Source organism: Streptomyces sp. NPDC001617 (assembly GCF_053596855.1).
Window position 1 is genome coordinate 1 of the sequence record NZ_JBSFHA010000050.1, and the last position, 81,687, is coordinate 81,687.

Below are 81,687 nucleotides of genomic sequence, written 5' to 3' on the forward strand. Positions count from 1 at the left end.
GAGGTCAGCCTCGAAGAGCTCACCAACCACATGGCCGGCGGCGCCGAACTCGCCGCGCTCAAGCACGAGTTGTCCCAGGTCCGCGGCGTCGACGTGGACGAGCTCCCCGAGGCGGAAGACCTCACCGCACCCGTCGCGGCCACGGGCGAGGCATGAGCACCGTACGCATCGGCGTGATCGGCGCCGGCAACATGGGCGCCGATCATGTGAAGACCCTGCACCACCATGTCTCCGGCGCCCTGGTCACCATGGTCGCCGACGTCGACGAGGGACGGGCGGCCGGCGTGGCCGGTGCCCTCCCGGGCGTACGGGCCGGCGGCGACCCGTACGCCGTGATCGCCGACCCGGAGGTGGACGCCGTGGTCGTCGCCTCGCACGACGCCACGCATGCCGACCTGTCCATCGCGGCCGTGGAGGCCGGAAAGCCGGTGCTGTGCGAGAAACCTCTCGCCCCGACTCTCGACGCATGCGTCCGTGTCGTACGGGAGGAGCGGGAAGCGGGCCGGCGGCTGATCTCGCTGGGTTTCATGCGCCGCTTCGACCCGGCCTACGTGGAGCTGCGGGAGGCTCTGGCCGCCGGGGTCTGCGGGGCGCCGCTGCTGCTGCACTGTGTCAGCCGAGGGGTGTCCTCCGCGCCCGGGGCGACCGACGAGTTCAGCATCACCGGGTCGGCGATCCATGAGTTCGACACCGTGCCGTGGCTGCTCAACTCCCCGGTCACCGAGGTCAGTTGGCATGCCCCACGCTCCACGTCGACGGCGACCGGGCTGCGGGACCCGCACCTGATGCTGCTGCGCACCGCCGACGGTGTGCTGACCACCGTCGAGGTGTTCCTCAACGCCGGGTACGGCTACGACGTCCGCTGCGAAGTCGTCGGCGAGCAGGGCACGTTGGCGCTCACCAACCCCGCCCGCCTGGTCACCGACTCGGCCCGTACCCGCTCCCTCGGCTATCCGGTCGACTGGCGCCCCCGGTTCGCCGACGCCTATCGCCTGGAACTCCAGGCCTGGACCGACGCCGTGGCCACCGGGAGCCCGCCGACCCTGGCCACGGCGCACGACGGCCTGGTGGCGAACGCGGTGGCCGAGGCCGTCATCGCGTCCATGAAGAACGGGGGCCGGACCGTCGCCGTCCAGGTCCCGGAGGTCTGAGCATGCCCGCCTTCCCCACCGCCCTGCCCGCCCCGCGCACCCCGAACCCGAGGGACGCCCCCGCACTGCGCTGGGGCGTGCTGGGCACCGGCTGGATCGCCGAACGCTTCGTACGCTCCGTGCAGCGCCACACCCGCCAGCGCTTCACGGCCGTCGCCTCCCGCGACGCGCCCCGCGCCAAGGACTTCGCGGACCGCCACGGCATCCCCACCTCCTATGGCTCCTACGAGGAGTTGGCCGCGGCGGCGGACGTGGACGTCGTCTACGTCGCCACCGAGCACACCGCCCATCTGGCCTGCGCCCGGATCGCCCTCGAAGGCGGCAAGCACACGCTGGTGGAGAAGCCGCTCGCCCTCAACGCCGACCAGGCCGCGGAGATCGCCCAACTGGCGGCGGAACGCTGCCTGTTCTGCGCGGAGGCCCTGTGGACCTTCTTCCTCCCCAGGTTCGACGTCGTCCGCCAGATCCTCGACTCCGGCGTCCTCGGCGACGTCCGCACGGTCCTCGCCGACCACGGCGAGCACTTCACCGCCGGGCACCGCATCCTCCGCCCCGACCTGGCGGGCGGCCCGCTCCTCGACCTGGGCACCTATCCCGTCGCCTTCGCCGTCTCGGTCCTGGGCGCACCGGTGGACGTATTGGCCTCCGCCCAGCCGCATCCGGCGGGCGTCAACGGCCAGACCTCCGCCCTCCTCCGGGACGCCGACGGCAACCAGGCCATCGTCCACACCACGCTCCTCAGCGACACGCCCACCGCGGCGACGATCGCCGGCACCCACGCCACACTGAGCCTGCCGGGCCCCTTCTACCAGCCCGGCGACATCGTCCTCACCCTGGCGGGAAACGGCACCCGACTGACGTACACCGAACCGCACGTCGCCCACGAGGCCCTGCACTTCGAGGCGGCGGAGGTGGCGCGATGCATCACCGAAGGCCGACTCCAGTCGCCGCTCCGTCCACTGGACGACTCCGTGACCACACTGCGGGTGATGGACGAGATCCGGCGGCAGTGCGGCATCGTCTTTCGAGGGGAGGGTACCGCGGCGGAACAGCGCGTTTCCGGGACCGCCTGACGCCCGCTCAGCCCGTCGGCGGCGGTGCGCTGGTCCCCCGTACCACCAGCTTCGGCTCCACCACGGCCTCCCGCGGCTCGCGCTGGGGGTCCTCCAGGCGTTCCACCGCGAACCGCACCGCGTGCTCGGCCATGAGTCCCGCGTCCTGGCGCACGGTGGTCAGACCGATCGGCATGAGGTGGGAGAGATGGCTGTCGTCGTAACCGACCACGGACAGATCGCGCGGGACCTCTACGCCCGCCCGGGTCAGGGACATCAACAGGCCCATCGCACTACGGTCGTTTCCGGCCAGGACCGCCGTCGGCAGCGGCCGCCCCTCCTCGCGCTCCGCCAGCAGAAGACGACCGGTCTCGATGCCGGACTGCTCCGTGTGCTCACCCGGGAGGACCCGCTCCTCGGCCTCCAGCCCGTGCCGGCGCATCGCGGCCCGGTAGGCGCGCCGCCGCTCGGCCGAGCCCGGGCCACGGCCGCCGTCGATGTGCACGATCCTGCGGTGCCCCAACTCGACGAGGTGGTCCATCGCCTGTCGTACGCCCTTGCCCTCGGCGGAGTGCACGAAGTCCACGTGCGCGTGCGCGACACGTCGGCTGACGGAGACGGCGGCCGTACGGCGTCCCAGCTCCTCGAGGAAGGAGGGCTCGGCGAAGGAGCCGAGCAGGATCACCGCTTCGCAGCGGTGGCTGAGCAGCGCCTCCACGGCCTTCTCCTCGCTGCGGCCCGAGGTGGCGCCGGAGAGCAGGACCTCGTAGCCGAGGCGCTCGGCCTCAGGGTAGATGCCCTCGATGAGGTTGGTGTGGAAGGTCTGCTGCACGGTGAACATCACGCCGAGCGTGCGGCTGCGGCCGCGCGCCAGCAGCCGGGCCGCGCTGTCGGGTTTGTAGCCGATCTCGTCGGCGACCCGCAGCACCCGCTGCCGGGTCCCCTCGCTCGCGCCCGGCTGATTGCGGAACACGATCGAGACAAGCGCCCGCGAGACGCCCGCCTTCTCGGCGACGTCCGCCATCGTGGGCCGCTGCTTGCCCGATGCATCCACCGTGAACCCACCCTCCGATGCCGCCCACCCTAGCGGTGATCTCGAAATCTTCCGGCAACAGGCTATTGACATGACATTTGGACTGGAGTCATCGTACTCGGACTAGAGCGCGCTAGTAGAGCGCGACAGAAGGTCTTCCGAGACAGTCCGAATCCAAGACAGCTCCCCGGAGTCTCCGGAGCGAAGGGAACCAGCGTTATGCCGTTCGAAGTGCTGACCATCGGCCGTGTGGGGGTGGATGTGTATCCGCTCCAGACGGGGGTGGGGCTGGCGGAGGTCACGTCGTTCGGCAAGTACCTGGGCGGGAGTCCGACGAATGTGGCGGTGGCTGCGGCGCGGTACGGGCACTCCGCCGCCGTGGTCACCAAGACCGGGCGGGATCCGTTCGGGGAGTTCGTGCGCACAGCGTTGCGTGGCTACGGCGTCGACGACCGGTTCGTCGGTACGTCGGAGATCGCGCCGACGCCGGTGACGTTCTGTGAGATCTTTCCGCCGGACGACTTCCCGCTGTACTTCTACCGGCTGCCGAAGGCTCCCGACCTGGACATCCGTCCGGATGAGCTGGATCTGGGCGCGGTGCGGGACGCGACGGTCTTGTGGGTGACGGGGACCGGGCTGAGTGAGGAGCCGAGCCGGTCGGCGACGCTGGCCGCGCTGGCGCACCGGGCGAAGGCCGGGCCGACGGTGTTCGATCTGGACTGGCGGCCGATGTTCTGGGCCGACCCCGCCCAGGCGCGCGAGTTTTATGCGAAGGCACTGCGTCATACGACGGTCGCGGTCGGCAATCTCGACGAGTGCGAGGTGGCGACCGGGGAGCGTGAGCCGTATGCGGCTGCGAAGGCGCTGCTGGCCGCGGGTGTGGAGCTGGCGGTGGTGAAGCAGGGCCCGAGGGGTGTGCTGGCCATGGACCGCGACGGTTCGACGGCCGAGATCCCGCCGGTTGCGGTGGATGTGGTCAACGGGCTGGGTGCCGGGGACGCGTTCGGGGGCGCGCTGTGTCATGGGCTGCTGTCCGGCTGGGACACCGCCCGCACGGTCTCCTTCGCCAATGCGGCCGGGGCGATCGTGGCCGGGCGGCTGGCCTGCTCGGATGCGATGCCGACCGAGGCCGAGGTGGACACCAAGCTCCGCGCCGCGGTCCTCGCCGCCGCCTCCTGCGAACGAAAGGCGTGACGCCGTGCTGTCCGAGAACGTGAGCCGGATCGTGAACGCCCGGGTGGGCGACCCCGGCGCGATCGCCGCCGCTGCCGCCCGCCGGGTCAAGGCCGCCTCCCTGCTGGGCGAGCACGGCAAGGCGATGATCATCGCCGCGGACCATCCGGCGCGGGGCGCGAACGGCGTGGGCGGCGACCCCCATGCCATGGCCGACCGGTTCGAGCTGCTGGACCGGCTGTGCATCGCGCTGGAACGCCCCGGTGTGACCGGGGTGCTGGGCACCGCCGACATCCTGGAAGACCTCCTGCTGCTCGGCGTCCTGGACGGCAAGAGTGTGTTCGGGTCGATGAACCGGGCCGGGCTCGCCGGGTCGGTGTTCGAGATCGACGACCGGTTCACCGGCTACGACGCCGAAACCATCGCGGCGATGGGCTTCGACGGCGGGAAGATGCTCACCCGCATCGCCCTGGGTGATCCCGCCACCCCGTCCGTGCTGGAGAACACCGCCCGCGCCGTGGACGAGCTCAACGACCGGCGGCTGATCGCGATGGTCGAGCCGTTCCTGTCGACCTGGCAGGACGGGAAGATCCGCAACGACCTGTCCACCGACGCCGTCGTCAAGTCCATCACCATCGCCTCCGGGCTCGGCCGGCGCACCGCCTACACCTGGCTGAAGCTGCCGGTGGTGGACGGCATGGAGCGCGTCCTCGCGGCGTCGACGCTGCCGGCGCTGCTGCTGGGCGGCGAAGTCACCGACCCCGAGGCCGCCTTCGCCTCGTGGGGCAGGGCGCTGCGGCAGCCGACCGCGCAGGGCCTGGTCGTGGGCCGCTCCCTGCTCTACCCCGCGGGCGGCGACGTCGCCGGCGCGGTCGACAAGGCGGTGAGCCTGCTGTGACGTCGACGAGCAAGTACCACCTGCCCAAGGGCAGTTCGGCCGACGGCCCCTACGACCTGGCGGTGACGCCGGAGTCGGCGGGCTGGGGATACTCCGGCCTGAGGATCCTGACCCTCAAGCCGGGCGAGGCACACGCCCTGTCCACCGAAGACTGCGAGTTCCTCGTTCTGCCGCTTTCCGGCGGTTGCACCGTCACCGTCGGCGGGCAAAGCTTCGACCTCGCCGGCCGGACAGGCGTGTTCGCCTCGGTCACCGACTTCGCCTACCTCCCACGCGAGTCGCAGGCCCTGATCAGCAGCGCGCACGGAGGGACATTCGCGCTGCCCTCCGCCCGTACCGAGCAGGGAGGTCACTCGGCTCGGTACGGGCGGGCCCAGGACGTGCCGGTCGAGCTGCGGGGCGCCGGGGCCTGTTCCCGGCAGGTGAACAACTACTGCCTGCCCGGCACCTTCGACGCCGAGCAGCTCCTGGTGTGCGAGGTCCTCACGCCCGGCGGGAACTGGTCGTCGTATCCGCCGCACAAGCACGACCAGGCCCGCCCGGGCGTCGAGTCGGAGCTGGAGGAGATCTACTACTTCGAGGTCTCCGGCGGCGAGCAGGGTTTCGGCTATCAGCGGGTCTACGGGACGCCCGAGCGGCCGATCGATGTGCTGGCCGAGGTGCGTTCCGGGGACGCGGTGCTGATCCCGCACGGCTGGCACGGGCCCTCCATCGCCGCCCCCGGCTACGACCTGTACTACCTCAACGTCATGGCCGGCCCCGGACAAGAGCGTGCCTGGCTGATCTGCGACGACCCCGCCCACGGCTGGGTGCGTTCGACCTGGGACACGCAAGACATCGATGACCGGCTGCCGTTCGGCGCCGAGGAGAACGAGTAATGGAAACGATCCGGCTGACCACCGCTCAGGCCCTGGTGCGCTTCCTCGCCAACCAGTACAGCGAACGCGACGGCCAGGAACAACGCCTCATCCCCGGCGTGTGGGGCATCTTCGGCCACGGCAACGTCGCCGGCATCGGACAGGCATTGCTGCAGGCCGCGGTGACGCACGAGGCGGACCTGCCCTACTACCTGGCCCGCAACGAGCAGGGCATGGTGCATGCGTCGGTGGCGTTCGCGAAGATGCGCGACCGGCTGGCCGCCTTCGCCTGCACCGCCTCCACCGGCCCCGGCTCCACCAACATGATCACCGGCGCGGCCCTGGCCACCACCAACCGGCTGCCGGTCCTGCTGCTGCCCTCCGACATGTTCGCCACCCGCGCCGCCGACCCGGTGCTGCAGCAGCTGGAGGACACCCGCGGCGGGGACGTCACCGTCAACGACGCCTTCCGCGCCGTATCCAAGTACTTCGACCGCATCTCGCGGCCCGAGCAGCTCATCCCGGCCGCCCTTGCGGCCATGCGGGTGCTGACCGACCCGGTCGAGACAGGTGCCGTCACCCTCGCGCTGCCGCAGGACGTGCAGGCCGAGGCGTACGACTGGCCGGTGTCGTTCTTCCGGCGGCGGGTGTGGCACGTGGGCCGCCCGGTGCCGGAGGCGGCCGCCGTCGAGCGGGCCGCCCGTCTGCTGCGCAATGCCCGCAAGCCGCTGATCGTGGCGGGCGGCGGGGCCGTCTACTCCGGCGCCGAGACCGTGCTGCGGGCGTTCGCCGAAGCCATCGGGATCCCGGTCGCCGACACCCACGCCGGCAAGGGCGCCGTCCCCTGGGACCACCCCTACGCCGTCGGCGGCATCGGCTCCACCGGCTCGTATGCCGCCAACGAACTCGCCCGCGAGGCGGACGTGGTGCTCGGCATCGGCACCCGCTACTCGGATTTCACCACCGCCAGCCACACCGTCTTCGGCAATCCGGACGTCACCTTCGTCAACCTCAACGTGGCCCGCCTGGACGCCGTCAAACACTCGGCGGAGCCGGTGGTCGCCGACGCCCGGCTCGGCATCCAGGCCCTCGCCGGAGCGCTGGACGGCTGGGAGGTCGAGGAGACCTACCGCCTTCACATCCGCCAGCTGATCGCCCGGACGCGGCAGATCGAGGACGAGTGCTTTGCTCCCGAGCGGAACACCGGTGATCTGCCCGCCCAGACGCAGATCCTCGGCGCCCTGAACGAGGTCCTCGACGACCGTGACGTGGTCATCAACGCGGCCGGCTCCATGCCCGGCGACCTGCAGCAGCTGTGGCGCGCCAGAGACCCGAAGGCTTACCACGTCGAATACGCCTATTCCTGCATGGGATATGAGGTCGCCGCCGGTGCCGGTGCCAAGATGGCCGACCCGACCCGCGAGGTCGTCGTGCTGGTCGGCGACGGCTCGTATCTGATGATGGCCCAGGAGATCGTCACCATGGTCTCCGAGGGACTGAAGGTCATCATCGTGCTGGTCCAGAACCACGGCTTCGCGTCGATCGGTTCGCTGTCGGAGTCACTCGGCAGCCAGCGCTTCGGCACCAAGTACCGCTACCGCGACGGCGATTCGGGCCTCCTCGACGGCGACATCCTCCCCGTCGACCTCGCCGCCAACGCCTCCTCCCTCGGCGCGGACGTCCTGCACGCCACGTCGGTGGAGGAGTTCCGGGCGGCGATGGACAAGGCCAAGGCCGCGACCCGGACGACGGTCGTGCACGTCGAGACCGACCTCTACGGCCCCAACCCGCCCGGCCACGGCTGGTGGGACGTCCCGGTCAGTGAAGTCTCCGCCCTGGAGAGCACCCGCACCGCACACGAGACGTACTCCGCGAACAAGCGCGCCCAGCGGCACTACCTGTAACTCCCGTACCCGCAAAGGAAACCCGCACCGTGACCACCATCCAGCACTGGATCAACGGCGCTCCCGTCCAGGGCACCGCCACCGCCACCCAGCCGGTCTTCAATCCGGCCACCGGCACCGAACAGGCCCGCGTCGTCCTCGGCGGCCCCACCGACGTGGACACCGCCGTGCACGCCGCCACCACCGCCTTCGAAACCTGGTCCGAGTCCTCACTGACCCAGCGCACCCAGGTCATGTTCACCTTCCGCCAACTCCTCGTCGACCACGAGGAAGAACTCGGCCGGATCATCTCCGCCGAACACGGCAAGACCATCGACGACGCCCGCGGCGAAATCACCCGCGGCCGCGAAGTCGTCGAATACGCCTGCGGGCTGGGCGACGTGCTCAAGGGCTCCTTCTCCGACCAGGTCTCCCGCGGCGTCGACGTCCACAACTTCCGCCAGCCCCTCGGCGTCGTCGCCGGCATCACCCCCTTCAACTTCCCCGCCATGGTCCCCCTGTGGATGCACCCCATCGCCATCGCCACCGGCAACACCTTCATCCTCAAGCCATCCGAACGCGACCCCTCGGCAGCCAACTTCGTCGCCGCCCTCTACCAGAAGGCCGGCCTGCCCGACGGCGTGTTCAACGTCGTGCACGGCGGCAAGGACGCCGTCGACGCCATCCTCACCCACCCCGGCATCCAGGCCGTCTCCTTCGTCGGCTCGACACCGATCGCCAAGTACGTCCACGAACAGGCCACCGCCCACGGCAAACGCGTCCAGGCCCTCGGCGGCGCCAAGAACCACGCCGTCGTCCTCCCGGACGCGGACCTGGAGTTCGCCGCCAACCACATCACCGCCGGCGCCTACGGCTCCGCCGGCGAACGCTGCATGGCCGTCTCCGTCGCCGTCGCCGTCGGCGACGCCGCCGACCGCCTGGTCCAGATCCTGGAACGCAAAGCGAACGAGATCAAGGTCGGCCCCGGCAACCAGCCCGGCACCGACATGGGCCCCCTGGTCACCAAGGCCGCCCAGGAACGCGTCGAAAACGCCGTCGGCACCGCACAGGCACAGGGCGCCACCGTCGTCGTCGACGGCCGCGGCCTCAAGCTCGACGACCCCACCTACGCCGACGGCTTCTTCACCGGCCCCTCCCTCCTCGACCACGTCACCACCGCCATGGACGCCTACCAACAAGAGCTGTTCGGCCCGGTCCTCGCCATCGTCCGCGCCGACACCCTCGACGAGGCGATCGCCCTGATCAACGCCAACCCCTACGGCAACGGCACCGCCCTGTTCACCACCTCCGGCGAAGCCGCCCGCCGATTCCAGCGCAACATCCACATCGGCATGATCGGCATCAACGTCCCCGTCCCCGTCCCCATGTCCTACTACTCCTTCGGCGGCTGGAAGGACTCCCTCATCGGCGACCACCCCATCCACGGCCCCGAAGGCATCCGCTTCTACACCCGCCCCAAGGTCGTCACCACCCGCTGGCCCCAGCCCACCCAGCAAGTCACCGCCGGCTTCAACTTCCCCACCTCCAACTGACGATCCCTCAACTCCCCAAAGGACACGTCATGGCAACGGCGCCAACCCCCCTCCGCACCACCGCCGGCAACCTCTGCCTCGGCTCCGCCCCCGACTCCTGGGGCGTCTGGTTCCCCGAGGACGAGCACCAGGTGTCGTACACCCGCTTCCTCGACGAGCTGGCCGAAGCCGGCTACAGGTGGCTGGAGCTGGGCCCCTACGGCTACCTCCCCACCGACCCGCAGCGCCTCAAGGCGGAGCTGGACGCACGCGGTCTCCAGGTCTCCGGCGGCACCGCCTTCGGCGCCCTGCACCGGCCCGAGGCCTGGGACGACATGCTCGCCCACGTCCGCCAGGTCGCCACCCTCACCGCCGCCGCCGGCGCCCACCACCTCGTCCTCATCCCGCCCATGTACCGCGACGAGAAGACCGGCGACTTCACCGAGTCCCCCGAGCTCACCGCCGAACAGTGGGCGGGCTTCGGCAAGGCCGCCGACCGGCTGGGCACATTGCTGCTCGACGAGTACGACGTACGCCTCGTCATCCACCCCCACGCCGACAGCCACATCCAGACGCAGCCGGAGATCGAGCGGCTGCTGAACGAGTCCGACTCCCGGTACACCAACCTCTGCCTGGACACCGGACACGTGGCCTACGGCGGCGGCGACAACCTCGACCTCATCCGTCGCTTCGGCGAGCGTGTCGGCTACGTCCACATCAAGCAGATGGACCCCGAGATCCTCGCCCAAGTCGCCGCCGAGAAGCTGTCGTTCGGCGAGGCCGTCAAGCGCGGGGTGTGCGTGTCACCGCCCGCCGGTGTGCCCAAGCCCGCCGACGTCATCACCGAACTCGCCCGCCTCGAAGCCGAGTTGTTCGTGATCGTCGAGCAGGACCTGTACCCGTGCGCGCCCGACGTGCCCCTCCCCATCGCCGTCAACACCCGCGAACACCTGGCCGGCTGCGGCCTCGCCGGCACCCGACGCCCCGTCATCAGCCCCGTCATCAACGGCTAGGAGGCAGCCATGGACGTCAGGGACGAGACGACCACGGCCCCTGCCACCGCGGTCACCGACCACGCCCCTCCGGCCGTCTCCCGACGGCTGCGGCTCATCACCGTCATCGCCACCTTCGGCGGGCTCCTCTTCGGCTACGACACCGGTGTCATCAACGGCGCCCTGCCTTACATGACCGACGACCTCGGTCTGACCGCGGTCACCGAGGGCATGGTCACCAGCTCGCTGCTGCTGGGCGCCGCGCTGGGCGCGATCACCGGCGGGCGGTTGTCGGATGCGCGTGGACGGCGTCGTACGATCCTCACCCTCGCCGTGGTGTTCTTCATCGGTGCGCTCGGCTGCACGCTCGCGCCGAACACCGCCGTCATGGTCGTCGCCCGGTTCGTGCTCGGTCTCGCGGTCGGTGGGACCTCGGTGACGGTGCCCGTGTATCTCGCGGAGGTCTCCCCCGCCGAGCGGCGCGGTGCGCTGGTCACCCGTAATGAACTGATGATCGTGAGCGGGCAGTTGCTCGCCTTCACCTCCAACGCGATCATCGCCCAGGTCGGCGGTGAGTCGGGCGGCATCTGGCGCTACATGCTCGTCATCGCCACCATTCCGGCCGTCGTGCTCTGGTTCGGCATGCTGGTCATGCCGGAGAGTCCGCGCTGGCTGGCATCGCAGACCCGTTTCGGTGAGGCGCTGGAGGTGCTGAAGCAGGTCCGGTCGCGGCAGCGGGCCGAGGCCGAGCTGGCCGAGGTGTCCGCGCTCGCCGTGAAGGAGGAGCAGGAGAAGCTGGGCGGCTGGCAGGACATGAAGGCCACGCCGTGGCTGCGCAAGCTGATGTTCGTCGGCTTCGGCATCGCGATCGTGCAGCAGATCACCGGTGTCAACACGATCATGTACTACGGCACCCAGATCCTCACCGACGCCGGCTTCGCCTCCGACAGCGCGCTGACCGCCAACATCGCCAACGGAGTCATCTCGGTGCTCGCCACCTTCGTCGGCATCTGGCTGCTGGGCCGCGTCAACCGCCGACCGATGCTGATGACCGGTCAGATCGGCACCACGGCCGCCCTGTTGCTGATCGGTGTGTTCTCTCTGGTGCTGCCTTCCGGCGACGGGCGGGCGTTCGCGGTGCTCGCGATGACCGTCACCTTCCTCGCCTTCCAGCAGGGCGCCATCTCGCCGGTGACCTGGCTGATGCTCTCGGAGATCTTCCCGATGCGCATGCGCGGGTTCGGGATGGGCATCGCGGCGGTGGTGCTGTGGCTGACGAACTTCGCGATCGGTCTGGTCTTCCCGTCGCTCGTCTCGGCGATCGGGATCTCCAACACCTTCTTCCTGTTCGTGGTGGCGGGGATCCTCTCGCTCACCTTCGTGAAGCTCTACGTCCCCGAGACCAAGGGCCGCACCCTCGAAACCCTCGAAGCCGAACTCCGGGCCCGCTTCTCCTGATCCCCTCTCAACCCCCGTAAGGAATGACCATGACTGTACGTGTAGGCGTGATCGGCGCCGGCTGGATCGGCAAGGAGCACATCCGGCGCCTCACCGACGTCGTCACCGGCGCCCGGGTCACCGCGGTCACCGACATCGACCCGGCCCGTGCCGAGGAGGCCGCGGCGCCGGTCGGTGCGCGGGTGCTGTCCGACGGCGCGGCCGTGGTCGCGGCGGACGACGTGGACGCCGTCCTCGTGACCTCCTGGGGGCCGACCCATGCCGAGCACGTGCTGAACGCGATAGCCGCCGGCAAGCCGGTGTTCTGCGAGAAGCCGCTGGCGACGACCGCCGAGGACTGCCTGAGGATCGTCGAGGCGGAGGTGGCGCACGGCCGCCGTCTGGTCCAGGTCGGGTTCATGCGCCGCTACGACGCCGGCTACCGGCAGATGAAGCAGCTGATCGACGCCGGTCGCATCGGCGAGCCGCTGATCGTGCACTGCGCGCACCGCAACCCGACCGTCCCGGAGTCGTACACCTCCTCGATGGCGGCGCTGGACACGGCGGTGCACGAGGTGGATGTGCTGCGCTGGCTGCTGGACGACGAGATCGTCTCCACGCAGGTGGTCACCCCGCGCGCCACCGGCAAGCGGTTCGAGCACCTCAAGGACCCGCAGATCATGCTCTTCGAGACCGCGAAGGGAGTCCGGATCGATCTGGAGGTCTTCGTCAACTGCCAGTACGGCTACGACATCCAGTGCGAAGCCGTCGGCGAGGAGGGCCTCGTCCGGCTGCCCGACCCGGCTTCGGTCGGACTGCGTACCGCGGGGCAGCACAGCACCGAGGTGCTCACGGACTGGGTGGGCCGTTTCGCGGACGCCTTCGACACCGAGTTCCGTGACTGGATCGCCAACCTGGCCGCCGGCGACGAGCCCACCGGGCCCTCGGCCTGGGACGGTTACGCGGCGACCGTCATCACCAGCGCGACGGTCGAGGCCCTGGAGTCGGGCCGTGTCGTCGCCACCGACCTCAAGCCCCGCCCCGCGTTCTACGGAGGTGCCGCGTGAAGATCGCCCTCGACCCGTACATGTTCCGTGCCCTGTCCATCGACGACATGGTGCGTACGGTCGCCGAACTCGGCTACGAGTACATCGAGTTGTCGCCCCGTGACGACTTCATGCCGTTCTTCCTGCACCCGCGTGCGGACGACGAACGCGTCGCGGAGCTGAAGTACTCCCTGCGCGCACACGGGGTGAAGCTGTCCTCCGTGCTTCCGCTGTACAAGTGGTCGTCGCCGGACGAGACGGAGCGGCAGGCCGCCGTGCGCTACTGGAAGCGGATGATCGAGATCACCGCCGATCTCGAATGTCCGCTGATGAACAGCGAGTTCAACGGCCGTCCCGAGCGGGCCGCGGAGAGCGAGGCCGCGTTCTGGCGTTCGCTGGAGGAGCTGCTGCCGCTGTTCGAGCGGGAGGGCATCGCGCTGAACCTGGAGGCCCACCCGGACGACTTCTGCGAGGAGAACACCCCCGCCGTCGACCTGGTCCGCGCGATCAACAAGCCCTGGGTGAACTACCTCTACTGCGCCCCGCACTCCTTCCACCTGTCCGGTGCGGACCCGACCGCCGACATCGCGGCGATGATGCGCTACGCGGGCGACAAGCTCCAACATGTGCACATCGCGGACTCCTTCAACCACAAGGGCTCCAGCGGCCTGCGCTACATCCTCAACCCGCCCGGCACCCCGGCCCGGATCCACCAGCACCTGGACATCGGTCAGGGCGAGGTCGACTGGGACGCCTTCTTCGGCACCCTGCGTGCCCTGAACTTCGACGGCGTCGCGACGGCCTGCGTCTTCGCGTGGGAGGAACGGGCCCGCGAGTCCTCGGCGTTCATGCTCGACCGCATCACCAAGGAGCTCGCCTCGTAGCACGCGTGCTCCCCTGATCGAAGGCCCCGTGGCAAGGCACCCCCACGGGGCCTTCTGCTGTCGCGTCAGGCGGTCGCACTCCTCGGTGGCGCTCTCGTGACTGCCTTGGAGGAAGGCGTGGATCGCCGTCAGTCCAGGCGGTTCAGCAGGTCCGTGATGCGCCGGGAGGCCCGACGGGCCTCGGTCGCCAGGTCCGCCCCCGTGAGTACCTTGGTCATGTACTCCTTGATCGGGTTGTCGGCCTCGACGGCGCCCCACTGGGGCGTGGCCGGGGTGGCCCGCCCTCGCGCCGCCCCCGCGGCCATGGCCGCGACTCCCTCCTCGCCCGCGACGGCCTTCGCGAGGGACTTCCTGTTGGGGACGTAGTTCATGGTCCGGGCCAGTGCGGTGTCCCACCGGGCGCCGGTGAGCGCGGCGACCACGGCGACGGCGCCGTCCCGGTCGCGGGTGTTGTTCGGTACGACGAGGTCGGAGCCGCCCGTGAAGACGGCGCCGGGGCGACTCGCGCTCCTGCCGGGTACCGGGAAGAAGCCGAGCTTGCCCTCCAGGTCGGGGTTCTGCTGGACGACCGCCCGCGCGAGCCCCGGTACGGCGACGATCTGCGCCACCCGTCCCTTCGCGAACACCCCTGCCTGCGGCGGGTGTTCCTCGTCGGCGCGGACCGGTCCGTCGCCGAGGGCCTGCAGGTGCCGGTAGAAGTCCATGCCGCGCAGGGCGGCCGGCGTGTCCAGCGTCCCCCGCCAGCCGTCCGTCTCACTGTTGCTCGCGAGGTCGCCGCCCTCGTCCCAGATGAAGCCGGCGAGCGTGTACCAGTCCTGTCCGGCGAGGTAGATCCCCTGGTTTCCGCCGGAGTTGAGCTTCTGGGTGGCGGTGAGCCACTCTGCGCGGGTGCGGGGCGGGGTCTTGATGCCGGCCCGTGCGAAGAGGTCCTTGCGGTGGATGACGACGCGGTTGGCCGCGTACCAGGGGATGCCGTACTGGTGGGCCACCTGGCTGCCGGGTTCGGCGAGGCCGGGCAGCCAGTCGTGGCCGCCCCAGCGCAGCGCCTCCAGCGTCAGATCGAGCAGCCGGTCCCCCTCGACGTACTGCGGGACCTGGGTGTTGCCGACCTCGATGACGTCGGGTCCGTCCCCGGGGTCGGCGCCGAGGGCGGCCTGCACCTTCTCCCCGATGCCGGTCCACTGCTGGATGCGGATGTCGAGTCTGAGGTCCTGGTGCTCGCGTTCGAAGGATGCGGTGAAGCGCCGTAGGAAATCGTGCGAGGCGCTGTCCTTCATCAGCCACACGGTCACCGTGCGGCGGTCGGCCCGGGGCGACAGGAGCCCGCAGGCGCCGACGAGACCGGCCGGGGCCAGGGCGAGGAGGTGGCGACGTCTCACGAGGGGTCCAGTTCTGTCTGATGGACAGGGCGAGGGGCCCGACGTGGGGGGACGAGCGCGGGGCTCGTACGGGTGTGCCGGATTTTGGTATGGACCAATGCCGGTGGTCAAGGGGCGGCGGGCCACCGGTCGGACGTCTCGCGCTCCGTCGCAGCTTGGGGCACGGTGGAGTGACGCGTGACACACGTGACGTTCCGGTCATCACGGCCGTACGGAGAGGAGCACCCGCATGACGAACCACACCTACCGGGTCACGGAGATCGTCGGCACTTCCCCCGACGGTGTCGACCAGGCCATCCGCAACGGCATCTCGCGCGCCTCTCAGACTCTCCACAACCTGGACTGGTTCGAGGTGACGCAGGTGCGCGGTCAGATCGAGGAGGGTCGGATCGCGCACTGGCAGGTCGGCCTGAAGGTGGGCTTCCGGCTGGACGAGTCGGACTGACGGGCGCCCTCAGGTCCGCCCCTCGCCCTCCTGCGCCTCCTCCAGCGCGGCGGAGGGGGCGGTCCACCGTGCCCGTACCACGGTGAAGCCCGCCCGCTGGGCGTCGTCGCAGACCAGCTCGTCGTCGTCCACGAGCACCCGGACGTCCCGTGTCCGCGCCAGGCGTTTCAGGATCTCCAGCTTGGTGCGGCGGGCGGGCCTGCGGTCGTCGTTGCGCCGCATGTGGACACGCCCCTCGGGCAGTCCCTGCGCGCTCAGCCACTCCAGTGTGTCGCGTCGACAGCGCTCGGGCCGCCCGGTGAGGTAGACGATCTCGCACTCCTTCGCGCTCTCCAGCACCAGCGCGATGCCCTCCGCGAGCGGCGGATCGTGGGGCGCGGCGGCGAAGAAGGCGTCCCAGTCGCGCGGCTTGCGCTCCAGGAACCGCTGGCGGTGGGCCGTGTCGGCCAGGGTGTTGTCCAGGTCGAACACGGCGACGGGGCGTGCACTGCTGTCGGTCACACCCCCACCCTAAGCAGGGCCGTGCTGGACCGACGTCACGCCGTCCGGGCAAGTCAGCAGCACGGGAGGGTGGTTCGACGGCGAGGAGTCGAAGCGCGACCCGTCAGCGACGGCGATGAGCGTTGAGGCGGGCGGCCTGGCGGGTCAGGTGGTCCCTCTCGGCGAGGTTGGGGGCCTGCTGGGCCGCCTCCGCGTAGAGCCGCGCCGCCGTCGTCAGGTCGCCGTCGCGCTCGTGGAGGTAGGCCCCCACCGCGGTGTGGCGGGGCAGTGAGTCGTCCAGCTCCGCGAGCGCGGCCAGGCCGGCACGCGGTCCGTCGGCCTCGCCGACGGCGACCGCGCGGTTGAGCCGGACGACCGGGCTGTCGGTCAGGCGCGCGAGTTCGTCGTACCACTCGACGATCTGCACCCAGTCGGTCTCCTCGGCGGTGGGCGCGTCGGCGTGCAGGGCGGCGATGGCGGCCTGGGCCTGGAACTCGCCCAGCCGGTCTCGGGCGAGGGCCGCCTGCAGAATCTCCACGCCCTCGGCGATCGCCTTGGTGTCCCACCGGCTTCGGTCCTGCTCGGCGAGCGGCACCAGGCTGCCGTCGGGCGCGGTGCGGGCGGCGCGTCGGGCGTGGTGGAGCAGCATGAGGGCGAGCAGCCCGGCCACCTCAGGGTGGTCGATCGCGGCGGCGAGTTGCCGGGTGAGCCGGATGGCCTCGGCGGCGAGGTCGACATCGCCGGAGTAGCCCTCGTTGAAGACCAGGTAGAGGACGCGGAGGACGGTGGCCACGTCGCCGGGTTGGTCGAACCGCACGTCGGAGACGGTGCGCTTGGCCCTGCTGATGCGCTGGGCCATGGTCGCCTCGGGCACCAGGTAGGCCTGGGCGATCTGCCGGGTGGTCAGCCCGCCGATGGCGCGCAGGGTGAGCGCGACGGCGGACGACGGCGTCAGGGAGGGATGGGCGCAGAGGAAGTAGAGCTGGAGCGTGTCGTCGACGGCCGACGCGGGCCCGGGCGCGGGCTCCTCGTCCACGAGGTCCTCGCGCCGGCGGCGGGCGGCGGCCGCACGGGTCGCGTCGAGGAACTTGCGCCAGGCCACGGTGACCAGCCAGCCCTTCGCGTCCCGCGGCGGGTCGGCCGGCCAGACGCGGACCGCCTCGACCAGGGCGTCCTGTACGGCGTCCTCGGCCGCCGCGAAGTCGGCTCCGCGGCGGACGAGGACAGCGAGCACGCCCGGTGTGAGGCTTCTCAGCAGGACCTCATCCATGGATGAGGCACTCCGTGACGGTGGGCGACTCGGTCAGGAACGGGCGCAGCTCCAGCCACTCGTGGATCGGCTTCCCGCCCGCCCCGGGGGCGGCCGACAGCTCACCGGCCAGCTCGACGGCGCGCTCGTAGCTGTCGACGTCGATGATCATCCAGCCGGCGATGACGTCCTTGGTCTCGGCGAACGGGCCGTCGGTGACGGGCGGGCGCCCCTCACCGTCGTACCGGACCCACTTCCCCTCGGGGGCGAGGGCCTGGCTGTCGACGAACTCGCCGGTCTTCTCCAGCCGGGCCGCGAAGTCGTTCATGTACCGCACGTGCGCGGAGATCTCCTCCGGCGTCCACTGGTCCATGGGCACGTCGTTCACCGCGGCCGGAGCCCCGCGGTAGTGCTTCAGCAACAGGTACTTGGCCATCGTGTTCTCCCGGGTGCTCGTGCGACCCATTGTGGTCGCGTTCACCCCGGGGACGGAGCCGGGCACGCGTTCTCGACATCGCCGTGCGAATTTTTCTCGGGCTCCTCCGCTCACGCGACCCGGGCAACCTTCCCGCCCCGGGCGGCCACTGCTGATCGACACAGCAGCAGGCGGAGGCGGGAGGCCCCATGCGCAACGCAGCGATCTGGACGGCGGCGGCCGTGAGTGCGGCTCTGGTGGCGACCTTGGGAACGGCGGGTGAGGCGTCGGCCGCGACGAAGACCCTGGTGGTGGCGGTGAACGGGGACGATGCCGCGCCAGGGACGCTCGACCGGCCGTTGAAGACCATCCAGAGGGCCGTGGATCTGGCCGGCCCCGGCGACACGATCACCGTACGCGGCGGCACCTACGCCCTGACCGACAACATCACCATCACCGCGTCGGGCACCGCGTCCCAGCCCATCACGCTCACGACCTACCAGGGCGAGCGGGTCGTCGTGGACGGCGAACAACTGCCCGCCAGCCACACACCGGTCGGCGGCAGCATCCCGCGCGCCGAGCGCGGGGCGATCCACCAGGAGGCCTCCCACTGGAGGATCTCCGGCCTGGAGATCGTCAACGGTCCGTACGGCATCTACTGCGACGGCTGCAACGGCAATGTCTTCTCCCACCTGTCCACCCACGACAACTACGAGTCCGGCTTCCAGCTCCAAGGCGCCTCCAGCGACAACCTGATCCTGAACCTGGACAGTTACCTCAACCGCGATCCACGCAAGAACGGCGAGAGCGCCGACGGATTGGCCGTCAAGGAGGGCAGCGGCACCGGCAACGTCGTGCGGGGCGCTCGGCTGTGGAACAACGTCGACGACGGCTTCGACGCGTGGAAGTTCGCCTCGCCGATCCTGATCGAGAACACGGTCGCGTACGGCAACGGCTTCAACCGCTGGAACTTCCCCGACTTCGCGGGCGACGGCAACGGCTTCAAGCTCGGCGGCGGCACGCCGGCACCGGCCGTCGCCCACACCGTCCGCAACAGCGTGGCCTTCAAGAACGCCGCACACGGCTTCACGGACAACGGCAACACGGGCGCGCTGAGTCTGACCCGCGACTCCGCCTACGCGAACGCGGGCACCGGCTTCGACGCCGATGTCCCGGGCGGCACGGCCACTCTCACCTCCGACCTCTCGGTCGCGGACGGGAAGGCCGCCGCCCTCGGCTCGGCGACCGTGTCCAAGGGCAACTCCTGGGATCTGGGCGGGACTTGGAACGCCTCGTCGGTACTCAGCACGGACGCCGGGCCGCTCACGGGCCCGCGCGCCGCCGACGGTTCGCTGCCGTCGGCGCCGTCGTTCCTCGTGCCGCGCAACGGGGCGGGCATCGGGGCGCGGTTCTGACCGGTGCGACCCCGGTGGCTCGGGTCCCCGGCGGCATGGATCATGCTTCTCCCATGCGATCCCGGTTCCCCGCCCCTCGTACGACTCTGATCGGTGCGGCCCAGCAGCGCCCCTGCACGCTCGTCGTGTGCCGGGGCTGCTGCTGCGGCGACCCGCGCAAGCTCCCCGGCACCGACCACGCCTGGCAGCTGGAGCGGCTCCGCGCTGGCGCGGCCGAGTCCGGCTTCCAGGTCCGTACGACCGACTGCCTGGGCCCCTGCGACCAGGCCAACGTCATCGTCGTACAGCCCTCGGCCGCGGGGCGGCGGGCCGGTGGGCGGGCCACCTGGGTCGGGTTCGCGATGGACGACGACTGCACCGAGGAGGTCATCGAGTGGGCGGCGGCGGGCGGGCCGGGCGTCGCCGAGCCGCCGGTGACGCTGGAGCTGCAGTTCATCCAGCCGCCGAGGGACGCACGCGTGCGCTCGCGTCGCTGATCCGACCCGGATCGGCGGGCGACCTCGACTCTTGATGGGAACCGTTTTCACACAGCGTCCTCGTTGCTCTCACCCGACGAGGAGGTTCCGTTCCCCATGGCCGTCCCCGTAGAAGTGCGCGCGGACGCGGCGCAGCCACGCCTCGGCCGGTGCCTCGTCGGGGCGTTCCGGCAGTACGGTCCGGGTCTCGGCGAAGGCGGACTCGTACGCGTCGAGCACCGACCGCGCGGCCGAGGGGTCGGCGGCGACACGCTCGCCGAAGCGGTGGTACTCCTCGGGGTTCTCCACCCGCACCGTCAGCCGCCCGGTGGCGTACAGTTCCAGGCCCTGGTGGCACAGCCGCTTCAGGTGCCGGGCGTGCTTGGCCGTGCGCCTGTCGCTGTCGCGGCCCTGCAGTCGCCGGAACTGCTGGGTGGCGTACCCGAGGTAGGCGTCCCTGACGCGCTTGGCGGACAGCAACGACCCGCGGATGCCGATCAGTTCGTCGCCCAGCGGGGTGCGCACCTCGTACAGCTCGTCCGGCAGCCACACCAGCTCCATGACGGTCGGGTTGCCGCCCAGCGCGAGCCGGCACCACTTCGCGGCCTCGTGCAGCGTGCGGTCCGGTGCCGTGCTGACGTGGGACTCCTTCGGCGTGTGCAGGCCGAACAGCGAGGCGGTGGGCGCGGCAAACAGGCCGAGGCGGTCCACGTCGGAGCCCTCGCGAGCCAGTCCGTACGCGGTCGAGCCGACGATGCCGGACAGCAGGATGTTCGCAACGGTCATGGGCGGCCGCCTTTCCGGGCAGGGCGAAGCGAGCGGGTACGGCCGACAAGCAGGCGCGCCTCATTGTGCTGACCTGCGGGGATCCGGGTCACCCGGTTTTCCGGAGCGCCATGGCGGGAATGCGGCGCCGCCGCGGTTGTTGAAGCCGGTGTGAGTTCCGTGATCGCCGCCACCCGCTTCTCCGTCCTCGACCGCTCCCGCACCCGCGAGGGCCACTCGACCGCGGAGGCGCTCCGGGACACCGTGGGGCTGGCGCAGGAGCTGGAACGGCTCGGGTACCACCGGTTCTGGGTCTCGGAGCACCATGGCGTGCCCGGGGTCGCCGGCTCCGCGCCGACCGTGCTGGCCGCCGCCGTCGCGGGTGCGACGCGGACGATCCGGATCGGCACGGGCGGAGTCATGCTGCCGAACCACCAACCGCTGGTCGTGGCCGAGCAGTTCGGGGTGCTGGAGTCCCTCTTCCCCGGGCGGATCGACATGGGGCTCGGCCGGTCCGTCGGGTTCACCGACGGGGTGCGCAGGGCGTTGGGGCGCGACAAGGGAGACGCCGAGGACTTCGCCGGGCAACTCGACGAGCTGCTCGGCTGGTTTCGCGGCACTTCGGTCACGGGCGTGCACGCCCGCCCCGCCGAGGGCCTGACGGTGCCGGCGTTCGTGCTGGCGATGGGCGAGGGCGCCGACATCGCGGCGCGTGCGGGCCTGCCGATGGTGATCGGCGACCTCCGCAACCGGGAGAAGATGCAGCGCGGCATCGACCACTACCGCGCCCGTTTCCGCCCCTCCCTCTGGGCCCGGGAGCCGTACGTCATCATCTCCGGCACGATCGCGGTGGCCGCCACCCCCGCGGACGCCCGGCGGCTGCTGATCCCGGAGGCCTGGTCGATGGCGCACTCCCGCACCCATGGCACCTTCCCGCCCCTTCCGCCCGCCGAGCGTGTCGAGGGGCTCGCGATGACCGGGAAGGAGCGCGGCTTCTACGAGGCCGGACTGAGCGGACACATCGCCGGCACCGAGGAGCAGGTCACCCACGAACTGGAGACGGTGCTGAAGGAGACGGGCGCGCAGGAGGTGCTGGTCACCACGAGCACGTACGACCGTGCGGCGCTGCTGGACTCGTACCGTCGGCTGTCCGGGATCTTCGGCGGGCCACGGCACCTCACCGGCTGAGGTCAGGCGTCGAGTTGCCCGGCCAGGTCCGCGAGGTCGTCGGCGTAGAGGTCGAACCGGTCCGAGGCGGCGGGTGGGTCGCCGACCGGGCGGGCGACGTAGGCGGTGCGCAGGCCGAGGTGTTGGGCTCCGCGCAGGTCCCAGGCGTGGGCGGCGACCATCAGCAGCCGGTGGGGTGGGCGTCCGGAGACGGTGACCGCCAGTCGGTAGACGGCGGGGTCCGGTTTGTAGGTGCGGGCGTCCTCGGCGGACAGGGCCTGGTGCCAGCGCAGTCCGGCGTGGGCGTTGATGCCCAGCAGGGCCGTGCGGCTCGCGTTGGAGAGGCCGATGAGGGGGAATCGTTCGCCGAGGCGGCCCAGGCCGGCCACGGTGTCGGGCCACGATGGGAGGCGTCGCGCCGACCTGGCCAGTGTCGCCACGGCGGTCGGGGCGTCGACTCCGGCGGCGTCCGCGACGATTCGGGCGGCTTCCCGGTCGAGGGCGTCGCTGGTGGCGTAGGGCCGGTCGCCGTCCACGACGCGGCGCTGCTCGGACTCGATGTGCCGCTGCCAGAGGGACAGGAGCTGCTCGATCCCCGGGTCGTCGAGCGAGGGCGCGAGGGCGCGGATGCCGGCGCGCAGGCCTGCGGGTTCGTCCACCAGCGTGCCCAGCACGTCGAAGACGACGGCATCGATCTCCAGCTCCGGCATGCGAGAGGTCTCCTGGGAGAGTCGGAGGCGTAAGGGTGCCAGTGGGGCGAACGCGGCGGGGAGCCATCCTCATTCCCGCAAGTCATCAATGGCGTTCGGCACGATCTATGGCCAGGGCCTGTTGCGAAAGTCCCGTCGTCCGCCCGTAGGGCGGACCCGGGGTGTCTTCGAGGTCGGGGGCGTCACCGCGATCCTCCCTCACCCGCAGGCCGCGATGCTCGGCGTCGGTCGGATCACGGAACGGCCCTGGGTGGTCGACGGCAGGGTGGAGGTGCGGAAGGTCGTCCAGCTGTCGCTGACCTTCGACCACCGGGTGTGCGACGGGGGGACGGCCGCCGGTTTCCTGCGTCATGTGGTGGGCCGCGTCACCTGACCCGCGCATGACGTACGTCGACCGCCGTGAGCGCCAGAGCCAGCGGACCCGGCGCGAGGAACGCCAGCGGCACCAGCATCCAGGCGCACAGGGCTGCGGTCACCACGGCGAGCAGCACCAGGCCGCTGCCGCCCGGGTCGCGCACGGTTTCCCGGGCGGCCTCGCGCACGGCGGCCGGCCAGTCGGTGAGCGACTCGGGGCGGGCGCACGCACGCAGGCCCACGACCGTCGCCGTCGCCCCGATGGCGGCGGCCGGCACCGCGAAGGCGGGCGCTCCCGGCAGCCCGGCCCGGGCCAGCGCCAGGTCGGCGGCGAACAGCAGCGTGCCCGCGAGCGCGACCACGCCCGCCGCCAGGTCGCCGAGGCGCACCCGTCGCCGTAGCAGAGCGACGTACCGCCCCGCGGTGGCGGGCCGGTCCTCCCCCGCGCCCCGCAGCACCGCGCACGCCGTCGACAGCGCGGCCGGAACGGTCACCAGCGGCAGGCAGACCAGCGCGGTGGCGAGGCCGATGCTGAGGACGTCGGCGAACAGGGTCATCCGCGGGCCGAAGACCTCGCCCGGCTCTCGTGCGGTACGCATGGCCCTCACCCCTTCAGTCCGGAACTGGCCATGCCCTCCACCAGGAACCGCTGGAAGGCGAGGAAGAACAGCACGATCGGCAGCAGTGCGATCACCGACATCGCGAACATCGGGCCGAACGCCGACTGGCTGGAGGCGTCCACGAAGGAGCGCAGCGCGAGGGTGAGGGTGAACTTGTCCGGGTCGAAGAGGTAGATGAGCTGGGTGAAGAAGTCGTTCCAGGTCCAGATGAAGGTGAAGATGGCGGTGGTGATCAGCGCGGGGCGGGTGAGCGGCAGGATCACCTTGAAGAAGCTGCGGAACGGACCGCAGCCGTCGATGCGGGCCGCCTCCTCCAGCTCGCGCGGCAGGCCGCGCATGAACTGCACGATGAGGAAGACGAAGAACGCCTCCGTGGCGAGGAACTTGGGCAGGATCAGCGGCCAGTAGGTGTTCACCAGGCCCAGCTTGTTGAAGATGATGTACTGCGGGATCAGCACCGCGTGATGCGGCAGCATGATCGTGGCGATCATGAAGGCGAACAGCGGGCCCCGCATCCGGAAGCGCAGACGGGCGAAAGCGTAGGCGGCGAGCGAGCAGCTGATGACGTTGCCGAGGACCGCGCCGCCCGCGATCAGCAGGGAGTTGCCGAGCAGCCGCCAGACGGAGACGTCGTTCACGCCCTCGAAGGCGGTCTTGTAGTTGGACCATTCCAGGTGGCTGGGCAGGAGGTCGAGGCTGGCGATGACCTCGTTCGCCGGCTTGAGCGACGTGGCGAGCAGCCAGGCCAGTGGGTAGAGCATGACGAGCAGGGCGGCCAGGCAGCCGAGGTGCACGGCGACACGTCCCCAGCGAATCGGCTTGCGGGACACGGCAGTTGAGGCGGTCGTGGTCATCGGTCCCCCTCGGAGGCGTAGAAGACCCAGGAGCGTGAGGTGCGGAACAGCACCGCGGTCACGGCGCCGATCACCAGCAGCAGCACCCAGGCCATGGCGGAGGCGTAGCCCATGTGGGAGGCGACGAAGCCGCGGTCGTAGAGGTAGAGGGTGTAGACGAGGGTCGAGTCGGCGGGTCCGCCCTTGCCGGCGCTGACCGCGAAGGCGGGCGTGAACACCTGGAAGGCCTGGATGGTCTGCAGGACGAGATTGAAGAAGAGCACCGGGGACAGCATGGGCACGGTGACGGAGACGAACTGCCGCCCTTTGCCGGCCCCGTCGACGGCCGCCGCCTCGTACAGCTCGGCCGGTATCTGCTGCAGCCCGGCGAGGAAGATGACCATCGGAGCGCCGAACTGCCACACCGTCAGCAGTGCTACGGCCAGCAGCGACCAGCCCGGTCTGTTGATCCAACCGCCGTTGCCGAACAGGTGGTCCACCGTGCCGCCGTCGTTGAACAGGGCCCGCCAGACGAGGGCGATGGACATCGAGGCGCCGAGGAGTGAGGGGGCGTAGAACGCCGACCGGTAGAAGCCCTTCCCGTGCCTCATGGTCTTCAGGGCGAGCGCGACGACCAGCGCGAGCGCCAGTTGCAGGGGTACGGCGATCACGACGTACGTCAGTGTCGTCACGACCGAGCGCCAGTACCGCGGGTCCTCGGTGAACATCTGGACGTAGTTGCGCAGGCCCACCCAGTGGGGCGGGTTGAACAGGTCGTAGTCGGTGAACGACAGATACAGCGACACGACCATCGGGAGGAGGGTGAGGACGGTCGCGCCGAGTACCCACGGGGAGAGGAACACCCAGGCGGCGCCCTCCCGTTGGCGCTTCGGCCGTCGTTTCGTCGGGGCCGCCGCCCGGGCCGGCGGGGCGGCAGGTGTCTGTGTCGTCGTCATGACCTCAGCTCCGCCTTCGCCTCGGTGACGTAGTTCTTCGCCGCCTCGCGGGGCGACATGCGCTGGTACGACACCTGGTCGTAGTCGCGCTGGAAGGTGGTCTGCAGGGCGTTGTCGCCGGAGGGCGGGGCCTGTGGCGGGTCCTTGAGGGTGCCCTCCAGCGAGGCCTGGAAGTCGGAGACGGTCTTGTCGAAGTCCTTCAGCTCAGAGGCGGTTCGCTCGCGGATCGTCTCGTTGACGGGGATGCCGCGGGTGGCGCCGAGGATCTTGGCCGCTCCGCTGTCGTTGAGGAGGAAGTCGATGAGTCGGGCGGCTTCCTGGGGGTGGCCGGTGTGGGCGCCGATGCCGAGGAACATCGACGGCTTGAAGTACTGGCCGGGCGTGCCGTCGTCGCCGGAGGGCATCGGGGCGAGGGCGACTCCGGTGGGGATGAGGGCGAGGTAACCGCTGGACGGGGCGTCCCAGTTGAAGTCGGCGGTGGCCTTGCCGCGGCCGAGCGGGGTGTTCTCGACCGAGCCGTCGAGCTGGGTGGTCTGCTCGGCGGGCGAGACGGCGCCCTCGCGGCGCAACCGGTCGGTGAACGTCCACCACTTGGCCAGGTCGTCGGCGGTGAACCCGAGTCCGCCGTCCTTGGTGTAGAGGGCCTTGCCCCGGCCGCGCAGCCACACCTCGAAGGCGTCCTCGCTCTGGCCGGGGTCGGTGGCGCCGGGTCTGCCGGTCTTCCTGGCCAACTCCCGTATGTCGTCGGCCCATTGACTCCAGGTCCAGCCCTTGCGCGGGAGCGGGACCCCGGAAGCCTTCCACGCCTTCACGTCGTAGACGACGGTCTCGGTGCCGCGGCCCTGCGGGATCGCGTACTGCTTGCCGTCGACCCGGCCGGTGGCGAGCAGACCGGGGTCGATCTCGCCGGTCCGCAGGGTGTCCTCGACCTTGCCGAGGTCGAGCAGGACATGCCCTGAGGCGTACTGGTCGATCTGGCGGTAGTCGAGCTGCATGACGTCGGGGGCGTCGCCGCCCGTGGCCTGGATGGCGAGCTTCTGCTTGTAGGCGTCGTAGCCGGAGAACGAGGTCTGCACCCGCACGTCGGGGTGCTGTTTCTCGAACAGGGCGACGGCCTGCTCGGTGCGGGCCGCCCGGTCGGGGTTGCCCCACCAGGTGTAGCGCAGCACGACCTTGCCGCCGCCGGCCGACTCCCCGGATCCCCCGCAGCCGGCCAGCACCGCGCACAGCGCGAGTGCGGCGGCCGACGCGCAGAACCCCTTTGTCCTGTGTCCGGGCATGCCGAGGTCACTTCTCCTCTCCTGGGTCGGATCTGATCAGAGCACGCCGGTCACCACGCCAGACCGGCCAGGTGCGCGGCGACACGGTCGCGGTCCCAGGCACCGTCGGCGACGAGGACGCGGTAGCGGTGGGCGAAGGACTCGCCGGGTGCCAGCTCGAACTCCTCGAAGTACGCCCAGGAGCAGGCGACCATCGGGAACGGCTCCGCGTGCACGAACCAGTGCGACTCGTGGCCGGCCGACTTCTCGTCGAGGTTCTCGGGTGCGTGGGCGAAGACGAGCGTGGAGTGCGCGTCGACCTCGTCGTGTTCGGCGGTGAAGGCGAGCCAGGGGCTCTGCGAGCCGTTGAGTTTCCCGACGTCGGCGTCCGAGTCGGGGGCGAAGACCGTGCCGCCGGTGAAGTCGCGGGGGCCGCGCCAGCCGAGGCCGGTGTAGCCGGCGCGTTCACGGCCGGCGGTGGTGGGTGAGCCGAAGAGGAGCGGCTTGTCGCGGACGTTGGTCAGCCGGATCGACCAGTCCAGCGCCCACGCGCCGGACTCCTCGTCGACGGAGTGGACGGCGACAGCGCGCCGCTCGCGCGCCCACTCCGCACCGCCGAACGCGATCCAGGTGAGGTCCTCGGAGAGATCGAGCCGCTCGCCGTCGGCCTCGACCTCGGCGAATCCGTCGTGCCGCATCGAGCCGACGCGTTCGGGCAGGGCCAGGTAACCCTGCCCGTGGACATAGGAGTTGCCGCCCCAGAAGTTCTGGCCGGAGAGATGACTGGCCGTCATCTGCAGGCCCTTGTGCCAACGGTGGTCGCTGGGCCGGTAGGCGGTGACCGTCCGCCCGGCAAGGGTGCGCACGGGATGTGCGTAGGGCTTGCGGGACTCGAAGGGCTCGGGGTCGGGGCGGTAGACGTACCGGAAGATCTCCGTTCCGTCCGCCGCCGCGACCGCGAGGTGCTCGCCGTACGCATGACTGACTCGTATGCCCATGCGCGCTCCCTGGGGCCAGTGGGGTGGTCACCGTGCATGCAGCACGAGAAAGCGCTTGCGCTCGTGGGCAGACCCTAGACACGGAGCGAATGTACGGACAACCCCTGTGCAGGGATGCGAGGCAGGCCTTCACACCCCGGCACATGTCGAACTCCGGCTGAGCGGCCCGCGTTCACCCCCGAAGCCGCTCGAACCGGAACGGCACCAGCGCCTCCGGCCGACGACCCGTGCGGATGTACTCGGTGAGCCGGTGCCCGGTGACGGGCCCGAGGGTGACGCCGAGCATGCCGTGGCCGGTGGCCGCGAACGCGTTGGCGCAGCCGGGGAGGCGGTCCACGACCGGGAGGCCGTCGGGGAGGAAGGGCCGGCCGCCGACCCAGGGGTCGCGGATCTGGCCGACGAGGTCGTCGGGGTCCTCGAACCACCGGCCCAGGTAGTGCCGACTGGCCAGGGCCACCGCGACGACACGGCGCCAGTCGAGCCGGTTGTTGTTGCCGCTCAGCTCCATGGTGCCGCCGATCCGGGTGGTGGCGCCGATGGGTGAGGCGACCGCCCTGCGCTCACCGAAGTACAGGGTGTGCCGGGGCGCCGGGTCGAGGTCCACCGAGAAGCTGTAGCCCTTGCCGGCCTGGAGCGGCAGCGGCCGGCCCAGGGCGCCGAGCAGGCCCGCCGACCGCATGCCCGCCGCGACGACCGCCGCTGAACAGGGAATCTCGCCCTGTGCGGTGCGCAGCGCCGTGACCCGGCCCCCGGTGGTGCGGAAGCCGAGGGCCTCGGTGTTCTCGTGGACCTTCACCCCGGCCGCGACCAGCGCCTCGCCGAGGCCGCGCGCGAACGCCTCGGGGTCGACCACGCCCTCCCCCTCGACGAGATAGGCGGCGCGGACCTGGGGCGAGAGCGCCGGGTCCAGCAACGGCGCCTCGTGCCCCGTGACCACCTCCTCCGGCATCGGATACCGTCCGTCCGCCATCTCCCGCTGGAGCGCCAGGTGATGACGGGCCTCGGCCGGTGACAGGAAGGCGTGCACCATGCCGGGGCGGGTCAGGGTGGTGTCGACGCCCGCCTCGCGCAGACCGTCGAAGAGATCGAAGGTGTCGCGGTTGAGCTCGGCGATCGCCGCGTACCCGCGCCGGAAGGCGGTCGGTGTGCTGGAGCGCCAGAACCGCCACAGCCAGCGCACGAACGCCGGGTCGGGCAGCGGCCGTAGATACAGAGGTGAGTCGGGGCGGCCCAGGGAGCGCAGGGCGTAGCGCACCACGCCGGGCGCGGGCACGGGCGTCGAGTGGCTGAGGCAGACCCAGCCCGCGTTGCCCCGGGAGGCACCGGAGCCCAGACCGCGCCGCTCGACCACCTCGACCGGGAAGCCCGCCCGGGCGAGGTAGTAGGCGGTGCACAGGCCCACGACACCGCCGCCGACGACCACGACCGGCCCGTCACCGACCACGGCATCGCTCATGACGGGTCTCCGTAGGAAGAGAGGAACTCCCGGGTGCGGGCCTGGGCCGGCCGGTCGAGGACCTCCTGCGGGGGTCCCGCCTCCACGATCCGGCCGCCGTCGACGAAGACGACGTGGTCGGACACCTCACGGGCGAAGGGGAGTTCATGGGTGACGAGCAGCATGGTCATGCCGTCGGCGGCCAGTTCGCGCATCACGGTGAGCACCTCGCGGGTGGACTCCGGGTCCAGGGAGGACGTCGGTTCGTCGAAGAGCAGGACCTCCGGCTTGAGCGCGAGGGCGCGCGCGATGGCGACCCGTTGCTGCTCACCGCCGGAGAGCTGGTCGGGCAGGGCGAGCCCGCGATGGGCCACGCCGACCCGGCGCAACAGGGCGACGGCCCGCTCCAGGGCGTCCGGTTCGGGGACGCCTGCCTTGCGCTGGGCAAGAACGATGTTCTCCACGGCCGTGAGGTGCGGGAAGAGGTGGAACTTCTGGAAGACCATGCCGACGGTACGGCGCAGCCGTGGCAGGTCCCGGCAGACGGTCCGGCCGTCGGCGTGCACCACCTCACCGGCCACCTCGACCGTGCCCCGGTCGGGCCGTTCCAGCAGGTTGACGCAGCGCATCAGGGTCGTCTTGCCGCCACCGCTCTGCCCGATGACGCTGACGATGTGACCCCGGTCGACCTCCAGACTCACGTCGTCGAGGACAAGGCGGCCGTCGAAGGACTTGCTCAGCCCGTCGATGCGGATCACCGCTTCGGTGCGGGCCACGGGGGCGGTCCTCGCCGTGGTGACGGGCTCGGTCATACGACTGCCTCCTTCCGGTCGGCGGCTGTGGGCAGGTCGGCGGCGAGCAGCGCACGGGCCGCGCGCACCCGCCGCCGACGCCGGGGCGACAACGGGACACCGGCCCGCACCTTGCGCTCCAGCAGCAGGAGCAGCTGGGAGAGCGGGTAGCACAGGGCGAAGTAGAGGGCGGAGATGACCAGGTAGACCTCCAGGGCGCGGAAGGTCTCCGAGGTGATCAGCCGGCCCTCCGACATCAACTCGGCGGCCGAGACGGTGACCAGCAGCGAGGTGGACTTCAACAGGTCGACCAGCATGGTGTTGGTGCCGGGCAGTGCCTGCCGCACCGCCTGCGGGAGTACGACGTGCACGAAGATGCCCGCCCGGCCCAGGCCCAGCGCCTCGCCCGCCTCGGTCTGACCCGCGTGCACCCCGCCGATCGCCGAACGGAAGATCTCCGAGAGATAGGCGGCGTAGAAGACGACCAGACTCAGGCAGCCGGCCGTGAACACATCGAGCCGGATGCCGGCCGAGGCGAGGCCGAAGTAGGTCAGGAAGATGATGGCCAGCAGCGGGACGTTCTTGAACACCTCCGTGTAGACCGCGGCGACGGCCCGGGCGGGCCAGGCCTTGCTCAGCCTCAGCAGCGCGACGGCGAGGCCGAGCAGCACGGCGCCGACGAAGCTGACCACCGTGTAGGAGACGGTGCGCCACAGGGCGTCGAGGAGGTCGGAGCGGTAGTCGGACCAGGGGACCTGGAAGAGACCGGACATGTCATCCCCTCAGTTGCCGATGGACGGCGGCGTCCAGTCGCTGGGCCGGTCCACGCCCCGGCGGGCGGTGGCGACATCGGCGGCGGGCTTGAGGAACTGGTCCGGGGTGCCGCCGTACTTCTTCACGAGCTTGGCCATCTCGCCGTCGGCGTACATGGCGTCGATCTGCGCGGAGATCGCCTTCTCCAACTTGCCTGCCTGCTTGGGGAGATAGAAGCCCGTCTGGTACGGCTGGAAGTACTGGTAGGCGGGCTTGGCCTTGACCTCGGCGGCGCTCGGCGGGGTCAGGTACTCGGTGCTGATCTTCAGGTCGGGGCGCTGCTTCTGCGCCGCGATGATGATCAGCGGGTCGAGGAAGCCGACGTCGATGCGGCCGGCGCCGAGGTCGTCGAAGACGCCGTTGGCGTCGGGGTAGGCGTGCAGCTTGGCGCCGGGGACGGACTGGATGGACTTGACCCAGACATAGCCCTCGACGGTGCCCAGGTTGTGGCCCTTGAGGTCGTCGACCGTCTTGTACGTCTTGCCGTTGCGCACGGCCATCGCGGGCGGCGAGTAGTAGGGCGGGTCGGTGAACAGGCCCTGCTTCTGCCGCTCGGCGGACCAGGCCACGCCGCCGACGGTGATGTCCACCCGGCGGGACTGCACGCCGGCCAGCATGCCGGCGAAGTCCGTGACCTGCGGTTTGATCCGGAGGCCGAGCTTCTTGGCAATGGCGGTGAGGATGTCGCCGTCCAGGCCGACGATCTTGCCGCCGCGGACGGTGGTGTACGGGGCGTACGGCTCGACCGCGACCTTGATGACGCCGGGCGTGAGCGTGCCCAGCGCGGCGGTCTTGGCGGAGACGTTCTTCGGGGCGCCGTCGCCGCCGGAGCCGCAGGCGGCCACCGAGGAAAGCAACAGCAGTGTGGACAAAGCGGATATCAGGGAACGCGCACGGATCATGGCTCGGGCCTTCCGTCTGGGCGCTGAAGGAACCCGCCGTTCACCGCGCTGTGCCCTCGGCGGGGATCTGATTGGGGCCATACGCTAGAGATCGACGCGGCAGGCGTCACCGGTCACTCCGTACGAAGTTGTGGCCGAAAACGCCCCCTCCCCTGTACGGTGCGCCCAATCGGCCCACGTCCCCGGCGGGAGGAACACCGTGCTGAGCCCGTCGCTCGCCCAGGAGATCGCCGCGGACACCTCCGCCGTCATCGGCTTCAACGTGCTGATCACCGACGCGGACGGCATGGTCATCGGCAGCGGGGACACCAGCCGCGTGGGCAGCTTCCACGAGGCGTCCGTGGAGGTCATCCGCACCCAGGAGCCCGCTACTCACACCGCCTCGCAGGCCCAGCAGCTGCGCGGGGTGCGCCCCGGCTGCACTCTCCCCCTGGTCACCGGCGGACGGGCGGTGGGCACGGTCGGCATCACGGGCACGCCCGCCCAGGTGCGCCGCTTCGGCCTGCTGGTGAAGCGCCAGACGGAGATCCTGCTCCGCGAGTCCGTGATGCTGCGCTCCCGCCTGCTGGCCGAGCGGGCCGCCGAGAAACTCCTCACCGACATCGCCTCCTACGACCCCCAGGTCGTCGAGGGCGAGTTCCTGACGTTCCGCGCCGCCGAACTCGGCTTCGACCTGCGCCTGTCCCGGGTGGCGGTGGCCATCGAGGTGACCGTCCCCGGCGCGGCCGCCCGGCGGCACCGCGCCCCGACGCAGGACATGGCGCTGGTCCGCTCGGAACTCCTGCGCACCGTCCGTGAGGTCTTCGCCGACCCGCAGGACATCGTCGCCTCCACGGCCCCCGGCTGGATCGGCGTCCTGCACCGCGTCCCGGACCGCACTCCCACGACGTCCCTGCGCGCCTCCTGCCGACGCGTCACCGACGTCATCGCCGCCCAGGACGGTCTCACCGCCCGCGCCGGCATCGGCGAACAGGCGTCCTCCATCGGCGGACTGCACGACTCCTACCAGGACGCCTGCGACGCGCTCCGCCTCGGCTCACGGCTGACGGACGGCTCGACGGTCCATGTCATCACCGACCTACGGGTCCACCAACTCCTCGCGGCCGTAGGGCAACCCGCCCGCAACCGGCTGCTCGACCTCACCACGGCCGACCTGCGCGCCCAACCGGACTGGCCGGCCCTGCGCGACACGATCACCGCCTGGTGCGAGAGCGGCTTCAACCTGGTCCGGGCCTCGGAGACCCTGCACATCCACCGCAACACGGTCATCTACCGCATGAACAAGATCGAGCAGATCACCGGCCGCCCTCTGCGCGAGTACCGCACCACCGTGGCCCTGTATCTGGCCTGTCTGGCGGATCAGTTGGCGGGCGAGAAGGGAAACGACTGATCGGCGAGAGCACCCGCCCTCGCCGACCGGAGCGGTCAACTCGCCGTGCAGGTACTGCCGTTGAGCGTGAACGCGGTCGGGGCCGTGTTGCCGGCGCCCTTGCTGCCGATGAACCCGACGGTGACCGAACCGCCGGCCGGAATGCTGGTGGTGTACGAGGCCGGAGTCACGGTCACCGCCGCGCCGGACTGCGCGGCCGTGCCGCCCCACATGGTGGAGACGGTCTGCCCGTCGGCGAAGGTGAAGCCCAGCGTCCAGCCGTTGATCGCCGCGTTGCCGGGATTCCCGATCCTGATCTCGCCCTGGAAGCCGCCCGGCCACTCCCCCACCACGCGGTAGCCGACGGCGCAGGCGGTGGTCGGGGCCTTGTCCGTGGTGACGTTCACCGTGGCCGAGCGGGTGGAGCGGTTGCCGGCGGCGTCATGGGCGTAGACCGCGAAGGTGTACGCCGTCTCGGCGGTCAGTCCGGACACGGTGGCGCCGTTGGTGGTGGAGGTGGCGACCCTGGTCTCGTCGCCGCCGCCGACACGGACGACGTCGTAGCCGGTGACGCCGACGTTGTCGGTGGCCGCGGTCCAGGTGAGGGTGACGGAGGTCGCCGCCACGGACGAGGCCGTCGGGGTGCCGGGAGCGGTCGGCGCCTGGGTGTCGCCGGAGCTTCCGCCGCCGAAGACGGTGGCTTCCTTGGCGGTCTGGGCGATCCCGTTCGCACCGTTGAAGACGCGCTGCCCCCACGAACTGAGCTGGGTGGGATCGAAGTTGAGTGCCAGGTCCAGGATCGGGTCGGTGTTGCCGCTCCACGACCAGGCCAGATAGCCGAGCTTCAGCTGCTGGGCGGCGGACATCATCGTGTCCTCGTCGGGATCGCCGTACTGGTCGGCGGGGCCGCCGAACTCGCCGATGAGAAGGGGCAGTTTGGCGTTGACGAAGGCGTTGAGGTAGTCGGTGATCTCCGCGGCCGTGTCGAAGACGCTGTACATGTGGATCGAGAAGATCAGGTTGCCGGTGGGGTCGGCGGCGTACACGGACTGGGCGTTGGCCCGCATGACGCCCTGCCAGTCCTGGCCCCAGTTGGGCGCGTCGACCATGATCATGTGTTCGAGGCCGGCGTTGCGCAGCTTCTTGATCGCGGCGATCGTCGGGGCGGTCCAGCCGTCGGGGTCGGTGTTGCCCCAGGGCTCGTTGCCGATGTTGATGACGATGTAGTTCTCCTGGCCGGCCAGCACGCCCTTGAGGCCGATCCAGTAGTCGGCCGCCTCGTCGAGCGTGCCGGCCGCGCTGTCCTCGCCGTAGCCGGTGGTGTCGTGCACCTCCAGGACGCAGATCAGCCGGTTGGCCTTGCACTGGGCGATGACGTCGGCCACGTCGGAGGCGCTGTCCGCGGCCCAGCGGTGGCCGTCGGCGAGGACGACGCGGACCGTGTTGGCGCCCAGCGCCTTGATGTCGGCCAGCGACTGTTCGGTCTTGCCCTGGTACCAGGTGTGGGCTGCGTTGACGCCTCGCATGACGAAGTCGTTGCCGTTGCCCTCGACCAGCCGGCCGTCGCTGATGTGCAGGCCGGTGGCCTGGACGCCGGGCGACTGGGCGCGGGCCACCGCGGGGAACGCGGCGCCGACGAGGGCGAGGCCGAGCAGGGCCGCCAGCATGGTCAGCAGGCCGGATAAAGGGTGCTTGCGGGTTGTGCTTCTTGTTCTTCTCACTGCGGCTCCAGGGAGTGAGCGCCAAGAAACTCAGGCATCGGAGGATGGACGGGGAAATATGGGAGCGCTCCCATGAAGCCACTTCGCCAAGTACACGTCAAGGCGTCGGCCGGATCAGGCCACGAGACCCGCGATATGCGCGGTGACCGTGTCGAGGATGTCGGTCCAGGCCGACTCGTCGCCCAGCACGAGGTAGTTGAGGGTCAGCCCGTCGGTCACGGCGGCCAGATAGCGGGCCAACACCGAGACGGGCACCCGGAGTTCGAGGTCCCGGCTCGCGCGCAGCTGCTCGATCAGCTCGGCGTACGCGATGCCGTACAGCTCGTACTGCCGTCGGGCCAGATGCTCGAACCCGGGCTCACGCAGGGCGTATTGGGTCAGTTCGTAGGTGAGCATGTGGGCGTCGGGGTGCGCGCGGACATGGTCCCAGTACGCCTGGAAGCCGGCCCGGACGGTCTCCTCCAGCGTGGCCCTGGGCCGGAGCGCCTCCCTCACCACGGTCACCGAGGAATCGGTGAGGGTCGTGATGACGGACTCGACCAGGGCCTGCTTGGACTCGAAGCAGTAGTGGAAGACGCTCAGGGACACGCCGGCCTCGGCGGCGATGGACCGGGTCGTCGTCTTCGCGACACCGTCCCGGGCCATCGCCCTGATCGCGGCTTCGGTCAGCTGCTCGCGCCGCTGCACCGACGGCATACGTGCCATGTCGCGTGAACCCCTGCCTCAAGCGCTGTGGACCCCGACCTCGTACAGCGAGTATCCCCAGTCGGTGCCGCGATCGAGGCCATGGACACGGACGTAACGCGCCGGTGTGCCGGTGAACTTGGCCGTGTCCAGACCGCCGTCGCCGGAGGTGGTGGACCAGGCGGTCGTCCAGGTGGTGCCGTCCGTGGAGAGTTCGATGCGGTACGACTTCCCGTACGCCCGCTCCCAGTCCAGAGTGACCTTGCCGACCAGGTGAGTCGAGCCCAGGTCGACCTGCCACCACTGGTCGTCGCTCCAGTCGCTGGCCCAGCGGGTTGCGTCGTCGCCGTCGACGGCGCGGCCGGGCTGGTAGCTGGTGAAGGGGTTCGACTCGGACGAACTCGCCGTCGCCGTCTGCCCCTTGGCGAGATTGACGGAAGCCTGGTGCTGCTCGGTCGCGCCCCAGGTGTCGAGATAGGACTCGGCGCCCCGGAAGAGGTCGTCGACCACGCTCTGGCCGCCGACCTGCCGTATGTCCTCGATCCAGTCCGGGATCATGCCGACGTGTGCGGCGCCGTCGGTGTTGATGTCGAAGGTGCGCTCGCCGGACGTCTGCTTGTCGATGACGGAGCCGCCGTCGACGCTCTTGAACGGGTACGTCACCTTGTTGGTGGCGTCCGCTCCGCGCGGGGCGGGGTGGTCGCCGATGCCGTTGAAGTCGGTGCCGAAGCCGTAGCCGACGTCGTACTTGTCGCGCAGGGCCTTGGTGCGGGCCGCCTCCGTGACGAAGGCCTCGGAGCCGTGCATGTACTGGGCGGCGAATCCGCCGAGGGCGTAGACCCGTTCGGTCCAGTTCAGGTCCATCCAGCTGTGGGAGGAGAGCACACCGGGGTAGGACTCGGACTCCAGGATGTCCAGCGCCTGGCCGACCGCCTTGACGCTCATGTGGTCGATCTCCAGCATCATCTTGCGTTTCATCATGCCGTGCACGGCGTACTCGCCGAGGTCGGTGAGCCCGCGCTTGTTGCACTGCGCGTCCGAGTCGTACGAGGGGACGTCCACGCCGGCCGGCAGGTCGTCCTCCGCCTCGGACGTGGCGTTGCCGATGGGGTTGTCGTGCTGCGGTCCTGTGCACTTCTCGGTCTGCCAGAAGGTGCCGGTCGACAGGAACTGGCCGACGTTGATGGCCGTTCCGAGGCCGCCGGAGTCGAAGCGGACGCCGCACAGCGCGTTGTCGAACTTGTGGCACAGGAACATGGAGCGCACACCGAGGGAGTACAGCTCGTCGAGTCCCTTGTCGATGTCGGCCTTGCTGCACTGCGGGATGTCGAGGATCTGCTTGCAGCCGAAGGGCTCGGAGGTCTCGACGCCCAGGATGACGGCGAGCTTGCCCTGCTTGATGACCTCACGCGCCTGCGCGCTGTCGGTGACGATCCGGAACCAGCCCTTGCCGCTGCCGCCGTACATCGTGTCGATGTAGTCCTGGAGCGCGTACGTCATCCTCGCCTGCAGCCGGATCGAGGTCATCTCGTCGCAACTGCGGTCCTTGAAGGGGTAGATGGAGCAGATCATGCCGTTGGTCACGAGGTCGTTGACCAGCACCCGCTGCCCGCCGCGCCAGGCCCGCTCCACCCAGGCGTAGTAGTTCGCCTGATGGGTCATCGAGTCGTAGGCCGGCCAGTCCTTGAAGGTCGGCCAGCCGACCGGGTCGTGCTTGCCGTCGCCGCCGTGGGTGATGTAGTCGAAGATCGCGAGCGTGCCGTCGGGGTAGTGCTCCGGACAGTCCTTGAGCGCGTCGGCGACGCCGTTCTCGGAGAAGACCTTGCCGCAGATCAGCCGTCCGCCGAAGGCCTCGTTGCCGAAGAGGTGGTTGTGCGCGTCGACGAACCCCCGTACTTCACCTGCGGAGTCGGTGCCGGTGAAGGGCTCGCCGGTGACGTTGATCTGGACGTCCGGGGTGGGTCGCGCGGTGGGGTTCCACCAGTCGTTGCCGGCCGCCGAGCTCGGCGTGGGGCCGAGGACTACGGCCAGCGCCAACAGGAGCAGCGACAGCACGGTGACGTTCTTGCGTCGGCGGTACGAGCGTCGGGTCGGCGTCACTGCCCACGTCCCTCGGTCGGCGGAATGGCGCGGTCGACGGGCCCAGGAGGCTCTCGACAGGCCCAGGAGGCGATGAGCCCAAGGGCGTTGATGAACTCATGGGGTTGTCATGACCGGCGCAATATCTGGGACGAGGATCGGGGCGGCGGCTTTCCGAGTCAAGAGTCCGGGACGCTTGACCTGATGGATACGCCGGCTCGCACGGTCAGAACGTGAGCACCACTCGTCCCCGGGGACCGCCCGCCTCCAGCAGCCGATGCGCTTCGACGGCCTCTTCGGCCGGGAGGCTCCGAGCGGCGCCCGGGGTCTCGAACAGCACGGATGGGCGGAGGCACGGCCGGCGTCCAAGCGGGTGGAGCATGACGAACGGCGCACCGACCAAGGAGAAGCTTGGAATCTGCTGCCCGCCGAGGCACGGGAGGTGTTCCGGGAGTCCCTCGGTGTGGACGACGCGACCTGGCGGCGCGGCCGGGGGCGGACGCTGTCGCAGACGGTGATCGCGCTGCCGTACCACCGGACGACGAATCCGGCGATGGCGGGCAACGCTCTACTCGGGCGGCGTGGGCGTGTCGTGCGTGCGGTACATCGCCTGGACGTCCAGCTCCAGTTGGACCGTCGGGCCGACCACCGCGATGCCGCGGGCCAGCATGGAACGCCAGTTGAGGGTGTAGTCCTCGCGGTGCAGTTCCGTCCTGGCCAGGGCGGCGCAGCGCAGCTCCTCGCCGTAGCCGCCGTTGACCATGCCCAGGTAGGTGGTGTCCAGCGACACCGAGCGGCTGACGCCGTGCATGGTCAGCGTGCCGAGCAGGGTCCACTTGCTGCCGCCCTTGTAGGCGAAGCGGGTGCTGTGGAAGTCGATGTACGGGAAGTGGTCGACGTCGAGGAAGTCGGCCGAGCGCAGGTGGGTGTCCCGGGTGTTGTTGCCCGTGGTGATGCTGGACGCGTCGATACGCACATGGACGCGGGAGTCGGTGATCTCGGGGGTGATCTGGATGCCGCCCTCGAACCGCTCGAAACGGCCGTGCACATGGGCCATGCCGACGTGCTTGGCGATGAAGCGGATCGCCGTGTGCGGCGGGTCGAAGAGCCAGGTGCCGGGGACCGGGAGGTCGGCCTGGCGGCCCGGTTGGAGCCATACCTTCTGTGCCGACAGGCCCGCGTCGGCGACGACTTCGATGGTCTCCCGGTGGGGTTCCAGCCCCTGCGCCACGACCATGAGGCTGTAGCCGCCGGGCGGCAGGGTGGCCATGAACAGGCCGTACGGGTCCGTGGTGCCACGGGCCGCGACCTGGTGGCTGCGGAGCTCCGTCACCGTGACATCGGCGGCGCCCAGGGGCTGGCTCACCGGGTCCAGGACCTCACGGACGACGACGCCCGCACCGGCCGGCACGGGAAGCGCGAGGCCCGCGGCGCTCCCGGGGGCATTCCTGAATCGCCGCCGGAGCAGTCCGAGGGGCATGAAGTTCACCTTCCAGATCTCAGTGCTTGGGGGCCGGGTCGAGTACGAGGTCGAAGCGGGCGTGGCGGAAGGGGGTGGGGACGCCGAACTCCCGTGCCAGGGAAGGGTCGTCGTTCGCGTCGAAGTCCTGCACGAGGCTCTCCTTGACGGCGAACACCGCGTCCGAGTCGAGGTAGTCGCTGTCCGCCACGAAGATGTGCGTGGTGACCGGCGCATGCCCTTCGGCCGAGGCGATGAAGTGGATGTGCGCCGGGCGGTACGGATGACGACCGGTGGCCGTCAGCAACCGCCCCACCGGACCGTCCGTCGGGATCGGGTACGGGCTCGGCACACAGGTCCGGAACCAGAAACGGCCCCCGGCGTCCGCCGTGAACAGTCCCCGCCCGTTGCCCGGTGGCTGCACCTCCGGCTGCTGGACGTCGTAGAACCCCTCGGCGTCGGCCTGCCAGACGTCGATCACCGCGCCCGGCAAGGGAGTTCCGTCGAGCGACAGCACCCGCCCGCTCACCACGCAGGGCTCGCCGCCGCCCACCAGGTCGATGTCCGCGCCCAGTTCCCGGACCGGGGACTCGGTCATGTGGAACGGGCCCAGGACGGTGCCCTCGGTGCCGTGCCCGTCGCTGTTGAGCGTCTCGACGAGCATGGAGACGCCGAGCACGTCCGACAGGAGGACGAACTCCTGCCGGGTGTCCGTGCACGTCTGCCCGGTCGCCGTCAGGAAGTCGATCGCCCGCTCCCACTCCGCCATGGTCGGCCGGGTCTCGCGGACGAAGGCGTGCAGGTGACGGGTGAGGGCGGTGAGCACCTCGCGCAGGCGGGGATCGGCCGTGCCGTCGAGGCTGTCGACGACGGCCTCGGTCAGGTCGCCGCTCAGGTCGTTCCCCTGCCCCTCGTCAGGCATGCCCGAGGACCCGTCGCACCGCGTCCGACAGCAGCCGCTCGGCGTCCGCGCCGGACGCCGCCGCGGTGGCGTGCCGGAAGGCGACGTAGCCGTCCGGCCGTACGAGCAGCGCGCCCCCGTCGGCGACCTCGCTCAGCCGCGCCCAGTCGCCGTAGGGGTCCTCGTACTCCTGGCCCGGTCCGATGACGACGGTGGCGATCTCCAGGTCCTGCGCCTCGGCCGCCCGCAGCCAGTCCTGGCCGCCGATGCCCGTGATCAGGGTGAAGCGGCCCCGGCCGACGGTGTCGAGGGTGGAGAGGGTGCGGGTGCCGGACGTGATCCAGGTGTGCGGGAGCTTGGCGCCGGGGCGGGAGGTGGGCTGGTGGTAGAGCTCGGGGTCGCGGTCGAAGCCGGGATCGTCGGTGCCGTCGGGGACGATCGCGGCGGACGTGTAGCGCTGGTTGAGGTCGACGCCGTGCGCGTTGAACTCGTAGACCTTGAAGGCGATCGCCTCGCGGAGCTTCGCGCGCTGCTTCTGGGCGGCCTCGGTGTCGTCCTTGCGGGCGGCGATGTTGGCCCACAGCTGCTCGGGCGTCTGCGGGGAGAGGCCGTCGAGGGCCTCGAAGATGGGGGCCGTCTCACCGATGGACTTGTTGGCCCGGGTGACGATCTGCCGCCCGATCGGGGCGCGTTCGGCGGTGTAGGTGTCGAGCAGCTTCGGGGAGGCCGTGCCGTCGAGGACGAGCTTGAGCTTCCAGGCCAGGTTGTACGCGTCCTGGATCGAGGTGTTGGAGCCGAGGCCGTTGGACGGCGGGTGGCGGTGCGTGGCGTCGCCGGCGCAGAAGACACGGCCGTCGGAGTAGGTCTCGGCGTACATCTCGTTGACCGTCCAGGCCGAGGACGACTTGATGGTCACCGGGATCTCGTCGTCGCCGACCAGTTGGCGGACGATCGACTCGGCGTACTCGGTGGTCAGGTCGGGGGTGCCGGCGGTGACGTCGTAGCCCCAGACGATCAGCCACTCGTTCCACGGCCGTACGCAGCGCACCAGGCCGGCCCCGATGCCGCCGACGGTGGCGCCCGGCGCGAGGACCCAGTACAGCGTGGACGGACGGTGGGCGGTGTACCTGCTGAGGTCCGCGTCGAAGACGATGTTGATGCTGCCGGCCACACCCATCTGGCCGCCCATGGGGAGTCCGGCGTCCTCGGCGACCTGGCTGCGGCCGCCGTCGGCGCCGATCAGGTACCTGGCGCGGATGGTGTACTCGTCGCCGCGCAGCCGGTCCTCGACGGTGACCGTCACGCCGAAGGCGTCCTGGACGAAGGACTTGTAGACCGTGCTGAACCGCAGCTGGGTGCCGCGCGCGACCGCCGCGTCGATGAGCACCGGCTCCATCAGGTGCTGGGGCATGTCGCACATGCGGGTGGGGCTGGCGAGGTCGTGCGCGGCCTGGACGAGCGGGTCGTTGCCCCAGGAGCGGACCCGGCCGAGTTCCTCGCCGGCCAGGCTGGTGCAGAAGGTCGTGTTGCCCATCAGGTGCTGCGGGGTCGCCTTGGCGATCACCTCGTCCTCAACGCCGAGGTCGCGCAGCACCTCCATGGTGCGCTGGTTGGTGATGTGCGCGCGGGGGGTGTCGGCGAGGCTCGCATAGCGGGTGACCACGATGTTCGGTACGCCGTAGGTGCTCAGGGCGAGCGCGGCGGAGGCGCCTGCGGGACCACTGCCGACGATCAGTACGTCGGTCACGACATCGGGCTCGACGGTGTGCACGGGGAACGCTCCAGGGACATGAGAACAGGCGCCGACTGTTCAAGATCATGTATGCGGACCCGGGGGCGTGGGTGTCTCAATTCGAGACAGTGCGCCGGAACGGCTGAGGGTCGTTGCGTGTTCAACCGCTCCCGGTAGGGTGAGCGGTGCCGTGACCACCGCAGAGCACCCTTCCGTCCGCCCTGCCCTCGCCTCGCTGCGCAGGGCCAGGGAGCTTTTCCTGCAGGGGCGCCAACTGCCGGACGGTGTACCGGAGGACGTCGTCGCCGCCTGGAAGCGTGCCCGTTTCTTCGGCGTACGGCACGACGTGCGCGACCCCGCCCCGGACGTGCTCCACCGTCCTCTACGGGCGCCGCAGTCCCCTCTGTTCAACGCGGCCCGGCCCGTCCTGGAGCGGATCGCCCCCACCCTCGGCACCGGGCGGACCTCTCTCGTCCTCACCGACGAGCGGCTGCGGGTGCTGTGGGCGAGCGGGGAGGGGCCGGGCGACCCCTGCCGCGACCTCTCCGAACAGGCGGTCGGCCACAACAGCGCGGCCCTCGCCCTGCACACCCATCGGCGCGCCGAGGTGCACGGCCCGGAGCACTTCCTCGACCTGTGGCAGGACGTCTCCGCGGTCAGCGTGCCGGTGCGGTCGCCGGAGACCGGGCAACCGCTGGGCACGCTGACGGTGGCGACCGGGCTGTGCGCCGGATGCGGACCACATCCGGGGGCGCCGCTCGCGGAGGCCGCGGCGAGCGCCGTCGAGGCGGAGCTTCTCGCGCGGTCGCGGGCGCCGGAAAGGGTGCTGCTGGACGCGTATCTGCGGGCCGCGGGCGAGGGGACGCGCGCGGTCGTCGCCCTCGACGGCCGCAACCGGCTCGTCAGCGAGGCCGCCGGGCAGTTGCTGTCGTCGGAGGGGTTGGAGGCGTTGGAGCGGGGTGCGGCCGCCCTGTTGCGGGACTCGGGGCCCGGGGTCGGTTCGGTGCCTTCGGCCTCGTGCCGCATACGGCTTCCGGACGGCGCGGGATGCACGGCGATCCTCACTCCCGTGGAGCATCTGGGCTCGGTGGTCGGTGCGGTGGCCGCCCTGGAGCCGGTGGGGCACACGGCCGTGACAGCTACCGCAGGAACCGTGCCGGGGCTGGCCGGCCGGTCGGTGCCCTGGCGACATGCGGTCGGCCGTGCGGTGGAGTTGGCCCGCTCTCCCGAACCCCTGCTGCTCGTGGGCGAGCGGGGCACCGGGAAGACCTCGCTGGCGCTGGAGCTGGTCGCACACCCGTTGGTCATCGACGCGGCGGAGAGTGAACTGGGCGGTCAGGTCGATGAGTTGGCGAGAGGCCGCCCGCTCCTCATCCGGCATGTCGAGCGTCTCGCCCCGTCGGACACGGCCACTCTCAACTCGCTGCTCTCAGCGCGTCCGGGCGTGCCGCTGCTGGTGACCCACACTCCCGGCACACCCCCGGGCCCCTGCCTCCAACGGCTCCTGGACACCCTGGCGGCCCGCTCGGTCACGCTCCCCGCACTGCGCGAACGCCCCGACGACATCAGGGAGTTGCTCGCCGCCCTCACCCCCAGGCCCGCGCCGGGTCGGCCTCCGCTCACCTGGACACTGGACGCGTCGCGCGCGCTGGAACAGCATCCATGGCCCGGCAACGTCACCGAACTCGCCCATCTGGTACGGGCGTTGGCCGAGCACCGCCGCTCGACCGGACCGGTCCGGCGCGCCGAACTGCCGGACCCCGTGCGCGAGGGTCCCGCACCCCGCCCGCTCAGCCCGATGGAGCACGCCGAACGCGCCACCATCCTGGAGGCCCTGCGCCTGCACGGCGGCAACAAGGCGCGGGCGGCGGCGGCCCTGGGCATCGGCCGCGCCACGCTGTACCGGAAGCTGCGGGGTTATCGGGGCTGATCAGGAGCTCCGTCAGTCGACGGGCCAGGTGTGCGCGGGTGCGTTCAGATGCATGTAGTCCATATAGGTCGTGGTCATCTGCCGCAGCGCCTCCCGCCGGTCGTCGGCGCCCGCCTTCTCCAGGTGATGGACCGTCTCCGCCTGCCACAGGGCGCCGTTGCGGGCGGTGACACAGCGCTGTTCGATGACGCCGAGGAGGGGTTCGCGCCAGGCCGCGTCCATGCCGGACAGTTCGAGGCCGCGGTGGGCCAGGGGGAGCAGGCGGCGCAACACCATTTCCGTGACCGGGACTTCGCCGACGCCGGGCCAGTAGAGGCGGGCGTCGATGCCGTCGCGGGCGGCGGTGTGCAGGTTCTCCTCGGCGACCGAGAAGGACATCCGCGTCCACACCGGGCGGTCCTCGTCGACCAGGGCGCGGGTGAGGCCGTAGTAGAAGGCGCCGTTGGCGAGGATGTCGGCGACGGTGGGTCCCGCGGGCAGGACGCGGTTCTCGATGCGCAGATGCGGGCCGCTGTCGGTGACGGCGTAGACAGGTCGGTTCCAGCGGTAGATCGTGCCGTTGTGCAGGGTCAGTTCGCCCAGTTCCGGGACTCCGCCGGCGACGAGGGTCTGCTGCGGGTCCTCGTCGTCGCAGATCGGCAGAAGAGCCGGGAAGTAGCGCACGTTCTCCTCGAACAGGTCGAAGACGCTGGTGATCCAGCGCTCTCCGAACCACACCCGGGGCCGTACGCCCTGGGCCTTGATCTCCTGGGGGCGGGTGTCGGTGGCCTGTTCGAAGAGGGGGATGCGGGTCTCACGCCACAGCTCCCGGCCGAAGAGGAAGGGCGCGTTCGCGGCGAGGGCGATCTGTACGCCCGCGATGGCCTGGGCGGCGTTCCAGTAGTCGGCGAACTCCCGCGGGGCGACCTGGAGATGGAACTGGGTGCTGGTGCAGGCGGCCTCGGGGGTGATGGCGTCGGCGTACATGGAGAGCTTCTCCACGCCGTCGATTCTGATGCGCAGGTCCTCGCCGCGGGCCGCGAAGATCTGCTCGTTGAGGAGTTTGTAGCGCGGATCGCCGGACAGGGCGGCCTCGCCGACGTCCGTCTCGCCCAGGGTGGGCAGAATGCCGATCATGATGAGGTGGGCGCCGACGGCCGCCGCGCGTTCCTCGGCGTGGTTGAGGGCGTCGCGGATCTCCCGCTCCCAGGCACCCGGACCACCGGCGATCAGCCGGCGGGGCGGGATGTTGATCTCCAGGTTGAAGCGGCCCAGCTCGCTCGACCAGGCGGGGTCGGCGATCGCCTGGAGCACCTCGGTGTTCCGCATCGCCGGCAGGCCGGCTTCGTCGACCAGGTTGAGCTCGATCTCCAGCCCGACCTGCGGGCGCTCGCTCTCGAAACCCGACTCGCTCAGCATCTGGGCCAGCACGTCGAGGCAGGTGTGCATCTTGTCCCGGTACCTGCGGCGGTCCTCCCGCGTGAACACCAGGGCCGGCACATCACGTCCCATCGGGCCCTCCCGAGTCCCCTCGGCGGATACCTCTCGTCCCAGCGTCGCACCTCGGACCGCTCCCGGACAGTCAGGGTCGGGTGTGCGGACGATACGGCCACTCTCCCGTCACGGAGCGTACTCGTGGGCACGTCCGGGGCCGAGGCGGCTCACAGCGTGCCGAGTGCCCGCTTCCGGCGCAGCGGAACGTCTCCGGACGCGGCTGCCTTCAGCAGGCGGCGGAAGGTGGGGCACTCCATGTGGCTGGGTGCGGGGCAGGCGGCGGCGTGGCGCAGCGAGTCGCGCAGGACGCCCAGTTCGGCGATCCGCCGGTCCAGCTCGTCCGCCTTGGTCGCCAGCGCCTCGCGGTCGATACGGGGCTGCCCGTCCGGCGCGAACATCAGCGCGATCTCGTCGAGCGAGAACCCTGCGGCGCGCGCCAACGCGATCAGCGCCAGTCGCTCCAGCACGCCGGGGTCGTACTGCCGGCGCAGACCCCGCCGACCGACCGGCGTGATCAGCCCCTTCTCCTCGTAGAACCGCAGCGTCGAGGCGGGCAGCCCGGTGCGCTCCACCACCTCGGCGATGTCCAGGAGTGTCATTGGCTTGACCTCAAGTCGGCTTGAAGTAGGACGGTGTCATCCTGACCCGATGAAGGCAAGTACAGGAGACGATCATGGGTGTGCAGCACAGCACGGGTGACGAACAGGCGGCCCGCTGGAGCGGAGCCGCCGGGCAGGCCTGGGTCGAGGCGCAGGGGGTGCTCGACGGGTTGCTCAGGCCGTTCGAGGTGCCGCTCGTCGATGCCGTCGCCGCGTCCGTGGGCCCCGAGGGCCGGGTGCTGGACGTCGGCTGTGGGACCGGCGGCACGACGCTGGCCGTCGCACGGCGGCTCGGACCGCGGGCCCGCTGTGTGGGCGTCGACATCTCCGAGCCGATGATCGTCGCCGCCCGGGAGCGCGCCGAGCGGGAAGACACGCCCGCGACGTTCGTCCGTGCCGACGCGCAGGACCACGCCTTCGAACCGGGCGCCTTCGACGCCGTCATCTCCCGGTTCGGCGTCATGTTCTTCTACGACTCGGTCCGGGCGTTCGCCAATCTGCGGCGGGCGGCCCGGGACGGGGCCCGGCTCCGGTTCGTCGCCTGGCGCGGCCCCGCCGACAATCCGTTCATGACGACGGCCGAGCGCGCCGCGGCCCCGTTCCTGCCGGACCTCCCCGTCCGCCGACCGGACGAGCCGGGCCAGTTCGCGTTCGCGGATGCGGACCGGGTCCGGCGCATCCTGGCGGAGAGCGGCTGGACCGGGATCGACGTCCGGCCGCTCGACGTGGAATGCGCCTTCCCCGAACGGCAGTTGGTCGGCTACTTCAGCCGGATGGGTTCGGTCGGCCAGGCCCTGCGCGAGGTGGACGAGGCGACCCGGACGAAGGTGATCGAGACGGTCCGTGCAGCGTTCGAGCCGTTCGTGCACGGCCCGGAGGTCCGGTTCACCGCGGGTTGCTGGGTCGTCGACGGCCGGGCGTCGTAGTCACCGCGCCAGGTACGACGACCCGATCCGGTACTCGCCCGGGCGATCGACCGTCAGCCGCGTGAACTCGCCCTGCCCGTGCAGGGATCCGCCGTCCACACGCAGCCACGGCGAGTACGCGACCCGGACGGTGACCGACCCCGGCCGTGGCATCCGTACGACGAGTTCGGCGCTGGCGGTACGGATCACCGTGGCGGGCGCCGACACCAGCGGTACGGCGTCCCGCACCCGGTACACCTTCCAGTGCGCGTCGCTCCACACGGGCTCCAGCCAGGCGGGCCTGCCGCGCACGAGGGCCGCCTCGGCCGCCCCGTACCGGTCCGGCTCGGCATCGGGCAGGACGACGTAGCCCACGGCCCAACGGTCGATCCAGGCACGGTAGTTCGCGGCCGAGAAGGTGCCGTCGTAGAAGACGCGGCCTCGCTCCAGGTCCAGCTGGGTGTTCCAGCCGCGGGCCAGGTTGACGTGCGGGGACAGGAGGGCGGCCTCGCGGTGGTCCCGGGTCGGCACGACCTCCACGCGGGCGCGGTCCGCGCCGAGCCGGTTCAGCGCCTGGACCACGGCGTGGGTGTCGGCGGCCCAGGCGGGGACCTGGGACGAACCGCGCAGGAAGGAGGTGGGGGTGCCCGAGCCCAGCCAGAACAGGGAACCGGCGAGAGCGAGGGCGAGCACGGCACGACGCCGGCGTGGCGCCTCCAGCAGGGCGGCGAGCAGCACCGCGGGCGCGAACAGGAGGGCGAGCCGCTCGACGTTGGCGCCGACGGGTGAGGCGATCAGATACGACAGCAGGACACCGACCGTGTACACGGCGCCGCCGCACCGCACGACCCGCCAGCCGCGCGGCGCCCAGAGCGCCACCGCCGCTCCGAGCACGGCGGGGCACCAGATCCGGCCCGTGGCCATGGGTTCCTGACCGTGGAAGGGGAACAGCAGCGTGGTCGTGCCCACGACCACGAAGGGCGGCAGCGTGAGCGCGAGGCCCCGGCGCCGGTCACGGACCAGAGCGTAGGCCGCGCCTGCCGCGACCAGGAACAGTCCGGCGACCGGGCTGGCCGCGGTGGCGAGCAGCGCGTACCCGGCCGCGAGCACCGGCCGCCGCTCCCCCACCAGCAGCACGAGGGCGGCGAGCGCGAAGGCGACGCCCAGCGCGAACGTCACCCGCCCCGCCGCGACATTGACCCACAGCCCGAAGGCCGCCATCAGTGCGGGCGCGAGCGGCCACCGCGTCCCGGACCGCACGAACAGGACCGCGGCCAGCCAGCCGGCGGCCGGCCCGGAGGCCAACGCGACGGTCCGCACACCGAACGCGCCCATCAGATAAGGGGAGATGACGCCGTAGTTGGCGGTGTGGACACCGCCGTACCAGAACAGCCCATAGGCCGAACCGCCCTGCTCGGCGGCGAACCGCGCCCAGGTCTCCTGGGCCGCGAGGTCACCGCCGCCGTTGGCGCGGAAGACCGCCCACACCACGTAGAGCGGCAGCATGGTGAGGGTGGCGAGCAGCGGGACACGGTGACGACGGACCAGCCGCCGCACCCGGCGAAGCGGCCCCTTACGGAGGGGGGAGGTGTGGCGCGCCGGGGCGCGAAGTAGTTCGGCGGTGGCCGGCATGGGAGGGCGTCTCCGTTCAGCGGGTGAGCGGTGTCACCGGCGCTGGACGGACAGGTGCCCCGGGGCGCGACGGCATCGTCGCCAGGGGTCTCTCCTGCTCAGGGGATGCAGTACCGGCTGCCCGATCATTCTTCGGCGTGCGTTCGCCGCCGCCATCAGCCGTTCGGCCGAGAGGTCGCCGCCGGGCCGCCCGAGCGGTCGGCCGGACGGACGAGGTGGTCGATCCCACCATCCGGTCCGTATAGACCGAAGGGAGGCGTTCACATGGTGCGATGGCCGATCGAATAATGAGATGGTAGGCCGCGTATCGTCCAAAGCCAAGGAAGGGACGCGTATGTCCAAGGCCGAGTCCACCGCCGACACCACCTCGGGCAAGGTCCAGTCGCTGGAGCGGGCGATCACCCTGTTGCAGGCCACGGCCGACAGCGCGCCGGACGGCGACACGGCCGCCAGCCTGGCCGCCCGGTGCGACCTCAACCGCGCCACGGCCTGGCGGCTGCTGTCCACGCTGGAGCAGTTCGGCCTGGTGGAGCGCAGCCCCGTCACCAACCGCTACACGATCGGCTTCGAGGTGACCCGGATGGCCTCGGCCGCCGGCTTCGACGGTCTGATCCGCCGTGCGCACGGCACGCTGAGCCGGGTCAGCGAGCAGACCGGCGAGACCGCGAACCTGGCGGTGGTGCAGCAGTTCGGGCTGACGTACATCGACGAGGTCACCCCGCCGGTGGTGCTGAGCGCCAAGTGGCTGGGTCGGCAGGTGCCGCTGCACGCCACGTCGACGGGCAAGGCGCTGCTCGCCTGGCTGCCCGAGGAGGAGGCGGAGGCCCTGCTCACCGGCCCGTTGGACGCTTTCACGGACACCACGGTCACGGACCGGGCGCGGTTGCGGGCCGAGTTGGAGGAGACACGGGAGCGTGGATACAGCGTCTGCGTGGGCGAGATGGAGCGGAATCTGTACGGAGTCTCCGCACCGGTGCTCGGCAGCCGCGGCCGGCCGTTCGCGGTGGTCAGCATCTGGGGGCCGCAGGACCGGGTGCCCGAGGCGAGGTTCACGACGCTGGGTCCGCTGGTGCGGGCGGCGGCCGACGAGATCGCGCACGCGGCGCAGGCCCTCTGACGTCACACGAGCGTTCATAATGTGCGGTGACTGCACGCATCATGAAACGAAGGGTCTTGCTGCTTCGGCTTGTGCGCGGTTACGGTCGTGGGGTCCCAGTCGCCCGCCTCCGAGAGGAACCAGCGCGGCCATGAATCAGGACGTCATCATCACGTGCGCCCTCACCGGCGCCGGCGACACCGTGCGCAAGAGCCCGCACGTCCCCGTCACCCCTGAGCAGATCGCCGCGTCGGCGGTGCAGGCGGCCGAGGCCGGTGCCGCCGCGGTCCACATCCACGTGCGCGATCCCGACACCGGAGCGCCCTCCCGCGATCCGCGGCTGTACCGCGAGGTCGTCGAGCGCATCAAGGAGACCGGCACCGACGTCGTCATCAACCTCACCGCGGGTATGGGCGGCGACCTGGTCGTCGACCCGGAGGAACCGCTCAAGCAACTGCCGGGCACCGATCTGGTCGGCGGTCTGGAGCGGCTGCCGCACGTCGAGGACCTGCTGCCCGACATCTGCACCCTGGACTGCGGTTCGCTGAACTTCGGAGACGGCTCCAACCTCTACGTCTCCACACCCGACATGCTGCGCACCGGCGCCAGGCGCATCCAGGAGCTGGGCGTGCGGCCGGAGTTGGAGATCTTCGACACCGGGCAGCTGTGGTTCGCCAAGAAGCTGCTCGCCGAAGGGCTGCTGGACGAGCCGACCGTGTTCCAGCTGTGCATGGGCATCCCGTGGGGCGCGCCGGCCGACCCCGGGGTGCTGCAGTCGATGGTGAACCTGCTGCCGGAGGGGGCCCAGTGGGCCAGCTTCGCGCTGGGCCGGATGCAGATGCCGTGGGTGGCGCAGTCGATGCTGCTCGGCGGACATGTGCGGGTCGGCCTGGAGGACAACCTGTATCTGGGCAAGGGCGTCAAGGCGACCAACGCACAGTTGGTGGAGCGCGCCGTGACGATCGTGGAGGCATTGGGGGCGCGGGTCGCCACCCCCGACGAAGCCCGCCTCAAGCTCGGCCTGAAGCCGCGCGGTTGACCTGTGGTTCCCCTCTCCCTCACTTCAAGGAGCCGTGGATGACGGAGACTTGCGCACCCGAGGACGTCCGCCGCGTCGCCTGCGTCGGCGCGGGAGTGATCGGCGGTGGCTGGGTCGCCCACTTCCTGGCCCGTGGCTACGAGGTCACGGCCTGGGATCCGGCCCCCGACGCCGAGCCCCGGCTGCGGCGCCTCGTCGAGGCCGCCTGGCCCGCGCTCGAACAGCTCGGGCTCGCACCTGGCGCCTCGCCGGACCGGCTCACCGTGACCGCGACACTCGACGAGGCCGTCGCCGACGCGCAGTTCGTGCAGGAGAGCGCCCCGGAGAAGCTCGACCTCAAGCGCGAACTGCTGGCACAGCTGGACGCCACGACGCCCGCGGGGGTCGTCATCGCCTCCTCCACCTCCGGCTACCCCATGACCGACCTGCAGACCGAGGCGGCCACGCCGGGCCGGCTGGTCGTCGGCCACCCGTTCAACCCGCCGTATCTCATCCCGCTGGTGGAGGTGGTCGGCGGGGAGCGGACGGATCCGGAGGCGGTGCGGTGGGCGGCTCGCTTCTACGAGGTGGCGGGCAAGTCGGTCATCACCATGCACCGCGAGGTCCCCGGCTTCATCGCCAACCGCCTCCAGGAAGCGCTGTGGCGGGAGGCCCTGCACATGGTGGCGGGCGGTGAGGCGACGGTCCGCGACATCGACCTGTCCATCACCGAGGGCCCCGGCCTGCGTTGGGCGATCATGGGCCCGATGCTCACCTTCGCCCTCGCGGGCGGGGAAGGCGGAATGGCCCGTATGCTCGACCACTTCGGGCCGTCCCTGAAGTCCCCGTGGACCCGCCTTGAGGCCCCCGAGCTGGACAAGGCGCTCTACGACGCGGTCGTCGCCGGCTGTGACGACGCCGCCGACGGCCGTACCCTCGCAGACCTGGTCGCCGAACGCGACCGGGGCGTCATCGCCGTCCTGCGCGCCACCGGCCGACTGCCCGGGGAGGGCACCGAGTGAACCCGCCACGCCTTCCGTTGTTCCGCGAGACCGTGCGCCCGGAGTGGATCGACTACAACGGCCATATGAGCGAGGCGTTCTACGTCCTCGTCTTCGGCTTCGCGACGGACACGCTGATGGTGCTCACGGGGATGGACCCCGCGTATCGCAAGAGCACCGGCTGCTCGATGTACACGGTCGAGTCTCATGTCCGCTATCTGCGGGACGTACCGTTGGGCGCTCAACTCGCCGTTCGGACGAGGGTGTTGAGTGCGACCGGGAAGAAGGCGTGGTTCACGCACGAGATGTACGCGGGCACGGAGGCGGCAGCCGATGCCGACCCGGTGGCCACCATCGAACTGCTCGCGCTCCATGTCGACCAGGCGGCCGGCCGGGCGACCCCGTTCCCCGACTCGGTCCTGGCAACGCTCGGCTCCCTGACGGAAGAGCCCCCTTCGTGGGCGGGGCGCTCGGTCGGAGCGCCTACCCGAGCCAGGCCCTGACCTTGTCCGGATGGGCGTCGACCCACTTCTTCGCCGCGGCATCCGGCGTCATCTTGTCCACCGCGATGTACTTCGCCACGGTGTTCTGGTCGGTGTTGGTCCAGGTGAAGTTCTTCACCAGGTCGTAGGCGGGGCTGCCGGACTTCGCGAACCTCGTACTGACGATCTTGTCGAGGTCGAACACGGGGTAGTCGCAGGCGACCTTCGCCGGGTCGGCGTCACAGCCCGTGGTGTGCTTGGGCAGGTGGATGTGGACCAGCGGTACCTCCGAGAAGAACCACTGCGGCTCGTAGAAGTAGCCGATCACCCATTTCCTGTTCTTCTCGGCGTCCCGGAAGGCCTGGATGAGCGCCGTCTCACTGCCCGCGTACACCACCTTGAAGTTCAGCTTCAGGTTCTTCACCAGGGCCGCGTCGTTGGTCTGGTACGACGGGTCGCCGTCGAGGAGCTGGCCCTTGCTGCCGGACTCGGAGGTCTTGAAGTGCGACGCGTACTTGTTGAGGTTCTTCCAGTCGGTGATGTCCGGGTACTTCTTCGCGATCCACGGCGGGACGTACCAGCCGATGATGCCCTTGTTGCCCGTCTCGCCCAGGTCGACCGCGCTCTTCTGCTGGGTGATGTACTTCTTCTTCAGCTCCTCGTGGCCCCAGTTCTCGAGGATGGCGTCGACCTCGCCGGTCTCGAAGCCCTGCCAGCCGATCTCCGCCTTCAGGTTCTTCTTGACGACCTTGCAGCCGAGCTTCTGCTCCGCCACATAGCCGACGACGGCCGCGTCCGCCTCGTAGCCCACCCAGGGGTTGTCCGCGAGGTTGAAGGTGCCGCACTTGCCCGATCCGCTGTCCGCAGCAGCCGAGTTGTCGCCGACCTTCGCGCCGCCGCAGGCGGTGAGGGTGAGGCCGAGAACGGCCAGGCCGGCCGCGCCGGCTCTCCAGTGTCCTGCCATGGTGTCCTGCTCCTTACGCGTCCGCGCGGCGCGCCGACGGCTGAGTGATCGGGTCGAGGTCGAGGGCGCACCGGAACCCCACGTTGCCGGTGGCCGAGTCGGGGAACAGGCCCTGCCTCGCGGCGACGCGGTAGCGGCGGCAGTAGGAGGCGTGGCACAGGTAGGAGCCGCCCTTGGCGACACGCTGCCGTCCGCCGCGGGAGGGGGAGAAGGTGTCGGCGCACCACTCCCAGACGTTGCCGGTGGCGTTGTACAGGCCGAAGCCGTTGGGCTCGTACGCGTCGACCGGGCAGGTGCCGTACCAGCCGTCGGCCGTCGAGTGACGGTTCGGGAAGTCGCCCTGCCAGACGTTCATCCGGGGGCGGCCGCCCGGTTCGCGCTCGTCGCCCCAGGGGAACACCTTGGCGTGCAGTCCGCCTCGGGCGGCGCGCTCCCATTCCGTCTCCGTGGGCAGGCGTTTGCCGGCCCAGGCGCAGTAGGCGTGGGCGTCGTCCCAGTCGACGTGGACGACCGGGTGGTCCGGCCGGTCCCGCCAGGTGGAGTGCGGTCCGTCGGGGCGACGCCAGTCGGCGCCCTCCACCTGGCGCCACCAGGGTGCGCCCACCACGCCCCGGGTGGGCGGGAAGTCGTCCGGGAGCAGACCGGCGAAGACGAACGACCAGCCGATCCGCTCGGCGGAGGTGCGGTACCCGGTCTCGTCGGCGAAACGGGCGAACTGCTCGTTGGACACCGTGCAGGCGTCGATCCAGAAGGCGTCGACGGACGCCGTCCGCACCGGGCCTTCGCCGTCGGCGGGGTAGGCGAGGGCGTCCTCGCTGCCCATGAGGAACTCGCCGGCGGGGACGGCCACCATGCCCTCGGTGGTCGGCGGGCGGACCGCTGTCGGCCGGTCCGGTGACCGCCCCGTGTCCCGACCGCCGGACGGCGCGCAGCAGTTCACTGGGCCCCCATCACGCGCCGGTGCAACCCGCCGTCGAATTCCGTCTGCTCCCCGGCCGCGGCGTCCAGGTCGATGCGGACGGTGTGCACGACCCCGGTGAACTCGTTGTCGAGGACGGGGTAGTCGTCGGTCACCGGTGTGCTCAGATCCACCCCGACGTCGAGCGTCTCGTCGAAGGAGAAGTAGTACGGGATGGTCTGCTCGACCCGTCCGGTGGCCTGCCGCTCGCCGTCCACCAGGAGCGTGGCGGTCCCGCCCTTGCCGAGCCCGCCGCCGTCGTAGTCGAACTCGAGCCGCACCTCGTGCCGTCCCGGTGTCAGGGGCCGGTCGCCGCGCACGGTGTAGAGGTTCATCCCGAAGTAGTTGTAGACGTAGGCCGGTTGCCCCTCGGTGACGTACAGGGACCAGCCGCCGAACCGACCGCCCTGTGCGATGAGCACGCCCTCGGCCGGCGTCTCCGGTGTCTCGATGTCCGCGGTGATGCTGTGCGAGCGGTTCTTGATGTTGGGTGTGGTCTCCTCCGTGAACCGCCGCATGCCGCCGCGGTACGTCACGGAGGTGCGGTCGCCGAGCAGGTCGATGCGTCCGGCCACGGCGGGGTTCTCCCGCTCGGTGACGCGGTCGTCCAGCGGGAAGACCTGGTACTTGGCCGCCTCGATCAGGAACAGGTCCTGCAGTCGGCGCAGCAGGGCGGGATGCTCGGCGGCGAGGTCGTGGGCCTGGCTCCAGTCCGTGGTGAGGTCGTACAACTCCCAGACGTCGTCGGCGAATCGCTTGTTCTTGTCGGGCACCATCTCCCACGGGATGCCGTGCCGGGTGACCGCCATCCAGCCCTCGTGGTAGATGCCCCGGTTGCCGCACATCTCGAAGTACTGCGTACGACGGTGTTCGGGCGCCTCGGGATCGGTGAGGGTGCGCCACATGCTGGTGCCCTCGATGGGCTGCTGTGTCACGCCGTCGACGCTGAACGGTGCCGGGATGCCGACGCAGTCCAGGATCGTCGGCAGGACGTCGATGACGTGGGAGAACTGGTGGCGCAGGCCGCCGCGTTCGGGGACTCCACCGGGCCAGTGCAGGATCATGCCGTCCCTGGTGCCGCCGAAGTGCGAGGCCACCTGCTTGGTCCACTGGTAGGGGGTGTTGAGCGCCAGCGCCCAGCCCGCCGGGGCGATCGGGTAGCTGTACGGGCCGCCGATCTCGTCGAGGTGCCCGATCATCTCGTCCGGGTCGTCGACGATGCCGTGCCCGAGCCGGTGCTCGACGATGGTGCCTTCGATGCCGCCCTCGCCCGAGGCGCCGTTGTCGCCGAGGATGTAGAGGATCAGCGTGTTGTCCAGCTCGCCGAGTTCGTCGAGGGCGTCGAGGAACCGGCCGACCTGTACGTCCGCGTGTTCGGTGAATCCGGCGAAGGTCTCCATGAAGCGGGCGGCCAACCGGCGCTGGTTCCCGGTGAGTTCGTCCCAGTGGGGGACGCCCTCCGCCCAGCTCGCGAGTTCCGCGCCCTGGGGCACCACGCCGAGTTCCTTCTGCCGCTGAAGGGTGAGTTCGCGCTGGCGGTCCCAGCCGTGGTCGAAGTGTCCGCGGTACTTCTCCCGCCATTCCGGGGCGACGTGCAGCGGTGCGTGTGCGGCGCCGAGGGCGAGATAGGTGAAGAAGGGGCGGCCCGGGGTCAGGGTGCGCTGGGTGCGCACCCAGTCGATGGCGTGGTCGACGAGGTCCTCGGAGAGGTGGTAGCCGTCCTCGGGGCGGCGGTCGGGCTCGATGGGGGTGGTGCCCTGGTAGAGCAGCGGGTACCAGTGGTTCATCTCGGCGCCCATGAAGCCGTAGAAGGTGTCGAAGCCCTCGCCGGTCGGCCAGCGGTCGAACGGGCCGACCGCGCTGATCTCCCGGGGCGGGGTCTGGTGCCATTTGCCGAAGGCGGCCGTGCTGTAGCCGTTGCCCTGCAGGATCTGGGCGAGGGTGGCCGCGCTGCGCGGGCGGAAGCCGTTGTATCCGGGAGCCGCCGTGGTCATCTCGGTGGTACCGCCCATGCCCACCGAGTGGTGGTTGCGTCCGGTCAGCAGGGCCTGCCGGGTCGGCGAGCAGAGGGCCGTCACATGGAAGCGGGTGTAGCGCAGTCCGCCGTCGGCAAGTCGTTCCGCGGCCGGCATCTCGCACGGTCCGCCGAAGGCACTGGAGGTGCCGAAGCCCAGGTCGTCGACGAGCACGACCACCACGTTCGGCGCGCCCTGCGGCGGCGGGACCGGGCCGATGGGCGTGAAGGCCGCCTCCTGCTCGTGGACGTCCATCGCGGTCGTCAGGGGCCGGCGGGAGTCGGGGCGGGGAAGGATGTGCCGTCCGGCGTCGAACTCAGTCATGCATTTCTCCGATGCGGTCCGCCGGGGAAATTTCACAAACTTTTCGCAATGCCGAATCAATGGCGCAATGCAGCAGGACTTCCACTGCCTGCCCATGTACGGCTCAGCAAAAATGTCATTCGGCGTCGACGCAGGTCAACAAGGTGCGGAGAATCACCCTGGACCGGTTTTGAATGAAGGCGGTAGAAAACATCTATACCGGCAGCAGGCGTCAGTCCTCGGCCGGTGCGGCCGTCAGGTCCACGAAGGCCTGGGCGGCGGGCGACAGCGGGCCCGACCGCCAGACCAGGCGCCCGTGGCGCAGCAGTCGGGGGCGGTTGGAGACCATGCGGGCCCCGCGGATCTCGGCGTCCCGGGCCATGGAGGCGGGCAGCAGGGAGGCGCCGACGCCGGCGAGGACCAGCGGCACGATCATCGCTCGGTGCGCGGTCTCCACCACGATCCGCGGTGCGACACCGAGCGCGGTGCACACGTCGTCCACGGCCACCCGGGTCTCGGTGCCCGGGGGCGTCACGATCAGGTCCAGCGCGGCCAGTTCACGCGAGGTGATGGTGGGGCCCGGCGGGTGCGGGTGGTCCGGTGGCAGGACGACATGCATCTCCTGCGCCGGCAGATCGATCCCGCTGAGGTCCCCGGTGGGCACCGAGGCGTCCACCAGACCGAGTTCGCACCGGCCGGCCGCGACCATGACCGCCACGTCGGCTCCGCGCTCCGGGTCCACCACGCGCACGGAGACCTTCGGGTGCGCGCGGTGGAAGCGCCCGAGCAGGCCGGCGAGCGGATCGACGGAGAGGGTCGTCTGGGAGACGATGTCGAGCCGGCCGCCCTCCAGACCGAGGACCTCGCGCACCAGGGAGCCCGCCGTGGACAGGTCGCGCAGGACCTGCTGGGCCGGTCGTACCAGCGCCTCACCTGCCGCGGTGAGCACGACGCCGTGCGGAAGGCGGTGGAAAAGACTTCCGCCGAATTCGCGCTCCAGGGCCCGAATGGCATGCGAAAGCGAGGGCTGAGCGACATGCAGCGCGAGTGCCGCGGCGGTGAATCCGCCGTGTTCGACCACGGCGATGAAATATTCCAGCTGACGTCGTTCCATCGGGTCTCCGTGAATTCCGGGCCACGTTATCACCCGTCCGACGGAGACCCGATCCGGGTCATACGTATTCGGTGGCCGCGTCCAGTATCCAGTCCGCGAGGTAGCCGGCGAAGGACGACCGCACCAGCACCCAGAATCCGGCCTTGGGCTCGTCCCGGGCGACCAGGACGACCTGGGTGCGGCCCAGGGTGGTCTGGGCGCAGCGGCCGGGGGTGAGGACGCGCGGGTGGAGGTCCAGGGCGCAGCCGTGGGACAGCAGGTCGCGGGCGAGGGGGCCCGCGACGAGGAGGGTGGTGCGCTGTGCGGAGACGTCGGTGACGGAGACGAACTCGTCGCCGGCGGCCTCCCGGACACGGCTCTCCAGGTCGCGCTGAGCGCCGGGTGGGGCGATGAGCAGCCATTCGTCCGGGCCGAGCCAGAGGACCGTCGACTCCCCCGCCCGTAGCACCGTGTTGGGTTCGAGGGGCAGTTGGAGACCGAGCGCGAGGCCCACGGCGTCCGCCGCGGCTCCCTTGGCGTCCAGACGGATGTTCAGCTGGGTCAGGAACGGGAGTTCGGCCAGCCGGACAGCACCCTCGGAGTCGTGCGTCACGGCGGCCAGACGGTCGGCGGCGTGCGCGAGGGGGCTGCGGGGCGGGGCGTCGAGTGCGGTGTCAGCCATCGCGGCGGGCTCCCTCGGGGTCGTAGAGGACGGGGCTTGCGACGGTCACCGGGACCAGCCGGTCGCCGACGGGGGCGTAGAGGCGTTCGCCGATGCGGTCCCGGCCGCCCTTGATCAGGGCGAGGGCGAAGGTGCGGCCGAGGGCGGCGCTGCGGTAGCTGGAGGTCACGTGGCCGAGCATCGGCACCGGGGGCGCGGGCAGCTCGCTCTCGGCGACCAGGTGGGTGCCTTCGGGGAGGAAGGTGCCCGGGTCCTCCGGGAGCAGACCGACCAGGTGCTTGCGGTCCGGGCGGACGGCGTCGGCGCGGGCGTAGGAGCGCTTGCCGATGAAGTCCGGCTTCTTCTTGGAGACCGCCCAGCTCATGCCGAGGTCCTGCGGGGTGACCGTGCCGTCGGTGTCCTGGCCGATGATCGGGTAGCCCTTCTCGGCGCGCAGGACGTGCATGGTCTCGGTGCCGTACGGGGTGATGCCGTACGGGGCACCGGCCTCGTACAGCGCCTCCCACAGGGCGAGGGCCTCCCACGGCGACACATTGATCTCGTACGCGAGTTCACCGGAGAAGCTGATCCGGCAGACCCGCGCCTCGATGCCCGCGACGGTCGTCTCACGCCAGGCCATGAACGGGAAGTCGTCGTTGGAGACGGCCAGTTGGGGCGCGAGCGAACCGAGGACCGCGCGGGACCGCGGACCGACCAGGGCGACCGTGGCCCACTGCTCGGTGACCGAGGTGCAGTGGACCTTCAGCTCCGGCCACTCGGTCTGGAGCCACTCCTCCATCCAGTCCAGGACGGTCGCCGCGTTGCCGGTGGTCGTGGTGACCAGGAAGCGGTCCTGGGCGAGGCGGATGACCGTGCCGTCGTCGAAGACCATGCCGTCCGGGCGGCACATCACGCCGTAGCGGATCATGCCGACCTTCAGGGTGCTCATCATGTTGGTGTAGAGCAGGTCGAGGAAGACACCGGCGTCGGGACCCTGGACGTCGATCTTGCCGAGGGTGGAGGCGTCCATGAAGGCGACGCTGTCACGGGCGGCGGCGCACTCGCGCAGCACGGCCGTCTCCATGTCCTCGCCGTCCTGGGGGTAGTACCAGGGGCGCTTCCACTGGCCGACGTTCTCGAACAGGGCGCCCTGCCCGACGTGCCACTCGTGGAGGGCGGTGGTGCGGACCGGGTCGCTGAGGGCGCCGCGGTCGCGACCGGCGAGGGCGGCGAAGGAGACCGGCGTGTACGGCGGGCGGAAGGTCGTCGTACCGAGCGCGGAGATGTCCACGCCGAGGAGTTCGGCGACCACACCGCTGGCCAGGACGCCTGCGGTCTTGCCCTGGTCGTTGGCGGTACCGGCGGTGGTGTAGCGCTTGGTGTGCTCGACCGAGCGCAGACCGGCGCCGGTGGCGCGGGACAGATCGTCGACGGTGACATCGCGTTGCAGGTCGACGAAGCGGGGGGCGCCTTCGCGGCCCGGGACGGTGAACACCTGCATGGGCGGCGTAGGTCGAGGGTGCGCGGGCACCTGCGGAAGGCCGGGCGCCTCGGGGGCGTAGCCCTCGGCCTCGAGCGCACGGGCGCCGGCCGCCGCGCCCTGCGCGAGGACGCCGGCCAGGTCGAACACACCGCTCGCGCTGCCCGCGACCTCGACGGCCTGCCGGCCGGCGTCGGGCACGAAGGTGCCGAGCGCCTCGTCGTAGCGGAGCTTTCCGCCCGACTGGCTGAACAGATGCGCCACGGGGTTCCAGCCGCCGGAGACCAGGAGCAGATCGGCGGTGAACTCCCGCTGCCCCGTGGTCTCTCCGTACGGGGCGACGGTCACCGCCGTCAGGCGGGCCTCGCCCTGCGTGCCGATGACGGCATGGCCGGGCAGCACCTCGATGCCGGCCGTGCGGGCGCGGTCCGCCCAGGCGCCGGGTTCGGGGCGGGTGTCGACGATCGCCGAGATCTCCACTCCGGAGGCCGCCAGGTCCAACGCCGCCGCGTACGCACTGTCGTTGGTGGTGAACACGACCGCGTGGCGGCCGGGCAGGACGCCGTGGCGGTGGAGGTAGGTGCGGGCGGAGGCGGCCAGCATCACGCCGGGGCGGTCGTTGTCCGCGAAGGCGAGGGAGCGCTCGTGGGCGCCGGTGGCGAGGACGACCCGGCGGGCGCGGATGCGGTGCACTCGTTCGCGGGAGACGTTGGCCGGGGCTTCGGCGCCGAGGTGGTCGGTGCGGCGTTCCACCGCGAGGAGGTGGTTGTCGTCGTAGTAGCCGAAGACGGTGGTGCGACGCAGGATGCGGACGTCGGGGGCGGCGTCGAGCCGGGCGCTCAACTCGGCTGTCCAGTCACCGAGTTCGCCGGTGCCGAGGAGGCTGCCGCCCAGGGCGGGCTCGGCGTCGGCGAGGATCACGCGGGCGCCGGTGCCGGCTGCGGCCGCCGCGGCTGCGAGTCCGGCCGGGCCGGCGCCGACGATCAGGACGTCGCAGTGGTCGTGGACGGCGTCGTAGCGGGCGGGGTCGGGAGCGGTGGCGAGGCGGCCCTGGCCGGGGAGGCTGGTCGCCACCAGGCCGTCGTAGAGCTCGATGGTGGGGGCGGGGAGCATCGGCTCGGGGAAGGGTTCCTCGATCTGGACTACGGCGTTGGGCTCTTCCACGCCGGCCGAGAAGATGCCGCGGGGGCGGCCGAGCTTGATGCTGGTGGCGGCTTGGATGACGCCGTTGGCCAGGAGGGCCGACGCGAGTGTGTCGCCGCGGAAGCCCTGGTACTGGGTGCCGTCGAAGGTGAAGGTCAGGGGGTGGTTGCGGTCCACTCGGCCGCCCGTGGCCAACCGGTTCGGTTGGCTGTCCAGCCGTGCTGGGGGCTCTGCCCCCAGACCCCCGATCGGCCCTGAAGGGGCCTCGTCCTCACACGCCGGACGGGCTGATTGTGCCGGACTGGCCTGAGATGTGACGGGGCGCGGCTCAAAGGTCTCCGGCCGCTCCTCCCCCGCCCGGTACACCGCCAACACCTCGTTCGTCGCCGTGTCCCGCACCGCGTTGAACCACCGTCGGCAGCCCGCCGAGTGGCTCCACCTCTCGGCGAAGGGGCCCTTGGGGTTGGCGCGGAAGAACAGGTACTTGGCCCACTCCTCGTCGGTCAGGGCCGACGGGTCCGCCGGATACGCGACATGGGCCTGGCCGCCGTAGTGGAACTCGGCCTCGTCGCGGGGCCCGCACCACGGGCAGGGGATGAGCAGCATCGTAGGGCTCCCTAGTGGGCCACCGCGGCCGCGCCGTGCTCGTCGACGAGCGCGCCGGTGGTGAAACGGTCGAGCGAGAAGGGGGCGTTGAGGGCGTGCGGGGTGTCGTGGGCGATGGTGTGGGCGTAGACCCAGCCGACGCCGGGAGTGGCCTTGAAACCGCCCGTTCCCCAGCCGCAGTTGAGGTAGAGGTTGTCGACGGGGCTGAGGCCGACGATGGGTGAGGCGTCGGGGCTGACGTCGACGATGCCGCCCCAGGTGCGCAGGACGTGGGCGCGGGCGAAGACCGGGAAGAGTTCCAGGGCCGCCGCCATCTGGTCCTCGATGATGTGGAACGCGCCGCGCTGGGTGTAGGAGTTGTACGAGTCGATGCCCGCGCCCATCACCAGCTCGCCCTTGTGCGCCTGGCTGACGTACACGTGGACGGCGTTGGACATGACGACCGTGGGATGCACCGGCTCCAGCAACTCCGACACCAGGGCCTGCAACGGGTGGCTCTGGAGCGGGAGTTCGATGCCTGCCATGGCGGCCAGGACCGAGGTGTGGCCCGCCGAGCACAGGGCCACCTTGCCCGCGGCGATCGGACCGAGGGTGGTCTGGACTCCGACCACCCGGCCGCCGACCACGTCCAGGCCGGTGACCTCGCAGTTCTGGATGATGTCGATGCCGGCCTCGTCCGCGGAACGGGCGTAGCCCCAGGCCACGTAGTCGTGCTTGGCGATGCCGGCGCGCGGCTGGTAGGTGCCGCCCAGGACCGGGTAGCGCACGTCAGGGGAGATGTTGACGATCGGGCAGACCTCTTCGACCTGCTCCGCGTCCAGCCACTCGGCGTCGACGCCGTTGAGGCGGTTCGCCTCCACGCGGCGGACGCTGTCGCGCACGTCCTGGAGGCTGTGGGCGAGGTTGAGCACGCCGCGCTGGGAGAAGAGGATCGGGTAGTCGAGCTCCTCCTCCAGGTTCTCCCAGAGCTTGAGCGCGTGCTCGTAGATGCCGGCGCTCTCGTCCCACAGGTAGTTGGAGCGGATGATCGTGGTGTTGCGGGCCATGTTGCCGCCCGCGAGCCAGCCCTTCTCCAGCACGGCGACATTGGTGATGCCGTGGTTCTTCGCCAGGTAGTGGGCGGTGGCGAGGCCGTGTCCGCCGCCGCCGACGATCACCACGTCGTACGAGCGCTTCGGCTCCGGTGTGCGCCAGAGGAACTCCGGGTGGTCGGGGAGGTCGGCGCCGGGGGTGGTGGGGCTCATCGGGCGTCTCCTGAGGCACCGGAGAGGTGCGGGTAGAGCGGGTGCTTGGCCGCCAGCGCCTCGGTGCGGGCGCGCAGGGCGGCGAGGTCGGGCTCCGGCTGGAGGGCCAGCGCGATCACGTCGGCCACTTCGGCGAAGTCCTCCTCGGTGAAGCCGCGGGTGGCCAGCGCCGGGGTGCCGATGCGCAGACCGGACGTCACCATGGGCGGGCGCGGGTCGAAGGGGACGGCGTTCCGGTTGACCGTGATGCCGATCTCGTGGAGCAGATCCTCGGCCTGACGGCCGTCCAGCGAGGAGTCCCGCAGGTCCACGAGGACCAGATGGACGTCCGTGCCGCCGGTGAGCACCTTGACGCCCGCGGCCTGCGCGTCGCGCTGTGTGAGGCGCTCGGCCAGGATGCGGGAACCGGCCAGCGTACGCGCTTGCCGCTCGGCGAACTCCGGCGACGCCGCGACCTTGAAGGAGACCGCCTTCGCGGCGATGACGTGCTCCAGCGGGCCGCCCTGCATGCCCGGGAACACCGCCGAGTTGATCTTCTTGGCGAGGTCGGCCTCGTTGGTGAGGATGACTCCGCCGCGCGGACCGCCGAGCGTCTTGTGGGTGGTCGTGGTGGTGACATGGGCGTGCGGTACGGGGTTCGGGTGCAGCCCGGCCGCCACGAGCCCCGCGAAGTGCGCCATGTCGACCATCAGCAGGGCGCCCACCTCGTCGGCGATCCGGCGGAACGCCGCGAAGTCCAGCTGCCGCGGGTATGCCGACCAGCCCGCGATGATCATCTTGGGGCGGTGTTCCTTGGCGAGGCGCTCGACCTCGTCCATGTCGACCAGGTTGTCGGTCTCGGACACGTGGTAGGGCACCACGTTCAGCATCTTGCCGCTGTAGTTGATGCGCATGCCGTGGGTGAGGTGGCCGCCGTGTGCGAGGTCGAGGCCCAGGATGGTGTCGCCGGGCTGCAGCAGGGCGAAGAAGACAGCCGTGTTGGCCTGGGCACCGGAGTGCGGCTGGACGTTGGCGAACCCGGCCCCGAAGAGGGACTTGATCCGCTCGATCGCCAACCGCTCGGTGACGTCGACGTGTTCGCAGCCGCCGTAGTAGCGCCGGCCGGGGTAGCCCTCGGCGTACTTGTTGGTCGCGACCGAGCCCTGGGCCTCCATCACGGCGGTGGGCGCGAAGTTCTCGGAGGCGATCATCTCGAGGGTGGACTGCTGGCGGTGCAGTTCGGCGGCGAGCGCGGCGTGGACCTCGGGGTCCAGCTCCGCCAGGGGGGTGTTCAGCGCGTTCATACGGTGTTCGCGTTCCTCTCGGCGGCCTCGACGACGTTGGCGAGCAACATCGCCCGGGTCATGGGGCCCACGCCCCCGGGCATCGGCGCGATCCATCCGGCGACCTCGGCGGCCTCCGGGTGGACGTCACCCACCAGCCCGTTGTCGGTGCGGGTGATGCCGACGTCCAGGACGGCCGCGCCGGGGCGCAGCATGTCCTTGGTGATCAGCCCCGGCGAGCCGGCGGCCGCGATGACGATGTCGGCCTCGCGGACATGCCAGGCCAGGCCCTTGGTGCCGGTGTGGCAGAGGGTGACGGTGGCGTTCTCGGAGCGGCGGGTGAGGAGAAGTCCGATGGGGCGTCCGACGGTGATGCCGCGCCCGATCACACAGACCCTGGCTCCGGCGATCGGCACCTCGTAGCGGCGCAGCAGTTCGACGATGCCGCGCGGGGTGCACGGCAGCGGCGCCTCGGTGCCCAGGACGAGCCGGCCGAGGTTGACGGGGTGCAGTCCGTCGGCGTCCTTGGCCGGGTCCATCCGGGCCAGCACGGCGCCCGCGTCCAGGTGTGCGGGGAGCGGGAGTTGGACGATGTAGCCGGTGCAGGCCGGGTCGGCGTTGAGCTCGTCGACGACGTCCTCTACCTGCTGCTGGGTGGCGTCCGCGGGCAGATCGCGCCGGATGGAGGCGATGCCCACCTGGGCGCAGTCCCGGTGCTTGCCGCCGACGTAGGCGTGACTGCCCGGGTCGTCACCGACGAGGACGGTACCGAGGCCGGGCGGCCGACCACCGTTGGCGGTCAACTTGGCCACGCGCTCGGCGAGTTCACGGCGGATGGCGGCGGCGGTCGCCCTGCCGTCAAGAAGTTCTGCGGTCACCAGCGGTGCTCCTTCTGCAGGGCTAGCCACGGAGACGGGACATCGTCGGGTCGAACAGCGGCTCCTCGGCCACGACCGCCTCGAAGCGCTGGTCGAAGTAGCCGATCCGCAGGGTGGTTCCGGGGGCGGTCAGTTCGGCGGGGAGCCAGGCGTACGCGATGCCCTTGCCGATCGTGTAGCCGTAGGCAGCGCTGGTGACATAGCCGACCGCGCGCTCACCGTCGTAGACCGGCTCCTTGCCCAGCACGACCGACTGCGGGTCCTCGATCGTCAGGCAGGTCAGCTTCCGTCGTACGTCGGCCTTGCGGCGCTCCAGCGCCTCCTTGCCGATGAAGTCGCCCTTGTCGAGCTTCACGGCGAAGCCGACGCCCGCCTCGTACGCGTCGTGCTCGTACGTCATGTCGGTGCCGAAGGAGCGGTAACCCTTCTCCAGGCGGAGGCTGTTGAAGGCGCCGCGGCCGGCGATGATGCCGCCGAGGGGCTCGGCCGCCGACCACAGGGTGTCCCAGAGCTTCTCGCCCAGGTCGGCGGTGGTGTAGATCTCCCAGCCGAGTTCGCCTACGTACGACAGGCGCATCGCGGTCACCGGCACGCTGCCGATGTGCGCCTTCTTGGCGCGGAAGTACTTCAGGCCGTCGCCCGAGAAGTCCTCGTCGGTCAGCGGCTGGAGGACCTTGCGGGCCAGCGGGCCCCAGAGGCCGATGCAGCAGGTGCCCGGCGTGATGTCGCGGACCTGGACCGTGCCGTCGGCCGGGAGGTGGCGGCCGAACCAGTCGAGGTCGAGGTTGCCGTTGGCGCCGACCTGGAACAGGTCCGGGGCCAGCCGGGCCACGGTGATGTCGCTGCGGATGCCGCCGTCGTGGTCCAGCAGGAGGGTGTACGTCACCGAGCCGACCGACTTGGCGACCTTGCCGGTGACCAGCCGCTCCAGGAAGTCGGCGGCACCGGGGCCGGAGACCTCCAGGCGCTTGAGGGCCGTCATGTCGTAGAGCGCGACGGTCTCCCGGGTGCGCTGGGCCTCGGCGCCGACGATGGGCGACCAGTACTGCGCGGCCCAGTCGTTGGGGGTCGGGATGCTACGGCCCTCGACCAACCCCGCGTTGGCCTCGTACCACTGCGGCCGCTCCCAGCCGCCCGCCTCCAGGAAGAAAGCGCCGTGCTCCTGCTGGCGGGCGTAGAAGGGGCTCTTGCGGATCGGGCGCGGCTTACCGGAGGGCTGGAGCGGGTGGAGGATGTCGTAGACCTCGACGAAGTTCTGGCAGTCGCGGGCCAGGACGTACTCGGGGGTCAGCTGGTGCGGCTCGAAGCGGTTGACGTCGCACTCGTGCAGGTCGAAGGAGGAACAGTGGCCGTCGACCAGCCACTCGGCCATCGCCCGGCCGACGCCCGCGGAGTGGGTGACCCAGACCGCCTCGGCGACCCAGAAGCCCTTGACGTCCGGGGACTCGCCGAGGAGCGGGAAGTTGTCGGTGGTGAAGGAGAAGAGGCCGTTGATGCCCTCCTCGACCTTCGCCTCCTTGGTGGAGGGGAGGAGGGACTGGGTCTCCGTCCAGGCCGGCTCGAAGTCCTCCTCGGTGAACTCGAGGACCGAAGGCATGGTCGCGGCCTCGTCGAAGGAGAGGATCTCGTCCGCGGTGATGGGCATCGGGCGGTGGCCGTAGTAGCCGATGCCGATGCCGTCGAAGCGGTCGCGGTAGTAGAGGTCGGCGTCCTGGTGGCGCAGGATCGGGCGGACCGCCTCCTCGGTCTGGCCGGCGAGCGCGGGGATCGGGCCGGTCCAGGCGAGCTGGTGGGCCAGCGGGGTCAGCGGAAGGTTCATGCCGGCCATGCGGGCGATCTTCGGGCCCCAGATGCCGGCGCAGCACACGACGATGTCGGCTTCCAGATCGCCCTGGTCGGTGCGGACGCCGGTCACCTCGCCGTCGGCCTGGAGGATGTCCAGGACCTCGTGGCGGGGCAGGAAGGTGACGCCGCGCTCGGTGGCCCGGCGGATCTGCGCCTCGACGGCCAGCACCGCCTTCGCGAGGCCGTCGGTCGGGACCAGGAGGCCGCCGAGGACCTTGTCGCGGTTGACCAGCGGATGCTGTTCGAGGCACTCGTCGGTGGTCAGCAGACGGGCCTCGATGCCCCAGGCGGTGATCCAGCCGTGGCGGCGGTGCAGCTCCGCGAGGCGCTCGGGGGTGGTCGCCACTTCGAGGCCGCCGACCTGCAGGAAGCAGGGCTTGCCGTCGACGTCGAGGGAGCAGAACTTCTCGACGGTGTAGCGGGCCAGCTCGGTCATGGTCTTGGACGAGTTCGTCTGGAAGACCAGGCCGGGCGCGTGCGACGTGGATCCCCCGGTGGCGGGGAGCGGACCCTGGTCCACCACGGTCACTTCGGTCCAGCCTCGTGCGGAGATCTCGTCAGCGAGGGCCGCTCCCACGACGCCCGCTCCGATGATCACCACTCGGGGTCCCGCCATCGCCGCACCTCCGGAATTCAAAACCGTTCAGTTGCTTTGTGCGCAACGTGGTTCAGGTTGCGCAACTCAGCGTGCCTTCCGTGGGAGGGGGTGTCAAGGGGTCCGTGACGTCGGAAAACGGCCTGAAACACGCCCCGAACACGACGATGCCCGGCGGGCGGTACGCAGGGGTGCGCGTACCGCCCGCCGGGCGTGTTCGACCGGTTCTGCCACCGGGCCTACTTCAGCCAGGCGTCCACCTTGTCCTTGTTGGCGTCGACCCACTTCTTGGCGGCCGCGTCGTCGGACAGCTTGTCCTGGGCGATGTACTTGGCGACCTCGTTCTGGTCGTCGTTCGTCCAGTTGAAGTTCTTCACCAGGTTGTAGGCGGGGCTGCCCGACTTGGCGAACTTCGCGCTGACGATCTTGTTCAGGTTGTAGACGGGATAGTCGCAGGCGACCTTCGCCGCGTCGGCGTCACAGCCCGTCTTGTACGCGGGCAGGGAGACCTTCTTCAGCGGGACCTCGGAGAGGAACCACTGCGGCTCGTAGAAGTAGCCGATCACCCACTGCTTGTTCTTCTCGGCGGTGCGGAAGGCCGTGATGAGCGCGGCCTCACTGCCCGCGTACACCACCTTGAAGTCCAGCTTCAGGTTCTTCACGAGCGCTGCGTCGTTCGTGACGTACGACGGGTCGCCGTCCAGGAGCTGGCCCTTGCCGCCCGACTCGGACGTCTTGAACTTCGACGCGTACTTGTTGAGGTTCTTGTAGTCGAGGATGTCGGGGTGCGCCTTGGCCAGCCACGGCGGCACGTACCAGCCGATGATGCCCTTGTTGCCGGTCTGGCCGGCGTCGACGGCGGTCTTCTGGCCGGTGATGTACTTCTTCACCAGGTCCTCGTGGCCCCAGTTCTCCAGGACCGCGTCGACCTCGCCGGTGCCGAAGCCCTGCCAGGCGATCTCTTCCTTCAGGTTCTTCTTGTTGACCGTGCAGCCGAGGTTGTGCTGCGCGACGTACGCGACGACCGCCGCGTCGGCCTCGTAACCCACCCAGGGGTTGACCGCGAGGTTGAACGTGCCGCACTTGCCGGAGCTGCCCGAGCTGTTCGAGCCCGAGGAGGTGTCGCCGACCTTCGCGCCGCCGCACGCGGTGAGAGTGAGGCCGAGGACGGCCAGGCCGGCCGCGCCGGCTCGCCAGTGTCTTGCCATGGTGTCCTGCTCCTTTAAGCGCTCGCGCGTCGCGCCGCTGCCTGAGTGATCCGGTCGAACATGACTCCGAGCAGTACGATGGCGAGTCCCGCCGCCAGCCCCTTGCCGTACAGCTCGCCCTGCGAGAATCCGGCCACGACGTCGTAGCCGAGGGCTCCTGCTCCTACCAGGCCGCCCACAACAACCATCGACAGCACGTAGATCAGACCCTGGTTCGTGGCGAGCGTCAGGGCACTGCGTGACATCGGCAGTTGAACCTTGGTGATGATCTGCCAGGTGTTGCACCCGGCGGAGGTCGCCGCCTCCACGGTGGTCTCGGGCACGGCCCGGATCCCGTCGGCGATGATCTTCATGGCGACGGGCGCCCCGTAGACGATCGCGGCGACGATGGCCGTGAAGCGGGTGGCACCGAACAGCGCGAGGAACGGCACCAGATAGACGAACGGCGGCATGACCTGCGCCGCGTCCAACGTGGGCCGGATCATGCGGTCGGCCATCATGCTGCGACCCATCCACACCCCGAAGACGATGCCGAGGATCATCACGAGGACGGTGGCCACGATCGTCGAGGCCATCGTCGTCATGGCGTCCGACCACACGCCGGTGGCGACCAGAAGGCCCACGCACACGGCCGTGGTGATCCCGGACTTCCAGCCGCCGAGCACCACTGCCAGGGCGACCAGCACCCCGCCGACGAGCCACCACGGGGAGTCGGTGAGCAGTGTCTGGAACGGGTTGAGCAGGCCGTTGGTGAGGGTGTCACGGAAGGCGTTGGTCAGGCCCGACAGATTGTCCTGCACCCAGGTGGCCGCGGTGTCCGTCGCGCTCGCGATATGGGTGCCGACGGTGCCGTCACCGGGGAAGTCGGCCGCCCACACGTAGGTGTTCGACAGGTAGATCAGGACCAGCGTGACAGCGGCACCGGCACCCAGCAGGGGCCGCCGCCACTTCTCGAAGCGGTTCTTGGAGTTGCGTGCGTGCTCCTCGCGCACACTGGCCGCGGTCGTGACCCGGTCCAGGACGATCGCCATGATCACGATGGCGAGGCCCGCGTTGAAGGCCGTGCCGACGTCGAGCGACTGCAGTGCCTGGAGAACGTTCACACCGAGGCCCGGCGCGTTGATCAGCGCCGCGATGGTCACCATGGCCAGGGCGGCCATGATGGTCTGGTTGACGCCCATCACCACGGTCCGCTTGGACATCGGCAGCAGGACCTTCAGCAGCGACTGGCGGCGCGTGGCACCGAGGGAGTCGGCCGCCTCGACCGTCGTCTTCGAGACGTTGCGGATGGCGTGCGCCGTGATGCGGATCGTCGGCGGGGCCGCGTAGATCACGGTGGCGATGGTGGCGGACGCGCCGCCGATGAGGAAGAAGAGGGTCAGCGGCGCCAGGTAGACGAAGGTCGGCATCGTCTGCATGAAGTCCAGGAAGGGCGTCATGATCCGGTTGAACCGGTCGGAGAGACCGGCCCACACCCCGAGCGGGATCGCGAACAGCAGGGCCACGAACACCGCGCACAGGATGAGCGCCAGCGTGTCCATGCTCTCCTGCCACAGGCCCTGCAGCCCGAAGAAGGTGAAGCCGGCCACGGCCAGCAGGGCGACCTTCCAGTTGCCCACGGCCCAGGAGATGTAGCCGGCCAGGCCGACGACGCCGAGCCAGCCGATCTCCGGGACCGGGCGGGCCCCGGACGGCTGGGAGATCAGATGCTGGACGAAGGTCACCAGGTTGTCGATGACCAGCCGGATCTCGTTGAAGAAGTACAGGAAGAGCGGGTTGGAGTTGCGGTTGGCGCCGATGGAGTCGTTGAAGTCGTTGATCCACCGGTGCAGGTCGGTCAGATCGGCCACCGCGAGGGACAGGGTCTGCTTGCCGCGCAGGAGGGCGAACAGCACCAGCCAGACGACGAGGATCGCGCCGATCACCACGGGCCGGCCGACCTTGCGGACGCGCTGGGCGGGCGCGACCGGCTCGACCGCCTCTGTCTGCTCGGGTTTCTCCATGACGACGGCCATCACGCGCCGCCTTCCTGCCCGGCCACGACCGACAGGATCTCCTCGTCGCCGACGATGCCGAGCAGCTTGCCGTTCTCGACGACCTTGACCGGCTTGTCGGCCGCGAGGACGGCCCGGGTGGCCTCCTTCACGACGACGTCCGGGCCCAGCTCGGGACCGTCCAGCTCGTCGCCGTCCTGCAGTTCGCGCATGATCCAGCGCAGGGTGAGCACGTCGCCGCGCGGCACGTCCTTGACGAACTCGCGTACGTAGTCGTCGGCGGGGGCGCCCACCAGTTCGTCGCCGGTGCCGCACTGGACCATCTTGCCGTCGCGCATGATCAGGATGCGGTCGCCCAGCTTGAGCGCCTCGGAGAGGTCGTGGGTGATGAACACCATGGTCTTGCCGACCTCGTGGTGCAGCCGGATGACCTCGTTCTGCATGTCGCGGCGGATCAGCGGGTCGAGCGCGGAGAACGGCTCGTCGAAGAAGAGCACGTCCGGGTCGCCGGCCAACGCCCTTGCCAGGCCCACGCGTTGCTGCATACCGCCGGAGAGCTGGTCGGGGTAGGAGTTCTCGTAGCCGGCCAGACCGACCAGCTCGACGACCTCCAGGGCCCGCTTGGTCCGCTCCGCCTTGCTCATGCCGCGGATCTCCAGCCCGAAGGCCACGTTGTCGACCACCCGGCGGTGCGGCAGCAGCCCGAAGTGCTGGAAGACCATCGAGAACTTACGGCGCCGCAGGTCCCGCAGCCGGGCCGCGTCCGCCTCACGGATGTCCTGCCCCTCGAAGACGACCTCGCCCGAGGTGGGTTCGATCAGCCGGGTCAGACATCGCACCAGCGTGGACTTGCCGGAGCCGGACAGACCCATGACGACGAAGACCTCGCCCGGCGCGACGTCGAAGTTGACGTCGCGTACGGCGGCGGTGCATCCGGTGCGGTCCATGAGCTCGCGCCGGCTGAGCCCGCACAGCTCCTCCGATTCCGGTACCCGGTCGGCCTTCGGCCCGAACACCTTCCACAGATTGCGCACGGATATGACGGACGTGCCGTCCGAGTCCTGAGGCGTGCCGCGCCGCTGCGCCACCTCGGTCTGTGTGGGGGTCACGATCGACCTCTTTTCGGCGTTCAGCCGCGGAACCAGTGCTGCGGCCGGGGTTGGATGTTCTGCCAGATGTGCTTGGGCTCTCGGTACTCGTCCAGGCCGGTCGGTCCCAGCTCCCGGCCCACACCCGAGTGCCCGAAGCCACCCCATTCCGCTTGCGGCACATAGGGGTGGTAGTCGTTGATCCACACCGTGCCGTGGCGCAGTCGCCGCGCGACCCGCTGGGCCTTGCCGGCGTCCTGTGTCCAGACGGCGCCGGCGAGTCCGTACTCGGTGTCGTTGGCGATGCGTACGGCATCGTCCTCGTCGGTGAAGCGCTCGATGGTCAGCACCGGTCCGAAGGACTCCTCGTGCACCACGTTCATGTGCTGCCCGCACTCGTCGAGGACGGTCGGCGGGTAGTAGAAGCCGTTCGCGAGGGCCGGGTCGTCCGGCCGCTCGCCGCCGCAGCGCAGTACGGCACCCTCGGCGATGCCCGCGGCGACGTACGCCTCGACCTTGGCCAGGTGCTGGGCCGAGATCAGCGCGCCGCTCTCGGCGTCGGCGTCGAAGGGGCCGCCCAGCCGGATCTGCCGGGCCCGGCGGACGACCTCGTCGACGAAGCGGTCGTGCAGCGAGTCCTCGACGATCAGGCGGGCGCCGGCCGAGCAGACCTGCCCGGAGTGCAGGAAGACGGCGGTGAGGGCGAAGTCGACGGCCGTCTCGAAGTCGGCGTCGGCGAAGACGACGTTCGGGTTCTTGCCTCCGAGTTCCAGCGCGACCTTCTTCACGGTCGCCGCGCCGGTGGCCATGATCCGCTTGCCGGTCTCCAGGCCGCCGGTGAAGGACACCATGTCGACGTCGGGGCTCTCCGAGAGCGGGGCACCGACCTCGGGGCCGGTGCCCAGGACGAGGTTGCCGACGCCGGCCGGGAGCCCGGCCTCCTCCAGTGCCTTCAGCAGCAGGATCGAGGTGGAGGGGGTGAGCTCGCTGGGCTTGAGGACGAACGTGTTGCCGGCGGCCAGGGCCGGGGCGACCTTCCAACTGGCTTGCAGCAGAGGGTAGTTCCAGGGCGTGATGAGTCCGCACACACCAATCGGCTCGTACACGACACGGCTGACGGCGTCATCGCGCCCGGTGTCGATCACACGGCCTGCATCCGTCCCCGCGATCCCGCCGTAGTACCGAAAGCAGGAGACGACATCCGCGATGTCGTACTCGCTCTCCACCAGCCGCTTGCCGGTGTCCAGCGACTCGGCGCGGGCGAACTCCTTCGCGTCGCGCTCCAGGATGTCGGCGGTGCGCAGCAGCAGGGCGCCGCGCTCGCGCTCGGGGGTGCCCGGCCAGGTGCCCTCGTCGAAGGCGCGACGGGCCGCGGCGATCGCCGCCTCGGAGTCGGGACGCGTCCCTTCCGAAACGGTCGCGCTCAGCGTGCCGTCGGCGGGACATCGGATCTCGCGGCGGCCTCCGGCCACCGCGTCCCGCCATTCACCGTCCACATACAGGTCTGCCACGCGCCTTGCCCTTCAGCTGAAATGCGTTGCGCATCGTGCACCCAATTGCTTGTGGTGGAACACCCTGGCGAATGTGCAGACATACGTCAAGAGGTTGGCGGATGACGATTTAGCAAGGGGCCAAAAGACCCGCACTCCCTTGACCAAGGACCCTTCCAGCCCCAACCATGTTGCGTATAGCTCACCGAGTTGTGCAATACGCACCAACGGAGGCCGACGTGTCTACTAGGTACCCTCGTCCCCAGCCTGGCCGCGAGTACGTCCTCACTCTCTCCTGTCCCGACAGTGCGGGGCTGGTCCATGCCGTGAGCGGCTTTCTCGTCAGGAACTCCGGCAACATTCTGGAGAGCCAGCAGTTCGATGATCGACTCCAGGGCCGTTTCTTCATGAGGGTCCACTTCGATGTTTCCGATCCAAACGCGAATCTGGAAACTCTGCGTTACCGCTTCGGTCCCGTAGCCGAGGCGTACGGCATCTCCTGGATCCTGCGGGACGCCTCGACCCCCACCCGGACGCTCATCATGGTGTCCAAGTTCGGCCACTGCCTGAACGACCTGCTCTTCCGCTGCCGCACCGGCGCCCTCAACATCGAGATCCCGGCGATCGTCTCCAACCACCGCGAGTTCGAGAGCCTGGCGGAGACCTACGGCATCCCCTTCCACCACGTCCCGGTCACCAGGGACACCAAGCCGGAGGCCGAGGCACGCCTGCTGGAGCTGATGCGCGACCTGGACGTCGACCTGGTGGTCCTGGCCCGCTACATGCAGATCCTCTCCGACGACCTGTGCAAGCAGCTCGAAGGTCGCGCCATCAACATCCACCACTCCTTCCTCCCCAGCTTCAAGGGCGCGAAGCCCTACGACCAGGCCTACGACCGCGGGGTGAAGCTCGTCGGCGCGACAGCGCACTACGTGACCTCGGACCTGGACGAGGGCCAGATCATCGAGCAGGACGTGGTCCGCGTGGACCACTCCCTCGACCCCGGCGAGCTGGTGACGGTCGGCCGCGACGTGGAGGCACAGGTCCTCGCCCACGCCGTGAAGTGGCACAGCGAGAGCCGCGTGATGGTGGACGGCAACCGCACGGTGGTCTTCCGCTGACGGACTCCGTATACAAGCGCCGGGCACCTCACGGGGCCTGCCACGTGCTCCGCGGGAAGGGCGGTGCCCATGCCGCGGGCCGGTGGGGGCTGGTCGCGCAGTTCCCCGTGCCCCTTTGGGACACGGTGTCGCGCCGGCCTCGACCCCCACTGCTCAGCGCCGGATGCGCCGCGTCTGCAGCGATCAGGTTGCCGGCGGAGAAGTCGCCGTGGACGAGGACGTGCGGGACGCGCGCGAGCCCGTCGAGCAGCTCGCCGCGCCGCTGCCACAGGGCCGCCATGCGCGGGGCGGCGTCGCCCCGGCTCCAGTCCGGGTCGCTCGCGACGATCCGCCGGGCGAGCCGATGCCCGGCCGGCCGACCGCCGGGACCCTCGCAGTCGTCTGCCAGGCCCCTGCCCCCCGCGCGGCGACCTCGGGGGCCTCGGCGCGTCCGGACACGTCGGCCAGATGGACCACGTCGTCCACCACGCCGTAGCAGCGTGGCGCGGCGGGACCGGGACCGGTCGGCAGCAGGTCGCTCGCGTAGGCGAGGGGTTCGCGCCGCCGGTACGCCCCGTGCCGTGGATCGCCGGCGAACGGAGCGTGGCGGCCGACGGGCAGCGGGCGGAACGCCGTGCGCACCTGCCGGAAGGGCAGCTCGGCCGTGCCCAGCCTCGCCACCCCGGTCACTCGGCTGACGTCCCCCGTCGCGGCGCCGGTGCTCCCGCCCAGGGGCTCGCACCGGCAGCTCACCGGCCGCGCCCCCGGTCCGCCGAGGAGGTTCGTCAGCACCACGTCCAGAAGGCCCACGCGCCGGACGGTACGCCCACCGCGTCACGCGTGCCCCCCGATTACACGTCGGCCGGCGATGACACCTCAGCCGCCGAGCCGCTCCAGCAGGCCCCGCCGCCACGTCTCCGTCTCGGCGATCTGGTTGAAGGTGAACAGGTGCAGCCCGGCCACGGCCGCTGAGGGCGCTGTGAGGGTCTCCTCGGTGCGCAGCAGGAGCTTGTCCGGGGAGTAGCCTCCCGGCGCCGCGAACCGCAGGAACCAGGACGCGTGCTTGGTCAGGAAGCGTGTCGACTCCCCCACGCCGATCTTCGTCGCCATGGCGAGCAGCTTGGTGCGCTGCACGGGGCCGGCGACGCCCAGGTAGACGGGCAGGGTGACGTCCCGGCGCCGTATCCGGGCGATCCACTCCCCCAGCACCCGCGGGTCGAAGCACAGGTTGCTCACGATGTACGTGGCGTGCGCGCGCTTGTCCCACATCGCCTGGATGGTGAGGTCGTCGTGGATGAGGGGATGGCTCTCGGGATAGCCGGTGATGCCCACGTGGGTGAAGGGGTCGTCCAGCTCGGTCAGCCGGCGCAGGACCGGCAGGGCACCGTCGTAGGAGCCCGCCGGCGGGTCCGCGTCGCCCGCCGGCACGAAGACGTCGTCCACGCCCGCCTCGCGGAGCCGGGAGACGACCTCCTTGAGGTGGACGTCGTCCCGCAGCAGCCGCGCGGGCACGTGCGGGACGACGCGGTACCCGTGCGCGGCGAGCCGGCCGGTGAGGTCGAGGGTCGGTTCCAGGCCCTTGACCGGCGACGCCGTGATCGTGACCACGACGTCGCGCGGGACATGGGCGAGGACCTTGTCCTCGGTGGCCTTCGCGGGGAGCACCTCGTAGCGGACGGTGCTCAGCAGCGCTCGCAGCCCTGTGGCGCCCAAGGTCTACCCGGCCTGCTTCTGGGCGTCGCGATGGCGGTAGTACGCGGCCTTCGACGGCGCCAGGGGCTCCTTGCCGAGGATCAGGTCGGCGGCCTTCTCGGCGACCATCATGACCGGGGCGTAGATGTTGCCGTTGGTGACGTACGGCATCACGGAGGCGTCCACGACCCGCAGGCCCTCCACTCCGTGCACCCGCATGCTGGTGGGGTCGACGACGGCCATCTCGTCGGTCGAGGGGCCCATCTTGCAGGTGCAGGACGGGTGCAGGGCGGTCTCGCCGTCCTTGGCGACCCAGTCGAGGATCTCCTCGTCGGTCTCGACGGACGGTCCGGGCGAGACCTCCCCGTCGTTGAAGGGGGCGAGGGCGGGCTGGTTGAGGAGTGTGCGGGCCACGCGGATCGCCTCGACCCACTCACGGCGGTCCTGCTCGGTGGAGAGGTAGTTGAAGCGCAGGGCAGGGTGTTCGCGCGGGTCCTTGCTCTTGATCTTCACGGAACCGATGGCGTCGGAGTACATGGGGCCCACATGCACCTGGTAACCGTGTCCGCCCGCGGGCACGGAACCGTCGTAGCGCACCGCGATGGGCAGGAAGTGGAACATCAGGTTGGGGTAGTCCACGTCCTCGTTGCTGCGGGCGAAGCCGCCGGCCTCGAAGTGGTTGGTGGCGGCCGGACCCTTGCGGAAGAGCCACTGGAGCCCGATGAAGGGGGCCCGCCACTTCGCCAGGTACGGCTGCATGGAGACAGGCTGCTTGCAGGCGTACTGGATGTAGACCTCGAGGTGGTCCTGCATGTTCTCGCCGACGCCCGGCAGGTCGTGCACGACATCGATGCCGAGGGCGCTGAGCTCCTCCGCGTTGCCGACGCCGGAGAGCTGGAGCAGCTGCGGGGAGTTGATCGCGCCGCCGCACAGGATGACTTCCTTGGCGCGGACCTGCTGGAGGGCGCCCTTGCCGCGCTGGTACTCGACGCCGACGGCCTTCTTGCCCTCGAAGAGGACGCGGGTGACGAAGGAGCGGGTCTTGACGGTGAGGTTGGGGCGCTTCCGGACGGGCTTGATGTACGCCTTCGAGGCCGACAGCCGGCGGCCGCGGTGGACGTTGCGGTCGAACTTGGCGAAGCCCTCCTGGCGGTAGCCGTTCACGTCGTCCGTGGGGGCGTAGCCGGCCTCCTCGGTGGCCTTCTGGAAGGCCGTGAAGAGGGGGTTGGTCGCGGGGCCGCGCTCCAGGACGAGGGGACCGTCGTGGCCGCGGAACTCGTCGTCCGGGTCGGCCGCCAGACAGTTCTCCATACGCCGGAAGTAGGGGAGACAGTGGGCGTAGTCCCAGGTCTCCATGCCGGGGTCGGCGGCCCAGCGCTCGTAGTCCAGCGGGTTGCCGCGCTGGAAGATCATGCCGTTGATGCTGCTGGAGCCGCCCAGGACCTTGCCGCGGGCGTGGTAGATGCGGCGGCCGCCCATGTGGGGCTCGGGCTCGGACTCGTACTTCCAGTCGTAGAAACGGCTGCCGATCGGGTAGGTCAGGGCCGCGGGCATCTGGATGAAGACATCCCACGGGTAGTCGGACCGGCCGGCCTCCAGGACCAGGACCTTGTTGGCCGGGTCGGCGGAGAGTCTGTTCGCCAGTGCACTGCCGGCCGAACCGCCGCCGACGATGACGAAGTCGTATTGCAGGGGAGCCATGGTGCCTCGTCTCGCTCGCGCCGTAGATACGCGACGCATGCTAATACCAGTATCGCTATACGCACTAGGTTGCGAGCCACGCAACTTACAAGGTCATGGTTTCGATGTCGTTACTTGCACGGGCGTCGTTTCGTCGCACCCCTCTGACATCACGTGTGAGCATCCACACCGTCTTCACCATTGCGCCAACCGCCCACACACGACAGAGTGTTCCAACTGCCGGACGCACCCGGCCAGTTAGGGAAGGAAGACGTGTGAACCCGATCTCGGTCCGGGGGTTCGCGGTGGCCTCGGCCACAGCGGTCACCGCTGTCGGAAGCGTCGTCGGCGTCGCCTCGGGCACCTCCGCACAGACGAACGACGCCGAGGCCACCAACCTCGACTCGACGCTCCTCGCGGACATACCCGCCGGAGAGCAGGCCCGGGTGCAGACCGCGTCCCTGACGCAGCAGGCCGACGTCCAGGCCGTCCAGGCGGACGCGAGCGCCAGGAAGGACGCCGAGGAGGCCGCCCGCAGGGCCGCCGCCCGGACCGCGGTCGCCAAGAAGGAGGCCGCGCGAAAGGCGAAGGAGGCCAAGGAGACCAAGGAGACCGCCTCCCGGGACACTCCGGTCACGCCCGTGCTGGCCACCTACACGACCGCCCAGATCAAGGCGCTGGCGGCGCAGATGGTGCCGAGCGGCCAATTCCAGTGCTTCAGCAACATCGTGGAGCACGAGTCCGGCTGGAACATGAACGCCATGAACGCCTCCTCCGGCGCCTACGGCCTCTTCCAGGCCCTGCCGGCCTCCAAGTACTCGTCCGCGGGCTCCGACTGGCAGACCAACCCGGCCACCCAGATCAAGTGGGGCCTCAACTACATGAACGTCCGCTACGGCAGCCCCTGCGACGCCTGGGCCTTCTGGCAGACGCACCACTCGTACTGAGGTCCCGCACGCGTACCGAGGTTCTACGGCCGACCGTCATGAATCGTCCTCTACCAGGAAAAAAGACCTGGTCAGAGTCGCGACCGTAAACTGCTTGTACCGTACTACGCGTATAGTTTCGCTGTGAGCAACCACAGCCAAGACACCGAAACGTCAAATTCGCACGCCGGCGGAGTCCAGTCGGTCGACCGAGCCATCAGCGTCCTCGAGATCCTGGCCCATCGTGGCGAGGCCGGCGTCAGCGAGGTGGCCGCCGAGATAGATGTTCACAAGTCCACCGCGTTCCGTCTGCTCGGTGCCTTGGAGGCGCGCGGCCTGGTGGAACAGGCGGGCGAGCGCGGGAAGTACCGGCTCGGCTTCGGCATCGTCCGCCTGGCCGGCGCGGTCACGGGACGCCTCGACATCACCCAGCAGGGCCGCCCGGTCTGCGAGCGGCTCGCCGAGGAGATCGGCGAGACGATCAACATCGCGGTGATGCAGGAGCACTTCGCGATCAACCTCTACCAGGTGCGCGGTCCGGCGGCCGTCGCCGCCCACAACTGGGTCGGCGAACTGACCCCGCTGCACGCCACCTCCAGCGGGAAGATCCTGCTCGCGCACATGCCCGCCACGGACCGCGCCGCGCTGCTCGCCGACGTCGGCCTGAAGAAGGTCACCCCGCACACCATCACCGCGAAGGCGAAGCTGGAGAAGAACCTCGCCGAGGCGCGGGAGCGGGGCTACGCCTTCACCCTGGAGGAGCTGGAGATCGGGCTGCACGCCATGGCCGCCCCGGTACGCAACCAGGACGGCGAGGTCGTCGCGGCCCTCAGCGCCTCCGGCCCCTCGTACCGCTTCACCGAGGAGCGCCTGCACGAGCTCTCCCCGGTGCTCATCAAGGGCGCCGAGGAGATCAGCCACCGCATGGGCTACCTGGGCTGAGTCATCCCTGGGTGATGCCCAGGCGCTCGTTGACCCAGTCGTGGAAGGCGCCGATGTGGTGCTCGCTGGGCACCAGCACACCGCCCTTGGCGTACATGCGGGAGCTCATGCCGGGCTGGGTGCGTTCGCATGCCTCGAAGTCCTGCCGGTTGACCCGGTCGAAGAGCTCCACCGACCGGCTGACGTCCTTGCCGCTCTCGACGACGTGCGGCAGATACAGCCAGTCGCACTCGACGATCGTGCGGTCGACGGACACCGGGTACATCCGGTGGAAGATCACGTGGTCGGGGACGAGGTTGATGAACACCTGCGGCTTGACCGTGATCGCGTAGTAGCGGCGGTCCTGGTCGTCGGCGACACCGGGGATGCGGTCGAGGCCCTCGGAGCCGTCGACGGTGAAGCCCTGGACGTCCTCGCCGAACTCGGCGCCGTGGCCGACGTAGTACTGGGCCGCGTAGCCGTCCGCGAACTCCGGGAGTACTTCGGTGAGTTCGGGGTGGATCGTGGCGCAGTGGTAGCACTCCATGAAGTTCTCGATGATGAGCTTCCAGTTGGACTTCACGTCGTAGACGATCCGCTTGCCGACGGAGAGGCTGTCGATGTCGTAGTGCTCGATCGACTCGACGTCACCCAGGCGCTCCACGATCGCGCCCATCACGTCCTCCTCGAAGGACGGCGGGTTCTCCGCGAGGCAGACCCACACATAGCCGAGCCATTCACGGACCGCCACGCTCGCCAGCCCGTACTCGGTGCGGCCGACGTCGGGCATCTTGGTCAGGTTCGGCGCGGCGACGAGCTTGCCGTCCAGGCCGTACGTCCAGGCGTGGTACGGGCACTGGAAGGCTCGCTTGACCTCGCCGGACTCCTCGGTGCAGAGCTTGGCGCCGCGGTGCCGGCACACATTGAAGTACGCGCGGATGCCGTTGTCCCGCGCGCGGGTGATCAGGATGCTCTCGCGGCCCACGTCGACCGTGCGGAAGGCGCCGGGCTTGGCCAGTTCGGAGGCGCGCGCGACACAGAACCACATGGTCTCGAATATGCGCTCCTGCTCCAGGGCGAAGATCGCCGGATCGGTGTAGGAGGAGCCGGGCAGGGTTGCGATCAGGCTGTCCGGCAGGCTGGTCGAGGTCACGGTGCACTCCTCGGGAACGTCGTGGAGGGGTCATTCACGCGCCGGGAAGAGCGACTCCGGACGGCGTTGGGACAATGCGCGCTTCTGTTGTCTATGACGCAACTGTGCGTGCTATATGAAACCGCAGCATGGGATGCCGTATCGGCGGTGTCAAGACGTGGCGGCGAGTTGCTTGCGCCAGCGCATGAACAGCCGCGGCTGGTTCATGCCGAGCACGGCGACCGGGATGCCGGCGCGCCGGTAGACGGCGAGAACGTTGCGGTCGTCGGCCGCGCCCTCCTCGATGGTCACGGTGTCGGCACCGGCCGCGTGACCGGAGAACTGGATCTTCACGCCGTACTGGTCGGACCAGAAGTACGGCGGCCGGGGCACGCCCGGTTCCACCGCTCCCCCGGCCAGCAGGGTGGCGACGGCGGCGTCGGGCCGCTCCCGGGCACCGGTCCAGTGCTCGACGCGGCGATGGGCGCCCGCGCGGGGGTCGTACCAGTTGGCGCAGTCGCCGACCGCGATCACACCGGCCAGGCTGGTGCGCCCGTCGGCGCCGCACTTCACGCCGTTGTCGAGCTGGATGCCGGAGCCCTCCAGCCACTCGACGCACGGGCGTGCTCCCACGCCCACGACGACGATGTCGGCGGGGATGCTGCGACCGTCCTCCATCAGGACGGCGTCGACGCGACTCTCGCCGCTCAGCCCCTTGACGCCGACGCCGCACAGCAGCCGTACGCCGTGGTCCGCGTGGAGGCCGGAGACGACGGCGCCCATTTCCTCGCCGAGGGGTCCGGCGAGCGGGGTCGGGGCGGCCTCGACGACCGTCACGTCGAGCCCGAGGACGTACGCCGTGGAGGCGACCTCGGCACCGATGAAGCCGCCGCCGATCACCACCAGCCGTCCGCCGCGGGCGAGTTCGGCGCGCAGGGCGCGGGCGTCGTCCAGGGTGCGCAGGGTGTGCACGCCGGCCAGGCCCTCGGAGCCGGGCAGGGTGCGGGCGGCGGCGCCGGTGGCGATGACGATGCCGTCGGCGCGGACCTCCCGCCCGCCCGCGAGCCGTACGGCCCGCTCGGCGCGGTCGAGTCCGGTGGCACGGGCGCCCAGCAGCCACTCGGCGCCCAGGTCCTCGTCGTCCGTCTCCAGCACGAGGTCGGCTTCACCGAGGGTGCCGGCCAGGAACTCCTTGGACAACGGGGGCCGGTCGTACGGGCGGTGGATCTCGTCGCCGATGACGACGAGCCGCCCGTCGTAGCCCTGCCTGCGCAGCGAACGCGCCGCCGACAGTCCGGCGAGCGACGCGCCCACCACGGCAACGGTCCTCACGCGGGACCCCCGGCGAGGCGGGAGGTGATGCAGGGCGGCAGGTTCGGGGCGTCGGTCGACACCTGGACGTAGATCATGCCGTCCTCGACCACGACCTCGTGCGTCCGCACCGGCAGCTTGGCCGGCGGGGCGTCGACCTTGCCGGTACGCAGGTCGAACTTCGAGGCGTGCAGGGGGCATTCCACCTCGCAGCCCTCCAGCCAGCCGTCGGCGAGCGAGGCGTCCTGGTGGGTGCAGGTGTCGTCGATGGCGAACACCTCGCCGTCATCGGTATGGAACACCGAGACCGGCGGATCGATGTCGAGCCGGAAGGCCTCACCTCGCGGGAGATCCACGAGACGGCACGCGGGAATCATCATGACACCTCGGTGCGTATAGCGAAACGGATTGCGGTAAGCGCAACACCAGTCTGAGGTCGCCCAGAACCCTTGTCAAGGAGTTCCTAAGGCGCGACAAGCCGTTACCTGAGGTTGCTCGACAGGCAACATCGCGGGCGATGCGCGCCGTCAAAACGGCAGCCCGTCGTTCCTGTCTACTCGGGCGGCGGCAGCGACATCGGACAGCCCATGCGGTCCAGCTCCGCGCCCCACCTCGACCAGGTCTCCCTCGCACCGACG

71 protein-coding genes and 2 pseudogenes are annotated in these 81,687 nt (G+C 70.4%); 28 read left to right on the forward strand and 45 right to left on the reverse strand.

Translation table 11 applies throughout. The annotated features are described in order from the left end of the window. From ACWC09_RS31520 to ACWC09_RS31530, 3 genes are all read left to right on the forward strand, one after another. A partial coding sequence (locus tag ACWC09_RS31520; protein WP_450854383.1) for an ABC transporter ATP-binding protein occupies positions 1 to 156 on the forward strand: 156 nt, incomplete at its 5' end. Further along, positions 153 to 1,151 (forward strand): Gfo/Idh/MocA family oxidoreductase, encoded by a 999-nt coding sequence (locus ACWC09_RS31525; RefSeq protein WP_450854315.1) that lies wholly within the window; start codon positions 153 to 155, stop codon positions 1,149 to 1,151. The genes ACWC09_RS31520 and ACWC09_RS31525, both read left to right, overlap by 4 nt. 2 nt (positions 1,152 to 1,153) lie before the next feature. Beyond that, positions 1,154 to 2,224, forward strand: coding sequence for a Gfo/Idh/MocA family protein (locus tag ACWC09_RS31530; protein ID WP_450854316.1), 1,071 nt, complete (start codon positions 1,154 to 1,156; stop codon positions 2,222 to 2,224). A 7-nt stretch (positions 2,225 to 2,231) separates the two neighbouring features. On the opposite strand, the gene ACWC09_RS31535 is transcribed toward ACWC09_RS31530, so the two are convergent. Beyond that, positions 2,232 to 3,227: a LacI family DNA-binding transcriptional regulator gene (locus ACWC09_RS31535; RefSeq protein ID WP_450854384.1), complete on the reverse strand. Its 996-nt coding sequence runs from the start codon at positions 3,225 to 3,227 to the stop codon at positions 2,232 to 2,234. Between the two features lie 228 nt (positions 3,228 to 3,455). Between ACWC09_RS31535 and iolC the strand changes: the two genes are divergently transcribed. From iolC to ACWC09_RS31580, 9 genes are read left to right on the forward strand one after another with little or no spacing between them, the layout of a single operon-like run. Then, entirely contained in the window at positions 3,456 to 4,430 is a 975-nt protein-coding gene (gene iolC / locus ACWC09_RS31540) for a 5-dehydro-2-deoxygluconokinase (protein ID WP_450854317.1), read from the forward strand. 7 nt (positions 4,431 to 4,437) lie between these two features. Further along, entirely contained in the window at positions 4,438 to 5,307 is an 870-nt protein-coding gene (locus ACWC09_RS31545; RefSeq protein WP_450854385.1) for a Cgl0159 family (beta/alpha)8-fold protein, read from the forward strand. Further along, the gene (iolB, locus tag ACWC09_RS31550) at positions 5,304 to 6,185 is read left to right on the forward strand and encodes a 5-deoxy-glucuronate isomerase (protein WP_450854318.1); all 882 of its coding nucleotides are present in this window, start codon (positions 5,304 to 5,306) and stop codon (positions 6,183 to 6,185) included. Before ACWC09_RS31545 ends, iolB begins: the two co-directional genes overlap by 4 nt. Beyond that, entirely contained in the window at positions 6,185 to 8,068 is a 1,884-nt protein-coding gene (iolD, locus tag ACWC09_RS31555; protein ID WP_450854319.1) for a 3D-(3,5/4)-trihydroxycyclohexane-1,2-dione acylhydrolase (decyclizing), read from the forward strand. Before iolB ends, iolD begins: the two co-directional genes overlap by 1 nt. Before the next feature lie 29 nt (positions 8,069 to 8,097). After that, positions 8,098 to 9,600, forward strand: coding sequence for a CoA-acylating methylmalonate-semialdehyde dehydrogenase (locus ACWC09_RS31560; protein WP_450854320.1), 1,503 nt, complete (start codon positions 8,098 to 8,100; stop codon positions 9,598 to 9,600). A gap of 29 nt (positions 9,601 to 9,629) precedes the next feature. Beyond that, the gene (locus tag ACWC09_RS31565; RefSeq protein ID WP_450854321.1) at positions 9,630 to 10,592 is read left to right on the forward strand and encodes a TIM barrel protein; all 963 of its coding nucleotides are present in this window, start codon (positions 9,630 to 9,632) and stop codon (positions 10,590 to 10,592) included. Positions 10,593 to 10,601: 9 nt separating this feature from the next. Then, positions 10,602 to 12,029, forward strand: a complete 1,428-nt coding sequence (locus tag ACWC09_RS31570; protein ID WP_450854322.1) for a sugar porter family MFS transporter — start codon at positions 10,602 to 10,604, stop codon at positions 12,027 to 12,029. A gap of 29 nt (positions 12,030 to 12,058) precedes the next feature. Beyond that, positions 12,059 to 13,075 carry a Gfo/Idh/MocA family oxidoreductase gene (locus ACWC09_RS31575; RefSeq protein WP_450854323.1) on the forward strand — a complete coding sequence of 339 codons (1,017 nt, stop codon included), beginning with the start codon at positions 12,059 to 12,061 and terminating at the stop codon, positions 13,073 to 13,075. Then, positions 13,072 to 13,938, forward strand: a complete 867-nt coding sequence (locus tag ACWC09_RS31580; protein ID WP_450854324.1) for a sugar phosphate isomerase/epimerase family protein — start codon at positions 13,072 to 13,074, stop codon at positions 13,936 to 13,938. Before ACWC09_RS31575 ends, ACWC09_RS31580 begins: the two co-directional genes overlap by 4 nt. 128 nt (positions 13,939 to 14,066) lie before the next feature. On the opposite strand, the gene ACWC09_RS31585 is transcribed toward ACWC09_RS31580, so the two are convergent. Further along, complete coding sequence (locus ACWC09_RS31585) at positions 14,067 to 15,317, reverse strand: extracellular solute-binding protein (protein WP_450854325.1); 1,251 nt, start codon at positions 15,315 to 15,317, stop codon at positions 14,067 to 14,069. Between the two features lie 229 nt (positions 15,318 to 15,546). On the opposite strand from ACWC09_RS31585, the gene ACWC09_RS31590 reads away from it, so the two are divergent. Further along, positions 15,547 to 15,762, forward strand: coding sequence for a dodecin (locus ACWC09_RS31590; RefSeq protein ID WP_450854326.1), 216 nt, complete (start codon positions 15,547 to 15,549; stop codon positions 15,760 to 15,762). A 9-nt stretch (positions 15,763 to 15,771) separates the two neighbouring features. Here ACWC09_RS31590 and ACWC09_RS31595 read toward each other — a convergent pair whose 3' ends face one another. From ACWC09_RS31595 to ACWC09_RS31605, 3 genes are all read right to left on the reverse strand, one after another. Then, positions 15,772 to 16,263, reverse strand: a complete 492-nt coding sequence (locus ACWC09_RS31595; protein WP_450854327.1) for a phosphatase domain-containing protein — start codon at positions 16,261 to 16,263, stop codon at positions 15,772 to 15,774. Positions 16,264 to 16,366: 103 nt separating this feature from the next. Beyond that, the gene (locus ACWC09_RS31600; RefSeq protein WP_450854328.1) at positions 16,367 to 17,512 is read right to left on the reverse strand and encodes an RNA polymerase sigma factor; all 1,146 of its coding nucleotides are present in this window, start codon (positions 17,510 to 17,512) and stop codon (positions 16,367 to 16,369) included. After that, positions 17,505 to 17,927 carry a YciI family protein gene (locus tag ACWC09_RS31605; protein WP_450854329.1) on the reverse strand — a complete coding sequence of 141 codons (423 nt, stop codon included), beginning with the start codon at positions 17,925 to 17,927 and terminating at the stop codon, positions 17,505 to 17,507. The genes ACWC09_RS31600 and ACWC09_RS31605 overlap by 8 nt, the downstream gene beginning before the upstream one ends. A gap of 188 nt (positions 17,928 to 18,115) precedes the next feature. Here ACWC09_RS31605 and ACWC09_RS31610 point away from each other — a divergent pair, with 188 nt between their 5' ends. Next, a complete protein-coding gene (locus tag ACWC09_RS31610) occupies positions 18,116 to 19,321 on the forward strand; it encodes a right-handed parallel beta-helix repeat-containing protein (RefSeq protein WP_450854330.1) in 1,206 nt (401 codons plus the stop codon). Positions 19,322 to 19,374: 53 nt separating this feature from the next. Continuing rightward, complete coding sequence (locus ACWC09_RS31615) at positions 19,375 to 19,797, forward strand: (2Fe-2S) ferredoxin domain-containing protein (protein WP_450854331.1); 423 nt, start codon at positions 19,375 to 19,377, stop codon at positions 19,795 to 19,797. A 69-nt stretch (positions 19,798 to 19,866) separates the two neighbouring features. Here ACWC09_RS31615 and ACWC09_RS31620 read toward each other — a convergent pair whose 3' ends face one another. After that, positions 19,867 to 20,562, reverse strand: a complete 696-nt coding sequence (locus ACWC09_RS31620; RefSeq protein ID WP_450854332.1) for a nucleotidyltransferase domain-containing protein — start codon at positions 20,560 to 20,562, stop codon at positions 19,867 to 19,869. Between the two features lie 150 nt (positions 20,563 to 20,712). On the opposite strand from ACWC09_RS31620, the gene ACWC09_RS31625 reads away from it, so the two are divergent. Then, a complete protein-coding gene (locus ACWC09_RS31625) occupies positions 20,713 to 21,729 on the forward strand; it encodes an LLM class flavin-dependent oxidoreductase (protein WP_450854333.1) in 1,017 nt (338 codons plus the stop codon). Positions 21,730 to 21,731: 2 nt separating this feature from the next. Here ACWC09_RS31625 and ACWC09_RS31630 read toward each other — a convergent pair whose 3' ends face one another. Beyond that, positions 21,732 to 22,418 (reverse strand): haloacid dehalogenase type II, encoded by a 687-nt coding sequence (locus tag ACWC09_RS31630; protein WP_450854334.1) that lies wholly within the window; start codon positions 22,416 to 22,418, stop codon positions 21,732 to 21,734. A 160-nt stretch (positions 22,419 to 22,578) separates the two neighbouring features. Here ACWC09_RS31630 and ACWC09_RS31635 point away from each other — a divergent pair. Then, positions 22,579 to 22,791 (forward strand): annotated as a pseudogene (locus tag ACWC09_RS31635) (2-oxo acid dehydrogenase subunit E2); the annotation flags it as partial. On the opposite strand, the gene ACWC09_RS31640 reads toward ACWC09_RS31635, so the two are convergent. From ACWC09_RS31640 to ACWC09_RS31680, 9 genes are all read right to left on the reverse strand, one after another. Continuing rightward, a complete protein-coding gene (locus ACWC09_RS31640; RefSeq protein WP_450854335.1) occupies positions 22,784 to 23,371 on the reverse strand; it encodes a hypothetical protein in 588 nt (195 codons plus the stop codon). The pseudogene ACWC09_RS31635 and the gene ACWC09_RS31640 sit on opposite strands and share 8 nt — an antisense overlap. Positions 23,372 to 23,376: 5 nt before the next feature. After that, complete coding sequence (locus ACWC09_RS31645) at positions 23,377 to 24,246, reverse strand: carbohydrate ABC transporter permease (RefSeq protein ID WP_450854336.1); 870 nt, start codon at positions 24,244 to 24,246, stop codon at positions 23,377 to 23,379. Further along, the gene (locus ACWC09_RS31650; RefSeq protein ID WP_450854337.1) at positions 24,243 to 25,181 is read right to left on the reverse strand and encodes a carbohydrate ABC transporter permease; all 939 of its coding nucleotides are present in this window, start codon (positions 25,179 to 25,181) and stop codon (positions 24,243 to 24,245) included. Before ACWC09_RS31650 ends, ACWC09_RS31645 begins: the two co-directional genes overlap by 4 nt. Continuing rightward, the gene (locus tag ACWC09_RS31655; protein WP_450854338.1) at positions 25,178 to 26,461 is read right to left on the reverse strand and encodes an ABC transporter substrate-binding protein; all 1,284 of its coding nucleotides are present in this window, start codon (positions 26,459 to 26,461) and stop codon (positions 25,178 to 25,180) included. Before ACWC09_RS31655 ends, ACWC09_RS31650 begins: the two co-directional genes overlap by 4 nt. 50 nt (positions 26,462 to 26,511) lie before the next feature. After that, positions 26,512 to 27,438: a DUF6807 domain-containing protein gene (locus ACWC09_RS31660; RefSeq protein WP_450854339.1), complete on the reverse strand. Its 927-nt coding sequence runs from the start codon at positions 27,436 to 27,438 to the stop codon at positions 26,512 to 26,514. Between the two features lie 172 nt (positions 27,439 to 27,610). Continuing rightward, positions 27,611 to 28,894 (reverse strand): NAD(P)/FAD-dependent oxidoreductase, encoded by a 1,284-nt coding sequence (locus ACWC09_RS31665; RefSeq protein WP_450854340.1) that lies wholly within the window; start codon positions 28,892 to 28,894, stop codon positions 27,611 to 27,613. Next, positions 28,891 to 29,685 carry an amino acid ABC transporter ATP-binding protein gene (locus tag ACWC09_RS31670; RefSeq protein ID WP_450854341.1) on the reverse strand — a complete coding sequence of 265 codons (795 nt, stop codon included), beginning with the start codon at positions 29,683 to 29,685 and terminating at the stop codon, positions 28,891 to 28,893. Before ACWC09_RS31670 ends, ACWC09_RS31665 begins: the two co-directional genes overlap by 4 nt. Then, positions 29,682 to 30,437 carry an amino acid ABC transporter permease gene (locus tag ACWC09_RS31675; RefSeq protein ID WP_450854342.1) on the reverse strand — a complete coding sequence of 252 codons (756 nt, stop codon included), beginning with the start codon at positions 30,435 to 30,437 and terminating at the stop codon, positions 29,682 to 29,684. Before ACWC09_RS31675 ends, ACWC09_RS31670 begins: the two co-directional genes overlap by 4 nt. A gap of 9 nt (positions 30,438 to 30,446) precedes the next feature. Then, entirely contained in the window at positions 30,447 to 31,349 is a 903-nt protein-coding gene (locus ACWC09_RS31680; RefSeq protein WP_450854343.1) for a substrate-binding periplasmic protein, read from the reverse strand. A gap of 229 nt (positions 31,350 to 31,578) precedes the next feature. On the opposite strand from ACWC09_RS31680, the gene ACWC09_RS31685 reads away from it, so the two are divergent. Beyond that, positions 31,579 to 32,769, forward strand: coding sequence for a CdaR family transcriptional regulator (locus ACWC09_RS31685; protein WP_450854344.1), 1,191 nt, complete (start codon positions 31,579 to 31,581; stop codon positions 32,767 to 32,769). A 35-nt stretch (positions 32,770 to 32,804) separates the two neighbouring features. On the opposite strand, the gene ACWC09_RS31690 is transcribed toward ACWC09_RS31685, so the two are convergent. The 3 genes from ACWC09_RS31690 to ACWC09_RS31700 all read right to left on the reverse strand — a co-directional run bounded on the left by ACWC09_RS31690 (position 32,805) and on the right by ACWC09_RS31700 (position 37,253). Further along, a complete protein-coding gene (locus tag ACWC09_RS31690) occupies positions 32,805 to 34,415 on the reverse strand; it encodes a cellulase family glycosylhydrolase (protein WP_450854345.1) in 1,611 nt (536 codons plus the stop codon). A gap of 168 nt (positions 34,416 to 34,583) precedes the next feature. Beyond that, entirely contained in the window at positions 34,584 to 35,174 is a 591-nt protein-coding gene (locus tag ACWC09_RS31695) for a TetR/AcrR family transcriptional regulator (protein WP_450854346.1), read from the reverse strand. Between the two features lie 18 nt (positions 35,175 to 35,192). Beyond that, on the reverse strand, positions 35,193 to 37,253 hold the full coding sequence (locus ACWC09_RS31700) for a galactose-binding domain-containing protein (RefSeq protein WP_450854347.1): 2,061 nt from the start codon (positions 37,251 to 37,253) through the stop codon (positions 35,193 to 35,195). A gap of 388 nt (positions 37,254 to 37,641) precedes the next feature. Here ACWC09_RS31700 and ACWC09_RS31705 point away from each other — a divergent pair. Then, positions 37,642 to 37,836: pseudogene (locus ACWC09_RS31705) on the forward strand (phosphotransferase); the annotation flags it as partial. On the opposite strand, the gene ACWC09_RS31710 reads toward ACWC09_RS31705, so the two are convergent. From ACWC09_RS31710 to ACWC09_RS31720, 3 genes are read right to left on the reverse strand one after another with little or no spacing between them, the layout of a single operon-like run. Next, positions 37,801 to 38,712, reverse strand: coding sequence for a YceI family protein (locus ACWC09_RS31710; protein WP_450854348.1), 912 nt, complete (start codon positions 38,710 to 38,712; stop codon positions 37,801 to 37,803). The pseudogene ACWC09_RS31705 and the gene ACWC09_RS31710 overlap by 36 nt on opposite strands. A gap of 19 nt (positions 38,713 to 38,731) precedes the next feature. Beyond that, positions 38,732 to 39,613: an intradiol ring-cleavage dioxygenase gene (locus ACWC09_RS31715; RefSeq protein ID WP_450854349.1), complete on the reverse strand. Its 882-nt coding sequence runs from the start codon at positions 39,611 to 39,613 to the stop codon at positions 38,732 to 38,734. After that, the gene (locus ACWC09_RS31720; protein ID WP_450854350.1) at positions 39,606 to 41,363 is read right to left on the reverse strand and encodes an FAD-dependent oxidoreductase; all 1,758 of its coding nucleotides are present in this window, start codon (positions 41,361 to 41,363) and stop codon (positions 39,606 to 39,608) included. Before ACWC09_RS31720 ends, ACWC09_RS31715 begins: the two co-directional genes overlap by 8 nt. 151 nt (positions 41,364 to 41,514) lie before the next feature. Here ACWC09_RS31720 and ACWC09_RS31725 point away from each other — a divergent pair, with 151 nt between their 5' ends. Further along, complete coding sequence (locus ACWC09_RS31725) at positions 41,515 to 43,254, forward strand: sigma-54-dependent Fis family transcriptional regulator (protein WP_450854351.1); 1,740 nt, start codon at positions 41,515 to 41,517, stop codon at positions 43,252 to 43,254. Between the two features lie 12 nt (positions 43,255 to 43,266). On the opposite strand, the gene ACWC09_RS31730 is transcribed toward ACWC09_RS31725, so the two are convergent. Then, positions 43,267 to 44,745 carry a glutamate--cysteine ligase gene (locus ACWC09_RS31730; RefSeq protein WP_450854352.1) on the reverse strand — a complete coding sequence of 493 codons (1,479 nt, stop codon included), beginning with the start codon at positions 44,743 to 44,745 and terminating at the stop codon, positions 43,267 to 43,269. 149 nt (positions 44,746 to 44,894) lie between these two features. Then, a complete protein-coding gene (locus tag ACWC09_RS31735) occupies positions 44,895 to 45,326 on the reverse strand; it encodes a helix-turn-helix domain-containing protein (RefSeq protein WP_450854353.1) in 432 nt (143 codons plus the stop codon). 74 nt (positions 45,327 to 45,400) lie between these two features. Here ACWC09_RS31735 and ACWC09_RS31740 point away from each other — a divergent pair, with 74 nt between their 5' ends. Next, a complete protein-coding gene (locus ACWC09_RS31740; RefSeq protein WP_450854354.1) occupies positions 45,401 to 46,252 on the forward strand; it encodes a class I SAM-dependent methyltransferase in 852 nt (283 codons plus the stop codon). Here the strand turns inward: ACWC09_RS31740 and ACWC09_RS31745 are convergent, their stop codons facing one another. Then, positions 46,253 to 47,863 carry a hypothetical protein gene (locus tag ACWC09_RS31745; protein ID WP_450854355.1) on the reverse strand — a complete coding sequence of 537 codons (1,611 nt, stop codon included), beginning with the start codon at positions 47,861 to 47,863 and terminating at the stop codon, positions 46,253 to 46,255. Positions 47,864 to 48,197: 334 nt separating this feature from the next. Between ACWC09_RS31745 and ACWC09_RS31750 the strand changes: the two genes are divergently transcribed. The 4 genes from ACWC09_RS31750 (at position 48,198) to ACWC09_RS31765 (ending at position 51,481) form a co-directional block, all read left to right on the forward strand. Beyond that, the gene (locus tag ACWC09_RS31750; protein WP_450854356.1) at positions 48,198 to 48,980 is read left to right on the forward strand and encodes an IclR family transcriptional regulator; all 783 of its coding nucleotides are present in this window, start codon (positions 48,198 to 48,200) and stop codon (positions 48,978 to 48,980) included. A gap of 130 nt (positions 48,981 to 49,110) precedes the next feature. Further along, on the forward strand, positions 49,111 to 49,998 hold the full coding sequence (locus ACWC09_RS31755) for a 3-keto-5-aminohexanoate cleavage protein (protein WP_450854357.1): 888 nt from the start codon (positions 49,111 to 49,113) through the stop codon (positions 49,996 to 49,998). 38 nt (positions 49,999 to 50,036) lie between these two features. Then, a complete protein-coding gene (locus ACWC09_RS31760; RefSeq protein ID WP_450854358.1) occupies positions 50,037 to 50,999 on the forward strand; it encodes a 3-hydroxyacyl-CoA dehydrogenase NAD-binding domain-containing protein in 963 nt (320 codons plus the stop codon). After that, positions 50,996 to 51,481: a thioesterase family protein gene (locus ACWC09_RS31765; RefSeq protein ID WP_450854359.1), complete on the forward strand. Its 486-nt coding sequence runs from the start codon at positions 50,996 to 50,998 to the stop codon at positions 51,479 to 51,481. Before ACWC09_RS31760 ends, ACWC09_RS31765 begins: the two co-directional genes overlap by 4 nt. Here the strand turns inward: ACWC09_RS31765 and ACWC09_RS31770 are convergent. From ACWC09_RS31770 to ACWC09_RS31835, 14 genes are all read right to left on the reverse strand, one after another. Continuing rightward, the gene (locus ACWC09_RS31770; RefSeq protein ID WP_450854360.1) at positions 51,462 to 52,424 is read right to left on the reverse strand and encodes an ABC transporter substrate-binding protein; all 963 of its coding nucleotides are present in this window, start codon (positions 52,422 to 52,424) and stop codon (positions 51,462 to 51,464) included. The two genes, ACWC09_RS31765 and ACWC09_RS31770, sit on opposite strands and share 20 nt — an antisense overlap. 13 nt (positions 52,425 to 52,437) lie before the next feature. Further along, the gene (locus ACWC09_RS31775; RefSeq protein ID WP_450854361.1) at positions 52,438 to 53,277 is read right to left on the reverse strand and encodes a formylglycine-generating enzyme family protein; all 840 of its coding nucleotides are present in this window, start codon (positions 53,275 to 53,277) and stop codon (positions 52,438 to 52,440) included. Positions 53,278 to 53,360: 83 nt separating this feature from the next. Continuing rightward, complete coding sequence (locus ACWC09_RS31780; RefSeq protein ID WP_450854362.1) at positions 53,361 to 55,721, reverse strand: arylsulfatase; 2,361 nt, start codon at positions 55,719 to 55,721, stop codon at positions 53,361 to 53,363. A gap of 211 nt (positions 55,722 to 55,932) precedes the next feature. Then, the gene (locus tag ACWC09_RS31785) at positions 55,933 to 56,814 is read right to left on the reverse strand and encodes a LysR family transcriptional regulator (RefSeq protein ID WP_450854363.1); all 882 of its coding nucleotides are present in this window, start codon (positions 56,812 to 56,814) and stop codon (positions 55,933 to 55,935) included. Between the two features lie 58 nt (positions 56,815 to 56,872). Then, positions 56,873 to 57,475 (reverse strand): sarcosine oxidase subunit gamma, encoded by a 603-nt coding sequence (locus ACWC09_RS31790; RefSeq protein WP_450854364.1) that lies wholly within the window; start codon positions 57,473 to 57,475, stop codon positions 56,873 to 56,875. Beyond that, on the reverse strand, positions 57,468 to 60,683 hold the full coding sequence (locus tag ACWC09_RS31795) for a sarcosine oxidase subunit delta family protein (RefSeq protein WP_450854365.1): 3,216 nt from the start codon (positions 60,681 to 60,683) through the stop codon (positions 57,468 to 57,470). Before ACWC09_RS31795 ends, ACWC09_RS31790 begins: the two co-directional genes overlap by 8 nt. An 11-nt stretch (positions 60,684 to 60,694) precedes the next feature. Next, entirely contained in the window at positions 60,695 to 61,927 is a 1,233-nt protein-coding gene (locus ACWC09_RS31800) for a sarcosine oxidase subunit beta family protein (RefSeq protein WP_450854366.1), read from the reverse strand. Continuing rightward, positions 61,924 to 63,210, reverse strand: a complete 1,287-nt coding sequence (gene glyA / locus ACWC09_RS31805; protein ID WP_450854367.1) for a serine hydroxymethyltransferase — start codon at positions 63,208 to 63,210, stop codon at positions 61,924 to 61,926. The genes ACWC09_RS31800 and glyA overlap by 4 nt, the downstream gene beginning before the upstream one ends. Next, positions 63,207 to 64,067: a bifunctional methylenetetrahydrofolate dehydrogenase/methenyltetrahydrofolate cyclohydrolase gene (locus ACWC09_RS31810; RefSeq protein WP_450854368.1), complete on the reverse strand. Its 861-nt coding sequence runs from the start codon at positions 64,065 to 64,067 to the stop codon at positions 63,207 to 63,209. Before ACWC09_RS31810 ends, glyA begins: the two co-directional genes overlap by 4 nt. Before the next feature lie 22 nt (positions 64,068 to 64,089). Further along, positions 64,090 to 66,528 (reverse strand): GcvT family protein, encoded by a 2,439-nt coding sequence (locus ACWC09_RS31815; protein ID WP_450854369.1) that lies wholly within the window; start codon positions 66,526 to 66,528, stop codon positions 64,090 to 64,092. 218 nt (positions 66,529 to 66,746) lie between these two features. Beyond that, on the reverse strand, positions 66,747 to 67,715 hold the full coding sequence (locus ACWC09_RS31820; RefSeq protein WP_450854370.1) for an ABC transporter substrate-binding protein: 969 nt from the start codon (positions 67,713 to 67,715) through the stop codon (positions 66,747 to 66,749). Positions 67,716 to 67,729: 14 nt separating this feature from the next. Continuing rightward, positions 67,730 to 69,730: an ABC transporter permease gene (locus tag ACWC09_RS31825; RefSeq protein WP_450854371.1), complete on the reverse strand. Its 2,001-nt coding sequence runs from the start codon at positions 69,728 to 69,730 to the stop codon at positions 67,730 to 67,732. After that, positions 69,730 to 70,818, reverse strand: a complete 1,089-nt coding sequence (locus tag ACWC09_RS31830; RefSeq protein ID WP_450854372.1) for a quaternary amine ABC transporter ATP-binding protein — start codon at positions 70,816 to 70,818, stop codon at positions 69,730 to 69,732. The genes ACWC09_RS31825 and ACWC09_RS31830 overlap by 1 nt, the downstream gene beginning before the upstream one ends. A gap of 20 nt (positions 70,819 to 70,838) precedes the next feature. Next, positions 70,839 to 72,308: an aldehyde dehydrogenase family protein gene (locus ACWC09_RS31835; RefSeq protein WP_450854373.1), complete on the reverse strand. Its 1,470-nt coding sequence runs from the start codon at positions 72,306 to 72,308 to the stop codon at positions 70,839 to 70,841. Positions 72,309 to 72,526: 218 nt separating this feature from the next. Here ACWC09_RS31835 and purU point away from each other — a divergent pair, with 218 nt between their 5' ends. Next, positions 72,527 to 73,408, forward strand: coding sequence for a formyltetrahydrofolate deformylase (gene purU / locus ACWC09_RS31840; RefSeq protein ID WP_450854374.1), 882 nt, complete (start codon positions 72,527 to 72,529; stop codon positions 73,406 to 73,408). Between the two features lie 183 nt (positions 73,409 to 73,591). Here the strand turns inward: purU and ACWC09_RS31845 are convergent, their stop codons facing one another. From ACWC09_RS31845 to betA, 3 genes are all read right to left on the reverse strand, one after another. Further along, a complete protein-coding gene (locus ACWC09_RS31845) occupies positions 73,592 to 74,197 on the reverse strand; it encodes a hypothetical protein (protein WP_450854375.1) in 606 nt (201 codons plus the stop codon). 66 nt (positions 74,198 to 74,263) lie between these two features. Next, entirely contained in the window at positions 74,264 to 75,100 is an 837-nt protein-coding gene (locus ACWC09_RS31850; protein WP_450854376.1) for a 5,10-methylenetetrahydrofolate reductase, read from the reverse strand. A gap of 3 nt (positions 75,101 to 75,103) precedes the next feature. Beyond that, the gene (gene betA, locus ACWC09_RS31855; protein WP_450854377.1) at positions 75,104 to 76,780 is read right to left on the reverse strand and encodes a choline dehydrogenase; all 1,677 of its coding nucleotides are present in this window, start codon (positions 76,778 to 76,780) and stop codon (positions 75,104 to 75,106) included. 254 nt (positions 76,781 to 77,034) lie between these two features. Between betA and ACWC09_RS31860 the strand changes: the two genes are divergently transcribed. Both ACWC09_RS31860 and ACWC09_RS31865 read left to right on the forward strand, forming a co-directional pair. Then, positions 77,035 to 77,706, forward strand: a complete 672-nt coding sequence (locus ACWC09_RS31860; protein ID WP_450854378.1) for an aggregation-promoting factor C-terminal-like domain-containing protein — start codon at positions 77,035 to 77,037, stop codon at positions 77,704 to 77,706. A gap of 123 nt (positions 77,707 to 77,829) precedes the next feature. Then, positions 77,830 to 78,627, forward strand: coding sequence for an IclR family transcriptional regulator (locus ACWC09_RS31865; RefSeq protein WP_450854379.1), 798 nt, complete (start codon positions 77,830 to 77,832; stop codon positions 78,625 to 78,627). A gap of 1 nt (position 78,628) precedes the next feature. Here the strand turns inward: ACWC09_RS31865 and ACWC09_RS31870 are convergent, their stop codons facing one another. The 3 genes from ACWC09_RS31870 to ACWC09_RS31880 form a co-directional block, all read right to left on the reverse strand. Further along, positions 78,629 to 79,759: an aromatic ring-hydroxylating oxygenase subunit alpha gene (locus tag ACWC09_RS31870; RefSeq protein ID WP_450854380.1), complete on the reverse strand. Its 1,131-nt coding sequence runs from the start codon at positions 79,757 to 79,759 to the stop codon at positions 78,629 to 78,631. A 150-nt stretch (positions 79,760 to 79,909) separates the two neighbouring features. After that, on the reverse strand, positions 79,910 to 81,070 hold the full coding sequence (locus tag ACWC09_RS31875; RefSeq protein WP_450854381.1) for an NAD(P)/FAD-dependent oxidoreductase: 1,161 nt from the start codon (positions 81,068 to 81,070) through the stop codon (positions 79,910 to 79,912). Then, positions 81,067 to 81,429: a bifunctional 3-phenylpropionate/cinnamic acid dioxygenase ferredoxin subunit gene (locus ACWC09_RS31880; protein WP_450854382.1), complete on the reverse strand. Its 363-nt coding sequence runs from the start codon at positions 81,427 to 81,429 to the stop codon at positions 81,067 to 81,069. The genes ACWC09_RS31875 and ACWC09_RS31880 overlap by 4 nt, the downstream gene beginning before the upstream one ends. Positions 81,430 to 81,687: the final 258 nt, after the last annotated feature.

Coding starts and splice junctions, on each gene's coding strand:
- ACWC09_RS31525 (WP_450854315.1), top strand. CDS start 153: ATGAGCACCGTACGCATCGGCGTGATCGGCGCCGGCAACATGGGCGCC.
- ACWC09_RS31530 (WP_450854316.1), top strand. CDS start 1,154: ATGCCCGCCTTCCCCACCGCCCTGCCCGCCCCGCGCACCCCGAACCCG.
- ACWC09_RS31535 (WP_450854384.1), bottom strand. CDS start 3,227: ATGGCGGACGTCGCCGAGAAGGCGGGCGTCTCGCGGGCGCTTGTCTCG.
- iolC (WP_450854317.1), top strand. CDS start 3,456: ATGCCGTTCGAAGTGCTGACCATCGGCCGTGTGGGGGTGGATGTGTAT.
- iolD (WP_450854319.1), top strand. CDS start 6,185: ATGGAAACGATCCGGCTGACCACCGCTCAGGCCCTGGTGCGCTTCCTC.
- ACWC09_RS31565 (WP_450854321.1), top strand. CDS start 9,630: ATGGCAACGGCGCCAACCCCCCTCCGCACCACCGCCGGCAACCTCTGC.
- ACWC09_RS31570 (WP_450854322.1), top strand. CDS start 10,602: ATGGACGTCAGGGACGAGACGACCACGGCCCCTGCCACCGCGGTCACC.
- ACWC09_RS31575 (WP_450854323.1), top strand. CDS start 12,059: ATGACTGTACGTGTAGGCGTGATCGGCGCCGGCTGGATCGGCAAGGAG.
- ACWC09_RS31590 (WP_450854326.1), top strand. CDS start 15,547: ATGACGAACCACACCTACCGGGTCACGGAGATCGTCGGCACTTCCCCC.
- ACWC09_RS31600 (WP_450854328.1), bottom strand. CDS start 17,512: ATGGATGAGGTCCTGCTGAGAAGCCTCACACCGGGCGTGCTCGCTGTC.
- ACWC09_RS31605 (WP_450854329.1), bottom strand. CDS start 17,927: ATGGCCAAGTACCTGTTGCTGAAGCACTACCGCGGGGCTCCGGCCGCG.
- ACWC09_RS31610 (WP_450854330.1), top strand. CDS start 18,116: ATGCGCAACGCAGCGATCTGGACGGCGGCGGCCGTGAGTGCGGCTCTG.
- ACWC09_RS31615 (WP_450854331.1), top strand. CDS start 19,375: ATGCGATCCCGGTTCCCCGCCCCTCGTACGACTCTGATCGGTGCGGCC.
- ACWC09_RS31620 (WP_450854332.1), bottom strand. CDS start 20,562: ATGACCGTTGCGAACATCCTGCTGTCCGGCATCGTCGGCTCGACCGCG.
- ACWC09_RS31630 (WP_450854334.1), bottom strand. CDS start 22,418: ATGCCGGAGCTGGAGATCGATGCCGTCGTCTTCGACGTGCTGGGCACG.
- ACWC09_RS31640 (WP_450854335.1), bottom strand. CDS start 23,371: ATGCGTACCGCACGAGAGCCGGGCGAGGTCTTCGGCCCGCGGATGACC.
- ACWC09_RS31645 (WP_450854336.1), bottom strand. CDS start 24,246: ATGACCACGACCGCCTCAACTGCCGTGTCCCGCAAGCCGATTCGCTGG.
- ACWC09_RS31650 (WP_450854337.1), bottom strand. CDS start 25,181: ATGACGACGACACAGACACCTGCCGCCCCGCCGGCCCGGGCGGCGGCC.
- ACWC09_RS31655 (WP_450854338.1), bottom strand. CDS start 26,461: ATGCCCGGACACAGGACAAAGGGGTTCTGCGCGTCGGCCGCCGCACTC.
- ACWC09_RS31660 (WP_450854339.1), bottom strand. CDS start 27,438: ATGGGCATACGAGTCAGTCATGCGTACGGCGAGCACCTCGCGGTCGCG.
- ACWC09_RS31665 (WP_450854340.1), bottom strand. CDS start 28,894: ATGAGCGATGCCGTGGTCGGTGACGGGCCGGTCGTGGTCGTCGGCGGC.
- ACWC09_RS31670 (WP_450854341.1), bottom strand. CDS start 29,685: ATGACCGAGCCCGTCACCACGGCGAGGACCGCCCCCGTGGCCCGCACC.
- ACWC09_RS31675 (WP_450854342.1), bottom strand. CDS start 30,437: ATGTCCGGTCTCTTCCAGGTCCCCTGGTCCGACTACCGCTCCGACCTC.
- ACWC09_RS31690 (WP_450854345.1), bottom strand. CDS start 34,415: ATGCTGGCGGCCCTGCTCGGCCTCGCCCTCGTCGGCGCCGCGTTCCCC.
- ACWC09_RS31695 (WP_450854346.1), bottom strand. CDS start 35,174: ATGGCACGTATGCCGTCGGTGCAGCGGCGCGAGCAGCTGACCGAAGCC.
- ACWC09_RS31710 (WP_450854348.1), bottom strand. CDS start 38,712: ATGCCCCTCGGACTGCTCCGGCGGCGATTCAGGAATGCCCCCGGGAGC.
- ACWC09_RS31715 (WP_450854349.1), bottom strand. CDS start 39,613: ATGCCTGACGAGGGGCAGGGGAACGACCTGAGCGGCGACCTGACCGAG.
- ACWC09_RS31730 (WP_450854352.1), bottom strand. CDS start 44,745: ATGGGACGTGATGTGCCGGCCCTGGTGTTCACGCGGGAGGACCGCCGC.
- ACWC09_RS31735 (WP_450854353.1), bottom strand. CDS start 45,326: ATGACACTCCTGGACATCGCCGAGGTGGTGGAGCGCACCGGGCTGCCC.
- ACWC09_RS31740 (WP_450854354.1), top strand. CDS start 45,401: ATGGGTGTGCAGCACAGCACGGGTGACGAACAGGCGGCCCGCTGGAGC.
- ACWC09_RS31745 (WP_450854355.1), bottom strand. CDS start 47,863: ATGCCGGCCACCGCCGAACTACTTCGCGCCCCGGCGCGCCACACCTCC.
- ACWC09_RS31750 (WP_450854356.1), top strand. CDS start 48,198: ATGTCCAAGGCCGAGTCCACCGCCGACACCACCTCGGGCAAGGTCCAG.
- ACWC09_RS31755 (WP_450854357.1), top strand. CDS start 49,111: ATGAATCAGGACGTCATCATCACGTGCGCCCTCACCGGCGCCGGCGAC.
- ACWC09_RS31760 (WP_450854358.1), top strand. CDS start 50,037: ATGACGGAGACTTGCGCACCCGAGGACGTCCGCCGCGTCGCCTGCGTC.
- ACWC09_RS31770 (WP_450854360.1), bottom strand. CDS start 52,424: ATGGCAGGACACTGGAGAGCCGGCGCGGCCGGCCTGGCCGTTCTCGGC.
- ACWC09_RS31775 (WP_450854361.1), bottom strand. CDS start 53,277: ATGGTGGCCGTCCCCGCCGGCGAGTTCCTCATGGGCAGCGAGGACGCC.
- ACWC09_RS31780 (WP_450854362.1), bottom strand. CDS start 55,721: ATGACTGAGTTCGACGCCGGACGGCACATCCTTCCCCGCCCCGACTCC.
- ACWC09_RS31785 (WP_450854363.1), bottom strand. CDS start 56,814: ATGGAACGACGTCAGCTGGAATATTTCATCGCCGTGGTCGAACACGGC.
- ACWC09_RS31790 (WP_450854364.1), bottom strand. CDS start 57,475: ATGGCTGACACCGCACTCGACGCCCCGCCCCGCAGCCCCCTCGCGCAC.
- ACWC09_RS31795 (WP_450854365.1), bottom strand. CDS start 60,683: ATGCTGCTCATCCCCTGCCCGTGGTGCGGGCCCCGCGACGAGGCCGAG.
- ACWC09_RS31800 (WP_450854366.1), bottom strand. CDS start 61,927: ATGAGCCCCACCACCCCCGGCGCCGACCTCCCCGACCACCCGGAGTTC.
- glyA (WP_450854367.1), bottom strand. CDS start 63,210: ATGAACGCGCTGAACACCCCCCTGGCGGAGCTGGACCCCGAGGTCCAC.
- ACWC09_RS31815 (WP_450854369.1), bottom strand. CDS start 66,528: ATGGCGGGACCCCGAGTGGTGATCATCGGAGCGGGCGTCGTGGGAGCG.
- ACWC09_RS31820 (WP_450854370.1), bottom strand. CDS start 67,715: ATGGCAAGACACTGGCGAGCCGGCGCGGCCGGCCTGGCCGTCCTCGGC.
- ACWC09_RS31825 (WP_450854371.1), bottom strand. CDS start 69,730: ATGGCCGTCGTCATGGAGAAACCCGAGCAGACAGAGGCGGTCGAGCCG.
- betA (WP_450854377.1), bottom strand. CDS start 76,780: ATGGCTCCCCTGCAATACGACTTCGTCATCGTCGGCGGCGGTTCGGCC.
- ACWC09_RS31880 (WP_450854382.1), bottom strand. CDS start 81,429: ATGATGATTCCCGCGTGCCGTCTCGTGGATCTCCCGCGAGGTGAGGCC.